This window comes from Senegalia massiliensis (assembly GCF_009911265.1).
Taxonomy (GTDB): domain Bacteria; phylum Bacillota; class Clostridia; order Tissierellales; family SIT17; genus Anaeromonas; species Anaeromonas massiliensis_A.
Genome location: NZ_QXXA01000001.1, coordinates 1 through 115,343, shown reverse-complemented (window position 1 = coordinate 115,343; position 115,343 = coordinate 1). Strand labels below are relative to the sequence as shown.

General features: G+C 27.4%; 112 protein-coding genes, 2 pseudogenes, 2 riboswitches and 1 other annotated feature (1 of these 117 running past the window's edge). Of the genes and pseudogenes, 17 read left to right on the top strand and 97 right to left on the bottom strand.

Annotated features, from left to right (window positions below; genetic code table 11):
• The 16 genes from D3Z33_RS00555 to D3Z33_RS00480 form a co-directional block, all read right to left on the bottom strand.
• A protein-coding gene (locus tag D3Z33_RS00555; RefSeq protein WP_160195854.1) for a glycine/sarcosine/betaine reductase component B subunit crosses the window boundary here: on the bottom strand, positions 1-246 show its start. Its footprint begins 1,041 nt before the window's first position; only the first 246 of its 1,287 coding nucleotides appear in the window; the start codon lies at positions 244-246; its stop codon lies off the left edge, out of view.
• 54 nt (positions 247-300) lie between these two features.
• The gene (trxA, locus tag D3Z33_RS00550) at positions 301-618 is read right to left on the bottom strand and encodes a thioredoxin TrxA (RefSeq protein WP_160195853.1); all 318 of its coding nucleotides are present in this window, start codon (positions 616-618) and stop codon (positions 301-303) included.
• Between the two features lie 47 nt (positions 619-665).
• Complete coding sequence (trxB, locus tag D3Z33_RS00545) at positions 666-1,613, bottom strand: thioredoxin-disulfide reductase (protein ID WP_160195852.1); 948 nt, start codon at positions 1,611-1,613, stop codon at positions 666-668.
• Positions 1,614-1,688: 75 nt separating this feature from the next.
• Positions 1,689-2,060, bottom strand: coding sequence for a GrdX family protein (locus D3Z33_RS00540; protein ID WP_160195851.1), 372 nt, complete (start codon positions 2,058-2,060; stop codon positions 1,689-1,691).
• A gap of 148 nt (positions 2,061-2,208) precedes the next feature.
• Positions 2,209-2,308, bottom strand: a riboswitch (glycine riboswitch).
• Positions 2,309-2,410: 102 nt separating this feature from the next.
• The gene (locus tag D3Z33_RS00535) at positions 2,411-3,517 is read right to left on the bottom strand and encodes a DUF362 domain-containing protein (RefSeq protein WP_160195850.1); all 1,107 of its coding nucleotides are present in this window, start codon (positions 3,515-3,517) and stop codon (positions 2,411-2,413) included.
• A gap of 80 nt (positions 3,518-3,597) precedes the next feature.
• Complete coding sequence (locus D3Z33_RS00530) at positions 3,598-5,214, bottom strand: Na/Pi cotransporter family protein (protein ID WP_201750373.1); 1,617 nt, start codon at positions 5,212-5,214, stop codon at positions 3,598-3,600.
• Between the two features lie 101 nt (positions 5,215-5,315).
• Positions 5,316-5,786 (bottom strand): tRNA (uridine(34)/cytosine(34)/5-carboxymethylaminomethyluridine(34)-2'-O)-methyltransferase TrmL, encoded by a 471-nt coding sequence (trmL, locus tag D3Z33_RS00525; RefSeq protein WP_160195848.1) that lies wholly within the window; start codon positions 5,784-5,786, stop codon positions 5,316-5,318.
• Positions 5,787-5,803: 17 nt separating this feature from the next.
• Complete coding sequence (locus D3Z33_RS00520) at positions 5,804-6,625, bottom strand: Cof-type HAD-IIB family hydrolase (protein WP_160195847.1); 822 nt, start codon at positions 6,623-6,625, stop codon at positions 5,804-5,806.
• A complete protein-coding gene (locus D3Z33_RS00515) occupies positions 6,615-8,876 on the bottom strand; it encodes a transglutaminase-like domain-containing protein (protein ID WP_160195846.1) in 2,262 nt (753 codons plus the stop codon). The genes D3Z33_RS00520 and D3Z33_RS00515 overlap by 11 nt, the downstream gene beginning before the upstream one ends.
• Position 8,877: 1 nt before the next feature.
• Positions 8,878-10,056 (bottom strand): DUF58 domain-containing protein, encoded by a 1,179-nt coding sequence (locus D3Z33_RS00510; RefSeq protein WP_160195845.1) that lies wholly within the window; start codon positions 10,054-10,056, stop codon positions 8,878-8,880.
• Between the two features lie 10 nt (positions 10,057-10,066).
• On the bottom strand, positions 10,067-10,987 hold the full coding sequence (locus tag D3Z33_RS00505; RefSeq protein WP_160195844.1) for an AAA family ATPase: 921 nt from the start codon (positions 10,985-10,987) through the stop codon (positions 10,067-10,069).
• Between the two features lie 261 nt (positions 10,988-11,248).
• The gene (nth, locus tag D3Z33_RS00500) at positions 11,249-11,905 is read right to left on the bottom strand and encodes an endonuclease III (RefSeq protein ID WP_160195843.1); all 657 of its coding nucleotides are present in this window, start codon (positions 11,903-11,905) and stop codon (positions 11,249-11,251) included.
• Between the two features lie 12 nt (positions 11,906-11,917).
• Positions 11,918-12,199, bottom strand: a complete 282-nt coding sequence (locus D3Z33_RS00495; RefSeq protein WP_160195842.1) for a DUF503 domain-containing protein — start codon at positions 12,197-12,199, stop codon at positions 11,918-11,920.
• An 81-nt stretch (positions 12,200-12,280) separates the two neighbouring features.
• Positions 12,281-13,459 carry a glycine C-acetyltransferase gene (locus tag D3Z33_RS00490; protein WP_160195841.1) on the bottom strand — a complete coding sequence of 393 codons (1,179 nt, stop codon included), beginning with the start codon at positions 13,457-13,459 and terminating at the stop codon, positions 12,281-12,283.
• 90 nt (positions 13,460-13,549) lie between these two features.
• Positions 13,550-14,377 carry a deoxyribonuclease IV gene (locus tag D3Z33_RS00485; RefSeq protein WP_160195840.1) on the bottom strand — a complete coding sequence of 276 codons (828 nt, stop codon included), beginning with the start codon at positions 14,375-14,377 and terminating at the stop codon, positions 13,550-13,552.
• Between the two features lie 15 nt (positions 14,378-14,392).
• Positions 14,393-14,875, bottom strand: a complete 483-nt coding sequence (locus D3Z33_RS00480; RefSeq protein ID WP_160195839.1) for a DUF456 domain-containing protein — start codon at positions 14,873-14,875, stop codon at positions 14,393-14,395.
• Positions 14,876-15,043: 168 nt separating this feature from the next.
• Here D3Z33_RS00480 and rodA point away from each other — a divergent pair, with 168 nt between their 5' ends.
• Complete coding sequence (rodA, locus tag D3Z33_RS00475) at positions 15,044-16,180, top strand: rod shape-determining protein RodA (protein WP_160195838.1); 1,137 nt, start codon at positions 15,044-15,046, stop codon at positions 16,178-16,180.
• 3 nt (positions 16,181-16,183) lie between these two features.
• Here the strand turns inward: rodA and D3Z33_RS00470 are convergent, their stop codons facing one another.
• The 4 genes from D3Z33_RS00470 to D3Z33_RS00455 form a co-directional block, all read right to left on the bottom strand.
• Positions 16,184-16,657 (bottom strand): NUDIX domain-containing protein, encoded by a 474-nt coding sequence (locus D3Z33_RS00470; protein ID WP_160195837.1) that lies wholly within the window; start codon positions 16,655-16,657, stop codon positions 16,184-16,186.
• Positions 16,658-16,722: 65 nt separating this feature from the next.
• Positions 16,723-17,640: a glutaminase A gene (gene glsA, locus D3Z33_RS00465; RefSeq protein WP_160195836.1), complete on the bottom strand. Its 918-nt coding sequence runs from the start codon at positions 17,638-17,640 to the stop codon at positions 16,723-16,725.
• A 9-nt stretch (positions 17,641-17,649) separates the two neighbouring features.
• Positions 17,650-19,311 (bottom strand): nucleoside kinase, encoded by a 1,662-nt coding sequence (locus D3Z33_RS00460; protein WP_243153382.1) that lies wholly within the window; start codon positions 19,309-19,311, stop codon positions 17,650-17,652.
• A 65-nt stretch (positions 19,312-19,376) separates the two neighbouring features.
• The gene (locus D3Z33_RS00455; protein WP_160195835.1) at positions 19,377-20,327 is read right to left on the bottom strand and encodes an RluA family pseudouridine synthase; all 951 of its coding nucleotides are present in this window, start codon (positions 20,325-20,327) and stop codon (positions 19,377-19,379) included.
• A 168-nt stretch (positions 20,328-20,495) separates the two neighbouring features.
• On the opposite strand from D3Z33_RS00455, the gene D3Z33_RS00450 reads away from it, so the two are divergent.
• Complete coding sequence (locus D3Z33_RS00450) at positions 20,496-21,002, top strand: endolytic transglycosylase MltG (RefSeq protein ID WP_160195834.1); 507 nt, start codon at positions 20,496-20,498, stop codon at positions 21,000-21,002.
• Between the two features lie 21 nt (positions 21,003-21,023).
• On the opposite strand, the gene D3Z33_RS00445 is transcribed toward D3Z33_RS00450, so the two are convergent.
• Positions 21,024-21,575, bottom strand: a complete 552-nt coding sequence (locus D3Z33_RS00445) for a DUF6648 family protein (protein WP_160195833.1) — start codon at positions 21,573-21,575, stop codon at positions 21,024-21,026.
• Between the two features lie 9 nt (positions 21,576-21,584).
• Positions 21,585-22,304, bottom strand: a complete 720-nt coding sequence (locus D3Z33_RS00440; protein WP_160195832.1) for a pseudouridine synthase — start codon at positions 22,302-22,304, stop codon at positions 21,585-21,587.
• 89 nt (positions 22,305-22,393) lie between these two features.
• On the opposite strand from D3Z33_RS00440, the gene D3Z33_RS00435 reads away from it, so the two are divergent.
• A complete protein-coding gene (locus D3Z33_RS00435; RefSeq protein ID WP_160195831.1) occupies positions 22,394-22,561 on the top strand; it encodes a DUF1540 domain-containing protein in 168 nt (55 codons plus the stop codon).
• Positions 22,562-22,579: 18 nt separating this feature from the next.
• On the opposite strand, the gene D3Z33_RS00430 is transcribed toward D3Z33_RS00435, so the two are convergent.
• From D3Z33_RS00430 to D3Z33_RS00415, 4 genes are all read right to left on the bottom strand, one after another.
• Entirely contained in the window at positions 22,580-23,533 is a 954-nt protein-coding gene (locus D3Z33_RS00430) for a TIGR01212 family radical SAM protein (RefSeq protein ID WP_160195830.1), read from the bottom strand.
• A 99-nt stretch (positions 23,534-23,632) separates the two neighbouring features.
• Positions 23,633-25,063 (bottom strand): carbon starvation CstA family protein, encoded by a 1,431-nt coding sequence (locus D3Z33_RS00425; protein ID WP_160195829.1) that lies wholly within the window; start codon positions 25,061-25,063, stop codon positions 23,633-23,635.
• Positions 25,064-25,182: 119 nt separating this feature from the next.
• Positions 25,183-25,959 (bottom strand): LytR/AlgR family response regulator transcription factor, encoded by a 777-nt coding sequence (locus D3Z33_RS00420; protein ID WP_160195828.1) that lies wholly within the window; start codon positions 25,957-25,959, stop codon positions 25,183-25,185.
• Positions 25,956-27,650 (bottom strand): sensor histidine kinase, encoded by a 1,695-nt coding sequence (locus tag D3Z33_RS00415; protein ID WP_160195827.1) that lies wholly within the window; start codon positions 27,648-27,650, stop codon positions 25,956-25,958. Before D3Z33_RS00415 ends, D3Z33_RS00420 begins: the two co-directional genes overlap by 4 nt.
• Before the next feature lie 102 nt (positions 27,651-27,752).
• Here D3Z33_RS00415 and D3Z33_RS00410 point away from each other — a divergent pair, with 102 nt between their 5' ends.
• Positions 27,753-27,929 carry an asparagine synthase gene (locus tag D3Z33_RS00410; protein WP_160195826.1) on the top strand — a complete coding sequence of 59 codons (177 nt, stop codon included), beginning with the start codon at positions 27,753-27,755 and terminating at the stop codon, positions 27,927-27,929.
• Positions 27,930-27,959: 30 nt separating this feature from the next.
• Here the strand turns inward: D3Z33_RS00410 and D3Z33_RS00405 are convergent, their stop codons facing one another.
• The 13 genes and pseudogenes from D3Z33_RS00405 to codY all read right to left on the bottom strand — a co-directional run bounded on the left by D3Z33_RS00405 (position 27,960) and on the right by codY (position 39,451).
• Positions 27,960-28,703: a peptidylprolyl isomerase gene (locus tag D3Z33_RS00405; RefSeq protein WP_160195825.1), complete on the bottom strand. Its 744-nt coding sequence runs from the start codon at positions 28,701-28,703 to the stop codon at positions 27,960-27,962.
• Between the two features lie 92 nt (positions 28,704-28,795).
• A complete protein-coding gene (locus D3Z33_RS00400) occupies positions 28,796-28,981 on the bottom strand; it encodes a DUF378 domain-containing protein (RefSeq protein ID WP_160195824.1) in 186 nt (61 codons plus the stop codon).
• Positions 28,982-29,038: 57 nt separating this feature from the next.
• Positions 29,039-29,875, bottom strand: coding sequence for a Cof-type HAD-IIB family hydrolase (locus tag D3Z33_RS00395; protein WP_160195823.1), 837 nt, complete (start codon positions 29,873-29,875; stop codon positions 29,039-29,041).
• 46 nt (positions 29,876-29,921) lie between these two features.
• Positions 29,922-31,223 carry a M18 family aminopeptidase gene (locus tag D3Z33_RS00390; RefSeq protein ID WP_160195822.1) on the bottom strand — a complete coding sequence of 434 codons (1,302 nt, stop codon included), beginning with the start codon at positions 31,221-31,223 and terminating at the stop codon, positions 29,922-29,924.
• A gap of 20 nt (positions 31,224-31,243) precedes the next feature.
• A complete protein-coding gene (locus D3Z33_RS17075; protein ID WP_347561133.1) occupies positions 31,244-31,624 on the bottom strand; it encodes a DUF1292 domain-containing protein in 381 nt (126 codons plus the stop codon).
• Positions 31,625-31,643: 19 nt separating this feature from the next.
• Positions 31,644-33,101, bottom strand: a complete 1,458-nt coding sequence (locus tag D3Z33_RS00380) for an aminoacyl-histidine dipeptidase (protein ID WP_160195821.1) — start codon at positions 33,099-33,101, stop codon at positions 31,644-31,646.
• A 75-nt stretch (positions 33,102-33,176) separates the two neighbouring features.
• Complete coding sequence (gene mnmA / locus D3Z33_RS00375; RefSeq protein WP_160195820.1) at positions 33,177-34,277, bottom strand: tRNA 2-thiouridine(34) synthase MnmA; 1,101 nt, start codon at positions 34,275-34,277, stop codon at positions 33,177-33,179.
• 122 nt (positions 34,278-34,399) lie between these two features.
• Positions 34,400-35,803: an alanine/glycine:cation symporter family protein gene (locus tag D3Z33_RS00370; protein WP_160195819.1), complete on the bottom strand. Its 1,404-nt coding sequence runs from the start codon at positions 35,801-35,803 to the stop codon at positions 34,400-34,402.
• Positions 35,804-35,904: 101 nt separating this feature from the next.
• Positions 35,905-36,408, bottom strand: coding sequence for a DNA-binding domain-containing protein (locus D3Z33_RS17070; RefSeq protein ID WP_347561156.1), 504 nt, complete (start codon positions 36,406-36,408; stop codon positions 35,905-35,907).
• An 18-nt stretch (positions 36,409-36,426) separates the two neighbouring features.
• Positions 36,427-36,756 (bottom strand): annotated as a pseudogene (locus D3Z33_RS17065) (response regulator); the annotation flags it as partial.
• 2 nt (positions 36,757-36,758) lie between these two features.
• Positions 36,759-37,991 carry an ATP-binding protein gene (locus tag D3Z33_RS00355; protein WP_160195817.1) on the bottom strand — a complete coding sequence of 411 codons (1,233 nt, stop codon included), beginning with the start codon at positions 37,989-37,991 and terminating at the stop codon, positions 36,759-36,761.
• 162 nt (positions 37,992-38,153) lie between these two features.
• Positions 38,154-38,615 (bottom strand): QueT transporter family protein, encoded by a 462-nt coding sequence (locus D3Z33_RS00350; protein ID WP_160195816.1) that lies wholly within the window; start codon positions 38,613-38,615, stop codon positions 38,154-38,156.
• Positions 38,616-38,674: 59 nt separating this feature from the next.
• Positions 38,675-39,451 carry a GTP-sensing pleiotropic transcriptional regulator CodY gene (codY, locus tag D3Z33_RS00345; RefSeq protein ID WP_160195815.1) on the bottom strand — a complete coding sequence of 259 codons (777 nt, stop codon included), beginning with the start codon at positions 39,449-39,451 and terminating at the stop codon, positions 38,675-38,677.
• Between the two features lie 423 nt (positions 39,452-39,874).
• Here codY and D3Z33_RS00340 point away from each other — a divergent pair, with 423 nt between their 5' ends.
• Positions 39,875-40,813 carry a CAP domain-containing protein gene (locus tag D3Z33_RS00340; protein ID WP_347561129.1) on the top strand — a complete coding sequence of 313 codons (939 nt, stop codon included), beginning with the start codon at positions 39,875-39,877 and terminating at the stop codon, positions 40,811-40,813.
• 22 nt (positions 40,814-40,835) lie between these two features.
• Here the strand turns inward: D3Z33_RS00340 and D3Z33_RS16845 are convergent, their stop codons facing one another.
• Entirely contained in the window at positions 40,836-40,961 is a 126-nt protein-coding gene (locus D3Z33_RS16845; protein WP_279279047.1) for a hypothetical protein, read from the bottom strand.
• A gap of 125 nt (positions 40,962-41,086) precedes the next feature.
• Between D3Z33_RS16845 and D3Z33_RS00335 the strand changes: the two genes are divergently transcribed.
• A complete protein-coding gene (locus tag D3Z33_RS00335; protein ID WP_160195814.1) occupies positions 41,087-42,631 on the top strand; it encodes a methyl-accepting chemotaxis protein in 1,545 nt (514 codons plus the stop codon).
• A gap of 44 nt (positions 42,632-42,675) precedes the next feature.
• On the opposite strand, the gene D3Z33_RS00330 is transcribed toward D3Z33_RS00335, so the two are convergent.
• The 3 genes from D3Z33_RS00330 to D3Z33_RS00320 all read right to left on the bottom strand — a co-directional run bounded on the left by D3Z33_RS00330 (position 42,676) and on the right by D3Z33_RS00320 (position 45,666).
• On the bottom strand, positions 42,676-44,259 hold the full coding sequence (locus D3Z33_RS00330) for a DEAD/DEAH box helicase (protein ID WP_160195813.1): 1,584 nt from the start codon (positions 44,257-44,259) through the stop codon (positions 42,676-42,678).
• Positions 44,260-44,650: 391 nt separating this feature from the next.
• Positions 44,651-45,487, bottom strand: a complete 837-nt coding sequence (locus tag D3Z33_RS00325) for a CvfB family protein (RefSeq protein ID WP_160195812.1) — start codon at positions 45,485-45,487, stop codon at positions 44,651-44,653.
• Positions 45,488-45,504: 17 nt separating this feature from the next.
• Complete coding sequence (locus D3Z33_RS00320; protein ID WP_160195811.1) at positions 45,505-45,666, bottom strand: rubredoxin; 162 nt, start codon at positions 45,664-45,666, stop codon at positions 45,505-45,507.
• A gap of 138 nt (positions 45,667-45,804) precedes the next feature.
• Here D3Z33_RS00320 and D3Z33_RS00315 point away from each other — a divergent pair, with 138 nt between their 5' ends.
• Both D3Z33_RS00315 and D3Z33_RS00310 read left to right on the top strand, forming a co-directional pair.
• Positions 45,805-46,542 carry an MBL fold metallo-hydrolase gene (locus tag D3Z33_RS00315; RefSeq protein ID WP_160195810.1) on the top strand — a complete coding sequence of 246 codons (738 nt, stop codon included), beginning with the start codon at positions 45,805-45,807 and terminating at the stop codon, positions 46,540-46,542.
• A 162-nt stretch (positions 46,543-46,704) separates the two neighbouring features.
• Complete coding sequence (locus tag D3Z33_RS00310; RefSeq protein ID WP_160195977.1) at positions 46,705-47,253, top strand: DsbA family protein; 549 nt, start codon at positions 46,705-46,707, stop codon at positions 47,251-47,253.
• Between the two features lie 153 nt (positions 47,254-47,406).
• Here the strand turns inward: D3Z33_RS00310 and D3Z33_RS00305 are convergent, their stop codons facing one another.
• From D3Z33_RS00305 to D3Z33_RS00290, 4 genes are all read right to left on the bottom strand, one after another.
• Entirely contained in the window at positions 47,407-47,712 is a 306-nt protein-coding gene (locus D3Z33_RS00305; protein ID WP_160195809.1) for a hypothetical protein, read from the bottom strand.
• Positions 47,713-47,717: 5 nt separating this feature from the next.
• Positions 47,718-48,563: a DegV family protein gene (locus D3Z33_RS00300; protein WP_160195808.1), complete on the bottom strand. Its 846-nt coding sequence runs from the start codon at positions 48,561-48,563 to the stop codon at positions 47,718-47,720.
• A 64-nt stretch (positions 48,564-48,627) separates the two neighbouring features.
• Positions 48,628-50,397 carry a glycerophosphoryl diester phosphodiesterase membrane domain-containing protein gene (locus tag D3Z33_RS00295; RefSeq protein WP_160195807.1) on the bottom strand — a complete coding sequence of 590 codons (1,770 nt, stop codon included), beginning with the start codon at positions 50,395-50,397 and terminating at the stop codon, positions 48,628-48,630.
• Between the two features lie 113 nt (positions 50,398-50,510).
• Positions 50,511-51,089 carry a hypothetical protein gene (locus D3Z33_RS00290; protein ID WP_160195806.1) on the bottom strand — a complete coding sequence of 193 codons (579 nt, stop codon included), beginning with the start codon at positions 51,087-51,089 and terminating at the stop codon, positions 50,511-50,513.
• A 154-nt stretch (positions 51,090-51,243) separates the two neighbouring features.
• Here D3Z33_RS00290 and mgtE point away from each other — a divergent pair, with 154 nt between their 5' ends.
• Positions 51,244-52,581, top strand: a complete 1,338-nt coding sequence (gene mgtE / locus D3Z33_RS00285) for a magnesium transporter (protein WP_201750370.1) — start codon at positions 51,244-51,246, stop codon at positions 52,579-52,581.
• A 41-nt stretch (positions 52,582-52,622) separates the two neighbouring features.
• Here the strand turns inward: mgtE and D3Z33_RS00280 are convergent, their stop codons facing one another.
• Genes D3Z33_RS00280 through D3Z33_RS00265 form a run of 4 tightly spaced genes read right to left on the bottom strand, consistent with a single transcriptional unit; the run spans position 52,623 to position 58,337 of the window.
• A complete protein-coding gene (locus tag D3Z33_RS00280; protein ID WP_160195805.1) occupies positions 52,623-53,879 on the bottom strand; it encodes a DUF1116 domain-containing protein in 1,257 nt (418 codons plus the stop codon).
• A gap of 13 nt (positions 53,880-53,892) precedes the next feature.
• Positions 53,893-55,608 (bottom strand): acyl-CoA synthetase FdrA, encoded by a 1,716-nt coding sequence (gene fdrA / locus D3Z33_RS00275; protein ID WP_160195804.1) that lies wholly within the window; start codon positions 55,606-55,608, stop codon positions 53,893-53,895.
• A gap of 21 nt (positions 55,609-55,629) precedes the next feature.
• Positions 55,630-56,721 carry a PTS transporter subunit IIC gene (locus D3Z33_RS00270; RefSeq protein ID WP_160195803.1) on the bottom strand — a complete coding sequence of 364 codons (1,092 nt, stop codon included), beginning with the start codon at positions 56,719-56,721 and terminating at the stop codon, positions 55,630-55,632.
• Positions 56,722-56,735: 14 nt separating this feature from the next.
• Positions 56,736-58,337: a PucR family transcriptional regulator gene (locus D3Z33_RS00265; protein WP_160195802.1), complete on the bottom strand. Its 1,602-nt coding sequence runs from the start codon at positions 58,335-58,337 to the stop codon at positions 56,736-56,738.
• 306 nt (positions 58,338-58,643) lie between these two features.
• Here D3Z33_RS00265 and D3Z33_RS00260 point away from each other — a divergent pair, with 306 nt between their 5' ends.
• On the top strand, positions 58,644-60,254 hold the full coding sequence (locus tag D3Z33_RS00260) for an L-lactate permease (RefSeq protein ID WP_160195801.1): 1,611 nt from the start codon (positions 58,644-58,646) through the stop codon (positions 60,252-60,254).
• A 27-nt stretch (positions 60,255-60,281) separates the two neighbouring features.
• Here D3Z33_RS00260 and proB read toward each other — a convergent pair whose 3' ends face one another.
• From proB to D3Z33_RS00215, 9 genes are all read right to left on the bottom strand, one after another.
• Complete coding sequence (gene proB / locus D3Z33_RS00255; protein ID WP_160195800.1) at positions 60,282-61,070, bottom strand: glutamate 5-kinase; 789 nt, start codon at positions 61,068-61,070, stop codon at positions 60,282-60,284.
• A gap of 10 nt (positions 61,071-61,080) precedes the next feature.
• The gene (locus D3Z33_RS00250) at positions 61,081-62,322 is read right to left on the bottom strand and encodes a glutamate-5-semialdehyde dehydrogenase (protein WP_160195799.1); all 1,242 of its coding nucleotides are present in this window, start codon (positions 62,320-62,322) and stop codon (positions 61,081-61,083) included.
• A gap of 53 nt (positions 62,323-62,375) precedes the next feature.
• Positions 62,376-62,581: a binding site (T-box leader), on the bottom strand.
• Positions 62,582-62,629: 48 nt separating this feature from the next.
• A complete protein-coding gene (locus D3Z33_RS00245) occupies positions 62,630-63,358 on the bottom strand; it encodes an amino acid ABC transporter ATP-binding protein (protein WP_160195798.1) in 729 nt (242 codons plus the stop codon).
• 14 nt (positions 63,359-63,372) lie between these two features.
• On the bottom strand, positions 63,373-64,116 hold the full coding sequence (locus D3Z33_RS00240; RefSeq protein WP_160195797.1) for an amino acid ABC transporter permease: 744 nt from the start codon (positions 64,114-64,116) through the stop codon (positions 63,373-63,375).
• Positions 64,117-64,140: 24 nt separating this feature from the next.
• Positions 64,141-64,986 (bottom strand): transporter substrate-binding domain-containing protein, encoded by an 846-nt coding sequence (locus D3Z33_RS00235; protein WP_160195796.1) that lies wholly within the window; start codon positions 64,984-64,986, stop codon positions 64,141-64,143.
• A 112-nt stretch (positions 64,987-65,098) separates the two neighbouring features.
• Positions 65,099-65,283, bottom strand: a riboswitch (Lysine riboswitch).
• 83 nt (positions 65,284-65,366) lie between these two features.
• A complete protein-coding gene (gene proC, locus D3Z33_RS00230; protein ID WP_160195795.1) occupies positions 65,367-66,173 on the bottom strand; it encodes a pyrroline-5-carboxylate reductase in 807 nt (268 codons plus the stop codon).
• Positions 66,174-66,190: 17 nt separating this feature from the next.
• Complete coding sequence (gene ade / locus D3Z33_RS00225) at positions 66,191-67,969, bottom strand: adenine deaminase (RefSeq protein WP_160195794.1); 1,779 nt, start codon at positions 67,967-67,969, stop codon at positions 66,191-66,193.
• 85 nt (positions 67,970-68,054) lie between these two features.
• Entirely contained in the window at positions 68,055-69,344 is a 1,290-nt protein-coding gene (locus tag D3Z33_RS00220; protein WP_160195793.1) for an NCS2 family permease, read from the bottom strand.
• Positions 69,345-69,527: 183 nt separating this feature from the next.
• A complete protein-coding gene (locus tag D3Z33_RS00215) occupies positions 69,528-70,706 on the bottom strand; it encodes a MalY/PatB family protein (RefSeq protein WP_160195792.1) in 1,179 nt (392 codons plus the stop codon).
• Positions 70,707-70,893: 187 nt separating this feature from the next.
• Between D3Z33_RS00215 and D3Z33_RS00210 the strand changes: the two genes are divergently transcribed.
• On the top strand, positions 70,894-71,289 hold the full coding sequence (locus D3Z33_RS00210; protein ID WP_431768821.1) for a glutathione peroxidase: 396 nt from the start codon (positions 70,894-70,896) through the stop codon (positions 71,287-71,289).
• Between the two features lie 120 nt (positions 71,290-71,409).
• Complete coding sequence (locus tag D3Z33_RS00205) at positions 71,410-71,751, top strand: phage holin family protein (RefSeq protein ID WP_201750369.1); 342 nt, start codon at positions 71,410-71,412, stop codon at positions 71,749-71,751.
• Positions 71,752-71,810: 59 nt separating this feature from the next.
• Here the strand turns inward: D3Z33_RS00205 and D3Z33_RS00200 are convergent, their stop codons facing one another.
• From D3Z33_RS00200 to hypB, 19 genes are all read right to left on the bottom strand, one after another.
• Positions 71,811-73,793, bottom strand: coding sequence for a urocanate hydratase (locus tag D3Z33_RS00200; RefSeq protein WP_160195790.1), 1,983 nt, complete (start codon positions 73,791-73,793; stop codon positions 71,811-71,813).
• A 12-nt stretch (positions 73,794-73,805) separates the two neighbouring features.
• A complete protein-coding gene (hutH, locus tag D3Z33_RS00195) occupies positions 73,806-75,335 on the bottom strand; it encodes a histidine ammonia-lyase (protein WP_160195789.1) in 1,530 nt (509 codons plus the stop codon).
• 21 nt (positions 75,336-75,356) lie between these two features.
• Entirely contained in the window at positions 75,357-76,661 is a 1,305-nt protein-coding gene (locus D3Z33_RS00190; RefSeq protein ID WP_160195788.1) for a Na+/H+ antiporter family protein, read from the bottom strand.
• A gap of 134 nt (positions 76,662-76,795) precedes the next feature.
• A complete protein-coding gene (gene ftcD, locus D3Z33_RS00185) occupies positions 76,796-77,674 on the bottom strand; it encodes a glutamate formimidoyltransferase (protein ID WP_160195787.1) in 879 nt (292 codons plus the stop codon).
• 295 nt (positions 77,675-77,969) lie between these two features.
• The gene (locus D3Z33_RS00180; protein ID WP_160195786.1) at positions 77,970-78,497 is read right to left on the bottom strand and encodes an ECF transporter S component; all 528 of its coding nucleotides are present in this window, start codon (positions 78,495-78,497) and stop codon (positions 77,970-77,972) included.
• A gap of 197 nt (positions 78,498-78,694) precedes the next feature.
• Positions 78,695-78,844: a FeoB-associated Cys-rich membrane protein gene (locus D3Z33_RS00175; protein WP_160195785.1), complete on the bottom strand. Its 150-nt coding sequence runs from the start codon at positions 78,842-78,844 to the stop codon at positions 78,695-78,697.
• Between the two features lie 8 nt (positions 78,845-78,852).
• Positions 78,853-80,850, bottom strand: a complete 1,998-nt coding sequence (gene feoB, locus D3Z33_RS00170) for a ferrous iron transport protein B (RefSeq protein ID WP_160195784.1) — start codon at positions 80,848-80,850, stop codon at positions 78,853-78,855.
• A gap of 53 nt (positions 80,851-80,903) precedes the next feature.
• Complete coding sequence (locus tag D3Z33_RS00165; RefSeq protein WP_347561123.1) at positions 80,904-81,188, bottom strand: FeoA family protein; 285 nt, start codon at positions 81,186-81,188, stop codon at positions 80,904-80,906.
• A gap of 241 nt (positions 81,189-81,429) precedes the next feature.
• Positions 81,430-82,569 carry an aldo/keto reductase gene (locus D3Z33_RS00160; RefSeq protein ID WP_160195783.1) on the bottom strand — a complete coding sequence of 380 codons (1,140 nt, stop codon included), beginning with the start codon at positions 82,567-82,569 and terminating at the stop codon, positions 81,430-81,432.
• Between the two features lie 322 nt (positions 82,570-82,891).
• On the bottom strand, positions 82,892-83,647 hold the full coding sequence (locus D3Z33_RS00155; protein ID WP_160195782.1) for a CPBP family intramembrane glutamic endopeptidase: 756 nt from the start codon (positions 83,645-83,647) through the stop codon (positions 82,892-82,894).
• Positions 83,648-83,696: 49 nt separating this feature from the next.
• Entirely contained in the window at positions 83,697-84,572 is an 876-nt protein-coding gene (locus D3Z33_RS00150) for an AraC family transcriptional regulator (protein WP_160195781.1), read from the bottom strand.
• A gap of 114 nt (positions 84,573-84,686) precedes the next feature.
• Entirely contained in the window at positions 84,687-88,091 is a 3,405-nt protein-coding gene (locus D3Z33_RS00145; RefSeq protein ID WP_160195780.1) for a TrmO family methyltransferase domain-containing protein, read from the bottom strand.
• A 116-nt stretch (positions 88,092-88,207) separates the two neighbouring features.
• Positions 88,208-88,642 (bottom strand): N-acetyltransferase, encoded by a 435-nt coding sequence (locus D3Z33_RS00140; RefSeq protein ID WP_160195779.1) that lies wholly within the window; start codon positions 88,640-88,642, stop codon positions 88,208-88,210.
• 41 nt (positions 88,643-88,683) lie between these two features.
• Positions 88,684-89,412, bottom strand: a complete 729-nt coding sequence (locus D3Z33_RS00135) for an MBL fold metallo-hydrolase (RefSeq protein ID WP_160195778.1) — start codon at positions 89,410-89,412, stop codon at positions 88,684-88,686.
• Positions 89,413-89,580: 168 nt separating this feature from the next.
• Complete coding sequence (locus D3Z33_RS00130) at positions 89,581-89,853, bottom strand: CD3324 family protein (protein WP_160195777.1); 273 nt, start codon at positions 89,851-89,853, stop codon at positions 89,581-89,583.
• 1,309 nt (positions 89,854-91,162) lie between these two features.
• Positions 91,163-92,089 (bottom strand): DUF5692 family protein, encoded by a 927-nt coding sequence (locus D3Z33_RS00125; RefSeq protein WP_243153381.1) that lies wholly within the window; start codon positions 92,087-92,089, stop codon positions 91,163-91,165.
• A 36-nt stretch (positions 92,090-92,125) separates the two neighbouring features.
• Complete coding sequence (locus tag D3Z33_RS00120) at positions 92,126-92,467, bottom strand: hydrogenase maturation nickel metallochaperone HypA (protein WP_160195775.1); 342 nt, start codon at positions 92,465-92,467, stop codon at positions 92,126-92,128.
• A gap of 31 nt (positions 92,468-92,498) precedes the next feature.
• Entirely contained in the window at positions 92,499-95,174 is a 2,676-nt protein-coding gene (locus D3Z33_RS00115) for an FAD-dependent oxidoreductase (protein ID WP_347561155.1), read from the bottom strand.
• A 67-nt stretch (positions 95,175-95,241) separates the two neighbouring features.
• A complete protein-coding gene (hypB, locus tag D3Z33_RS00110; protein ID WP_160195773.1) occupies positions 95,242-95,940 on the bottom strand; it encodes a hydrogenase nickel incorporation protein HypB in 699 nt (232 codons plus the stop codon).
• Positions 95,941-96,302: 362 nt separating this feature from the next.
• On the opposite strand from hypB, the gene D3Z33_RS00105 reads away from it, so the two are divergent.
• Both D3Z33_RS00105 and D3Z33_RS00100 read left to right on the top strand, forming a co-directional pair.
• Positions 96,303-97,289, top strand: coding sequence for a helix-turn-helix domain-containing protein (locus tag D3Z33_RS00105; RefSeq protein WP_160195772.1), 987 nt, complete (start codon positions 96,303-96,305; stop codon positions 97,287-97,289).
• A gap of 11 nt (positions 97,290-97,300) precedes the next feature.
• The gene (locus tag D3Z33_RS00100; RefSeq protein WP_160195771.1) at positions 97,301-98,515 is read left to right on the top strand and encodes an FAD-dependent oxidoreductase; all 1,215 of its coding nucleotides are present in this window, start codon (positions 97,301-97,303) and stop codon (positions 98,513-98,515) included.
• 318 nt (positions 98,516-98,833) lie between these two features.
• Here the strand turns inward: D3Z33_RS00100 and D3Z33_RS00095 are convergent, their stop codons facing one another.
• The 3 genes from D3Z33_RS00095 to D3Z33_RS00085 all read right to left on the bottom strand — a co-directional run bounded on the left by D3Z33_RS00095 (position 98,834) and on the right by D3Z33_RS00085 (position 103,005).
• Positions 98,834-100,219, bottom strand: a complete 1,386-nt coding sequence (locus D3Z33_RS00095) for a radical SAM/SPASM domain-containing protein (RefSeq protein ID WP_160195770.1) — start codon at positions 100,217-100,219, stop codon at positions 98,834-98,836.
• 839 nt (positions 100,220-101,058) lie between these two features.
• A complete protein-coding gene (locus tag D3Z33_RS00090; protein ID WP_160195769.1) occupies positions 101,059-102,075 on the bottom strand; it encodes a C45 family autoproteolytic acyltransferase/hydolase in 1,017 nt (338 codons plus the stop codon).
• Positions 102,076-102,123: 48 nt separating this feature from the next.
• The gene (locus D3Z33_RS00085) at positions 102,124-103,005 is read right to left on the bottom strand and encodes an AraC family transcriptional regulator (RefSeq protein WP_160195768.1); all 882 of its coding nucleotides are present in this window, start codon (positions 103,003-103,005) and stop codon (positions 102,124-102,126) included.
• 395 nt (positions 103,006-103,400) lie between these two features.
• On the opposite strand from D3Z33_RS00085, the gene D3Z33_RS00080 reads away from it, so the two are divergent.
• The gene (locus tag D3Z33_RS00080) at positions 103,401-103,616 is read left to right on the top strand and encodes a hypothetical protein (protein WP_160195767.1); all 216 of its coding nucleotides are present in this window, start codon (positions 103,401-103,403) and stop codon (positions 103,614-103,616) included.
• Between the two features lie 22 nt (positions 103,617-103,638).
• Entirely contained in the window at positions 103,639-103,869 is a 231-nt protein-coding gene (locus D3Z33_RS17150) for a relaxase/mobilization nuclease domain-containing protein (RefSeq protein WP_160195973.1), read from the top strand.
• Between the two features lie 187 nt (positions 103,870-104,056).
• Here the strand turns inward: D3Z33_RS17150 and D3Z33_RS16595 are convergent.
• From D3Z33_RS16595 to D3Z33_RS00025, 12 genes and pseudogenes are all read right to left on the bottom strand, one after another.
• Positions 104,057-104,256: pseudogene (locus tag D3Z33_RS16595) on the bottom strand (IS5/IS1182 family transposase); the annotation flags it as partial.
• A gap of 357 nt (positions 104,257-104,613) precedes the next feature.
• Positions 104,614-104,985: a hypothetical protein gene (locus D3Z33_RS00070; RefSeq protein ID WP_160195766.1), complete on the bottom strand. Its 372-nt coding sequence runs from the start codon at positions 104,983-104,985 to the stop codon at positions 104,614-104,616.
• Positions 104,986-105,231: 246 nt separating this feature from the next.
• Positions 105,232-105,345, bottom strand: coding sequence for a helix-turn-helix domain-containing protein (locus D3Z33_RS00065; RefSeq protein WP_160195765.1), 114 nt, complete (start codon positions 105,343-105,345; stop codon positions 105,232-105,234).
• A 269-nt stretch (positions 105,346-105,614) separates the two neighbouring features.
• Positions 105,615-105,785, bottom strand: coding sequence for a hypothetical protein (locus D3Z33_RS00060; protein WP_160195764.1), 171 nt, complete (start codon positions 105,783-105,785; stop codon positions 105,615-105,617).
• Positions 105,786-105,904: 119 nt separating this feature from the next.
• On the bottom strand, positions 105,905-106,291 hold the full coding sequence (locus tag D3Z33_RS00055; RefSeq protein WP_160195763.1) for a GNAT family N-acetyltransferase: 387 nt from the start codon (positions 106,289-106,291) through the stop codon (positions 105,905-105,907).
• A gap of 18 nt (positions 106,292-106,309) precedes the next feature.
• Positions 106,310-106,456, bottom strand: a complete 147-nt coding sequence (locus D3Z33_RS00050) for a hypothetical protein (protein WP_160195762.1) — start codon at positions 106,454-106,456, stop codon at positions 106,310-106,312.
• Positions 106,457-106,530: 74 nt separating this feature from the next.
• The gene (locus D3Z33_RS00045) at positions 106,531-107,151 is read right to left on the bottom strand and encodes a PadR family transcriptional regulator (RefSeq protein WP_160195761.1); all 621 of its coding nucleotides are present in this window, start codon (positions 107,149-107,151) and stop codon (positions 106,531-106,533) included.
• A gap of 811 nt (positions 107,152-107,962) precedes the next feature.
• Complete coding sequence (locus D3Z33_RS00040) at positions 107,963-108,748, bottom strand: ABC transporter permease (RefSeq protein WP_160195760.1); 786 nt, start codon at positions 108,746-108,748, stop codon at positions 107,963-107,965.
• Positions 108,745-109,383 (bottom strand): ABC transporter ATP-binding protein, encoded by a 639-nt coding sequence (locus D3Z33_RS00035; RefSeq protein WP_279279045.1) that lies wholly within the window; start codon positions 109,381-109,383, stop codon positions 108,745-108,747. The genes D3Z33_RS00040 and D3Z33_RS00035 overlap by 4 nt, the downstream gene beginning before the upstream one ends.
• Positions 109,358-109,681, bottom strand: a complete 324-nt coding sequence (locus tag D3Z33_RS16840) for an ATP-binding cassette domain-containing protein (RefSeq protein WP_279279044.1) — start codon at positions 109,679-109,681, stop codon at positions 109,358-109,360. Before D3Z33_RS16840 ends, D3Z33_RS00035 begins: the two co-directional genes overlap by 26 nt.
• Entirely contained in the window at positions 109,674-110,300 is a 627-nt protein-coding gene (locus D3Z33_RS00030; RefSeq protein ID WP_160195759.1) for a TetR/AcrR family transcriptional regulator, read from the bottom strand. The genes D3Z33_RS16840 and D3Z33_RS00030 overlap by 8 nt, the downstream gene beginning before the upstream one ends.
• Before the next feature lie 1,003 nt (positions 110,301-111,303).
• On the bottom strand, positions 111,304-112,239 hold the full coding sequence (locus D3Z33_RS00025; protein ID WP_160195758.1) for a hypothetical protein: 936 nt from the start codon (positions 112,237-112,239) through the stop codon (positions 111,304-111,306).
• A 184-nt stretch (positions 112,240-112,423) separates the two neighbouring features.
• On the opposite strand from D3Z33_RS00025, the gene D3Z33_RS00020 reads away from it, so the two are divergent.
• Positions 112,424-112,873, top strand: coding sequence for a DUF6608 family protein (locus tag D3Z33_RS00020; protein ID WP_160195757.1), 450 nt, complete (start codon positions 112,424-112,426; stop codon positions 112,871-112,873).
• 181 nt (positions 112,874-113,054) lie between these two features.
• Here the strand turns inward: D3Z33_RS00020 and D3Z33_RS00015 are convergent, their stop codons facing one another.
• From D3Z33_RS00015 to D3Z33_RS00005, 3 genes are all read right to left on the bottom strand, one after another.
• Positions 113,055-113,936 (bottom strand): DUF3037 domain-containing protein, encoded by an 882-nt coding sequence (locus tag D3Z33_RS00015; protein WP_160195756.1) that lies wholly within the window; start codon positions 113,934-113,936, stop codon positions 113,055-113,057.
• The gene (locus D3Z33_RS00010; protein WP_243153380.1) at positions 113,903-114,889 is read right to left on the bottom strand and encodes a HipA family kinase; all 987 of its coding nucleotides are present in this window, start codon (positions 114,887-114,889) and stop codon (positions 113,903-113,905) included. The genes D3Z33_RS00015 and D3Z33_RS00010 overlap by 34 nt, the downstream gene beginning before the upstream one ends.
• Positions 114,890-115,109: 220 nt before the next feature.
• A partial coding sequence (locus D3Z33_RS00005) for a hypothetical protein (protein ID WP_207708344.1) occupies positions 115,110-115,343 on the bottom strand: 234 nt, incomplete at its 5' end.

Here is a 115,343-nt window from a genome sequence, read left to right as displayed (position 1 = left end):
TACTCCTGGATAAATTCCTCCAGAACCTTCTACCTTAACTCTAGGTTCAATTACATCCTTTACAGGTGTAATTCTAATGCTTTCACCTGGTCTAGCCATCTCTATGCTAATATTAGTAATGTTCTCATCCTCTAATAATAGATTCTTAAGCTCATTCTCATTTACATAAAGTACGCCATTATCAACCTTTGTTTCTTCTCCAAATTGAACATCCTTAATATGGATATTACCTAATTCCAGGCGCATACATTTCACCTCCTCTTTTTGTTTGGCTAAGACTATTTAATAGTCTTAGAAAATTTATATATATTTTTTTATCATTTCTTCAATTTTTCCTGGCTTAGCATCTTCCTTGGTAAGCTCATCTTGCTTTTCTCCATCTTTATAGATAGTAATTGTAGGAAGACCTAATACTTTTTGTTTTATAGCAAGTCTTCTAGCTGAAGACGTATCAAGTTTTACAAACTTGATTTTATCAGCATATTTTTCCTCTAATTCTTCAATATGTGGCATAAGTGCTTTACAAGGTTCACAACTTTTACCCCAAAAGTCTACTAATACATAACCCTCTGCTTCTAAAACCTCTTCTTCAAATGTTTTTTTATCTACCTCTAACATTTTTATACCCTCCTTTTAAATAGTTCTTTATTAAATAATGAGAAATATTATTCCTCAAAATTTTCTCCAATATACTTTTCAGCTTGAATTGCTGCAATTGCACCATCTGATGTAGCAGTTACTACTTGTCTAAGAGATTTTTGTCTTATATCTCCCGCAACAAAAACTCCATCAATATTTGTATGCATATTTTCATCACCTAATAGGTAACCTCTGTCATCCATATCAATTACATTTTTGAATAAATCACTTTGAGGAAGATATCCTACTAATACAAATATTCCAAATGTACCATCATCTTCATTTGCAACTATTTCAGTTTCTTCACCTGTTTTTTTATTTCTAAGTACCATTGATTCAACGATACCATCACCTTTTATCTCTTTTACTTCAGTATCCCAAATAAATTCTATTTTATCATTTTTAAATGCTTTCTCTTGAATAGATTTTGCAGCTCTAAGTTCATCTCTTCTATGAACTATAGTTACTTTTCTAGCAAATTTAGATATAAATAGTGATTCTTCAACTGCTGTGTCTCCTCCACCAATTACATATACGTCAAAATCTTCAAAAAATGCTGCATCACATGTAGCGCAATATGAAACTCCTTTACCAGTAAGTTCTTTCTCTCCTGGTGATCCTAAAAGTCTAGGTTTAGCTCCAGCTGCTATTATTACAGATCTAGCTTGATATTCACCTTTACTTCCTTTAACTACTTTTATTTCTTTTTCTAAATCTATTTCTGTAATTTCATCAATTTTTCTTTCTACATCAAAGCTATCTACTTGTTCTACCATTCTAGCTATTAACTTAGGTCCTGTAGGATCTTCAATAGAACCTGGATAATTTTCTAACTCTTCAGTAGTTACAATTTGTCCTCCAGCCTTTTCTTTTTCTAATATTAAAGTATCAAGTTTTGCTCTTCCTGCATATAATCCTGCAGAAAGACCAGCTGGTCCTGCACCAATTATAATTACATCGTAAATTTTATTCATTGTTACAACTCCTTTTTATAATATAGTCCTTATTGTAAATTATACCTTAACACAAAGATCTTTAAACAATTTTTATTATTTCTTAACACAATTATCTATTAATGATAAATCTACAATTTTAAAATCTTCTAAAGAATTTTCATCATATTTTCTATTTCCAATTTTATTTATAAATTTATCTGCTGTAACTATGGAATCTTCTATCACCATTAATGACTCTATATCTAATGTATTAGTTTCTTTAGATATTATAATTGATTTATATGGTGTCTCATTAGGCTTGATGCTACCCGATAAAGGATGTGTTAATAACTTATGTCCTACATGTATTTTGTCTCGTACATATTTTAAGACTTTCATATATGATATTTCCAAATAATCTACTTTGAACTTTTCATTATATTTTTTATGTACTAATGGATTATTAGTTATTATATACTCTGTCATTTTTTCACTCCTCAACCTTAGGAAAAGGTTTTTTTAAAATGTATTAAAAAAGAACATAAGCACCCAAGGTACCTATGCTCTGTTCTTGACCTGAGAGATTCTTCCATATAAGGAGTTGCTCCTTCGGTGCTTTCGCTTTTCAGAGTGCCATCCAAAAACGGTCCTTTTGCCTGAAAGTTTCACTATAGTTTGGCTTTCTATAGCTTACCCCTTCGGCGCCAATATATGATCTCTTCCGCAATTTTCATTTGGCAAATATTCAATTCTCTAATTCAATTACATTATAATATATTGTTATAGATAATACAATACTTTTTATAAGTTTTTTTGTGTTTTTGTTAAAAAATTATCTACTTAACTTTTATTAGTTCGTAATTTAAGCTACCTAGTCCTATTTGTTGACAATAATTTAATATTTTTTTGCCATCTATATTATGTATTGATTTAAATTTATCATCACCATTAGTATGATTATGAGAAAGCTTACTATCTTTATTTCCTACAGCTTTATCTATAAGATCAATACTTGCTTTATCAATTGCAACTGGATCAAATGATGCAAGTACTCCTATATCATTTACTATAGGTACATCATTCCATGGTACACAATCACATAATGGGGTTACATTCATAATAAAATTAAAATAAGCTACTTTTTCTTTTTTATTTTTTACAGCACCGTATGCATATTCAGCCATTTTTTCTAAGAAAACATTAGAGTCAGTCTCCCACTTAACTTCTATAGCTCTTGTAGGACAAACTGTAGTACACTCTCCACACCCAATACAAATATCATGTTCTATGTTTGCCTTGTCCTCTACATCTATAGCATCTACTGGACAATTTCTAGAACATATCCCGCAAGATATACATTTATCTTTAGATACAGATGGCTTTGCATCTGAATGTTGAATTTGTTTACCACTTGCAGAAGCACATCCCATGGCTAAATTCTTTATAGTTCCTCCAAATCCTGCCATCCCATGTCCTTTTACATGACTTAATACAACCATAGAATTTGCATTATAAATATCACCTGCAATTTTTGCTGTCTTACAATTTTTCTGTTTTATTTCTACATCAATAGAATTTTTACTATACAATCCATCAGCTATTATAATTGGTGCATTTACTACTGGATATGCAAATCCATTTTCAATTGCAGTTTTTATATGTATGACACTATTTGTTCTACTACCAGTATAGAGAGTATTGGTATCAGTTAAAAATGGACTTGCTCCATATTCTTTTACTTTATCTACAATTTGTCTTGCAAATGTTGGATGTAAATAAGCATGTCTTCCTTTTTCTCCAAAATGAACTTTAATTGCTGTAATATCTTGTTTGCTTAATATTTTTTTTATTCCTGCTTTATCAAATAATCTCTTTAACTTATTATGAATATTATCTTGCTCTTTGTCTGCCTTGAAATCAATAAAGTAAACTTTACTTTTCATAAATCTAACCCCCATTAAACATTTATTAATTCTTCGATTCTATTATATTATAAAAAAAGAACCTATACTAGGTTCTTTTATCATTGTTTTACTTCTTTATTTTCTATTGCATCAATTATTGATAAAGCTATATTAGAAGAATGATCTGAAATTCTTTCTAAATTACTTATTGTATCTAGAAATACAATTCCTGATGTAGGATTACAAGTAAAATCATTTAATCTCTTAATATGATTTGCTCTGTAGTTTTGTTCCATTTTATCAATTACAGATTCATATTCTATAACTCTTCTTGCCATTTTTTCATCAGCAGTTTTAAATGCTGTTAAGGATAATGCGAATGCGTCTTCTACATTTTCAAACATCTTATGAAGCTCGTCTAATGCACTGTCGGACAATTTAACTTTATTATCTATTCGATATTGAGCAAGCTCTGCCATATTATCTGCATGATCACCAACTCTCTCTAAGTCATTTACAGTGTTTAAAAGTGTAGTTAATGTTCCATGTTGTTCATATGTTAATGATGCTCTAGTAAGTTCAGCTAAATATTCCGTTATATCTCTTTCTAATTGATTTATTCTTTTCTCTTCTTCAAAAACTTTTATAGTTAATTTTTCATCATTATTATAGAATGCTTTTTTTGCAGTATTTAAGTTCTCTTTTACTATTTTACCCATTCTTAAAACTTCTCTAGATGCCATTCCTACAGCAATTGAAGGTGTTTCTATTATTCTAGAGTCTAAATATTTTAATCCAGCTACTTCTGCGTCTTCACCACGAACTAATTTTTTAGCTGCCATTACAATAAATCCTGCAAATGGTAATTGAATTAAAACATTTGTAATATTAAATATTGTATGAGCATTAGCTATTCTTCTTTGTGGATCATCTGAAATATTTGTTACTATATATTCAATTGGTATATGAAGTATAATCATAAATAATAATGTCCCTATTATATTAAATAATAAATGCATAATTGCTGCTCTTTTAGCTGTTTTGCTAGCTCCTATACTTGATAATAAAGCTGTTGTACATGTTCCTATATTTTCACCATAAAGTATTGGTAACGCCATTTCTAAAGTTATCAAATCTTGACTTGCAAGTGCAAGTAAAAGTCCCATAGAAGCACTACTGCTTTGTACTGCTACTGTTAATCCAAACCCTGCTAATAATCCTAATACAGGATTTTCTAAATTGCTTAATATGTCTACAAAAACTTGAGACTCTTGAAGTGGAGATAATGCTTCCTTCATAAAATCCATACCCATGAAAAGTATAGAAAATCCTATTAAAACCTCTGCAATTTCCTTATATTTTTTTGTAGATGTAAACAACCATATTGCTACCCCAATTGTTATTACAAGAGGAGCTAAATCTGTAAGTTTAAATGCTATAAGTTGTGCAGTAAATGTTGTACCAATATTTGCACCCATTATAATTCCTATTGCTTGACTTAAATTCATGATTCCTGCATTTACAAATCCTACAACCATTACTGTTGTTGCACTACTGCTTTGTATAAGTATTGTCACTAAAGCTCCTACAAAAACGCCAATAAAACGATTTTTAGTAAGTATACTTATAAGACTTTTCATTTTATCTCCGGCAACTTTTTGAAGTCCCATTCCCATCATATTCATACCATATAGAAATAAGGCGAGTCCTCCTAATACACCGATAAGAATCTTCATTCGCAATCCTCCTAATCAATTAAATATTTTACGCACAAGTACTATAATACAATAAAATATATTGAGTTATGTTAAATCTATGTTAAATCTAAATGTGAAATTTAAATCATATTCGGAAAATTTATTTGTCTTAATGCCTCATATGCGATTATATTTACTGAATTAGATAAATTAAGTGATCTTGCATTTTCATTTTTAATCATAGGAATTCTCATAGCCTTTTCCTTATTTTCATTTAATATTTCTTCAGGAATACCTTTAGTTTCCTTACCAAAAATAATATAGCACCCATTACTAAAACTCATGTCAGTATAGGAATTACTAGATTTAGTTGTAGCATAAAAGAACTTATTTGAATCATTTTTTTGCTTAAATTCTTCAAAGCTATCATAATAATATATATCTAATAAATTCCAATAATCAAGACCTGCTCTTTTAAGGTATTTATTTTCTAAAGAAAATCCAAGTGGCCTTATTAAATGTAATTTCGAACCTGTAGCTGCACATGTTCTTGCTATATTCCCTGTATTCTGTGGTATTTCTGGTTCTAATAAAACTATATTAATACTCATAACTTATCTCCTTTATTTTATAATACTAATTTTTCTATTATTTTTGCTACTCCATCATTGTCATTGGTATCTGTTACATATGTTGCATATTCTTTTACAATATCTATTCCATTTCCCATTGCAACAGATGTTCCCGCATATTCTAACATAGATAAGTCATTTTCATTATCTCCAATTGCAATAACTTCTTCTCTTGATATATCATATAAATTACAAAGTTGTTTTAAAGCTTTACCTTTTGATACGCCCTTATACATTATATCCAAACTCCCATGCCATGAGCTAACTACTTCTATTTCCTTGTTTTTTGATAATTCTATTCTTGAATTTTGTATCCTTTCCATATCATTATCCATAACAACAATTTTATATACTTTAATATTTTCTTTTTCTACAAAACTTAAAGGGTCTTCTACTATTTGTATATTAATTTTATTTTCTTCATCTTGTTTTTTATTCCACTCATAATATTTCAAAGAATTATATTCTAAATCTTTAGTATAAAAATTCTCATTATCATAAAAGTGATAATAAAGATTATTTTTTTCTAAAGTATCTATAATATTTTTAAGATCATTATTTTTTATAGGATTTTCAAGTATTATATTATCTCTGTGATATTCACTTACATATGCACCATTACAAGCTATTATTGGTGTAACTACTTTTATTAGTTTTGCAAAGTAAGTAGCTGAAGAAAATATTCTGCCTGTTGATACTACCACTTGTACACCTTTTTTTGTTGCCTCCATTATAGCTTCTTTATTTCTTTCAGAAACTTTTTCTTCATTATTCAATAATGTTCCATCCATATCAATTGCTATTAATTTATATTTCAAATTCTTCTACTCCTTTATTATATAAAATTCTTTTTCTTAAAAAGAACATAATATATTTAAATGTTCCTTTTTCTATCTTAATTTCTTTTTCTAAATATTTAATAATTTGTTTAATTTTATCTTCTTTTTCATTTGATAATTCTTTATTACCATATACAGTAAAAATATAAATGTTAATAAAGTAATTTAATTTTTCATTTACCCTTTCATTTATATTTATTCTACTACTAAATTCTTTTTCAGTTTCACCACTTACTTTAGAATACCCTAAATAATCTAAAGTATTTAATATCTCTTTATAATAAAATTTCATCTTTTGAACAGAATTATAATTTTTCATTTTTTGAATATGAATTTTTTTACGAATCATAAGATGTGAAATTATAGCTATTACAAATATAATAATAATGAAAACTATCCATAATATAGATTTTAACACTAAATTTTTAGAATTATCATTATTAGTTAAGTTTATATTTCCACTATCTTCATTTAATCTTTCTTCTTCAAGTATCTCTTGTAATTTATCATCTCTATTTATCGAATTTGGGTTAGTTTCATTATCTGCTTCTTGGTCTATTCTTTCATTTTCAATTCTTTCTTCTGAATTCGGAGCTTCATATGCTGGTGTTGCTTCAAATATCATCCATCCATATCCACTTATATATGCTTCTACCCATGCATGAGCATTTTTACTATAGACTTCATATATACCTTCTTCATTTTTATCTCCAGTTATAAACCCTTCCACATACCTAGTGGGAATATCTAATGTTCTTCCCATTACAGCTAAAGTTGATGCAAAATAAGTACAATATCCTTCTGTTTTTTCAAAAATAAAATTATCTACAAAATCTTCATACTTATCATTTCCTGGGGTGAGTGAATACCCATAATTTTCTCTAAGATAACCTTGTAAAGATAACATTCTTTCATAATCATTAAATTTATCTTTCGTTATCTCTAAAGCTAAATCTTTTGTTCTATTTGTTACTGTATTAGGAAGCTTTAAATATTTATAATCTTTATTGTAAGTTTCATTTATCATGGACTTATCAAAAAAAGGTATTCTTGATTCTACACTGTACCCTTTTTCGTTTAATATAACTTTATTTGTGTATGCTTCATATTCATTACTTACATAAAACTCTTCTTCATAATTTATCTGTTTAGGTATATAGCTGGTAAAAATAGTTGATGTTGTAAGATTTACATAATTAACTTTATATTCTAAAAAAGAACTATTATCTAAATTTACATCATTTAATTCTATATTTTCTCCTTTAGTATACTTTTCAGTAAAATCTTCTGAACTTCTCCAATAAAAACCTGTGTATTCATCTTTTACTATCCCCTTTAAATATAAAGGTCTATCTGATTCTACTTCCATAACTAAAGTATTATCAATTTCAATATCTCCTCCAAGTCTTTTTTCCTGATTTTGATAAGGTGTAAAAGTTAAATCAAATTCTAAACTTTCTCCATAACCTTCAGATTTTTTCAAGTCATTTCTCCACTCTGTTACTTCTGGAAAACTTGATTGAATTTTATTATCCATCCACCTCCATTTTATTGGAGAATAATCTTTTGGAAGTATAAATGCAATTAAAACTATTATAACAGAAATAAAACAGGAATATAAAAAAAGATACTTTTTTCTATAATTACTAATATCCTTGTTTTCCCTTTCCCATATTCCATTTTTAATTTTAAACCTATTAATGATGTAATATGCTAAAATTGTAATAATAAATATATAATAAGTATTGAAAGCACTATCTTGATACCAAAACCACCTATATAAAAAGAAAATAGTTGCCATTATTATAATAGGATACATTCTCTTAAATTTAAAAACTGTAATATATATTAATGAAGTTACTATTAAGCTTAAAGACATAATAAAAATATTAAAATAAGATTTAATAAATTCATTATCATTTCTTATATATCTACTTGTCCATATAAAGAAATTGCTAATATTCTCAATTAATGAATTGAAAATAGGATTATAATATATTTTTAATATAATTGAAAATGAAATAATTCCTCCTAATAATATAGCTAATATTATAGGTTTTTTGTCAAAAATCAAACCTGCTATTAGAGTTATTATTGTAGTTATAAATACAATTAAAACTGCATTTAAATCCATTTCACCTTCTAAAGCCTCTAACGTTACTTTTATTATAGTTAAATTAATTATGAAAGTAAAAATTAATTTATACAAATAATTTAATTTTTTATCCAAATTATTCACCTAAAATCTTTTCTATATTTTCACCATTAAAAAGTTTATATACTATTACTTTTAGTGTTCTCAAATTAGAAATTTTTTCTTCATCAATTTTTGAATAACTATCTTTAATTATAAATAATGTAACATTTATACCTCTCTTTCTTATATTAAAAATTGTTTTAATCATATTTTCATCTATATCTATAGTAACTATTATAACAGTTGTTCCAATAGATGTAGTATTTATTTCTTCAGAAATAATATTTGAAATTCTTCTATTACTTTTAGGAAATATACTTATTATAGAATTTAAATAATGATTAAAAACAGATACATTATTTAATTTTAAATTTATTTTTTCATTTGAATATGTTATAAATTCAGTTTCAATTCCTTTTGTTAATGTAAAATATATAATACTTGATGTAAGTTCTACTAATCTCTCTTCTAAAAATTTATCATCATTAGAGAATTTATCTATTTGAAAATCTAAAAATAACTTAATATTTAGGTTAGATGAGGTATTATAATTTTTAACAAAAAATTCTCCCTTTCTTGCACTAGTTTTCCAATGAATTCTCTTTATACTATCTCCTGAGTTATATTTTCTTAAATTTTTAATATTAGAATAATCTTCGTTATGTTTTTCATTTGTCTTATCAGACCCAAAAAATTCCTTACCTAATAAATTTATATTTTTTATATTATAAACCTTTGGAAACACTGTTATTTTTAATGGATCTTTAATTGTTATATTAACTTTTGATATTTCAAATATATCTTCTAAAATAATATTTAAGATTCCTAAATCATATACCCCTCTATGATTTGCTTTAAATTTCTTTTTAAATTTAATATAATCAAAAGACTTTATGAAATAAACTCTTGTATTATCTTTTTGTTCAATTAAATTTTCATGTAAATTTTGCTCTAATTCAGCATATGGAATTGGAAATAATCCCCCATTATATATTTTATATTCTATTTCTATAGTTTCCCCTCTTATAAATTTATCTTTATTTGTCCAAAAAACTCCTTCTAAGTTTTTCTTGTTTTTATAAATAGAAAAATGGGAATATATTAATATGATTATAACAATAAATAAAAGTAAGTAAGGAAATTTACCACCTACAAATATAGCAAATATAAAAAGAATTAATAATAATATATAAATCAATATTTTTCTTCTCATTTTAACCTCTTTATATATTTAATTTATAAAATATACTATTTAAAACTGACTCTGTACTTATATTATTAAATCTAGATTCTGGTTTTAAAATTATTCTATGAGAAAACACAGGTAAATATAGCTTTTTAATATCATCTGGCAAAACAAAATCTCTACCATTTATATATGCAAAGGCCTTAGCTGCTTTATATATTAATAAAGAGCCTCTTGGACTTATTCCAAGTTTTATTTCTTTATGATTTCTAGTATTATTTACTAATTCTATAATCATATCTTCTATTTCTTCAGATACAAATACATCTGTTACTTCTCTTTGCATTCTTGCTATATCATCAAGTGTTAATACAGGTGATAGATTTTCTAAAGGAGTTATATTAGTATAATTTCTAAGTATTCTTTTCTCACTCTCACTATCAGGGTATCCTAAACTCATTTTCATCATAAACCTATCTAATTGAGCTTCTGGAAGAGGAAAAGTACCTTCATATTCAATAGGATTTTCAGTTGCAAGCACCATAAATGGATATTCTAACAAATAAGTCTTACCTTCTATGGTAACTTGTCTTTCTTGCATAGCTTCAAGCAAACTTGATTGAGTCTTAGGTGAAGTTCTATTTATTTCATCTGCTAATAATATATTTGAAAATACAGGTCCTTTTTTAAATTCAAATTCTGTAGTCTTAGGGTTAAAAATAGATACTCCAGTAATATCAGAAGGTAATAAATCAGGTGTAAACTGTATTCTACCAAAGCTACTATTTAATGATTTTGCAAGACCATGTACTAAATTAGTTTTACCTACACCAGGCACATCTTCTAAAAGTACATGTCCATTTGAGATCAAACAAGTTATTATATACATTATTTCTTCTCGTTTTCCAAAAATAACTTTATCTATATTCTCTATCAGTTTCTCTATGTGCTTATTCATATTACCCCTCTTTTTTAATTATTTGTCATAATATTATAATTATTATATCATTAGTTTAAAAAATTAAAAACTCTTGATTAATCAAGAGTTTTTAATTTTACATTATTATATTATAAGTTTTATGATAACAACTATAAATATTACTACTATCATAAAACTTATTAAATTTTGTTTTTTTCTCCATATTTTATTCCTTTTCATAAATACCTCCTAAAATAGTATAATATTAAATACTATTCCAAGATAAATATATTTATGAAATTATCCTTCTTTTTGAATTACATTCTTATAATATAAACAGTGATTAGTCAAAGGACACTCACTGCATTTTGGACTTCTTGCTTTGCAAATTCTTCTTCCATGGAAAATTAGCCAATGATGTGCATCTGACCATAAATCTTTATCTATATTTTTCATAAGCTGATTTTCAGTTTCATCAACATTTTTAGCCTTAACTATTCCTATTCTATTAGATACTCTAAAAACATGAGTGTCTACAGCTATGGCATCTTTACCAAAAGCATTACTTATTACTACATTAGCTGTTTTTCTACCTACTCCTGGTAGCTTTATAAGTTCCTCTCTAGTCTTAGGAACTTCTCCATCATAATCTTCTAAAAGAATCTTACAAGTGCTTAATATATTTTTACTCTTATTTCTGAAAAAGCCTATACTTCTTATTTTTTCTCCAAGTTCTTCTGTAGTTAAAGATAAAAAATCTTTAGGAGTTTTGTATTCTTTAAATAAATCTTTTGTTATTGAGTTAACTCTTTTATCTGTAGACTGAGCGGATAAAATAGTAGCTATTAAAAGCTCAAATGGATTAGTAAAATTAAGTTCTGATTTCGCATCAGGATATAAATTTTTAAGTATTTCTAATACTTCCTTTGTTTCTAATTTATTTAACTTTTTTCTCATGTTTGCCTCCACTTAAAGTATTTCTATAAAATGATTAGTTATTTCTATTCTACTATCTCGTTCTATAAAATTTAATACATTTGATATAGTACTATTTGCATGACTTACATCATTTGTTACAATGGAAAATCCAATTGTAGATACTTGCCATTTATCATTATTATCCACTTCTGAAATAGACACATTGAATCTTGATTTAATTCTACCAATTATACTTTTTATTACATGTCTTTTTTCTTTAAGAGAATTAGTACTATATATAAGTAAATCTACACTACATACCCCTATTATCATATATGCCACCTCAATTAAAACTTAGCTTATTATATAAATTTCTTAGATAATACAAAAGAGCACTTAAAGTGCCCTTTATATTTATATAATACCCATCTCTTTTCCTACTTTTTCAAAAGCATTAACTGCTCTATCTAATTGTTCTTTAGTATGTCCAGCAGTAACCATGCATCTTACTCTTCCTGTTCCTTTTGGTACAGTAGGGAATACAATTGCTGAAACAAATACGCCTTCTTCTTTAAGCTTTTTACTAAATTCCATTGACTCAGCTTCATTTCCTATTATAACAGGAGTTATAGGAGTTTCACTTTTTCCTGTATTAAACCCTAATTTCCCTAACTTCTCTTTAAAGTATTTTGCATTATCCCATAACTTATCTGTATATTCTTCTGTTTCCATTAATATTTTAACTGCTTCTATTATTGCTCCTACAGCTGCTGGAGGAAGTGATGTTGAAAATAGAATTGGTCTGCCTCTATGGTTTAACCATTCTTGAGCAGATTTGCTTGTAGCAACATATCCACCTATTACACCTATAGCTTTTGAAAGTGTACCTATTGTAAAGTCAACTCTCCCATGAAGATTAAAGTGATCTACAGTACCTCTTCCACTTTTACCTAATACTCCTGAACCATGTGCATCATCTACATAAGTCATCGCATTATATTTTTCAGCTAATTCAACTATTTCTGGTAATTTAGCTATATCACCATCCATACTAAATACTCCATCAGTAATTATAAGTACATTATTATAATTCTCTCTTTTTTCTTTTAAAACTCTTTCTAAATCTTCCATATCTGAATGTTTAAATATTGCTTTATCAGCTTTACTTAATTTAACACCATCTATTATACTAGCATGATTTAATTCATCAGATATTATAAGGTCTCCCTTTTCTGTAACTGCTTGTATTGTACCTGCATTACAATTAAATCCTGATTGAAATACCATAACTGCTTCTTCTTTTTTAAATTCAGCTAATATTTCTTCTAATTCTTCATGTATATCCATATTTCCTATGATTGTTCTAACAGCTCCAGCTCCAACACCATATTTTTCAACTGCCTCTATTGCAGCTTTTTTAAGTCTTGGATGATTTGCAAACCCTAAATAATTATTTGAAGATAAATTTATAACTTTTTGTCCATTTAATACTACTTCTGCCTCATTAGCACCTTCTAATATTGGTAATTTTCTATAAACTCCTTCATCTTTTAACCCTTCGATTTTCTTTTCTAAAAATCCTGTGTTAGACATTTACATTCCTCCTTAATTTATATATAAATATATTCAATAAATATTTTCTAATTCCTCTATATAAAATATTAAATTTTCTTATAAAAATAATCATTTTCGCCTAGTTTTTAAAATATCTATTTCTTTCTTATATCCTTGTAATTCATTTGGAGTCTCTAAAAAGAACGGTAAATCTTTTAATTTAGGATGATTTATAAAATTTATTATTGCATCTAAACCTATAGTTCCTTCACCAATTTTTTCATGTCTATCTTTATTGCTTCCAAATTCCATTTTACTATCATTTAAATGAATTGCTTTTAATTTTTCTAATCCAATTATATCATCAAATTCTTCTAATACTCCATTAAGGTCATTAACAATATCATAACCACCACTAAAAATATGACAAGTATCAATACATACCCCTATTTTATCAGAGTATTTCACTTTATCAATTATAGATTTTAACTCCTCAAAGTTCCTACCGATTTCAGTTCCTTTACCACTCATCGCCTCTAATAATATAGTAGTTTTTTCATCTCCATTTAAAACCTCATTTAATAGCTTTGCTATTCTATCTATTCCATATTCTGAGCCCTTTCCAGTATGACTTCCAGGATGAAAGTTATATAAGCAATTGCCTATAACATCTAATCTTTTAAGATCATCTTCCATTGCATACTTTGCAAAATTCCATATTTTATCCTTATATGAAGCTGGATTCATTGTATATGGAGCATGCGCTAAGAGTACTCCAAAGTTATTCTCTTCTCTAATAGTATTCAGATTTTTAATATCATCTAAATCTAAATCTTTGGCTTTTCCACCTCGTGGATTTCTTGTGAAAAATTGAAATGTATTAGCATTTATTTCAACTGCTTCTTTAGCTGCATTGCTAAATCCTTTTGCAATTGATAAATGACTTCCTATTATCAAATTATCATCTCCTTACTATATAATAACATCAAAAATAAATATAACTATCATAATTACTGCTATAGTACTATTAAGTACTACTCCTAAAAGATAACCAATAAATCCTGCAAAACCTATTCTAAATGAAGCATTTATACTCTTTCTAACAAATAATTCTCCGATCATCGTTCCAATAAATTGACCTATTATTAACCCTATAAAATTAAGGGATAAAAACCCTATTATTCCACCTACTATAGCACCTATTATACCATATCTTGATCCCCCAACTTTTTTTGTTGTTATTAAAGAAGTTATATTATCAAGAATGATTGTAATTATAGCAAGTGTTAAAAGTATTATAACACTAATTACAGATAAATTTTCAAAACTAGTTATTATTCCATATATTAATGCAACAAAAAATATGAGTCCAGTTCCAGGTATTGCAGGAAGAAATGTTCCCATAAGTCCAATAAACATCAATACCATTGATATAATTATTAGAACTATATCCATATATAACCTCCTTAAAAGATATTACTTACTTATATAAATATACCCATAATTTATATTATAAATAAATTTAAATATTAAATCTATATTATAAATATTATATACTTATTTATAATTTTTTATTTTATGATATAATTTTATTATCAATATTTAGAATGGAGAGTTATTAAAATGATGAAGGTTGATAGAAATCCTTTAAAAAGATTTGATTATTTTTTACTTTTTATTATATTAACACTTACAATATATGGATTTTTTTCTATATATATTGCAACTGGAACTATTCTAGCATTAAAAAGTCAAATAGCTGCATTTATAATAGGAATAATTGCTATTATAATATTATCTCTCATTGATTATGATATATTTGGTAAACTTTATATCCCTATATATGTATTATCTAATGCTTTACTTTTAGCTGTAGTACTATTTGGTACAGGAGCAGAGGAGTGGGGTGCAGATAGCTGGCTAGTTATTGGAGGTTTTAGTTTCCAACCTTCTGAAATTGTAAAGTTAGGAGTAATCATATCTCTTGCAAAGTTCATTGAAAAAAATGAAAAAGATATAAATAATATATTTACACTTATAAAAGTTTTAACTTTTGCTTTTATACCAATTTTATTAGTAGTAGAAAATGATTTTGGTACAGGACTTGTATTTATGTTCTTTACAGCTGTAATGTTATTTGTAGCAGGTTTAAATTATAGATATATTATATATGCTGCTATAGCAGGAATTATTAGTTTACCTATATTATGGTTTGGATTTTTAGATGATTTTCAAAAAAATAGGGTATTAGTATTTTTTGATCCTTCCCTAGATCCAATGGGAGCTGCATATCAAATTACTCAATCTAAAACTGCAATAGGCTCTGGTAAACTTATTGGTAGATTTATAACTTCTGATGGTAATTTAAATGAAAAGTTTGAATGGATTCAAAAGAGTGGTTTTTCAGGACTAAGCTGGTTACCTGAAAAACATACAGATTTTATTTTTGCTGTTATAGGAGAGGCTTTTGGACTAGTTGGTGGACTATTGTTAATCTTTTTATTCCTATTATTATTATATAGACTAATATTAATAGCAAAAAAAGCAAAAAATTCTTTTGGTTCTCTTACTGTAATTGGTATATCGGCTATGATTACTTTTCATATCATAGAAAATATAGGGATGACTCTAGGTCTTATGCCTATAACTGGAATCCCCCTACCTTTTATTAGCTATGGAGGTACTTTTCTACTCACAAATATGGTTGCAATGGGTATTGTATTTAGTATAGCAATGAGAAAAAGCCAAATAAACTTTTAAATATTAAAGCAAAATGTGTACACATTTTGCTTTAATATTTTTTATTATTGTTCTATACAATATATTATTTTGATCTGATAATTTATCTGGTAACTTCTCAAATAATTTTACTAAATCATCGGTACTCCATCTAGGTCTAGGTTCAAAAATAGCTATTTTTGCAATAAATATCAAGATTTTTTTTCTATTATTCTGTTCTACTGATTTATAATAACCAATTGGTTTTATATATTCTGCTATAGCTCCACATTCCTCAAATATTTCTCTTATTGAAGATTGTATTATATTTTCATTCTCATTACTCTTTGATTTAGGAAATTTCCAACTTTGATTTATAGAATCAAAATACATTACTAGCTTTTCTTCAAATATAGGTACTATAACTGAATTTTCATATTTTAAAAAATCAATATTTTTATCAAAGTTAAATTCCAATTCTGGAAAATTAATATTTTTACCATATACTTTATTTTTCATAACATCACCATACTATAATCTTTTATTATATAATACTTAAGACCATAGCACTTTGACATAATTATTTAAAAAATACTTAAATTAAGCTCTCTTGATAATTCATATAATAGCTTGTACCCACCAATAGAATTACCTTTATCATCTAAAGAAGGTCCATATGTTCCTATACCCATACGATGTGGAACAGCTGCCATAATTCCTCCACCTACGCCACTCTTTGCAGGAATACCTACACGAATAGCAAACTCTCCTGATCCATTATACATTCCGCAAGTTACCATAAAAGTTTTAACAATTCTAGTTATATGTTCTGATACAATTTGTTCTCCAGTTCCTGGAATGATTCCTTTATTTGCTAAAAATAGTCCGATTTTTGCTAAGTCTATACAATCAACTTTTATAGAACATTGTTTAAAGTATACCTCTAATATATCTTCAATATCTCCTTCTATTATCCCAACATCTTTCATAAAATAAGCCATTGCTCTATTTCTATCTCCAGTACTTTTTTCAGAGAGATATACATCTTCATCTATATCTAATTTGTCATTTCCTGATATTTTTCTCATAAAATTTAGTAATCTAGAAAACTTTTCATCTTTGTCTTTGCCTTTTAATAAAGAAGATACAACTATTGCCCCAGCATTTATCATAGGGTTTAAGGGTCTGGATGGCATTATAGTTTCAAGTTTTATAATAGAATTAAATGCATCTCCAGTAGGTTCCATCCCTACTTTATCAAATACAACTTCTTTTCCATTATCCATTAAAGCCAACATTAATGAAATAGTTTTTGAAATACTCTGTATGGTAAATTTTTTATTATAATTGCCTGATTTATAAATATTACCTTCCATATCTGCTATACAAATTCCTAAATCTGTAGAATTTGCTTTTCCAAGTGATGGTATATAAGTAGCAACCTCACCTTCTTTAGTTATATATCTGCTTTTATTTATTATGTTATTTAATTTATTCTCCATAATACCTTCCTATTCTTCCTCCCTATAAGCACTTCCACCTATGAACTCTTTTAATATTGATGTAGAAGGAATTATATCATCATTCCTTATAATTTTAAAGTACATTAAAAATTTTAATAACCTTTTTGCTTCTGCAAAATATATACTTGATCTATCAATTTTTTGTAGAAGTGGTTCTGCATATTTCCTTAATATTGCAAGTTCATAAACAAGTGCAGAATTAAACATTATATCAGCCTCTTCTTGGTATGGAAATATATTTCTTTCTTCTCCTCTTCTTACTGATTTCCATAACTCTAAGGTCCCTTCAGCAGTTCTTCCTCTATACATACTATCTCTTACTATTCTTCTAATGAGTCTATTATCAGTAGTATGAATTCTATTATGATTATCAATATTTAATTGAGTTAATGCGCTTATATATATTTTATACTTATACATATGTGGAATCTTATTTGTAAGCTTTTCATTTAATCCATGTATACCTTCTATAATTATTAGTTGGTCCTTTTCTATACTAAAATCTTTTATCTTTATTTCACGCTTACCTTCTATAAAGTCAAATTTGGGTATATCAACTTTTTTCCCATCTAATAAATTTATTAGATCATTATTAAATTTTTTTATATCAACTGCTTCTATAGACTCAAAATCATAATTTCCTTCTTCATCTAATGGAGTATCTTCTCTATTAACAAAATAATCATCAATAGAAAGTGATATTGGTCTTTTCCCATTAATTCTTAATTGCGTGTATAACTTTTGAGCAAATGTAGTTTTCCCCGAAGAGGAAGGGCCAGCAATAAGTATTATTTTTATCTTTTTATCATCACATATTTTATCTGCTATATTTGCAATCTTTTTTTCATGAAATGCTTCAGATATTCTTACTATCTCAGGAATTTCTTTATTCATAATTTTTTCATTTAAAGAAGCTACATTTTCAAGTTCTAAAATCTTTACCCACTTTTCTGACTCTTTAAATATTTGAGCTAATTTATTTTGTTCTTCAAATTCAGGTATTTGATAATTAAATTCTTTTCTAGGGTACTGTAAAACTATCCCAGGATGATAGTATTTTAAATCAAATGATTTTATATAACCAGTGGATGGAGCTAAATAACCATAAAATTTATCATAATATCCATCTAATTTATAAACATGAATATTGTCTTTTTCTCTATACTTTGCAAGCTGTAATTTATCTTTCATTCCCTGTTCTTTAAATATTTTGTTTGCTTCACTTGTTTTCATAACTAATCTTTCTATTGGTAAATCACTTTTTATGATTTTATTCATTTGATTCTTTATCAAATTTAAATCTTCTGGAGTTATACTTACCTTTTTATGTATTTCTATATATAAGCCTTTACTTAGAGAATGTTCTACACTTGTCTTTGCATCTTTAAATATATCTTTTATAGCTTTTATAAATACAAATGTTAAAGTTCTAACATATACTCTAAAGCCATCCTTATCCTTTATATCTAATAATTCAATTTCAGTATCTTTATTCAGTTTATAGTCTAAGTGCATAATTTCATTATTAACACGAACGCTTAAATAATTTTTATGGATTTTATAATTAACTTGTTTAATAACATCTTTTATTGAGATTCCTTTTTCAAATTTCAAGCTTTGATTTCCATCTATACTAATATTTATAGCCATTTAATCACTCCTTTAATTATATTAATTAACATATATACTAATATATTTTTAAAATAATAATTTCACTAAAAAATGTTTTTTAGTATCTCATCATATTTATATTCTAATGGTATCTCAAAAGATTTACCATTTAAATATTCTAACCCACTATCTAAATTATTAAATTTAATTTTATATGATACTAAAAATTGTGAATTTAATTTTATATTTTTATTTATATTTTTATTTGTATATTTTTTATCTCCTACTATAGGATGATTAATAAAATTTAAATGTGCTCGTATTTGATGAGTTCTTCCTGTAATTAATTCAACTTCTAATAGAGTATATTCATCATTAAACACTAATGGTTTTATTCTAGTTTCAATCCTTTTAGCATTAGAAGCATTTTTATCAGTTATTTCAACCATATTATTTCTACTATTCTTTATAATATAATTTTCTAATAACATTTCTTTTTCTACCTTACCATACACTAAAGCTTTATAATATTTATCAATATTTCTATTTCTAATAGCTTTATTAATATTTTTAAGTGCATTATAATTTTTAGTTCCAATTATTATTCCTGATGTATTTCTATCTAATCTATTTGATATTGCCGGAGTGAAAGTTTTTTCTAGTTCAGGATTATATTCTTTTTTATCAATAAGATATTTAATTAATGCATTTGATATACTTTCTTTATCATCTAAATGTGAATGAGAAATGTCACCTTTCTTTTTATATATTAATATTATATTGTCATCTTCATATATTACATTTAATTTTATGTTTGATTTTATTTCTTCATAATCACTTCTAAATTTATTAATTGTTTCCATAGACATGTATAATTTTAGTTCATCATTTATATTTATAATATCATCCGGATATGCTCTTTTAGAATTTAGCTTAATTCTTTTTTTTCTTATCATTTTTTGAATAAATCCCTTTGGTGCTTTATCCATATATTTAATTAAAAACCTATCTATTCTTTGTCCAGATTCATTTTCTGAAATTTTTATTTTTATCATATTATACCAACCCTTATTATATAGTATATAACTATAATAATACTAATTTACTCATTAATACAAGGAATATTTTGCATATTAACTAGAATTGATTATTATAGCTTAATTATGATATGATTATATATGTATTTTAAATATTTAAACCTATAAGTTAGAAAGGAGAACATCATGAAAAACTTTTTTGAAAAACTAAAAGACTTTATATATGACTACATAGATTTTATAACAGTTATTTTAGTTATAATATTAATAGGAGCTATTATTTTTTGGAGATTAGATATATTATTTACAGATACTGAAGTAGATAACCCTAGTAATGAAAATGATACCAATATAGAAGAACCTAAAGAAGAAAGTAATCCTAATGATGAAAAAGAAGATGAGAAAAACAATAGTGATGAAAATGAAGAAAACCAAAAAGATGAAAGTGAAGAGGACTCAACAGATGAAGAAGAAGTATCTTCTAATGATGTAGAAATCAATATAGAAACTGGATCATCATCAGAAAGTATTGCTGATACATTATTAGATAACAATATAATTGATGATAAAGAAGAGTTTTTACTTCGTTTATCAGATCTTGGCCTAGAAACTAAATTAAGACCTGGAACTTTTGTATTAAAGCAAAATGATAATATAGATACTATAATTAAAACTCTTGCAAATCAAATTTAAGAAGGTGGCTAAGCCACCTTCTTAATATTTTACATTTACATATTCATCTATTAATGATTTCCTACTATTAGCTATAAATACTTTTTCCTTTTTTAATATATCTAATATTTTAAAACTTTTAGAGTGAAGTATAGCTTTATTATAATTTTTTAAATGAATTTCATATAATCTTCCTTGAAGACTATCTGAATTAACTTTTATATAATATGCTTCCATATTTTCAAATTTTAAAAATTTAAGTAACTTTAAAGTTGATTTATCTTTTTCACCATAATAAAAATAACCTTCATCTAAAAAAGATTGATAATATTTTAATGGTTCACCTTTATCTTTTAAATTTTTTGCTTCCATATAGTAATATTTTGCCAACATATTATAATATTGATAATTATACATTCCTTTTTCAAAACTATCAATTTTTTTAAATGGTTTTATATTTAATTTTTCTATAAAATTCACATTGGCCATTATATATTCCCTTTTAGAAATATCTCCTATTTTAAACTGCATTATTAAAGAATCTCTATGTTTAAAAAATTTCTCAAATTTACTTTCTTGTTTATCACAAATCATTTTTACACCCTATCTATTTAAAATATCTATCTCTTTACTAGTTAATTCTCTATATTCGCCTAATTTTAAATTTGAATCTAACTCCACATTTCCCATTGATATCCTTTTCAAATATATAACTTTTTTACCTAAAGAAATAAACATTCTTTTTATTTGATGAAACTTACCCTCTCTTATTATAACATAGCATTCAGATATTTCATTAGATTTTTTTATGTCTAGTTCAGCAGGCAATGTAATATTTTTTTCTCCAATATCTAATCCTTCTTTAAAAGCTGTTTTATCATTTTCATCAAGATATCCTTCTACCTTAACATAGTATTTCTTGTCTACATGTTTTTTAGGAGATAATAATTTATGAGCAAGATCACCATCATTTGTAAGTATTAATAAACCTTCTGTATCTTTATCTAACCTTCCCACCGGAAATGGATTAAAAGCTTTATATTCATCATCTATTAAATCTATTACAGTTTTACTATGATTATCTTCTGTAGCTGATATAACACCTGATGGTTTATTTAACATTAAATATATAAATTTTCTATAATTAATTTTTTTGTTTTTAAATTTTATATTTTCTTTATAAGGGTCTATTTTGATAGAATTATTTTTTATAACTTCATTATTTACCTTTACCATTCCAGATTTAATGTTTTTCTTTATATCTTTTCTGGAACCATATCCTAGATTAGCTAAGATTTTATCTATTCTTTCCTTTTTAGACAACTTAATCTCTCCCATATATTTTTTATTTAGAATACATTTTATATTTTAACACATACTAAAATTATTCCAAAATAAAAGGAGGTAAGTTTATGTCTGTTGAAAAAACAAATTCACATCTTCCTGGAGTAAAATGTAGTGTTAACACATGTTATTATCATGCTGAAGGTAACTATTGTAATGCTGAAAAAATACAAATAAAACCAATGAATGCTCAAAGTGTACAAGAAACTGATTGTGGCACTTTTGAAAAAAAATAGATAAGGGGCAATTGCCCTTTATCTAAATTTATTTAAAGCTTTCCCATTTAAATAATCACATTTTTCTCCTTGTGTTATTTCATTATCTATCATTTTTTGTAATATTTCTTCTTTTATCTTCCACCAGCTGGTACCCCAATTTACAAAAAGAGTATCTTCCTTTGGCGCTCTTCCTATTAATCTTTCTACTACAATATCCTCTTTTAAATATTTTAAAAATAATATTACACGATTTATATATTCATCTTTAGATATAATGTTTATTTTATTTTGTTTATACATATCTCCTAATACAGTATTTTCAACAATATAAAGCGAATGTATTTTTACTTGATCTATTTCAAGTGATGATATAATTTTAGCATTTTCAATTACATCAACATTATCATCCCAAGGAAGATTTAATATAAAATGTACACATATTCTAAAACCATATTTTTTTATTCTAATTACACTATCAATAAGTTCTGCCAAGGTGTGTCCTCTATTTATCTTCTTTAAAGTATGATAATTTACTGTTTGAAGCCCTAATTCTATTGTTATATTTATACCTTTTCTTTCACTAAATTCTTTTAAGAATTCTAAATACTTATCTGATATAGAATCTGGTCTTGTAGATATTGAAACTTCTACTACATCTTCTATAGCAGATTGTTCTACTAGATACTTAAACTTTTCAAACTCCATATAGGTATTGGTGAAATTTTGAAAATACGCTATAAATTTCTTAGCTTTATATCTTTTTGATATATATTCTTTATTCTTTTCTAATTGTTGTTTTACAGAAATAGAATTAGATAATGACTCAAATCCAGTTCCAACTTCTCCACAAAAAATACATCCGCCTGTTCCAACACAGCCATCTCTATTAGGACAAGTTGTTTCTATATTTATAGGAAGTTTATATACTTTTTCTCCATACTTATTTCTTAAAAATTGAGAGTATACTCTATAATATTTATTTTCATCCATTTAAATCACCTTTTTCTCTTGAATATTACCATTTTAACTTAAATTACCCTAATTATCAATTAACAAAAAATAAATAGCTATTTAGCTATTTATTTTTTGTTATATTCTATTTATACTAGTTTTTACTGACCATTTGAATTTATATAAAAATCCAGCAAGGACTATTATTGCTGCAATAATTCCTACAGGACATGAAATTGTCTGTGGTAATTTAAATCCTTCTGGAGCTTGTAATATATAAGTAACACTTACTGCCGTCATAAAAGTTCCTGGAATTGTAGCAATCCAATGATTCTTATCACTCACTATTAAATAAGCTGCTGTAGCCCATAACACTATCATTGCAAGTGTTTGATTTGACCAAGCAAAGTATCTCCAAATTATAGTGAAATCTATTCTTGTAAGCAAAAATCCTACAATAAATAAAGGAATAGCTACTAATAACCTAGATTTTGTTTTAGATTGTTTATAATCTATTGCATCAGCTATTACAAGTCTTGCACTTCTAAAAGCAGTATCTCCTGATGTAATAGGGGCTGCTATTACTCCAAGCATAGCAAGTATACCTCCTACTTTACCTAAAAGTGAAGTAGATATTGTATTTACAACACCTGCAGTTCCTCCTCCATTAACTAAAGCATCATTTAAACCAACTACACCACCATCAAAGAATGTCATTGCAGCCGCTGCCCATATAAGGGCTATTATTCCTTCTGCTATCATAGAACCATAAAAAACTTTTCTTCCATATTTTTCATTTGGCAAACATCTAGCCATCATTGGTGATTGAGTTGCATGAAATCCACTTATTGCTCCACATGCTATTGTTACAAAAAGCATAGGCCATAATGATAATCCAGAAGGATGAAAATTATTTAGAGTAACTTCAGGTATATTATATCCTTTTATAAATAACATAGATCCAATTCCTATAGCCATTATAAGAAGAGCAGCTCCAAATAAAGGATATACCTTAGCTATAATTTTATCTACTGGCAATATAGTAGCTAAAAAGTAGTATACTATAATAATCGCTAACCAAATATTCAAGCTACCAAGTCCAGCAAATTTTAAATTAGCTAATAGTTGTGCAGGTCCTGTCATAAAAACAGTACCAACTAATACAAGTAACACAACTGAAAATACTCTCATAATTTTTCTAGCATTTTCTCCAAGATAAATACCTACTATTTCTGAAATACTTTTACCTTCATGTCTTACAGATAGCATACCTGAAAAATAGTCATGAACTCCTCCAGCAAAAATACTACCTAAAACAATCCATATAAATGCTGCTGGACCAAATAAAGCTCCCATAATAGCCCCAAAAATTGGTCCTAATCCTGCTATATTTAGAAATTGAATAAGAAATATTCTAGGCCAGCTTAAAGGCATAAAGTCTACTCCATCTTCCATAGTAATAGCAGGTGTTTTTCTATTCTCATCTGCTCCGAAAACCTTTTCCACAAAGACTCCATAAGCAAAATATCCTAAAATTAAAATTACTATTGAACTTAAAAATGATACCATATAATCCCTCCTATAAAATTTATAGATTCATTATATAATTAATATGAATATATTAAACTATTTTTAGCTTAAATGTATTAATTAATATATGAACTGCAATATAGGAAGTTAAAGTGAATTTAAATGAGATTCATTATCGATTTAAATTGTTTCACTTGACCTCTACTAACTGGTATGTTTTCATTATATCCTTTTAACTTAACATTATAAGTATTATTGAACCAAGGTTCTATTTTTTCGATATAATCAACATTTATAACAAAAGATCTATGAGATCTAAAAAAATTATTCTTATTTATATTTCTTTCTAAATGTGAAAGTGAATCATGATATATAAACTTACCTTTTGTTGTTATAATAACTGTATTTTTATCCTCAACAGTAGAAAATATAATATTCTTAGTTGATATAGGATAAAAAGCTCCATCTTTATATAATGTTAATTTAATACTATCTGATTGTTTTTTATTTTGTAATTGATTTACAATCGTATCAATATTTTGTTGCATTTTTTTATCATTTAATTTTAAATTTTTCTTTATTTTCTTTAGCGTTTTTTCTAGCCTATTTTCTCCAATAGGTTTTAATAAATAGTCTATTGCATTTAATTCAAATGCTTTAATTGCATATTCATCATATGCAGTAATAAAAACTATTAAAGGAGTCTTAATATTATTCGTATTTATAATTTTATCTGCTAATTCTATACCAGAAATTTTTGGCATGTTAATATCTAAAAATATAATATCTGGTTCAAATTTTTGTATTAAATCAAATGCTATAATTCCATTATTTGCTTCATAGATTATTTCTATATCATCATATTTTTCTAATAAGTATTTTATTTCTTCCCTTGCTGGAAGCTCATCATCTACAACTAAAACTTTTAATTTCATAATATCACTTCCTCTTTTGGTAATAATATAGTTACTTCGGTACCCATACCCTTATCACTTTTAATATTTAAGCCATAATCACTTCCATATATTAGTTGTATTCTTTTATGTACATTTAATAACCCTATAGATTCGTTATTTATATTTCCTGATAATATATCTTTAACCTTTTTATCTTCTATACCTTCTCCATTGTCTTCAACAGTAATCTGAGTCATCTCATCTTTACTAAATGCACTTATGATAATTTCTCCTCCTTCTAGCTTATTCATTATTCCATGTTTTATAGAATTTTCAACTATAGGTTGAATTAAAAGTGGTGGAATTTTAACTTCTAAGTTTTTTTCTATATTGAACTTAATATCTAATTTATCTCCAAACCTTGCTTGTTCTATCTCTAAATATGATTTTACATGTTCTAACTCTGTGGATAAAGTTACTAATTCTTCAGTTTTATATAAGTTTTTTCTAAAATAAAATCCTAAATGTAATAATAGTTCTCTTGCTCTATCAGGTTTTGTTCTTATTAAAGAAACAATTGTATTTATAGCATTAAATAAAAAGTGCGGATTTATTTGTGCTTGAAGTGCAGTTAATTCAGATTTAGTCGCTAGCTCTTTATATTCTTCAATTCGTCTTAACTCGATTTGGGTAGAAAATAAAGATCCTAGTCCAAGTGCAAGTTTCACATCAACTGGTGAAATAGAATTTTCTCTTGTTTTATATAACTTTAAAGTTCCAACTATTTTTTCTCCTTCTTTTAATGGTACAATTATAGCTGATCTTAATTTACATTTATTTTTTTTGCATAAAATTTCTATTGAATTATTAGCTATTTTATATTTGCCTGAATATATAACTTGTTTTGTTAAGTCTGTCTTTATTTTATTCTCTGCACAATGATGATCTTCACCTTCTCCCTTATGAGCAAGTATAATATCTCTATTAGTTAATGAAACTGCTTTAAATGAAGTCATATCATATATTATGTCTGCTATTTTTTTAGAAGTTTCAATATTAAAACCTTGCCTAAAATAAGGTAAAGTTTCATTTGCAATTTTAAGTGCTCTTTCTGCTTGAAATGCACCTTCTCTTTCTTTATCTTTTAATACACTATTAACTATAGCAATAGTAATAGATATTCCTATTCCATTTGCTATTATCATAGGTATTCCTATTATACTAACAAGATTTATTGCTTCACTTAAGGGAGTAGCTACAGTTATTATTATAATCATTTGAATTACCTCTGCAATAGCACCAAAGAATAGAGAAAATAACCATTTATTATTAGAGCTAAAAAACTTTTTACTAAGCATTCCCGCCATTATACCTTCTACTGTAGTTGATATTGCACATGCAAGAGCAGTAAATCCTCCTATATCTATACTCCATCTATGTATTCCAGCAATAAGTCCTGACATCATTCCTACAAATGGACCTCCAAAAAGTCCTCCTACAAAAACTCCGATTATTCTAGAATTAGCTAATGCACCATCAACAGGAATACCTGAATATGTTCCAACTATACCTAATATCCCAAAAAATATAGAAAAAATAAATTTATCTATATAGTTTGACTCTTTCTTAGAAATAAGTTGTCTTACTACTGAAACCTTAGATAGTATAAATGAAAGTATTGCTATTATACTTATGCTATTAATCAAACTTCCTAAAATATAAAAAACCATTTTTATCCTCTTTTCAATTTGAAAATTTTATCCTAATTTATCCTATCATTTTTTTGGAGTTTTGGGAAATAATAAACTACATATTGGAAAGGAGGAACATTTATGAATATAAAAGAAGGTTCTATTCCAACTGCGCTTGGAGCTGTAGTTACTACAGCTGGATTAATTTCAAGACAAAAAGCTAAAAAAAGTTTAGCATGGGGAGTAGTAGGTTTCGGTCTTGCACATATAGTTTTAGGTAGTATAGATTATTTTCAGCACAAAAATGACAACCTATAAAAATAAGTGAAATGGCTTGAGCCATTTCACTTATTTTTTATCTACACTATATTTATTTTTAAGTTCATTTGTTTTATCGATATAAATTTTATTTTGCTTCATTCCAATAAGTTGTTGTTTAATTTGATCTCTTACTTCATATAATAATAACTGCTTTTCTTCTTTTTTATCTTCTAATTTTATTATATGATAACCAAATTGAGTTTTTACAGGTTCACTTATTTCTCCTACTTCCATATTAAATGCTTTTTCTTCAAATTCTGGTACCATTCTTCCTCTAGTAAAATATCCTAAATCTCCACCTTTTTCTTTTGATGGACAAGTAGAGTATTTTGTAGCTGCTTCCTCAAAGCTTAATCCTTCATTGATTTCTGATTGTACTTTTTCAGCTTCTTCTTTACTCTCAACTAAAATATGTTTAGCTTTAGCTTGTTGTCCCTCTTTAAATGATTCTTTATTTTCATTATAATACTCAGTTACTTCTTCTTCAGATGCATCTGCACCACTCAATAAGCTTCTCATAGCATATTGCTTTAATAAACTTGATTTTGCTCTTTCCATTTCAAATTTAAATTCAGCTTCTTCGTCCATATTTTTATCTTTTGCATCAAGGTAAAATAATTCTTGATTAATTAATTCTTCTAATAATCTTTTTTTACCTTCTTCTGAATTAAACTGCATAGCTTGTTGCGGGCCTAAGCTTTGAAGTAATTGCTGAATGTCTTGTTCTGTTATTTCTCTTCCCTCTACTGTTGCTAATACTTTATTGTCCATCTAATACTCTCCTTTATAATAGTTTCATTATTATAATAACAGATATAATTATATCTGTCTAATTTGACAAAAAAAAAGAAGCTAAATGCTTCTTAAAGTATAAGATATAAAATTGTATATAATCCTGCAATTCCTATTAAACTATATATTATTCTTGATATAATGCTATCCTTCTTAAACAAAGCTTCAACTATATTAAGTTTAATTATTCCAACAAGACCCCAATTTAATGCACCTATTAAAATTAATAAAACTGATAAAAGATTTATTATTTTCATGTTTACTCCTCCTCAATTCAACTATTATTAATTTATATTTGAATAAGAAGAAAAATATTACTTTATATTAAATACTTTTTTTAATTCTATAGCTACACCAGAATTATTGTTATCTTCACTAGAAATTATATCGGAAACTTCTTTTACTTGTTTATTAGCATTTTTCATAGCTATTCCACAACCGGAATTTTTAATCATTTCCATATCATTATTATCATCGCCTAGTGTTATTATCTCTTCTCTAGAAATCCCTTTACCTTTAGAATATTCTAATATACTCTTCCATTTTGATCCCAAAGGATTCATTATTTCGAGCATTGGACCCACCTTTTTTAAATTAGTCATTATATGATATGAAAATCTTTTGTCATCTTGAGAAATTATATTAATAAATCTATTTAATTTTTCATAATCACCAAAATAACATAATACCATAATATTATTTTCTTTATATTCTAAAAAGTTATTTATCTTTTTACATCTATCTTCTTTATTGTCTAGATAATTATTATATCCTTTATAATCTTGATTTTTTTCTATTAAAAAGTCATACCCTTTTTCATACCCGTTTATATGAACTATTGGATATAAATTATTTTTCTTTCCTTGTTCCAAAATATAAATAAAATCTTTTCTATTTATATATTTTTCTAAAATGATTTTATCATCCTTTATATTTCTTATTACATTACCATTATTTGATATAATAACTATATTTTCATTTAAATCTTTCATGAAATTCTTTGCAGCCCAATATCTTCTACCTGTAGCTATTACTATTTCAACACCTTTATCTATTAATTTCTTTAGTATATCTCTATTTTCAACAGTTAATATTTTATTGTCATCTAAAAGTGTACCATCTAAATCAATAGCTACTAATTTATAATTCACTTATATCACCTCTTATTATAGTAAATATAGGATAGCTTAAGCTATCCTATATTTTATAAAATTCATCAAATGATTTTTTTGTATAATAATGATCATCTACAGTTGTAAGTTCTCTTATGGAATGCATAGAGAGCATTGGTCCGCCTATATCAATTGATCTAATATCTAATTGTGTTGAAGATATTGGGCCAATAGTGGATCCCCCTCTAACATCTGATCTATTTACAAATTTTTGATATGGAATATCTGCATTCTTACATATCATTTCATACACTGCCGAAGTATCACTATCAGTAGTATATGATTGATTTGCATTTATTTTTATAACTGGACCACCTTTTAATACAGGTTTATTTGTTGGATCATGTTTTTCAGTATAATTTGGATGTACAGCATGAGCCATATCTGCTGAAATTATAAATGAATTATTTAAAGCCATCATAAACTCTTCTCTATTTTTATTCTGTGCAATTGAAATTCTTTCTAATATATTTTTGAGCATAGGTGAAGCTGCTCCTTGTTTTGTTCTACTACCTATTTCTTCATTATCAAAACATGCCAATACGTTTGTAGCATATGTAGATTTTGAATTAATAATAGCATTTAAGCCTGCATGAACCATTGCTAAATCATCTAATTTACCTGTAGATATAAACTCTTCATTTAATCCTATAATATTACCTTTATTATATTCATATAAAAATAAGTCAAAATCTATTATATCTTCTATATTTACATTTAAGTTATTTGCAATTTGTTTTAGTAAATAATTTTCCTTTTCAAAATTTTCATTTATTAAAGATACTAATGGTAGAGTATGCTTTTGTTTGTTTAATTCAATACCTTCATTTACTTTATTATTCATATGAATTGCAATGTTAGGAATTATTAAAATAGGTTTATTTATGTTTATTAGTTTGATATCAGGTTTTAACATATTATCGCTTTTTAAGCTAACTCTACCGGCTATACTTAAAGGTCTATCTAACCAAGTGTTTAATATAGGGCCACCATATACCTCAGTATTTAGTTTTAAGTATGTTCCCGACTCTAATATTTCTGGATTTGGTTTAACTCTAAATGTAGGAGTATCAGTATGAGCACCTATTATCTTAAATCCATTTTGTTCTATTTCTCCTTTTCCTAGCACAAATGCTATTAATGCTGAATCATTTTTAGTAGTAAAGTACTTTCCTTCTTTTTCAATATTCCATTTTGATGTTGATTTTAGTTCTTTAAATCCATTTTTTATAAGTATATTTTTTATATTTTCAACAGCATGGAATTGAGTTGGACTTTCATATATAAATTCAATCAAGTCTTTTGCTAAATCTAATTGTTCAGACATTTTTAATCCCCCTTTATTTCTTATTCATCTTCTGAAAATAATTCATAATACGCTTCTGATACTATTTCAAATTCTTCATCATCTTCTATAGTATTAAGTTGTACTTCTCCATCAGTTTCTACATAACTATATAATAATACTCTTTCATCGTCTTCAGGAAGTAATGCAATATACTCTTTATCTTCCACTTCAAATATTCCTAATACATAAGTTTTTAATGTCGTATCGTCATCTAATGTCAATTCTAACATTTCTAATTCTTCATGATTATGATCGTGATGATCATGATCATGACATCCACATTCATGGTTATCTTCATGATCATGGTGACTATTACATCCGCATTCATGGTTATGTTCATGGCTTCCTTTTTTACAACACTCTTTTTCTTGTTTACTCATTATAAAAACTCCTTTAATTTTATTTTATTTTTGATAATACTAACTTTAAAAATTCCCACATATTTTTAGTTGAACTAATACTTAATGCTTCATCAGGAGTGTGAACATCATACATGTTAGGACCAAAAGATATCATATCTATATCTCCTAATTTTTCCTTGAATATACCACATTCTAATCCAGCATGAATTGCTTCTATTTTTGGATTTTCTTTAAATTTTTCTTTATATGATTTTATAAAAACTTCTCTTATATATGAATCTTTTTCATACTGCCATTCTGGGTATTCTGCTTCTTGAATCAGATTTCCTCCAATAAAATTCGATAACACTTTCTTTCTATCTAATATTTCTTGTTTTAATGTTCCTACTGAACTTCTAATAGCTGATTCAAATACAATCTTTCTATCAAAAGTTGTAACTACACCTAGGTTAGTAGAACTTTCTACTAATCCTTCTATATCCATACTCATAGTTTGAATTCCGTTTGGTATAAGTCTATATAATAACAATAATTTATCTAACGTCTTTGAAGAAAAAACTCTATTAGCATCACCTTTTATTCTATCAATATTAATATTTATGCCAGGATCCTTTGTTTTTAATTCATTTGTAAGAATTTTATTCCACTTTTTTATTTTTATTTCTAAATCTTTAAATTCTTCAATAGATAATACAAGTTTAGCGTCTGCCTCTCTAGGTATTGCATTCATTTTAGCTCCACCATTTACCTCATATAATCTTAAATCTATTTCCTTATTTAAATCATCAAGTATTCTACCTAATATTATATTTGCATTTCCTCTATTTTTATCTATTTCCATTCCTGAATGTCCACCTTTTAATCCTCTAACAGATAAAAGATAAGATTCAGTGTTTCTACTACATGTTTCCCATGCTATTGGCAATTCAATTTTAGTTCTAAGGCCTCCTGCACAGCTAACTAGAAATATTCCTTCTTCTTCAGAATCAATATTTATAAGTATTTTACCACTAAGATTTTCTTTTTTAGCTTTACTAGCCCCAACTAAACCTGTCTCTTCTTCAGTTGTTATAATTACTTCTAACTCTGGATGATCTATATCACTTGAAGCTAATAAAGCAAGTGTATATGCAACTGCTATACCATTATCTGCTCCTAAGGTAGTACCATTTGCTTTTATTAAATCTCCTTCGATTTTTAAATCTAAAGGATCTTTACTAAAATCATGTTCGGTATCCTTATTCTTTTCACAAACCATATCCATATGTCCTTGAAGTATTACAGTTGGAGAATTTTCATATCCTTTAGTTGCCTTCTTTTTAATTATAACATTTAGAGCCTCATCTTGAATCACTTCTAAATTATGACTTCTTGCAAATGAAACAAGATAATTACTTATATTCCGTTCTTCACCAGAACAATGAGGAATCTTAGTAATTTCTTCAAAATAATAAAAGACATCACTTGGTTTTAAATCTCTTAGTACTCCACTCATATAAACATCCTTTCTTTTATACTTGACATATATATTATATACCATGATTTAAAGATACAAAACTATAAAGATTTACTAATCTAAATTTTCTATAACTTCATCAATAGTTCCTCCACCTAAACATATATCTCCATCATAAAAAACAACACCTTGACCTTCAGTTATTGCTTTTTGTTTTTTATGAAAAATAACCTTAGCTTTATTATCATCAAGTGGTATAACTATAACATCTTGATCTCTTTGTCTATATCTAAATTTAGCTGTACATGTAAATTCTTCTGTTGGCTTAGTATTACTTATCCAATTGATTTTTTCAGCTATCAACCCTTCTGAAAATAATGCAGGGTTACTGGAGCCTTGAGCAGCATATAAAATATTATTTTTAAGATCTTTATGAGCTACAAACCAAGGTTCACCAGTTCCAACTCCTCCTATTCCAAGTCCTTTTCTTTGACCTTTAGTATAGTACATAAGACCATTATGTTTTCCTAAAATTTGACCATCTATACTCCTTATTTCACCAGGTTTTGCTGGAATATAATTATTTAAAAACTCATCAAAATCTCTTTCACCTATAAAACAAATTCCCGTACTATCTTTTTTATCAGCAGTTTCCAAATCATACTCATGAGCAAGTTCCCTAACTTTAGGCTTATCAATATCTCCTAAAGGAAACATTGATTTTGATAATTGATATTGATTTAATTGACATAGAAAATAAGATTGATCTTTATTATTATCTTTACCTCTTAAAAGTTTATATTCTCCATCTATATGTTTTATATTTGCATAATGACCTGTAGCTATATAATCTGCTCCAAGTTTAAGAGCGTGATCTAAAAATGCTTTGAATTTAATTTCTTTATTACATAATATATCAGGATTAGGTGTTCTACCATTTTTATATTCATCTAAAAAATAGGTAAATACTCTATCCCAATATTCTTTTTCAAAATTAACTGTATAATATGGTATATCAATTTGTTGACATACTCTTCTTACATCTTCATAATCTTCTGTTGCAGTACAATATTGTTCATCTTCTTCATTCCAATTTTTCATAAATATTCCTATAACTTCATAACCCTCTTGTTTTAATAATAAAGCTGCAACAGATGAATCAACTCCTCCGCTCATTCCTATTACAACTCTTGTATCTTTTTTTGACTTATTCATAATACCTCTCCTTAAAATCTTTATCTATATTTAATATTATCTTTACCTAAAATATATTTTTAAATCTATAAATTATACTTTTCTATATTATAACATAAAGTAAGACATCCGCTAGGATGTCTTTATGCTGATTTTACTTCATCATTTTTTAATTTGTTTTTTAATCGTTCCATATTGAATTCTTTTGTCATTTTAAATATTATTGGACTCAATGCAACTAGAGCTATCAAATTCGGTATTGCCATCAATCCATTAAATATATCAGAGAATGTCCATACTATTTGAATTGGAAATACAGCACCTGAAAGACATAATATTACCCATATTATTTTATAATAAGAAATTGCCTTTACTCCAAATATATACTCTAAGCATTTAGAGCCGTAATAATACCATCCTAGTATTGTTGAAAATGAAAAGAATATTAACCCCAAAGAAACAATATATCCTCCTATAACAGGTAATCCAATATCAAATGCATAAGTAGTAAGAGCAGCACCCCTATAGCTTTCCTCTATAAACATAACTCCATCAGTTCCTATATTAACTATACCTGATACTAATATAACTAAAGCTGTCATAGTGCATATTATAAGGGTATCTATAACTGAACCTAAAGACCCTATAAGCCCTTGAATTACAGGTTTATCATTAGTAGAGGCTGCATGAGCAATCGCTGCACTTCCAAGTCCTGCTTCATTTGAAAATACTCCTCTTGCTACTCCAAATCTAACAACTGTCCCTAAAACTCCTCCACCTACTGCCTTACCAGTAAAAGCATTAGAAAATATCATACTAAAAGCTGTTGGAATAGAACTCATATTCATAAATAGTACAATTAATGCTCCAACTATATAGCTTATTGCCATAATAGGAACCACTTTATCTGTTACTTTACCAATATTTTTAATTCCACCTATTATAACAGCTCCAACTAATAAAGCCATTACTATTCCAGTAATCCATACATTAACACCAAAAGATTCATTTATTGCTCTAGAAACAGAATTTGCTTGAACCATATTTCCAATTCCAAAGGAGGCAAGAAAACCAAATAATGCAAACGCTAACCCAAGCCATTTGAAATTTCTTCCATATTGTTCTTTCATACCTCTTTCAATATAAAACATAGGACCACCAGATTTCTCTCCTTCTTCATTTGTGATTCTATATTTTATAGAAAGCAATGCTTCACCATATTTTGATGCTCCACCAAAAGCCGCACTTACCCACATCCAAAATACAGCACCAGGACCTCCTGCTACTATTGCAGAAGCAACTCCAGCAATATTACCAGTTCCTATAGTAGCTGCAAGAGATGTCATTAAAGCTTGAAATGGTGTTATATCACCATCATCAGAATGCTCCTTAGAAAATAATAATTTCAACGATAAAGATAGTTTTCTAAACTGAATAAATTTAGTTAATAAACTAAGAAATAGTCCTGTTCCTACTAATAATACAATAGTTACCGGTCCCCAGACATAATCAGAAATTCGACTTAAAAATTCATTAATACTCTCCATATATACCCTCCTTTTAGTAAGAAAAAGTAATTTTTTTACTCTTTACAATTTCTTAATAAAAGTATATTGTTTGAGTTTCATGAAGTTTCAAATAGTAACGGTTAATTTTCAGAATATTCAGTGTTTATTTTTTCACAATGATATGCTAACCCATATAAAAATTTTTTCAAATCTATTTTTCCTCTTTTGGAAGTTACCCCTTTTAAATAATTCATTTCAATTCTTATTTGTTCAAAATTAAATAAACTATTTGAATAGTCCATAAATATTTCATTCATAAAATCTTCTAGTCCAATACTTGCAATATTCTCTATTGCAACATTTGCAGCTCTTCTCATTCTTTGCTCCATGGTTTTTGGATTATCAGTATATTTCTTACATATTTGCTTTAATGAAAAGTTTTTATTTTTCAATCCATTTTTTATTATATTATCTACAATTATTATTAAGTCAGTTGAACCTGCTTCACCTATTATTCCCAATCTATATAATACTTTTTTTAAGCAAATTTCATAATCTTCTTTTCTATTTGATTTTATATTAGCCCCACCTATTAATTGTCTAATATTATCTAGTTTTTTTTCTCGTTCAATATTAGTATTCACTTTATTTATTATAGTTTCAATTTCTATTGCATTTATAGGTTTAGTAACATAGTATTCTATACCATTTTTATAAGCTTTTGCTATCATATCTTTAGAGTTTACTTGAGATATCATAATAAATTGAATATCAGGATATATCTCTTTTATTTCTTTAACTAAAGAAATTCCATCAAGTCAAGGTAAAAAAAGATCTATAAGTACTATATCTGGTAAAAATTCTTTTATTTTTTCTATAGCATCTTTACCATTTAAAGAGTATTCAATTACATTTCCTAAACTTCTATCAGAAATAATCTTCTTTAATACTTCCACAATGCTAATATCATCTTCTACAATAAATATATTCACAATTATTCCCCCTCTAAATAATTTATTGGTATTGAAATAGTAAAATTAGTACCTAGATTTTCTATTGAAAATACAGATATTTTACCATTAAAATCTTGTTCTACTAATTTTTTAACTAAATTTAACCCTAAACCTCTTGAGATATTTCCAGTTTCATAATTAATTTTTGTAGAAAAGCCTGCTTTAAAAATATTCTTAATATATTCTTGTTTTATACCATTTCCATTATCCTTAATTATAAATATATGACTATTTTCATTTTTACTATGCATTAATTCTATTCTACCTTTATCCATAGATTCAATACTATTTGTTAATATATTTCTAAATATAGAAATTAATTCATAGTGCTTATGTGTATAAAAGTTTTCGTATTCAGAGAAATTTAGATCGATGACCTTATTCCTATTTTTAATCATTCTATATAAACTATCTTCAAGTATTAATATAATTTCTTTAAAACTCATTCCAATTTTTGAAACATTAACTTTTACCACATCTTCAATTCCTTCTAATACTAGTGCATATTCTTTTTTTATTTCATGTACATTTTTTGCTATATCAAGTGAATTATTTTGCCAAAACTCTCTATTTTTTCTTTCTTTTATATTTTCAAATAAATTATATGCATCTTCCATAACATTTTCTATATAAATCATATTTTTTTCCATCCAATAAACTTGTGTTTTTAACTTAGATGACATCCAAACTAAATCTCTATATCTTTTCTCATGTTCCTCTCTCATTAATAACATGTTATAGTATTTTAAACCTGTTATGAAAACAGCTGAAATACTTGACCTTACTATAGCAACTATAATTAATAACTTTATTACTTCAATATAATTAATATTTTCACTTATACTTGTAAGTATAAATATTTCAGTTATATTTGACAAAAAATCTATCAAAATTAGAGATAAAAATAAATTATGTATTTTCATATTTTTATTTTTATTAACTACGTAAACAAAACATAATCCATATATAGTATAAAAAATAACTTCAGGCCAAAATAAAAAAACGTTTTCTAAAAAACTACTTTTACCAAATGAGTAGACTATAATTCTTTGTATGTATAAAGCTATACCACTTATAAATCCAATATAATAAACTCTCATATCTCTATACTTATATATAATTACAGGTAATATTATAGCCCCAAAAGAAAATCTAAAGTTAGAAAAAAATATATCTATATAAATTTGTGAAGCTAAAATCATGACAATTAACATAATTAATATTTTTTTTATTTTAATAATTAAAATCACCTCACAATTATAAAACTATTTAATACAATTATATCATTACTAATAAATTTTTCCTAAAAATAAAAAAAGAAATTATGAAATCATAATTTCTTTTTGAAAAAAGTATAATGCCTATATAAATATATTTTAAAATTTTATATATTTTTTTAATAGACTCATAGTTGGAACTCCCAATATAGTTACTACTACAAATTCTCCAAGTGCTACATAAAATATGCTTGGTATTAAAGGCAATCCAATTAATATATTTAATTGAAATCCTATTATTAACCCATTTGATATAGCAGGAAAAAATGAAGCAATCCATATGTTATTTATTTTACTCATAGGATAAACTGCTAATAATGTAGCAATAGTACCTATTAACATATCCAATATGCCTATGGTACTCCACATATTTGAAATAAATGTTCCTATAGTCAAAGACCATATATACATAGGATTATAAAAGGCTAAAAGTGTTAACATTTCAGAAATCCTAAATTGAATTTGTCCATAACTAAGAAATGGTAATGCAACTGTTAAAATAACATATATTGATGCTACAATACTTATTTTTGTCAATTTTTTTGTGTTAATTTTGCCCAAAACTTTCCCTCCTTGTTTTTTAATTAGTGGGACCAAGGAAACACTATATAATTCTTAAATTATCTTTTTAATTTATCTAACTCTTCTAGTAAATTATCATTTAATATCTTTATATATGTTCCTTTCATTCCTAAAGATCTTGATTCTATAATACCAGCACTTTCTAGTTTCCTTAATGCATTAACAATTACAGAACGAGTTATACCTACTCTATCTGCAACTTTACTAGCTACTAATAACCCTTCATCACTATCTAATTCTTCAAATATATGGTTTAAAGCTTCAAGCTCAGAATAAGATAATGTTTTAATACCCATTTGAACAACTGCTTTTTTACGAGTTTTTTCTCTTGTTTCTTCACTTTTAGAGCGTAACATTTCCATAGATACAATTGTTGCACTATATTCAACTAAAACTAAATCATTATCTGTAAATTCATTTTCAGGTCTTGCTAATACTAATGTTCCTAACCTTTCTCCATTTCCTTTTAATGGAACTATCGTTGCAAATTTATCATAACTTTCTCTGTCTTCAGTAAATATCTCTAACAAATTATCACCTGTTATATTGTGAATTACAGAATCAATTCTTAACAGTTTATTGTTATATTCTATAGGAAAATTCTTATTTCCTGTTTCAGGGTCTACGATGATAGGGTTTTCAGCATCTTCTCTCAAACTAAGACCTATTACTTTTCCCTTTGAACTTATAACATACGTATTTGAATCTAATACCTCTTTTAAACTATTACTAAGCTTAGTAAAATTTACAGGTGCATTTCCTGCTTCTTGTAAAATTTTATTAAGCTTTCTAGCTCTTTCTAATAATGTTGACATACAATTCTTCCTCCTTATTAACAATTACATTAAAATAATATATTGATTTATTTAAATCTTTAAAATATAAACTCTTTTACAACAATACAACATTAAAGATTCTATATTATTTCGACTTATTTTGCAAGTAATGTTTATAAATTTAATTATACCCTAAACAACTAAAATATAAAAGAGAATTGGTTAAAATATTTTTAATATTTAGAAAAAACCCATAGGACTTAAGCACTATTTTTTTATATCGATTTACTCTAATTTTATAATTATAATTAATATTTCCCGGGAAACCTGTAAATCACTATGTTATAAAATATATAATTAAAAGTAACTTGTTAATTATTTTTATAATTTATTTTAACAAAAAAATTTATACTTTATTTAAGCTATACTATTAATTATAATTATTGTAAAAGGAGTGATCATGTGTTTAAAAAAACATTTAGTTTTTTTATTATATTTATTTTTTTAATTTTTTTAATAACTATTAGTTCAGCACAAAGTTTAGAGTCATTCGATAAAACTATGTATGATACTGTAGTAAAAAAAATTGAAATTTTTACAGCAAAAGTTTTAAATAAAAGTAATACCGAAAATAATGATAAAACCCAATTAGATATTGAAGATATTAATACTTCTTCTAAAAGAAATAATATTAATAAATTTTATGAATTGAAAAGTATAAATAAAAATAATGGACAAGCTAATAAAAAAGCAAACTCTGATAAAAAAGTTAGTGTTGAGTCAAAAAATAAAATTAAGTCTAATTCTGTTAATAAAGATAAACCTACAGAAGAGATTAAAGTTAAAGAAAATACAAAAACTGAGATAAAAACTAATACTAAAGAAAAAACAAATTTTGAAACTAAAACAAATCCTAAAACCGAGACTAAACCTAAAAATAAAAATGAATCCACCACTAAAGTTGAAACAAATACAAATACAACTCCAAAGCCTAAACCTTCAGTTCCTATATCAAGTTCTAGACAATTTGAACTAGAAGTTATTAAGCTTGTAAATGTTGAACGTCAAAAAATAGGATTAGTTAATCTAATTGAAAGTAAATCATTAACTAATGTTGCAAGATATAAATCTAAAGATATGATTACTTATAATTATTTTTCTCATCAATCTCCTACATATGGTTCTCCATTTAACATGTTAAAAAAATTTGGAATTACATATAAACACGCTGGAGAAAATTTAGCAGCAGGTCAACGTACACCTGAGTCAGTAGTAAACTCTTGGATAAATTCTCCTAGTCATAAAAAGAATATATTAAATAAGAATTTTACTAAAATAGGTATTGGATATATAAAAGATAATAATGGATATCCTTTTTGGACACAAATGTTTATAGGATAACAAATAAAAAAGAAGACTAATATTAGTCTTCTTTTTTATTTGTTATAATTCCTTCTATACTAGCATCTAAAATATTTCTAAGTGCTTTAGTATTAAGTTTATTATTTGTTTTTTTATTAATTATTTTATTCTGAATTTTTTTATGCATTTTATCACCCAATATTAGTTTTTCATAGAATTGAATTTTTATTATATTAAAAAAAGGTTTTTATGTTTTTTTATAGAATAATATCTATATACTATTATCACAAAATATTTTAAGGAGGTTTTAATATGATTTATATAATTATAATCCTATCAATTTTATTAATTATTTTTGTAACATTATATTTAAGGTCACTACTAAGACTAAAAAGGCTAGAAAATAAAATGAATCTTATTTCTACAGGTGATTTTACTAAATCATTTAATATAATGAAAATGGGACATTTTAAAAAATTAGGAATAATAATAAATACTTTACTAATGAATTTCAGAAAGTTTATAGCTAATGTAAACTTCTCAACAGACCATGTTGAAGAATTCATAACAAATATGACTAATAATGCTCAAAATTTAAATGAAGGTGCTAGTCATAGTGCAAAAGTAATATCTGAAATAGCATCTAGTACAGAAAATCAAGCATCATCTATTATACAAGCTCATGATTATACTGAAAAAATAATAAAAGATTTTAATATTATCACCTCTAAAACAGAAGATGCAAAAAACAAAACTATCTCCACTAAAAATATTGTACATAAAAATAATAAGATATTTAATTCATTACTAAATTCAATTAAAAAAAATACTAATAATAGTGTGGATTTAGTAGAAAAAATTAATAAACTTGAACAAAAAGCTAATGAAATAAATACAATAACGAAATCAGTAAACGATATATCAGAAAATACAAATTTACTAGCATTAAATGCTTCTATAGAAGCTGCTCGTGCAGGAGAAGCAGGAAAAGGTTTTGCTGTAGTAGCTAATGAAGTCAAATCACTAGCAAATGAATCGTCTAAGGCTTCAAATCATATAAGAGAGATTATAGAGACAATTAAAAATGAAATTTCAGCTATAGCAAACGAAATGCGTTCAGATTCAGATAATATGAAAAATGATATATCAATTGCTGATGAAGCTAAAAATCATTTTAATAACATATTAAAATCTACTGAGGAAACAATGGATGTTATAGAATTAATAAATAATCTTGCAAAAGAAGAGCAAGTTGTTATAAATAATATAAAAAGCTTTATGGAAGGTGTTGCTGCTACTTCTGAACAGAATACTAGCGCTACACAAGAAGCATCAGTTACAATAGAACAACAAGCTAATATGATAAATGATATGTTTAACTCTCTTAAGGAATTAGGAAATAAAACATCTGATATAAAAAAAGTAATAGATTTATTTGTAAAATCTTTTGATATAGATAGTAATACTCAAGAGTTGATTAATAAAGGTATAGATAAATTATATACTATGACTGAAAAAGATTCTATTAGAAGTTTTGATAGGATTACTTCAGAAGATTATATGCAACAAGTAATAGATAAAAATGATAGCTTCGAAATTTTAACATTGTTAGACTTAGAAGGTAATACTACATCTATAAGTTATAGAAAAGATTTAGACTTAGGAAATCATGAAGATTTATATGACAATTTTGCCCATAGAGATTATTTTAAAAAAGCTGTTAAAGGAGAAACTTATTTGTCTAAACCTTATATTTCAACTGATAGTTTTAATTATTGTATAGCAATGACTACTCCTGTAAAGGACCAATCTGGAAATATAAAGGGTGTATTAATGGCAGACTTTAAAATTTCATAATATAAATAAAACTTTTATTCCTCTAGAGGAATAAAAGTTTTTATTTACTTACTATTTGCTGGTTCTATATTTATTTTTTTACCTTTAATCTTGTTATTTTTCATTATATCTAAAACTTTTTTACCATTTTCTTTAGGTACTTCTACAAAAGTAAATTTATCATAAATATCAATTTTACCAACTACTTCTCCTGGTAATCCAGTTTCTCCAGCTATTGCTCCTAATATATCTTTTACTCTAATTTTATGTTTTTTACCAATGTTTATAAATAACCTTACCATGCCAGGCTCAGCACCAGTATTTCCAAAGTCTAAATCAGAAGAATCTTCTTTTTCTTCAATTCTACCCATTGACATATTAAGTAATGCTGCAGCAATATCAATTGATGTATATTCATCATCTAATAATTTATCAATATAATTTATTTCTTTAGTTAGCTTTTCATTTTCAATTATATCTTTTATCTCATTTAATATTTTATCAGCCTTTGCTTCTTCAACTTCATTTACTGAAGGTGCTTGAAGTCTCTTAATATTTGTTTTTGTATATTTTTGTATATGTTTTAATTTATATATTTCTTTTCCTACAGCAAATGAGATAGCCATTCCTGTTCTTCCTGCTCTTCCTGTTCTACCTATTCTATGAACATAATACTCTTCATCTTGAGGTACATCATAATTAAATACCATCTCAACATCATCAACATCTAGTCCTCTAGCTGCCACATCTGTAGCTACTAATATATCAACATTTCCATTACGAAAACTATTCATAACCCTATCTCTTTGATTTTGTTTTAAATCTCCATGTAATCCATCAGCAAAATATCCTCTACCTTGTAATTCTACTACTAAATCATCTACCATTCTTTTGGTATTACAAAATACTAAACTAAGCTTTGGATTATATATATCAATTAATCTAGTTAATATTTCTAATTTATTTTTTCTCTTAAGTTCAATATAATATTGTTCTATACTCGGAACTGTAAGTTCTTTATGAACAACTTTTATAGTCTTAGCATTTTTTTGGTATTTTTTTGTTATATTAAGTATTGCCTTAGGAATCGTAGCTGAAAATAATAATGTCTGTCTATTTTCTGGAGTCTCATCTAATATTGTTTCAATGTCTTCTCTAAATCCCATATTTAGCATTTCATCTGCTTCGTCTAATACCATAACTTTTAAATTTTGTAATTTTAATGTTCCTCTTCTCATATGGTCCATAACTCTACCTGGAGTTCCTATTACAATTTGAACACCTTTTTTAAGCGCACCAATTTGTCTTTGTATAGGTTGACCACCATATATAGGAAGTGTTTTTATACCTGGCATATATTTTGCTAGCCTTTTTATTTCCTCAGAAACTTGTATTGCTAGTTCTCTTGTAGGACATAATATAAGCGTTTGAACCGATTTATCTTTCAAGTCAATTTTTTCCAATACAGGAATTCCAAATGCAACAGTTTTTCCTGTTCCTGTTTGTGCTTGACCTATTACATCTACTCCTGTTTTAATTTTTGGTATAGCTTTTGTCTGAATTGGCGTAGCTTCTTCAAACCCCATATCACTTATTGCACGTTCTATTTCTTTACTAATTTGTAACTCATTAAATCTAATTGTTTTCATTTAACTTTCCTTTCATATTCTATTTATTTTATGATTAATTCGATTATTACTATAGTATTTGCAAAATATATATTTTAATAACATTTTTAACAAAATAAAAGACTACAAATGAAGACTCTTCATCTGAAGCCTTTTTATAGCAGTTTTCCACAATAATATTATTATATACTATAAAGCTTTATATAACAAGAAAAATAAACTAATGTATTTTAATCTTATTTAATACTAATAATAATCTATTATATATTCTTCAATTAAGAATATAATTTAAAATTTTCATATGCCTATTAGCATGGAATAATCCAGTTAAATTATTATTTGAAACCATTTATACTATGGATAAAAATAGGCTCTTTATGAATTTTTTTACAGCTATTTTATCTAGTTTCATCTATTTTTTTAACATAATCCCATTTTCAGCAAATTCAATTTTCCCTTTCTTGAGCAATTTTCCTACTGCTCTTTTAAATGCTGCCTTGCTAATTTCTAATTCTTTTTTTATTTTTTCTGGAGAACTTTTATCATTTAAATTTATAAAACCTTCATTTAAATTTAATTTATTCATTACTTTCTCTGCATCTATATCTATTTGTTTATAAGCCTTTTCTCTTAAAGATAATTCTAACTTACCATCTTCTCTTACTTTAACAACTCTAGCATTTATAACTTCACCTATTTCAAATCTTTTAAATAGCTTTTGTTTAGGTATAAGTCCATGATATTTATTATCTATAGCAATAAACAATCCTACATTTGGATTAAAATTATATACCATTCCGGAAACATTATCATTTTCTTCATAAGGAGCATTTATTCTTAGCATATCATATACATTCATAGTAGCACATAATCTATTTGACTTATCAATATAAGCACCTACTAAATATTTTTCTCCTTTTTTAATTTTACCCCTCTGTTCTGTAAATGGCAAAAATAAATCTTTTTCTAATCCCCAATCTAAAAAAGATCCAATCCTTGTGTTATCCACTATTTCAAGTAATCCTATGTCTCCTAAAGTTATTTTTGGATTTTTTACTGTAGATATTAATCTATCTTTTGAATCTCTATAAACAAATACTTCTATTTTATCTCCAATTTCTATATCATCTCTTACTTCCTTTATAGGTAGTAAAACAACATCTTCATCATCATTTGATGATTTTAAATACACTCCTTGTGCTGCAAATCTATCTACTATTAACTCTTGTATCTCTCCTAATTTTATCATACTATTCTCCTTTTATTTTACTCTTTTTCTACAAATGCCATTTTAGGTTGATTACATCTAGGGCACTTCCAGTTTTCAGGTAACTCATCAAAACTTGTACCTTTTGGTATATCGTTAATCCTATCCCCTCTTTCTGGTCTATATATATACGAACATACAGTACATTTATAATCTTTCATATAATCTTCCTTTCAATCCTTTATTTATTTAATATTAACATATATCTGTTATATAATCATAGTAATTAATTAAATTTGTTTATATAAATGAAATTTTTGGGTATATAATAATAAAATAAAAAGAAAGGAATGTTACTTATGATACTAAAAGAAGCAAATATTACATACATATTCCATAGTAGCTTTATGGTAGAAACTAAAAATCATATTTTGATATTTGATTATATTAAAAATAATAATTTAGATATAAATACTCTAAATAATAAACTCTCATATTCCACAAAAAAAATATATGTTTTTGTAACTCACTCCCATGATGATCATTTTGATCCTGATATATTTTCATTGAAAGAATTAAACTCAAATATAAAGTTTATAATTAGTGATGATATATCTATTGATAAAAAAATAGAAAATTTATATTATATATCCCAATATAATTTGTTAGAATTTGATAATATATTAATAGAAACATATGGTACAACAGATAAAGGATTATCTTATTTTGTTGAAACAGATGGTTTAAATATATATCATTCAGGTGATTTAAATTGGTGGCATTGGAAAAATGATGAAAGGAAAGCTAGAATTAAAGAAGAGGAAGATTATAAAAAAGAAATTGATTTATTAAGAGATAAAGTTATCGATATATCATTTGTTCCAGTAGATCCTCGATTAGAAGAATATTATTACTTAAGTGCTGAATACTTTATAGATACTATAGGCCCTCAGCTACTTATTCCTATGCATTTTGGGGATAAAATAGATATAACTCATCAATTGAATAATAAATTAATCCATAAATATTCAAAATCTAAAATTTGGGAAATAAATGCACCATTAGAAGTATATAATTTTTCAAAAGATAAAGAGTAGATAAATTACTCTTTATCTTTATTTATATACCTTATATAATTAAGTTTTAATTTGATTATATACATATTCACAGGGGTAAAATATTATTAAAGAATAAAAGGAGAGGATATCGTGAATATAGAATTGAAGATTTATTATGATTATGTTTGACCATTTTGTTATATAGGCTTAGGTATAGTCGAAAAATTAAAAGAAGAATATCCAATCAATGATATATGGATACCTTATGAATTAAATCCTGATACTCCCAAAGAGGGAGAATCTCTTAAGAATAAATTTAGTCAAGAAAAATTAGCAGAAATGAAAACAGAAATAGAAAGAAAGGCAAATACAGTAGATATAGAAATTTATGATTTAGAATTTACTTCTAACTCACATAATGCATTTAAAGTTTCTGAATGGGCTAAGATTTCTAACAAATTTAAAAATTTTCATAAAAGGGTATATGAAAGTAATTTTAGAGAAGGTGAAAATATTTATGATAAAGAAGTTTTAGCAATACTTGGAGAAGATGTAGGATTAAAAAAACAAGATGTATACAATGCAATAGATAGTATAAAATATGAAGAAAAACTTAAAGAGTATAAAAAAGAAACAGCTAAAAAAAATATTGATACTATTCCTACTTTTATAATAAATGACGAGAAGGTTGTAATAGGTACACAACCTCTAGATTATTTCAGAAAAATATTTGATAAAATAAACAGCTAGTAATATTACTAGCTGTTTATTTTAATTATTCATCAATTTTATTAATTCTTAAGCTCTTAAAACATTATAATCATATCCAGTTTGTTTTACTCTTTCTTCTTCATTCAAAGCTACATATTTCTTAAAATTATTCTTCCTTTTATAATCTAAATTCTATCTACATTTTTTATATTTCCAAATACTATTTTCTTTTATATTATTTGTTGTTATATTAATAATTAGATTTTCTTTTTCTAATTCTTGTAATAAGCTAATAGTATATTTTATTTTTTTACCTTTAAATATAGCTTCATTAATATTGTAAGTTGAAAAAGCTTTTTCTTCTTCATGAATATACTCAATTATTTTTATTTTATCTAATTTTCTTTTTCTAAAAAAATAAAAAGTAATCAACGTTACAATAAATAGTACTATTATTAATAATCCAATAAAAGCAAAAAAATTTATAATATTAGTCATAACTTCTATAACCTTTCAGATATTATTATGCCAATTAATCCTGGTCCCGTATGTACTACTAAAACAGGACTTATTTGAGTGAAAGTCGTGGAAACTACATTTTTAAGTTGTTTAATATTATCAAGAAGTTTCATTCCCTCATCATAAGCATTACCATGAGCTACAGCTACATTAATTTTATTATTTTGTGATTTTTCTTTTATAATATTATATAACGATCTTATAGATCTGTTTCTTCCTCTTACTTTCTTATAAGTATAGTAACTTCCCTCTTTGTTTATTGAGATAATTGGCTTTATTTTTAATAACTCTCCTATAGTCCCTTCAACTCTGCCAATTCTTCCACCTTTTTTTAGATATTCTAATGTTTCTACTACATAAAATGTATCAGTTTTAGCTATTACATCTCTTATCTTTTGAATAGTTTTATAATAATCATTAGTTATCTCTAATTCTTTTGCTCCTTCTAATACAGGATAACCTAGTCCCATACTTAAAGATTTAGAATCAATTATTTCTATTTCTAACCCTTCTACTATATCCTTAGCATTTTTCATCATATTTATTGTTCCACTTAGTCCACCTGAAATAGTTGTAACTATAATATGAGTATAATTTTCATTTTTCAATTCTTCAAATAATTCAATACAATCTCCTAATGAAGGTAGTGAAGTTTTAGGAATTTCTTCATCAAATCTTTCATATATATCTTCTGGTGTTATATCAATTTTATCTTTATATTCACCATCAGAATAAATTACTTTTAATGGCATTATCTTTATACTATACTTATCTATTATATTTTTTGGTAAATCACAAGTGGAATCTGTTACTAAAGCAATTTTATTCATAGCAGGACTCCTTTCATTTATTTGTATTGTTTAATTATAGCATATAATTAATTTCTGTACATATTTAAAAACTAAACTCAATAATTTCTTTCACCTTAAAAGGATAATCAGTTATTATACCATCAATATCATACTTTAAAACTTCTTTAATATCTGTTTCACTATTAACAGTATATACCCATATTTTTCTATTATTATCTCTGGCGTGTCTTACAATTTTATTTGAAAGCATGTTTTGATCAATTGTATAAAAATCTACATCTAAATAAGATAAATCACCTGCTGCAATATACATTATTTGACCTATCTTTATATTTGGATTTAAATCTCTTACCATTTTAAGAAGTCTATTGTCAAAAGATTGTATATATACACTATCTACCATATTATTTTTTTCTATTATATCTATAGTTTTTTTTACCAGATCTTTTTTAGGACCATATGATTTTAATTCAACTATTATATTCATTTTACCTTTTACTTCTTTTAATGATTCATCTAATGTAGGAATTTTTTCTCCTTCATATTCATTAGAATATGAAGAACCTATATCAACTTTAGATAAGTCATTATAATTAAGTTGGGATACACTTTCACTAAGGCCTGCAAGTCTTCTAAGACTTATATCATGATATAATACTACTTCTTTATCTTTTGTAAGTTGTACATCAACTTCTATATAATTAATCTCTTTAGTTAAAGCTGTTCTTATTGCACTAAGTGAATTCTCAGGGGTAGTTACAGTATTGCTCCTATGGGCAGCTATCATAATATCTCTACCTAAGTATATAGTTTCTTTATTAAAAAAGTAATTTATATTAAATGTAAAAGCAATAGATATAAATAATATAAAAGTTAACATATATCTTTTATTATATATAACCTTATAAAATCTTTTTTCTATATTTTTAAATTTCTCGTTTCTATATGCATTTAAAGTATCACTAACATTTGATGTAAAACTTTGTATACGTGAATAATATAATCTAGTTAAAAATATTACATTTGTAGGTACCAACATAGATAAAAATATATAGGTTACATAACTTGAAAAAGTTATAAATAATTCATCTATATAATTACTATCTATTATTGTTCCAAGTTTATTAGCTATAAATGTAATAAAAGATACAACTAAAAAACCAGTAGATAAAACTAACCCATTGTATAAAATTAATTTTAAAAATATCTTTATTTCTCTATCATCAGTTAATTTCCAACTATACTTTATTGATTTTAATATTGTTTTATTTTCAATAATAATAGTATGGAAAGTAAAAATTAGTCTTAAAAAAATATATAATACGGAAATTAAAATTAATATATATATAGCTAAATCAAGATTAGAATTTATAATACTTCTTCTTACATACAATGGCAAATTTAAATCTTTAGCTAAAACATTTGAAATAGGTAGTTCTATAAATGGTGTTAATAAAAGTAATAAAAGAACAAGAGGCAAAATACCTAAGCTTAACATCCTAGGTATTTTAATAAGAGTAGTTATAAATGAATTCAATATAGATATATCTTTACCAAAATATTGTTTTTGTGATATTGTAATCAAGACTCCATATTCAATAAATATAAAGATAATAAATAATATAGAAATAAATATTAATCCAATTATGCCTTCATATGAAAGAACTGTTTTAAATACATCACTATTAATTAATGATCTAGAACCTATTTTAATTAATAACCTTCCAACTATATATGAAATAATAGGTACAAATAAAAAAGAAGTTATTATAGTATGTATAATTTCAAATATAATATATTTCTTATAAACTTTTTTAAAATCTTTAAAACTATTTTTAAACATTCTAATCATAAAATCACATTCCTTTAATCTTTAAAATATAATATATTATATTCAAATTACAAACAATCATTTACTAATATATAGAAAAGGCAATTGGAATATAAAAGTCCAATTGCCTTATTTTATTCTTGTGCTTTTATTTCTCCTGTAACTTTACTTTCTGTTTCTAATGTAAAAGAATTTTTATATTCTTCATTGGAAAAGTATAAATTTCCATCTATCTTTGCATCTGATAATGTAAATCCATTAGATTCAACATATACATCACCTACAAAAGTTCCACCTTGAAACTTGGTATTTGGACTTTTGATTGTTAACTTTGGAGCTGTTATTGTAAATCTATCAATAATATTACGATCTTCATCTTGTGTATAAGGAGCTAATTTACGATATAATTCATTTTCAGAATCTCCCTTATCATAAAATTCTCCTTCTACTACTAAATCTTCTTCAAAAGTTAAATCATTTAATGTCGCTATTATCCAAGTACCATCAGCACTAATAGCTTCTTTAAAAGCAGATTCTTCATTTACTATAGATGGAGTAGTTGTAGCATCTGTATCTTTATCTGTTTCACCTTCATCTTCTACAGGTGTTTGTTCATCTTGCACATCATCTGTTGTATCATTATTATCATCTCCACAACCAGATAAAAGTGCAACTGCCAACACTAATGATATTAATAACGCTTTAATTTTCAATTTAAAACTCCTCCTTTGTCATTTTAAACTTACTAATTATACTACCCAATTACATTAATTTTAAAACGTATTGATTACTATATTTTAATATTAATTTTATAACCTTGTAAATACTTAGTATTAATAGTACAATCTAATCTTAAGGAGAATACATATGAATAAAAAATTATTACAAACTTTAATTGAAAATAAGGATTTTAAGCAAATAAAAAACAATATTAATAATATGAATATACCTGATGTAGCTGAACTTATAGAAGAATTAGATAATACTTATTCTTTACTGATATTTAGACTTTTAAATAAAATAACTGCTGCAAGAGTATTTTCTTATATTTCTAGAGCAAACCAAAAAAAGTTTCTTTTATTAGTTAATGAAAAAGAATTAAAAAAGTTAACTGATGAATTATTTTTAGATGATAAAGTTGATTTAGTAGAAGAAATGCCAGCAAATTTAGTGAAAAAAATATTAAAAACTTCAGATGAAAAAGAAAGAAAATTAATTAATCAATTTTTAAAATATCCTAAAGATTCAGCTGGGTCTTTAATGACTATAGAATTTATTGATTTAAAAAAAGAATTAACTGCTGCCATGTCTTTAGAAAGAATAAAAAAATTAGGGTATAATAAAGAAACAATATACACCTCATATGTGATTACAAATACTAGAGTATTAGAGGGTATTATAGAACTTAAAGATTTAGTATTGGAAGATAGTAATGAAAAAATAGAAAATATAATGAGCAAAAATGTTATTTATGTTAATACTCATGATGATCAAGAATATGTAGCATCTATTTTTAAAAAATATGATTTATTATCTATTCCAGTAGTAGATAACGAAAAAAGATTAGTAGGGATAATTACTATAGATGATATAATGGATGTTGTAGAACTTGAAAATACTGAAGATATCCATAGAATGGCAGCAATAGAACCTTCACATACTAATTACTTAGATGAAAACATATTTATTTTAGCTAAAAGAAGAATTATTTGGCTTCTAGTTCTTATGATATCTGCTACATTTACAGGGCTTATTTTAAGTAGGTATGAAGAAGCTCTTGAATCTGTAGTGGCACTTACATTTTTCATACCAATGTTAATGGACACTGGTGGAAATGCTGGTTCACAAGCTTCTACATTAATTATAAGAAGTATTACTTTAGAAGAAATACAATTTAAAGATATATTTAAAGTTATCTTAAAAGAATTGGGTGTGAGTTCTATAGTTGGTATAATACTTGCGATATTGAATTTTTTAAGGATATATTTTATTCAAGGATATTCAATAAAAATTTCACTTATAGTTACAATGACTTTGATGCTTACAGTTATGTTAGCAAAAATAGTGGGTGGAATACTTCCTCTTATAGCTAAAAAAGCTAAATTAGATCCTGCTATTATGGCTAGTCCTCTTGTTACCACAATTGTAGATACCTTTTCTCTTATAGTTTATTTTAGAATTGCAACTTTAATATTGAAAATATGAAAAAAGTTGGAAAGTAAATTTCCCAACTTTTTTCTTTTATGCTATTTAGAATATTTTTCAACTAATGCTTCTAATGCTTTTTTAAAACATTCCATTGGTGGATGAACTACTCCTGCACCAATTTGACCTATTCCTGCTTCTTTATGAGCAATACCTGTATTGATATAAGGAGTAATTCCTGTTTCAACCACTTTTCTTATATCAATTCCAAGGCAAATTCCCTTAAAGTCCCAGTTTGGTATAGACATATTAGGATTATGTCCTACACAAATTTCACTTTCTTCATCACTAATTTTTTGTGCTTCTTCAAATCCATCTAAACCAATAAATTTAGTTACACCAGGAGCTGCAACCATTGCCATACCACCTACTCCAAATGTTTCAGTTATAGCACTATCTCCTATATCAGCATTAGCATCATCTTGAGAATATCCACTAAAGAATAATCCTTTTGGAGTATTAACAGGTGCTGTAAACCATCTGTCTCCTAAACCTGAAACCCTTATTCCAAATTCATGTCCATTTCTAGTTAATGCTGTTACAATAGTTCCTTCTTCTATTTGTCTTGCTGAATCCATTACAGATTTTGAATATGCCATCATAATATTTAAAAAGAATTGATCTGTATCAGCTAAGAATTTTGTAACATCTTCTAGATCTTTTTCATTTAATCCTACTTTTAATATATATGGCATTACATCTTTCATAAATAATGCAGATGCTGCTATATTTCTTTGATGAAATTCATCACCCATTGTTATAGCTTTAGAAACTATAACACTTAAATTCATACCTCCATCTATTTGTTTAACTGCTTTAGATAATGCAGGTCCTAATACATCTTTCATCCAATGAAGTCTATTTACTACTTCATCATTATAAGCACCAAAACGAAGTACTTTTCCTATTCCTTCATTTAGTGTACAATATGCTCTATTTCCACCATCTTTATTTTCTACAACTAATACAGGCATATTTCCAGAAGTAATTCCACCCATAGGTCCTACTGCATCTACATGATGACATGGAATAAATTCAACTTCTCCACTTGAAAGTAGCTTGTCTGCTTCTTCTTCATTTTTTGCCCAACCTTCAAATATTGCAGCTCCATAACATGAACCTTTCATAGGATTAGTCATATGCTCCCATTTCATAGGTGGACCTGCATGTAAAAGAACCTTTCCATTTAATTCATCAATAACTTCCTTTGCAGGTACTACATCCATTAAATATGGTTGTGCTGATACTATTTTATCTGTTACTGCCTTGTTTGCTTCATCTAAATTTTTATATTTCATTTTTACTCTCCTCCTATAAAGAATTTAATTTATCTAATAAACCTTGCATTTTCTTATCTCCACCAGCTCTTGGTGACCATTCATATTGTACAACTTGTCCTCCATGTTTCTTAATAGTTTCTGCAAAGCTTTCAAGACCCATATTTATAACTTTTAAATCACTATTTAGTATTGTTTTCTTTTCATCATTATTTTCTTTTATTTCTATATTTGAATTTAAATAATTAAGTGATGAAATAGAAGTATATACTGCTTCTGCATTTGTATCTAATACTAATACACCAGCTTCTTTAAGCTTTTCTACCTGTTCACTATAAGATTGAATATCATCTTCTGTTCCACAAATAGATGCTATAAATACTATATCTTTATTATTTGACTTTTTATATTCTATAACTTCTTTTATTTCTGGTGCCAATGCACTAGCCATATCTTCATTTGAACCATATCCTAATACATCATCAAAAAGTACTATAGCAACATCATCATTATCTTTTAATTCTTTTATTGCTTTTTTTCTAGTAGAAGGATCAATCATAGGATGTGGTCTACCTTGAGTATATTTATCATCCCCTAAGTCAATTATTTTGTTGTCTTCATATTTTAGCATGTATCCTTCTTCTTTTGATTTAGCATCTACATTGAAGTGTTCTTTTAATAACATTGCAGCTTCACCTGCTAAAGTTCCTCCTCCAAAAAGACCTAATACTTTTCTTTGTGATGAATTTTCTTTTATTTTATCTAATTTATCTTTAATATCAGATAAATTAGAACTATAATCTTTTTGTCTTTTTGATAGTATTAATGCTTTATATGCAGCTTCTTCTAAAGTCCAAGCATATTTTATTTTTTCTTCATCTTCTTTTGGTCTTTCACCTAAGAATATTGCTACTACCTTTTTATTTAATTTTTTGAATTTATCTATTACTTTGTTTTTTACTTTTTCTGCAGGTGGCTTTGAAATAAATACTAATACATCAGTATCCTTATCCTTATCTAACATTTCTAACGCATCAAGTGCTGATATGGCTCCTATATCACTTGATAAATCTCTACCACCAAGACCTATAGCATGAGTAATTCCCCCTCCATTTCTACCAATTATAGATGTAACTTCTTGTATACCTGTACCAGATGCACCTACTATTCCAATATTGCCTTCAGGAATAATATTAGCAAAAGCTAATGGTATATTAGATATTATTCCAGTACCACAATCAGGTCCCATTACTAATAAATCTTTTTTATGTGCTTTTTCTTTTAGTTTTTTTTCATCTTCTATAGAAACATTGTCACTAAATATAAAAGTGTTTATTCCTTTATCTAAAAGTCTATCAGCCTCTTCATATACATATTCACCTGGTATGGATATTAAGGCTAAATTAGCATCAGGTAAACTAGTTAATGCCCCATCTAAAGTTTTACTTTTTTCTAGTTTAGAATCTTTTGATTTAGAAGATAAATTTTTAATAGATTCATCTAATTTCTCTCTTACTTCTTCTACCTTTTCCTTGTTTTCTGTATCTACTGCTATACAAATATCATTTGCACCAGCTTCTTCAAATTCTTCTGAATACATTCCTGTATTTTCTAATATTTCCTTATTAGCAGGAGTACCCATCATTATAGATACGTTATTTATACCATCTGATTCTGATAACTTACTACTTAATACCATAAGATTAACTGAATCTTGATAAGTATTTTTTTTAATTAAACCATATATCATTTAATATACACTCCTTTTAAATTACATTTTCTCAAGGTCTAATTTTAAATCACCTTGTTTTATCCAACCTAACTTTCTAAATACTTCTGATATAGCCCAACATATTACACCTGGAGCTATAAAACAAAATACAATTATTTTAATCCATATTTCAGCTGTACTATATGTTCCAGCACTACTCATAGCTGCAAGTGCACCAAGTGGAGCAACTAAACCAGATGTGCCAGTTCCTGCTGCTGCTGAGATACTTTCCATCGGGAATATGGTTGTTACTAAAGGTCCAAGTATCATACCAGTTATTGTAGGTGGAACTAATAATATTGGTTTTTTTACAATATTACCTATTTGAATCATAGGTGAGCCAAGAGCTTGAGTAATAAATCCTGACCAACCATTTTCTCTTATACTTTGTATTCCAAAACCTACTGATTGAGCACAACCCCCTACAACTGCAGCTCCTGATGCTGGTCCTGCAATTGCAATCATTATTGCTATTGCTGTACTACTAATAGGTAAAGTCAAAGTAATTCCCATTATTGCAGCAACTATTATCCCCATAGGAATTGGTTGAAGTAAAGTTGCCCTATTTACAAATGCTCCTAAAGCTAACATGAATTCATTTATACCAGGTCCTACTAAACTTCCTACAAGCGAACCTGCAATAGCAGTTACCATAGGTGTTACAACTACATCAATTGGCGTTTCTTTTGATACAGCTTTTCCAAATTCAGCACCCACTACTGCTGCTAAAAAGGCACCTACAGGACCACCTAATTCATAACCAATAAAACCATTAATAGTTGATGCGAATAATACTAAAGGCGGAGACTTTAAGCCTAATGCAACAGCCACTGCAATTCCTGGACCAGAAACTGCTATAGCTTTAGGGCCAATTACATCAACAAAATAATCTATACCAAGTCTTTCTCCAACTGTTCTAAATATTACACCAGTTATTAGAGTAGCAAATAACCCTAACGCCATGAAAGATAAAGCATCTATTAAATATCTTTGAAAACTTATTTCTATATTTTTTCTTTCAAGAAAAGCTTTGAATTTACTTTTGTTTTCAACCTTATTTATTTTTTCAGACTCTTTTTTAGTGTTTGACATATTATACCTTCTTTCTAATTGAATTTGTCTCTAAATTTAATCATCTTCAATGCTAAATGTAATTCTAAAACTTTATTTGAATCATCAAAATCAATGTCAGTTAATTCTTTTATTTGTTCAAGTCTATATGAAACAGTTTTAGGATGAACAAATAATTTATTAGCAGCTTGAGTTACTTTCATATTGGATTCTATATAAGCTTCTAAAGTATTTAAAAGCTCCTTATTTTTTTCCTCATCAATTTTTATAATTTTTAATATGCTATTTGGAATATATTGATTTATATTTTCCATAGAAGACATGTTTTTTAACAATTTAAATATCCCAAGCTCATCATATATAAATATTTCGTTTTTATTTTTTAAATCTTTTCCAATTTTTATGGCATTTATTGCGTCATTATAACTATCTTTTAAATTCTTATAACCTTCTACTTCATTACCAACTCCAACAATAAAGCAGTTTTTACAATCTTCTTTTTCTAAATCATTTCTTAAAATTTTTATATCTTCTTTTAAATTTCCTATAGATTTTTTGAAATTTTCATTAGAAATATCAAACAATATTATTACATCTTTATTTCTTATAGCATAAACACCATTATGTTTTTTAACTAATTTTGAAATCTCTTTTTTAAATCTTTCCTTAATATTTTTCAAGTCACAATCAAAATTCAAAACTATAACATAATATTTAGAAAAAAGATCTATTCCTGCTATATTAGCTCTTTTTAATAAATCTTTATTAAATCCTGGTGTTCTAAAAATTAAATCATGAATAATATCACTCATAAAACGTTCTTCTACTTCTTGTATTGCTATATCTTTAGTCATTGCAAGAGCAATATTGGTAGCTGCATTTTCTATAGCAATCATATCCATTTCATTTATTTTTTCATTAATTTCTAATACACCTAGATAAGCTTTAGTATTATTAATTGAATTTATTTCTATGATCAATTGAGAAAAATTTTCATTTTCATATGTTTCTCTTTCTATATAGTAATATTTCTCGGAATATTTCAACTTTTTAAATTGTTGTTTATCCCTTTTTAAATTTTTCTCAAATGTAGTTAATATCAAATTATTATTTTTATCGTACAGTTCTATAGGATTATTTGTAATTATAGATAATTCTTTTATGACATCTTCTATGGAACAATTTTTTATTGCCATGTCAGTAAATTTATAATGTACTTTTTTAAAATAATTAAGTTTATTAACTTTTGATTCCATAACCTCTGCCATAACAGGATACATAAGATCAGTATAAAAAACATTCCTAGGCACTTCAATTATTGGTATATTTCTTTTATCACCCCATTCTATTAAGCCTTGTGGAACTTCAGTTACAGCTTTTTTAATTTTTATAATTACTGCACTTAAATCTTTATTTAATAATGTATCAAAAAAATCAAAAATTTCTTTATCTTTATAGTCTTTTATAGGTAAAAGACTAGTAACTAATGCTTCTCCTCCTTTTAGCCATTCATGAATTGTTACATCTTCCATGATAGTAATGCCAGTTATAATGTTATTGATTCCTTCTTTACCTGATATCAGTTTTGCTCTTTTATATGCTTCTAATGATAAAAGCTTTTTAACGTTAAAATCCATTTTTCCTCCTTAATTAAGAAGCAAGAATCGTTTTCCTTGCTAATTTCATAATATCAATATAAAACAACATCGTCATTATCAAAATAGTATAATAATATTGTAAAACATTATCCTGATAAGATAGTTTAAAAATAATTTACTATATAATTACCTTATGATTTATAATTAAAACATACCTTTTTTATCTAATACAGATAAAAAAGGTATTAGTTTTTATCTCTGAAATCGCTTGCTCGTTTTTTAAAAACCAAATACAATGAAATTAAGATATGTAAATTTTAATGTAACATTGAAAGGTGGATTAATATGAATATACCTGTGAATTTTTTCTACTGGTTTTTATCAATTATACCTATATTAGTATTACTAATATTAATGATAAAATTTCAATGGGGTGCTCCTAAGGCAGCTCTATTTACTCTAACTCTAACTATTATAATTAGTTTTTTATTTTTTAAAGCAAATATAGAAGTAGTAAGTATAGAGATTTTGAAAGCTTTATGGAATTCTCTTAGTATAATTTTAGTAGTCATAACTGCTATTTTACTTTATGAAGTAAGTGATGAGGCTGGAGCATTTGAAATATTAAATAAAACATTTAAAAAAATAGCTCCTAATGAACTTATACGAATAATGATGATTGGAGTAGTATTTGCAAGTTTCCTGCAAGGAGTTACTGGCTTTGGTGTTCCAGTATTAGTATCTGCACCACTCCTTATACAAATTGGTGTATCTCCTTTATGGGCTGTAGTAATTCCCCTTATAGGACATAGTTGGGCAGGCACATTTGGCACTCTTGCAATAGCTTGGAATGCACTTATCTTTCAAACAGGTATAGATAATATCACTACTATAAGAGAGATTGCACTATATGGTAGTGGACTTTTATTTATACTAGGTACAATAGCAAATATTACTATTGCTTATTTTTATGGTGGATTTAGAGCTATTAAAAAGGGATTTATTGCTATACTACTTATTTCATTAGTACAAGGTGGGGGACAAGTTATTATATCTCAATTTAATCCTGACTTATCAGCTTTTATTCCTAGTGCACTATCTCTTATTTCACTCATATTATTATCTAGATCTCCTTTATATAAAGATAAATGGATGATTGAAGATAGTAAGATCATGAAGAGAAAAGAACAAAATATAGTAGAAGAAATAGAAAATAAAATGAATATGCATGAAGCTTTTTTACCTTATTATTTAATGAGTTTTATAACTCTTTCTGTGCTTTTAATAAAACCTATAAATAATTCATTAAGTAAATTTAGTTATGGTCCAAGTTTTATAGAAACTAAAACTGGTTTTGGTATTGTAAATGAGTTTGTAAGTCAGTACTCACCAATTACTCCATTTACACATGCAGGCATGTTTCTTTTTTCTGCTAGTATGTTAGGATATATTTATTATAGAAAAAAAGGGTTTATAAATAAAGGAAAACTTCCTGTTATTTTTAAGAAATCAATAAAAAAAGCAATTCCCCCAATTTTAGCTGTAATTTCTCTTATTTCTATATCTAGAGTAATGTCAGGCACTGGACAAACTTTAGTTTTAGCAGAAGGAATTTCAAATGTTTTAGGTGAATATTATGTAATATTTGCTCCTTTCATTGGATTTTTAGGTTCTTTCATTACAGGAAGTAATATGAGTTCAAATATTTTATTTGCTGATTTTCAAATGTTAACATCTAAAATAATAGGATTAAATACACCTGCAATACTAGGTTCTCAAACAGCAGGTGGAGGAGTAGGAATGAGTATAGCTCCTGGGAATATAGTTTTAGGTACTACTACGGCAAATATATTAGGATCAGAAGGAAAAGTTCTTAAAAAAATACTTCCTTTTACTATTTCTATTGCAACTCTTTTTGGTATTTTAATGTTTATCTCACATATATTAAATATATAAAGACTAGGAATTTCCTAGTCTTTATTTTTATGGCAAAAATAAAGTTGATTTTGCTTTACCTTCTAATAAATCTATTAATATATTTTCCTTTTTTCCGTTTGCAAGTATCATAGGTATTCCATATTTATTTACTTTTTTAGCAGCTTCAATTTTAGTTGCAATCCCACCTGTTCCAAAGTAATTTTCCTTACCAATAGTTATATTATTTAACAATTCATCTATATTTGTAACTGTTTCAATCATAACAGCATCATTATATTCCTTAGGACTTTTATCATAAACTCCATCAATATCACTTAATAATACTAATAAATCAGCACTAAATAAATTTGTTGTAAGTGCTGATAATGTATCATTATCACCTATTTTTATTTCTTCTACACATATTGTATCATTTTCATTTACAATTGGTATAATACCTTCATCTACAAGAGTAAATAAAGTATTTCTTATATTTAATGTTCTATAGTCATCTAAAAAATCTTCTCTAGTTAGTAACACTTGTCCAATTCTCAAATCATATTTACTAAAAGCATTTAAATAAGCATTCATAAGTTCAACTTGACCTATGGAACTTAATGCTTGTTTATAATGTATATCTTCTTTTCTTGACCATTTACCTATTGAACATACTCCTGATATTATTGCACCTGAAGAAACTATAATTACTTGTTTGTCCATTTCTCTAAGTTTAGATACTTGAAAAGTTAATTTATTTAAAAACTCTTTATTTATAGTTCCATCTTCATTGGATAAGGTATTACTACCTATTTTAATTACTATTTTTTTAATCCTTTTGATTATATCTGAAATCATTTAAGTCATCTCACTTTCTAATCTGTCCATTTCCTACAATTGTATATTTATTTGAAACCAATTGATTTAATCCTACAGGTCCTCTAGCATGAATTTTCTGTGTACTTATTCCCATTTCTGCACCAAAACCAAATTGTGATCCATCTGTAAATCTTGTTGAAGCATTTACATATACTGCTGCTGCATCAACTCTTTTTACAAATAAATTTGAATTTCTTAAACTCTCTGTTATAATTGCTTCTGAATGTTTGGTACCATATTTGTTTATATGATTTATAGCTTGATTTACATCACTAACAACCTTTATAGCTAAAATATAATCTAGATATTCTTCTATATAATCATTTTCATTTGCTTCTTTTATATCTATAGACTCTAAAGCATGTTCACATCCTCTTAACTCTACTTTATTTTCAAGTCGTTTTTTTAGTTTAAGTAAAAATTCATTTTTTATATTTTTATGAATAAGTACAGTTTCACAAGCATTACATACTCCTGGCCTTTGTACTTTTGCATTTTCTATTATATCTAATGCTTTGTTTTGATCAGCTGATTCATCAACATATATATGACAATTTCCAACTCCTGTTTCAATAGTAGGTACAGTTGAGTTCTTTACTACAAAATCTATTAACTTTTTACCGCCTCTTGGAATAATTAAGTCAAGATATTCATTTAATTTCAACATTTCATCAACTAACGCTATATCTGTATCATCAATCAACTCTATTATATTTTCAGATATATTACTATTTTTTAAACCTTGTTTAATAACATGTACTAAAGCAATATTTGAATTTATAGATGATGAACTACCTCTTAACAATATGCAGTTTCCACTTTTTATAGAAAGTGAAAAAGCATCCACTGTAACATTTGGTCTAGATTCATATATTATCCCTATAGCTCCAAGTGGCACCGTCATTTTGCTTATAGTAAGTCCATTTTCCATTGTCCAAACTTCATCACTTTTCCATATAGGATCTTTAAGGGATATAATTTCTTGAATTCCTTTTATCATATTATCAATTCTATATTCATCTAATAATAATCTATCAATTAATGAATCTTTCATGCCATTTTTTTTAGCTATAATTATATCTTTTTTGTTCTCACTTATTATTAAATCTTTATTCTCATTTAAACTTTCTGCAACTTTTTGTAATGCATTATTTTTATCTATTGTATTTGCTAATGATAAATCATAAGAAGCATTTTTTAAACTTTTACTCTTTTCAAATAAACTTGACATGCTAATCATCCTTCCTTTAAAATAATAATTTTATATAAAAAAGTCCTCATCTCAGAAGAGACGAGGACTTTTACTCGCGGTACCACCCTTGTTAGTCATAGAAGACTCACTTAACTAATCTTAACGCGACTAAAAACGTAACAGCTTAATCACTGCATACTCAGAAGTAGGTTCAAAAAGTTATCTTATAGGATTCTCAGCAATTTCCCATTCTCTGTTAAAGCATCACTTTCTTAATAATCTTCATCATAGTATTTATAATTATTAAAATATATTAATAATATTATAGTGCTTCTTTTTTTGTTTGTCAATGTAAAATTCTTCTTAGAAATTCTCTAGTTCTTTTTTCTTTTGGACTATTAAATATCTGTTTTGGAGAACCTTCTTCTTTAATTATACCATTGTCCATAAATACAATTTTATCAGCAACCTCACGTGCAAAGTCCATTTCATGAGTAACTATAAGCATAGTTAAGCCAGTATCAGCTAATTTTCTCATAACTTTTAAAACTTCTCCTACCATTTCTGGATCTAATGCAGATGTTGGTTCATCAAATAAAATTACATCTGGTTCCATAGAAAGAGCTCTTGCTATTGCAACTCTTTGTTTTTGTCCTCCTGATAAATATTTTGGCATATACTCAATATAGCTATCCATTCCAACCACCTCTAAATATTTTAAAGCAATATTACGAGCATTATCTTGTGATTTTTTTATTACCTTTAATGGTCCTATAGTGCAATTTTCTAATACATTATAATTGTTAAATAAATTAAATTGTTGAAAAACCATTCCTAATTTAGTTCTGTAATGATGGGAATCATTTTGTAATATATCTTTACCTTTATAAAGTATTTTTCCTCCATTTATATTTTCTAATAAATTAATACAACGAAGCAAAGTAGATTTTCCTGACCCAGATGAACCTATAATACATACGACTTCTCCTTTATTAACAGAAAAATTTATATCTTTTAACACTTCATTATCTTCATAAGATTTACTTAAATTTTTAATTTCTATTATGTTGTTCAACTATATCACCTTCCTTATGCTGCTTTAGCATCTACTTCAATTTGATTTTTCATCCTATTATATCTTTTAGGTTTATCTATTCTTTTCTCAATATTTCTTAAAATTCTAGTAACAGTGAAAGTAAGTACAAAATAAATTATACTTGCTATAAAAAAAGCTTCAAAAAATCTAAAATTATTTCCTGCTATAGATTTTGTTTGAAAAAATAATTCTGTTACTCCTATAACATTTAAAACAGATGTATCTTTTATATTTATAACAAATTCATTTCCTGTTGCTGGTAATATGTTTTTAATTACTTGGGGTATTATAATGTTTTTCATTGTTTTAAAATGATTCATTCCCAAAGCTTGAGCAGCTTCAAATTGTCCATTATCTATAGATACAATTCCTCCTCTAACTATTTCAGACATATATGCTCCTGTATTAATAGAAACTATAAAAATAGCAGCTAATAGTCTATTCATGTGGATATCAAATGCTAAAGCGGAGCCATAGTATATGACCATTGCTTGTACAATCATAGGAGTTCCTCTAAAAAACTCTATATATATAGATAAAACATTATTAATAATTTTAATAAGTATATTTTTTATTCTATTATCAGAAAGAGGTATAGTGCGTATTATACCTATTAATAACCCAATAACAGATCCAATTATAGTACCTGTTAAAGCTATAACTAAAGTGACTCCTGCTCCTCTAACAAACATGGGCCAATTTTCAACAATCATTTTTGATACATATTCAAAACTCATATTTTCCTCCTTAGATTTATGTCATTATTCCTGTAATGTAGGTTGATTCTTAATAGCTTTATTCATTATATCTTGACGCTCTTTATCTGAAATACCTTTTAATATTTCATTTATTTCTTCTCTTAAATCACTTTCTTTTTTTAGTCCTACAGCAATTGCTGTATCGTCATCTAAAGTATTAAACCCTTCTTGAAACTCAACCATAGCAAAATTGTCATTTGCAGCTATTGCACTTACCCCTTCTGGTCTTTCTGAGACATATCCATCTATCATCTCAGATTGTAATGCTACCCTCATAGCTGGGAAATTATCCATAGCTACATCTTTAATCACACCATCTATTTGATCTATTACACTATAATGAAAAGTATTTAATTGAGCCGTTACTTTTGCACCTTTAAAGTCATTAATAGATGCAGCACCTTCATATTTGCTACCTTTTTTTACTATCATTACTAAATCTGATTTATAATAATTGTTACTAAAATCAATTGTTTCCATACGTTCTTTTGTAGGTGACATACCTGCTATTATTGCATCTATTTTGTTTGAAGTTAATGCTGGCAATAATCCATCCCATTCAAGTTTAACTATTTCTAGTTCTTTACCTAAGCCTTCTGCAATTTTCTTTGCAATTTCTACATCATATCCACCAGCGTATTCTGAGTTATCACTTATTTTAACTGCTCCATTAGAACTATCTATTTGTGTCCAATTAAATGGTGGATATCCTGCTTCAAGACCTACTTTAAATGTATCACTATTATTTGATGATTCTTCACTTTCTATATCTGATTCTCTATTACATCCTATTAAACTTATATTTATTAATAAAATCATAATTAATATCAAAATTGTTTTTCTATTCATTTTTTATTCTCCTTTAAAATTATTTTTTTGTATAAAAATAAAGCACCCAACAGGATAGTTAGATGCTTTTATAAACATAGCAAAGCTAAGACATCCTCTCCCTTCTAGCTCAGTGTGAGATAGCACAACATTATCGCATGGAGCTAATATGCAATAATGACAGTCCCATATCTATTAAATATGGACCCAGCATTAGATTTTGGTATCTAAAACTTCGGCAACAATTCCTTTTACTATACTTCAAAGACTTCCGATCTCCATATAGCTACTTATAATTATTGCGCCTCTACCTCACCTAGTAAGATGAGGATTTTTATTAAATTTTAATTTCATTTATGGTATCATGGTTATTTTAAAATGTCAAGAATATTTTAAAATAATCAATTAGTCATTTTCTTTGATTTTTGTACACATATATTCATAGCATTAATAATACAATTTCTAAATCCATCTTTTTCTAGAGATGCTACTGCTTCAATCGTAGTTCCACCAGGTGAACAAACCATATCCTTTAATTCTCCTGGATGTTCTCCTGTTTCTAAAACCATTTTAGCGGAACCCAAAATAGCTTGAGAAGCAATTTTATATGCTTTTTCTCTTTTCATACCATTTAACACCGCACTATCAGCCATAGCTTCTATTAACATGAATATATAAGCAGGAGAAGATCCACTTGTAGCAGTTACTACATCCATTAACTTTTCTTCAACAACCTCTGCTTCTCCAAAACTTTTAAAAATTCTTAAAATATCTTCTTTTTCATCGTTACTAATTTTATCGTTAAAAGATATAGCAGTCATACCTTCTCCAACTAATGCAGGTGTATTGGGCATTGCTTTAACTACTTTTAACTTTTTACCAAAATCATTTTCAATATTTTCTATTGATTTTCCTGCTGCTATATTTATAATTACTACGCCTTCTTTAATAGCATTTTTTATTTCACTTATTAAATCACTATAAGCGTTTGGCTTGACAGCTAAAAATAAAAAATCAGATTTTTTTGCTACTTCTATTTTATTTTCAGCTATAGATACTCCAAATTTTTTTCTTACATAGTCTAAATTTTCCTTGTGATTATCAATTACTAATATATTTTTAGAATTTAATATACTAGAATTTGCTATTCCTCCCACCATTGCTTTTCCCATATTTCCACAACCAATAAAGCCAATTATTTTATCCATATTAAACACCTCATTATTTATATGTCTAGAAATAAATCTACTTTTTCCTGATTTAATACATCAATTATACCTAAATCACTCATTTTAGCATTTGGAATCACTGGAAGTGCTAAAGTTGCTATTCTAAGGAGTGGATTTTTTATGTCAATTAATCCAAATCCCCTTAAAACTCTTTTCATTTTTGCTGCTTCTTCTGCCAATTCTTTACACGTTTTTTTAGAAAGAAGACCAGCTATAGGTAAGCTTAAATGTTCTACAAATTTTTCGTTTTTAGAACAACTAATTCCTCCGCCAATTTCGATTAAATCTTTTGCTACTATATGACCATTTTTAGGATTATCATAACAAATAGTTAAATTATGAGAATCATGTGAAACTGTAGATGCAATGGCACCTTCCTTAGTTCCAAAATTCCTAACAACTCCATAACCTTTTGTTTTAAAACCTTTATGTCTATTTATAACTATAACATATTTCAAATCAGGATCATGAGATATATCTAAATACCCCTCTTTTACAGGTAACTCTTCTACAACAAGATCTGTAGTTGACGATTTAAGAGATCTGTATTTTATTACATTTGTCTTAACATAACCTTCTTTTATGGGAGCTTTTATTTTAAAATCATTTTCTTCTATATTATCTGCATACACTGTATTTATATTTTCTATTTCAAATTCTTTCTGTTTTATATCTTTTTTCATTTTTCCATTTTGAGCAACTAATTCACCTCTAAAAAATACAGATTCTGGCTTTATGTCTTCTAGAGAATCTACTATTAGCATATCTGCTACATATCCAGGTGCTATTGCTCCTAAATTTCTAATATTTATTTCTCTTGCTATGTTTAAACTAGCACTTCTTATTGCATCAATTGGATTCATACCAGCTTTTATAGCAGACTTTACAACATCATTCATATGTCCATTTTCTAAAATATCTTCTGCTTCTCTATCATCTGTGCATAAAGTAAGATAATCTAAATATCTAAATTTGCCCACACCATTAACTATATCTTCTACATTTTTAGATATTGAACTATCTCTAGCATCTACATACATTCCTACTCTCATTTTATCTACTGCTTCTTTAGCTGTCCTACTTTCATGATCAGTTGTTGGACCTGCACACATATATGCAGATAAATCTTTTCCACTTAAATAAGGAGCATGACCTTGTATAAATAAATCTTTTTCTTCCACTAAATTTAAAATATCTACCATTCTCTTATCATTGTTTATTACACCTAAAAAGTCCATTACTTCCCCTAAACCTATAACTCTATCTAGATTTAATATTTCTTCTATATCTTCTTTTTGGAATTCAGCCCCTGCATTTTCTTTTCCTGGAACAGATGGAACACATGATGGAGCAAGTATAAATTGATTCATCGGTACATCTTTGCTATTATCTATCATATATTTTACACCATCTATTCCACAGACATTTGCTATTTCATGAGGATCTGTAATCACAGTAGTAGTTCCATTAGGAATAACAGCTTCTGCAAAATTCCTTGGGGTCATCATTGTACTTTCTATATGTATATGAGCATCTATTAATCCTGGAATTAAATATTTTCCTTTAGCATCATAATGATCCTTAGCTTTTATTTTAACTTCATCTGCATTTACTCTTATATGAGAAATAAATCCATCATATATTCCAACATCCCCTTTATATATCTCACCTGTAAATAAATTTAATATATTAGCATTTTCTATAGCTAGATCACATTCTATTTTACCTAAAGCTGATTCTATCAATTTCTTTTTATATTTTGGCATAATCTTCATAATATTCATCTCCTTATAAAAAATTAGTATAGTATATTTAAATTACCCTATTATACCATACTAATCTTATTATTTATATTTATATTTACATTATTATGAAATAGTAAATTAACGGAATACATAATATATATATTCCCCAATGGACATCTTTAAATCTAAAAGTAACTAATTTCACAAAAGCATAAGATATAATACCTACACTTATACCATTAGAAATACTAGATGTATATGCAGTAAATATTATTGTAGCAAATGCAGGAAAACTCTCCGTAAAATCTGAAAAGTCTATATCTTTTATCCCAGATAACATTAATAATCCTATAATAATAAGTGCTGGTGCTGTAGCTTCTGATGGTATCATTCCTGCAATAGGTGTTAAAAATATTGTAAGTAAAAAACATATTGCAGTAAAAACACTAGTAAGACCAGTACGCCCACCTTCTTCAACTCCAGCAGCAGATTCTATATATGTCGTAACTACTGTTGAACCAAATAAAGCTCCAGTAACTGTAGCTATTGCATCTACTAAAAAAGGTTTATTTATATCTGGAAGATTACCATCTTCATCTAATAAGTCTGCTTTAGCAGATACTCCTAACAGGGTTCCAAGAGTTGAAAAAAAGTCTCCCACAAAAAAAGTAAACATAAGCGGTATAAAACTCAACTTTAAAGCACCTAGAATATCAAGTTTTAAAAATATAGGTTCTATTGATGGTGGCAATGTAATTAAAGTATTTGGTACATTTGTTATTCCCATAGGTATACCAATTAATGTTGTAGCAACTATTGCAATTAATATACCCCCTTTTATTTTATTAGCCATAAGAATAACTACAATAGCAAGTCCTATCAATGACAGAAGTGCACCCTTATCACTTAAACTCCCCATTTTAATTGATCCACTAGAAAGATCCATAAAATGAGCACTATTAAAACCAATTAACACAATAAAGAAGCCAACTGCAGCTCCTATTGCAAGCTTAATATTTTTAGGAATTAATTTTACTATTACTTCACGAAGACCTAATGCTGTAAGAATTAAAAATAATACCCCTGATATAAATACCATACCAATTCCTTCTTGCCAAGTCACAAGTCCCCCTGCTACAAGTGTAAAAGCAAAAAATGCATTACTTCCCATAGCTGGCGCCATGGCAAATGGTAAATTTGTAAAAAGTCCCATAATCAATGTAAATACTCCAGAAAGTAGCGCTGTTACTACTGTAACTGCTCCTACATCCATCCCTGCAGCTTGCATAAAACTAGGCTGAACAATTAATATATATGCCATAGTCATAAAAGTTGCTACCCCAGCTGTCATTTCAGTTTTTATATTAGTATTTCTTTCACTCAACTTAAATATATTTTCTAACATATTAAAAACCCCCTTAGTCGTTTTCTACGTTTCCCATTGTAATACTTTTTTCGACAAAAGTCAACATTTTTTATAAAAAATTATTTATAGTTCGGATTTAATCTTTTATAATAGTAGTTTTATAATATATCAAAAAAAATATTCGTATTTTCTAATACGAATATTTCTTTTAGGATATTATAACTATTCATTTATTGCTTTTGACAATCTTTTTAATCCTTTCTCTAACATACTTCTTGAACAAGCAAAATTTAATCTCATAAATCCTTCTCCATCTTTTCCAAACCAAGTACCACCATTTAATGCTATTTTCCCTTTATTTATTATTTTATTTTCTAAAATTTCTCCATCACTTTCATATTTTCTTAAATCAATCCAGGCTAAATATGTGGCTTGAGGTTTTATAAGTTTTGCCTTGGGAAGATTTTTATTTAAATATTCTTCAATAAACTCTATATTACCTTGCAAATATTTCAATAGTTGTTCCAACCAATCTTCTCCTTCTTTATATGCCGACTCAACTGCAGCTATACTTAGCGGATTTTGAAATCCTATATTATTAAGATCTAATATTTCTTGGAATTTTTCTCTAAATCTACTATTTGGTATTATAATATTAGATGCTTCCATACCTGCTAAGTTGAACGTTTTACTTGGTGCAGTACATGTTATTGAATTCATTTCAAAATCTTTATTAATAGAAGCAAGCATCGTATGTATATATCCTTTATATACTAAATCATTATGAATCTCATCTGACACTATTAAAACATTATTTTCCAAACATATATTACCTAATTTCTCTAACTCAGTTTTTGTCCATACTCTCCCTATTGGGTTATGAGGACTACAAAGTATAAATATTTTCACATTTTCACTTTGTATTTTTTCTTCTATATCTTTAAAATTAATATTATATTTTTCACCATCAAATTCAAGAGGAGAATTAACTACATTTCTATTATTATTTTCAATTGAACGTCTAAAAGGATAATATACAGGTTCTTGTATCATAATACTATCTTTTTCATCTGTAAATGCTTGTATAATATAATTTATAGCCGGCACAACACCTGGTGTGTACATTATCCATTCTTTTTTTATCTTATAATCAAAACGCTTATTTATCCATTCAACTATTGCATCATAATATGACTCTGGTCGTTTACTATAACCATATATAGGATGATTAGCCCTATTAACAATTGCATCTTCTATAGGTTTGGCTACTCTAAAATCCATATCAGCTACCCAAAATGGTAATAAGTCATTTCTTCCAAACATCTCTTCTAATATTTCAGGGTCCCACTTTCTGGAATAAGTATTCCTTCTATCAATTGTATTATCAAAATTATATTTCATATTAATTTTTATCATCCTTTCATAAATTTTTTATAAAACCATTTATAAGTTTTATACTTTTATTATAAGGGTATACTAAAGTTAAAGCAATGAAAGGAATGATTTTATGAGTATATATGATATTGAAGTAAATGATATCAATAAAGAAAAAATCAAATTAGAAAGATTTAAAAATCATGTTATGTTAATTGTAAATACTGCATCTGAATGAGGTCTTAAAACCCAGTTTGGAGAATTGGAAGAATTATATCAAAAATATAAAGATAATGGATTTGTAGTTCTAGCATTTCCTTGTAACCAATTTAAAAATCAAGAACCACTTTCAAATGAAGAAATAAAACATAAATATCCAACGCATTATAATATTACTTACCCCATATTTCAGAAACTAGATGTAAATGGCGAAAATGAACATCCACTTTACAAACATTTGAAAAAAGAGCAAGGTGGACTACTAGGCAGTAAAAAAATAAAGTGGAATTTCACTAAATTTTTAATTGATAAAAAAGGTAATGTTGTAAACAGATTTGCACCTACTACAAAACCTAAAGATATAGAAATGAATATAAAAGAATTATTATAATAAAAAATAATCTATATTTATAATTTCTTTGAATAATTTTCTTTTTTTACTAAATAATAATATTTATATCCCATAACTTTCAAATACTATGTGATATCTAAATCTGAAAGGAGAATTGTTATGAGTATAGGAAAATTAATTATTAAAATAATAGTAGCTGCTCTAGCTATAGCAATCACAGCTTTTTTTGTTCCAGGTATGTCAAACCAAGGAGGAGTATGGTCACTGGTACTTGCTGCTATAGTCATTGGTTTACTTGATTGGATAATATTAAAATTAACAAATATAGATGCATCACCTTTTGGTAGAGGTATTGTAGGTTTTATTGTAGCAGCTGTTATATTGTATATAACTGGCATGATTGTAGATGGTTTCACAGTAACATTATTAGGTGCTCTTATCGGTGCTCTCATACTTGGAGTAGTAGATGTGTTTATTCCTGAAGATAAAAAAGTAATGTAAATATAATAAAAATTGGAATGATATATATCATTCCAATTTTTATATAATATTTTAATTTGTTATTTTACTAATTTATCTATTAATTTATCATCTGCTAAATTAGGTATAGTTATATGATTACTACCAGAGAACTTTTCATTATATTCTTTACAAGTTTCTATAGAATTTTCATTCCTAGCCCAGTTTCTTCTTGCAACTCCTCCCATTACATCCCACGGAATAGAAGTTCTTAATATTTCATCAACCCTTTCACTACCATCTAAAACCATACCAAATCCACCATTTATGGACTTACCTATGCCTACTCCTCCTCCATTATGAAGAGCTATAAGACTCATTCCTCTAGCAGCATTTCCCGCAAAACAATGTGTTGCCATATCAGCCATGATATTGCTACCATCTTTAATATTTGCTGTTTCTCTAAAAGGAGAATCAGTTCCTCCTGTATCATGATGATCACGACCAAGCATTACAGGACCTATCTCACCTTTTCTTACCATTTCATTAAATCTTAATGCTATATCACGTCTTCCTATGGCATCTTGATATAATATTCTAGCTTCAGTTCCTACAACTAAACCATTTTTTTCTGCATCTCTTATCCAAATATAATTATCTCTATCTTGACCTCTTCTATCAGGATCTATTATATCCATTGCAGCTTTATCAGTTTTTATTAAATCTTCATGATTTCTACTTAAGCACACCCATCTAAATGGTCCATATCCATAATCGAATAACATAGGTCCCATAATATCTTCTACATAAGATGGGAATATAAACCCTTCTGATTCATCAACACCATTTTTAGCAATAGTTTTTTCACCCGCATCATAAATAGCTTTCATAAAGCTATTACCATAGTCAAAGAAATATGTTCCTCTATTACTTAATTCTTGTATTAATCTGAAATGATGTCTTAAAGATTCATCCACTAGTTCAATAAATTTTTCTTTATCCTTATCTAAAAGTTCAGTTCTCTCGTCAAAAGTTAATCCTTGTGGACAATACCCTCCATCATAAGGAGCATGACATGAAGTTTGGTCTGAAAGCAAATGAATATTTATGTTATTTTCTACTGTATACTCTAATAAATCAATTATATTACCATGATATGCATAAGCAATAGATTCTTTATTTTGTAATGATTTTTCTACTTTTTCAAATAATGATTTTAAATCTTCATATGATTCATCTATCCAACCTTGTTCAAGTCTAGTTTCTATTCTTGATTTATCTACTTCTGCTATTATAGAGACTGCATTTGCAATTTTTGCAGCTTTCCCTTGAGCTCCACTCATACCTCCAAGACCAGAAGAAACAAATAAATATCCTCTTAAATCACCATCATCAGCAACATTCAATTTCATTCTTCCTGCATTGAGTATAGTATTATAAGTACCATGAACGATGCCTTGAGGACCAATATACATCCATCCTCCTGCTGTCATTTGACCATAATTAGCTACTCCCATTGCTTGAGCTTTTATCCAATTTTTTTGATCATCAAACATCCCTATCATTAAAGAATTTGTAATTATAACTCTTGGACTAGTTTTAGAAGATTCAAACACTCCTAAAGGATGTCCTGATGCAATAACAAGTGTTTGTGTATCTGTTAAATTTTCCAAATACATTTTAACTAATCTATATTGCATCCAATTTTGAAAAACTTGACCTGTTTCACCATATGTTACAAGTTCATAAGGATATAAAGCTACATCAAAATCCAAGTTATTATCAATCATAACTTGAAACGCTTTTCCTTCTATACATTTCCCTTTATATTCATCTATAGGCTTTCCATATAATTTATCTTCAGGTCTATATCTATAACCATAAATTCTTCCTCGAGTAAGAAGCTCCTCTAAAAATTCAGGTGCTATTTCTTCATGTAATTCTTCAGGAATATATCTTAAAGCATTTTTAAGTGCTATCTTAATCTCATTTTGAGTTAATGTTAATTCTCTAACAGGTGCTCTTCGTATGCCTTTAATAAAGTCTTTTTTTGGTGGCAAAGTATTTGGTAATTTAATATCCATCTTTAGTCCTCCTTATAATACTCTTCCAATTTTTTCTTCTACTTTAGAAATTATTTTTTCACTTTTTAATACTCTTTCTGTTTTTTCTATATCTTCATGCATTATTCTATCTTCTGTCAAAGTAGGAATCTCTTCTCTAATTATATTATAAGCAATTTCACTTCCAACTCCTAATCCAGCATTGCCTCTTAAATCAATAGCTTGACAAGCAGCTAGCATTTCCATAGCTATGACTTTCCTTGAATTATTTAGTATATCTCTGGCATGTCTAGCTGAGATAGTTCCCATAGAAACATGATCTTCTTGATTCGCAGAAGATGTAATGGAATCAACACTAGCAGGATGAGCTAAAACTTTATTTTCTGACACTAAAGAAGCAGCAGAGTATTGTACAATCATAAATCCAGAATTTAATCCACCTTTTTTAACTAGAAATGCTGGAAGTCCTTCACTAAGTGCAGGATTTACTAATCTTTCAAGCCTTCTTTCAGATATGTTAGCAAGTTCTGCTATACCAATGCCAAGAAAATCAAATGTTATTGCCATAGGTTGCCCATGAAAATTACCTCCAGATATTACCTGTTCTTCTTCAGTAAATATTAAAGGATTGTCAGTTGCTGCATTCATCTCAAGTTCTATCTTTTCTTTAGCATAACTAAAACAATCTTTACTAGCTCCATGTACTTGTGGAGTACATCTTAAAGAATATGCATCTTGTACTCTTTTTTCTCCTTGTCTAGTAGTCATTTTACTATCATTTAATATATCTAATAGATTTTGCCCTGTATTTATTTGTCCAATATGATTTCTAGCTTTGTGTATTTTTTCATCATATGCATCTGTTATCCCATTTAAAGCTTCATTTGTTAAAGCAGCAGAAATATCTGCTAATTTACTTAAACTTAAAGCATCATATATTGTTAAAGCACCTACTGAAGTCATAACTTGAGTTCCATTAATAAGCGCAAGCCCTTCTTTTGAAGTCAAATCTATAGTTTTAATACCTGCTTTTTCCATAGCTAATTTCCCAGGTAATTCTTCACCTTCATATATGGCCTTACCTTCTCCAAACATTACAAGAACCATATGAGCCAAAGGAGCTAAGTCACCACTTGCACCAAGTGAACCTTGCTCAGGTATCACAGGGTGAACTCCTTTATTTAACATTTCTACTAAAGTATTTACAGTTGATAATCGAATACCTGAGTACCCTTTAGAAAGGGCATTAATTCTAAGTAACATTATACCTCTTACAACTTCTTCACTAAAATGTTCTCCAACACCACAAGAATGACTTATAATTAAGTTTTTTTGTAGTTTTTTTGTATCTTGTTTTGATATAATTACATCACTAAATTTCCCAAACCCTGTAGTTATACCATATACAACTTTTTCTTCATCAACATATCTATCTACTAGAGCCCTTGAATTATTTATATTTTTTATAGATTGTTCTGACAATTTAATCTTTTTATTATTTCTTACAACTTCAATAAACATATCTAAATCTAAATTTTGACCATCAATTAATATTTCTGTCATTTTATTCCTCCAATAATTATTTTATAATAAAACTGCTGCAATTGTACCCATTATTAATAATGGTATATTATAATGTAAAAATGTTGGAACAGAGGTATCCCATATATGATCATGTTGTCCATCTACATTCAATCCAGCTGTTGGTCCAAGTGTACTATCAGAAGCAGGAGATCCTGCATCTCCAAGAGCACCAGCAGTACCTACTAAAGCAATAGTAGCTGCAGGACTAAATCCCATAGCTATAGCAATTGGCACAAATATAGCTGCTAATATAGGAATAGTTCCAAATGAAGTACCTATACCCATTGTTATTACTAATCCTATTAATAACATTAAAAATGCTGATATTAGTTTGCTACCTCCCATAATACTTACACTTGCTTCAACTAGAGAATCTACGCCTCCTGTAGCTCTTATAACAGATGCATATCCTGAAGCAACCAACATAACAAAAGCTATAAATCCCATAAGACCTATTCCACCTGTTATAACATCATCCATATCATTCCATTTAAATCCTCCAAAAACTAACATTATTACAAGTCCTATAATTGCTCCTACTGGTAATGACTCTGTAATTATTTGAATTGTAAATGCAGCTATAGCTCCTACAATTGCCCCTATATGAGCACGATTCAAATTTGTATCTATTGTATAATCTGTATCAGGTTCCATTACTTCAGTTTCTTCATATTTTCTAGGTTTTCTATATGAAATTAAAATAGCTATAAATAGTCCTACTACCATTCCAAGACCTGGTAAAAGCATTGATTTCCAAACCATTCCTGTCACAACATCCATACCATTTTCTATTAAAGAATCTCTAATTATATTATGAAATATGAGACCAAAGCCTGCTGGTATCATAATATAAGGTGCTTTAAGACCAAAAGTCAATGCACATGCTACAGCTCTTCTATCTATTTTTAGCTTATTCATCACTGTAATAAGTGGCGGAATTAATATTGGTATAAAGGCTATATGAACCGGTATTAAATTTTGAGATAAACATGCAATACCTGCTATTAAAAAAATAAATATAACCTTTTTGTTTTTTATTACTGAACCAATTTTTAAAGCTAATATTTCTGCTGCACCTGTTTTTCCAATAGCAAATGCTAAGGCACCTAATAAAATATAGGATAGAGCAGTTTCTGCATTTCCTCCCATACCTTCTATTAAGATTTTCATTGTTTCTCCTAACCCCATTCCTGAAATTAATCCTCCAGTTATGGCAGCTAAAATAAGTGCTATTAATATATTCACTTTTATTAAACTAAGAATAACCATTACTATTACTGAAATTAATACTGGATTAGTTAACATTACATCACCCCTTTTAAATATTTTATTTATAGTTAGTCCCAAAAAGAACTAATCAAAATAAATTATTAAATAATTTTAACACAATTCTTAAATATAAGCAATATATCAAGATTATTAAAGGGTGATGATATTAATTACATATAGATTTGTTCTACTTCAAAATCATCATTTAATTTAATATAGAATTGAAGTAATTCTTTTAAAGCATATGCAGGTACTGGACCTACTAATTCAGTGCTAACTACATTTACATTATATCTAGAAAGTTCTGATTTAATAGTTTCATAAACCCTATGGATAGGTGTTTCTTCATAATTAGTAAGATTCATTGAAATTTGAACTTGTTTTTTCTCGGGTATATCTAATGCTATAGCTCTTACATGCTTATAGCCACCTTTAGCACCACGTATAGCTTTAACTACTTTCTTTGCAACTTCTTTATCTTCTGTATCTATATTTACATTAAAAGCTATAAGGGCAAATCTTACACCTGTAACAGTTGCACCTGCTTTTGGATTAAACTCGAATGGACCTTCATCTGGAGCCCAGTTTTCATCTTTCATCTTTTCTTCAAATGCTTCATATTGTCCTTTTCTAATTTTAACTAAACTTTTTCTATTATCTCTTGTCGCTGCATCTTCATAATAATATACAGGTACTCCAAGACTACCTAAGTATTTTCCATATTCCTTAGCAATTTCTACTGCTTCTTGTTTTGATACATTTTTTACAGGTATAAATGGTACTACATCTATAGCTCCCATTCTTGGATGACTACCTTTGTGCTTAGTCATATCAATTAACTCAAGAGCTTTTTTTGATAATCTTTTTGTACCTTCTAAAACTGCCTTAGGATCACCTTTATAAGTAAAAACGCTTCTATTATGATCTTTATCAGAGTTTTGATCAATGAGTTCTAAATCCCCATTTTCCATTAAAGCTTCTTTTACTTGTTGTACTTTTTCTAAGTCTGTACCTTCACTAATATTTACTTCTGCAAGTAATACTTTCATTTAAACAACTCCTTTATTAATTAATTTATTTATATATTATATAAAACTAATTTTATCCTATTAATAATGAAAACATTTTCAATTGCTATCATTTCCATTATAACATATATGCATTATTTTTTTAATATTAAATAAACTTAAGAACATGTAAGATTCAAATAAAAATTTTAAGTAATATAAAGTTTTATAAGCATAGTAAAAATACCATAATAAAAGATAAGCTAAATATATTTAGCTTATCTTTTATTATGGTATTAACTTTCAATGGTATTTTTTTAAACAAAATGTATTCTAACTAAGCATATTGATTAAAATATTTGGTTTTTTTTAATGCAATTCCTATTGGTATAAATATTAATGCTCCTGCAAATGCTTGAATAGAGTTTGCAGGAATACTAGTTGCTGCTACTAAAAAACTTCCTTTCATAATACCGCCAGCAATAAAATATCCAAAAACCATCCATATAGCTCCAAATATTAATGAAATACTATTTCTAACATTTATTAAATTATCACTTTCACCATTAGAAATTAATCCAACAAAATATCCCATTAACCCTTTTATTATAAGAGTAGGAATTATCCAATGAGTATAACCTAAAAGTAAATCAGCCATAGCTGAACCAATTCCTCCTGCAATAGCACCTTTCTTTTTACCAAAAATAATTGCCGATAGAAATATCATACTATCTCCTAAATGAACATAACCTTCCGTTGAAACCACAGGAACTTTAATCATCATTGTTGATACAGCTACTAATGCTATTAAAAGCCCTAAAATTGTTAAATTTTGAATTTTGTTGTCAATTGCATTTTTGCCCATAATAAATACCCCCTTAATATAAAAATTAACATTTTATTAATCTTAATTTTAGTTTATCACGGAAGTGTATTGCTGTAAATTCTATTTTACTTATTTAATTGCTATTGTACCGCTACAATTTTAAATTATAATTTTTATTCATTATTAAAACCTGAAGTATTTAACTTCAGGTTTTAATAATATTTATACTATTTTATTTAACTACAATTGCAGTTGTTTTTATTACTATTAGCTCCTCCATGAGGGCATCCAATACATTTTGTTCCTCTTTTTTTCTCTTTAACAACCTTTCCAATTGATAGTCCAATGATTACAAAAATAATTAAACCAACTATTATATTTACCATAATATCACCTAAGCCTCCTGTAATTTAAGAGCTGCTTTTTTATTTCCTTTTATAACAAGGTATACAAGATACCCTATCATAAGTCCTACTGCAATAGCTCCTGCAATAAAACCAGAACCAAAAGAACCTGTTGTTATTAATGTGCCTATTTGATAAGTAAAGAAAGCTACTGAGTAACCCATTCCAAACTGGAATGCAATACCACCCCAAAGCCATCTATTATCTTCCATTTCTGAATTCATCGCACCAATAGCAGCAAAGCATGGAGGTGTAAATAAGTTAAATACAAGATAAGATAGTGCTGCAACTGAAGTTAATCCCATAACACTTGCAACATCTTCAGCTCCTGATACTAATGCAAATTCTTCAGTATCTATAAAGTTTGTGATTGAATAAACTACTGCTAAAGTACCAACTACATTTTCCTTTGCAATAAAACCAGTAATAGCTGCTGCTGCTAATTGCCATACACCAAATCCTAAAGGTATAAGAAATACTGCAAATGGTGAAGCAATACTCGCTAATATACTTGTATCTTGTGCACCCTCTGCTACAACTTGAAGCTTCCAATTAAAAGTCTGCATAATTTGTACTGCAGCATTACAAAGTAATATAATTGTACCTGCTTTTACAATAAATGCTTTTGCACGAGCAAACATTGAAACTGTAGCTCTTTTGATGCTTGGAAATCTATATTGTGGTAACTCCATAATAAAGAATGATCTTGAATTTTTTTCTCCAGTAATTCTTACTACTACTAATGCGCTAATTATGATAATTAGAATTCCTGCAAAATACATAGAAGTACCAACCCACGCTGCATTTTCAAAAAATACTCCAGCAAATAACGCAATAACTGGTAATTTTGCACCACATGGCATAAATGGTGTTAACATTGCCGTAGTTCTTCTTTGTCTTTTATTTTTTATAGTTCTAGTTGCCATAATTCCAGGAATAGCACAACCTGTACCTATTACCATAGGTATAATAGACTTACCTGATAGACCAACTTTTTTAAAGAAACGATCCATAAGTACTGCAACACGCGCCATATAGCCACAATCTTCAAGTAATGCCAATAAGAAAAACAATACCATAATAAGTGGTAAAAATCCAACTACAGCACCTACACCACCAATAATACCATCTAATAGTAATGAGCTAAGAAAAGGAGATACATTGTCACCTAAAGCACTTTCTACTACTGCATATAAGTTATCAATCCATGCTACTAACGTATCTGCTAAAAATGGTCCTAAATGTTCTTGTGAAATTGAAAATACCGCCCACATAATAAGTGCAAAAATCGGTAATCCAATCCATTTATGTGCTAAAACCCTATCTACTGCATCTTGCTTAGTTTGTTTATTACTATCTATTTTTCTTGTCTCAACTTCTTCAACAACTTTTTTAACAAAATTATAACGTGCCTTATCAGAATCTTTTACAGCATCGGAATCCTTTAAATCAATATATTTATATTTAAAAGGAGCCTTTTGTTTTGTTCCTTTAACTTCTACAGCTTTTGAAATTAAAGTATCTAAATTGTTATTTTGAGATTTTGTTGATACTGTTTTTACTACAGGGCATCCTAAATATTTACTTAAATTTTCTATACTAATTTTCGTATCTTTTTTCTCATTTATATCACTTTTATTAAGAGCTATTACAACTGGGATATCTAATTCCATTAGTTGAGTTGTAAAAAATAAACTCCTGCTTAAATTTGTAGCGTCTACAATATTAATTATTACATCTGGATTTTCATTTTTCACAAAATCCCTTGTTATAGTTTCTTCTGATGTAAAAGGAGACATTGAATAAGCTCCTGGAAGGTCTACTGCCGTAATATCTACACCAGTTTTATTTAAATTGTCCTTTATAATTCCCTCTTTTTTATCAATAGTAACTCCAGCCCAGTTACCAACATGTTCAATTCTTCCTGTAATAGCGTTAAACATAGTTGTTTTACCACTATTAGGATTACCTGTTAATGCTATTTTCATAGTTGTCCTCCCCAATTTATTTAATTTAAAATTATATTTAATATTAATTAACTTTATACAATAATTGCTTTTGCAAGTTCTAAATCAATGCTATATCTTGCATCTTTTACAGATATGACATAATTTTCTCCCAATAAAGATATTATAGTTACCTTTTCTCCTTCATAACATCCTAAGGTAAAAAGAAAATTCTTCATTTCTTCATCATCTGTTTTAATATCTTTTATTGTATATTCTACATTCACCTTAGCTCTAGATAAATTTTTCACGATATCACCTTTTGCATCTTTAAACTCATAAATTTTATTCATGATTCCACTCACTAAACTCTCAGCCATATATGTACCCCCTTTAAACAATATTTTTAATACATTTTTACTTGAAGTATAATATTTAAGTCCATCTAATCTTAATTGTTAATATTAGATCGTTAAAAAAAGAACTTTTAAAGTTATTTGATAACAATTATCATTCTTGATGATATTATATGCTAATTGATAATCTTTGTCAATAAGTTTTCAATCTTTATTTTAAATAAAATAAAACTTCGATTTTTCAAAAATCGAAGTTTTATTTATATTATCTTTCAAACAACTCTCTTACATTTTTAAGTTCTTTGCTTATTTCTATAGATTGAGGACAATGTGTTTCACAGATTTTACATTCCACACAATTTGAAGCACTTTTTTCTTCTAAATCTTCATATCCTCTTTCTTCTTCAAATACATAATAATTGTTATATACACTAAAATTCTTAGGAATATCTACTCCTTGTGGACATGGCATACAATAACCACAAGCTGTACAGTTTACTCTAATTCTACTTTTATAAATATCTTTTACTTTTCCAATAGTATTTAATTCAGTTTTTAATAGTGAGTTAAATTCTGCATCTTTAGCTATATTTATATTTTCTATTACTTGTTCCATTGTACTCATTCCACTAAGTATTATTGAAACTTCGGGATGATTCCAAACCCATCTTAATGCCCATTCAGCAGGTGTTTTATTACCATCTTCATTATTAAATAGTTCTATTGCTTCTATAGGTAGATTACCTGTAAGTTTTCCTCCTCTTAAAGGCTCCATAATAACTATTCCAAGATCTTTTTCATATGCATATTTTAACCCTTTAAGTCCAGCTTGATAATCTTCATCCAAATAATTAAATTGTATTTGACAAAAAGAAAAATCATAATAGTCTATAATTTCATTAAAATATTCTTGTTTATCATGATAAGAAAATCCAGCATATTTAATCTTACCTTTCTTTATAGCACTATCCAAAAATTCATCTACGCCAAGAGATTTTAATTTTTCCCAAACTTCTTTATTTAAAGCATGTAACAAATAAAAATCTATAGAATCTATTTCAAGTCTTTCTAATTGCTCATTTAAATATTTATCCATATCTTCTCTATTTTCAATAAGCCATGTAGGTAATTTTGTAGCTATCTTTACTTTTTCTCTATAACCATCTTTTATTACTTTTGCAACAAAAGGTTCACTTTTACCTTTATCACTCATACCATTACCATGATAGGGATAAGCTGTATCAAGATAATTTAATCCATTATCTATTGCATACCTTACCATCTTTATAGATTTTTCTTCATCTATATCAGATGAATCTCCACCAGGTAAAAGTGGAAATCTCATGCATCCAAAACCAAGAATAGATACTATTTCATTAGTTTTCCCAAATCTTCTATATAACAATCAATACACCCCTTTTTTTGAATTTACTGAATTCTCATATAATAATATTATATCATTGATTTATATTAAAAAGAAATCTCATTATCTTTATTCATAATAGGTGAATTATTAAAGCTTCAGTAATTAACATTAGTACAATGAGGATGCTCAAAAGAAGAAACAGAAGATATTTTACAAGACAGTTTCATAAAAGCAATAGAATACATAGATGTAGTAAATATTCAAAATTTCCATTCTTGGCTTTTTACTGTGAGTATATAAACAATTATAATAACTATGTCAAAAGAAAAAATATTGGAAGAAATAAGTTAATTTTTCTAATCTAAATTGTATCTATAAGTGCATGTAGTAATATGCATGGTGTTAATGACTTTGTTTGAATATATATTTTGCCAAATAAAAATCCTATGTATGTTTGAATACAAGTAGATAGAACAATAATTACAGAGATTTCATTATAACCTAACATATGAGTCAAACCAAAAATAACAAATTGAATTATGTTGGCTTTATCTTCTCTTACTTCAAATGCAAGTAATCCACTTAAAAAAAATCCTCTGAAAAGTACTTCCTCTACTATACTTGGATAATATAATTTTTGTATAAAATTTTTTATATAATAACTAATTGTGTTAACCTCTGTTAAAGAGTTAATAATAGTTACCAATTCTAACAAAATAAATATAAATACAACTACAAGAAAACTTTTAAAAGTTATACTCCAATTAAAATCACTTAGTCTTACTTTGAATAAATAACCTAGTAAAATAGTCATTGTCAATGGTAATTGGAATAGTAATCTCAATTGATTAAGTGTATAATTATCTGTATTTATACCATAATTGAAAAGTTGAATACCAATATATACTAAATAAATCAAAATAAATGCATACAAAAAGTTTTTTTCTTTTTTGATATCACTTTTGTAATTTATTAATTGATTTTTAAAAATAATTAATGCTAGTAACGAAAGTATACATGTTAATATAAAATTTGTATGAAATAAAAAAATCAAAATTAAACATATAATAACAAAGAGCACTTCTATTAATGATAATTTTTTATCATACATCTCCATACTCACCTCTATTTTTCTAAAAAATATCACTTATACTATTTAATTTCTCTTAAACAATCGGTATATAAATCTCTACCAAATGCTTATCTCCTTCTTCCTCTATAGGAGGGTAATGTTCAAAAGAAAACCTATCATCAGGTTTATATCCACTGTTTGGAAGCCACTCTGTGTACATATAATACCAAGCTTTGCCATATTCATTTGAGTCTACTATAAAACTTCCAACCCCATATAATCCTTCTGAAAGAGTCAGTACACCAATATCCCCACTAATTGCAACATTTCTGTCAACAGACATACAGACGCTGATCCGTAAATCTTTTTGGTCTGTTTCATTTCCAAAATCATGATATATAACAAACCATCTTGAATCTGCTGAAATAAGATTTCTTTGATTTGCCCATTGATATAATTTGTTAAACAAACGAGAAAAAAGTTTACTATCTCCTTTATATGGTCCTGTATATCTAGTATAAATTAACTTAATTGCCTTTTCATTTCGTATTTCAATATATAGTGGTTCAATACTCATATCAATCTCATGAAAGGACTGGCCAACAAAATCAGATTGACTTACAATCCCATTTGTTTTTCGATAGTTACTGCCGCTAATCCCATATTTAGATTTAAAAGCCTTAGCAAAAGAGGCTTGACTAGAAAAGCCGATACTCATGGAGATATCAATTATTGATCTCTTTTTATCTGCTAAAAGCATATAAGCTGCCCTTTCCAATCGTATCCTTTTGATGAATCCATACAAGCTTTCTCCTGTCACAACTCTAAATATTCTTTGAAAATGATATTCACTAAAATTAGCTATTTGAGATAGTTGTTTAGTTGAAAGAGATTTATCTAGATGGTTTTCTATATAATCTTGTACTTTATTAATTTGTTTAATATAAGGATTTTCACCTTTTATATGCATATAACATCACCTTAATTCTTTTGATAAATCGTATCATATTTAAGATTACTTAATCAATTGTTTCTATTTCAAATTATACACAACAATTATTATAGTCTAAGTACTAAATCTACATTATTTCTTTTGATAACCAGCTTTGATAATATGCCCTCCTTGATTTCCTCCCCTTGGACCCATTTCTATAATGTAGTCACATGACTTGATCATTTTAAGGTTATGTTCAATTATAATAATAGTAGCACCTTTTTCTTTCAGTTCCATTAAAACCTCTATCACCTTTTCAATATCATCTTCATGTAGACCAGTTGTTGGTTCATCCAAAATATAAAGAGTATTTTTACAATCCTTTTTGTATAATTCTTTGGCCAACTTTATTCTCTGTGCTTCACCACCTGACAAAGTTGAAGCATTTTGGCCAATCTTAAGGTAACCTAAGCCAACTTTATTTAACATAGACAGCTGTCTAACAATCTCCTTTTCTTCCTGAAAAACCTCTACTAAATCATGAATCTCAATATCAAGAATATCTCCTATAGATAAATCTTTTCTTTTAACTTCTAGCACCTCTTTAGAATATCTTTTACCATAGCATTTATTACAAGGAAAATGTACATCTTCCATATAGTGCATATTAACTGAAACCTCTCCGAGACCACTACATTCTGGACATTGACCCCTCTTGGAATTAAAGCTAAAAAATTCTTTTGAAAGATTAGTATTTTTTGCTTGTTTAGTATCTGCATAGCACTTTCTTATTAAGTCAAACACACCAGTATAGGTGCCAGGATTAGATCTTGAGTTACTACCTATTGGTTTCTGATTGACATGGCAAATATCTTCAAATGATTCTACACCGATTACTTGTTGAAACGACCCTAACTCCTCCACATTTCTTCCTAATGATTTCATGAGATAAGGATACAAAGTCTTTGATATGAGACTGCTTTTCCCAGAACCACTAACGCCTATAACTGCTGTCATCATACCAATTGGTATTTCTACGTCAACATTTTGTAGATTATTGGTAGTAACCCCTTTAAGTTGAATATAGGAGATCTTTCTAGTATCAAGAAATTCCTCCGCAACCTCTTTGTTTTTATCTTGATATCTATAATTTACAATTTGAATGTCATCAAAGTCATCATTATAACCATTTAGTTTAAGCTGTTGTTCAATTTCTTGTCGGTTTTTTACAGAAATTAAATTTCCACCATATCGCCCAGCCTTTGGTCCCATCTTAATATGCATGTCAGCTATGGTCATAAAACTTTTTTTATGTTCTACAATGATAACTGTATTCCCATGTTTTTTTAAATCTACTATGGTATTCATCAAAAAACGATAATCTCTTGGGTGTAATCCCTTTGAAGGCTCATCCATAATATAAAGAATATTTGATAGTCCTGTTCCAAATTGTGTAGCTAACTTCAGACGTTGAGCTTCTCCACCAGACAGGCTAGGTATACTTCTATCAACTGTTATATAACTTAATCCTACATCTTCTATTCGTTTTAGTCTTTGATTTAGCTTTATAAAAAGCATTTTAGTTTTATCTTGCTGATCTTTTGTAAGTTGCCTGTAAACTCTATGGCACCATATGCGTAGATGATCAATGCTTTGTTTCACAATCTCAGGATATCTGTGCCCATATATATTAACCAACCTACCGTCCTCTAATAGACGTTCACCTTGACAACGGCTACAGATCTTTTTTGACATATATCTCTTTGTTCTATCAATACCTCTTATAGACTTGGTATCATAGGTCAATCTTTGAATAAGGTTGACGGCTCCTTCAACAGGCCTTGTAATAACTCCACTTCTCCCCTTTGAATTCTCATATTGTAGGCTCACCTCACGCCCATTTGAACCATAAAAGAATTGATGTTTAAATTCCTCTGGCAAATTTAAAAATGGTAACTCAATATCCACATTTAAATCATCCGCTAAAGCCAAAATTTCTCCTCTCATCCAATTTGCATTTGGTTTCTTTTTATGTTTTCTTAAATCACCGTATAGTGATGAAGCACTGTCTAGCAATGATTTCTCTGGAAATTCAACAATCTTATCTACATCTATACTCATCTCTACTCCTAAACCTTTGCAAACTGGACACATATAATCTGGATTATTATAGCTGAATACTTGAGGTATTAAATCAAATAAAATTTCACCACATTCATTACAAACATTAGTATTATCAACAGTCTGATGACATATTGGACATACTCGCTCACCAATAGTTGCAAATACAAGTCTTAATATATCTGTTATCTTAGTTACTGATCCCACTGTAGATCTAGGATTAACCCCTAGAGCTTTTTGTTTAATTGCTATAGCTGGTTGTAATCCAGTTATCTTGTCAACATATGCATTGGAAAATGTATCAGTTAACATTTGATTTGAAAGCACTAAATCCATAAACTGTTTTTGACTCTCAGCATAGATTGTGTCAAAAGCTAAACTAGATTTACCACTACCACTAACACCAGAGATTAGATTAACACTATTTTTAAGAATGGATACAGATACATTTTTCAGATTATGAATATGTGCATTATATATATGTATCTCTTGGTTATTATATTCATCTTTTATAACACTATCCGTCTCAATTTCATCACAGAAATCAGAATACTGATCACTTATTGTTATATCTTTTTGATAGTTTTTATCCAATGTATCTATCTCTTTTGGCTTATCAAAGCTTTTATAGTTCGTCCAGTGCGATACCCAAGGAGGTAAAGTAGCTCCCTCTATTTTATCCACTGATGGTTGATAAAACATAATTTGAAATATTTTTGACCCTGGAAACCCGTCAAAGCCTTCAATATAAATAATATCATTATGATAATCTACCTGCTCTACACGTACAACTGTTGATCCTATTGGATTTGGTCGGACTGGAGATCTTGTTGCAAATATTCCCATATTAGGTGCATTATTATAAGGAGGATTACACGTTCTGTTCCTTCGAAAAGAGTCTTTGTCAAAACGATGAAAATACCACAAAATTCTAATATAGTCACCTTTCTTGATAGATTGAGTATTATCAGCACTAAATTTAATATGACTAAGTATATTTTTCTCAAGTTTAATGACTTCTCTGTTACCATACATACTATATTCACCAATGATATAATCTAAATAATTTAGGCAAAATCTATTTTCAGGTTCTTCTGCGCTAAGTATAACTTCTTCAGCAGGATAATAAGGCTTTATATCAATTAATTGTCCTAAAGATTTTTTCTTATCCAATCTTTCTAATTCAGTAGTATTTTTTTGAGTGTTCAGTATATAATTCTCTGGTATTTTGAGTATGACTTGCCCTATCTTTTCATTAACTTCCAGAATTTTCGTTACATATACTTCGATTCTGTCTTTTATAAGGGAATACAACATACAATGAGAAAACATATCTAGCTTATTCAATGCTTTTTCATATCCTTCATGTAAATTTACGAGAATTATTTCATTCTTATCTTCTATACATAATGTTCCAATTTCTAGCCATTTCATAATGATCCTCCTATTCTCTTAACCATCTAAAACCATTATATCAATTGTTAGTAAAAAATACTTTTCCATTAATGCTATACTACTATTTTTAAATCTATTAATAATATAACTGAAAACTATTCATTTTTTGTCCATGTCATTATACATTCCATAAATCCTGAATCTTCATTTTGTTGCTTTTTTTTCACTATAAACCCACAATGTATATAAAAATTAACTGAAGATATATTTTCAGTATAAACTGCTAATTCTAAAGGTGAATATAAAGATTTACAATAGTTTAGTAGTTTTTTGCCTATGCCTTGTCCTTGATAATCTTCTAAAACAAATAAGGCACCAATAAATGAATTGTCTATAATACTTATAAATCCTTTAATTATACTATTTTCTTTATAAATAAAAGTTGTGGAACCAGGCATATATTGATATTTAACAAGGTTATAATTTTTAATCCAATACTTTTCTGGTATAAAACTATGAGCAGTAATGTTAGTCTTTAACCAGATATCCATAATTTCTTCAATTTCAAACTTTTCTAATTGTTTAATCATTTTTTTCTCTCCTTATTTTACATATTAATTATGCAAATCTGTTAATCTAAAATAATACTTTGTAGTGATTCTTTAATATCTTTTATATATGTTCCACCATGATAGCATATAATTCTATCTATTTCATAATTTAATAACTTCTTTATAGATTTTTTTGCATTATCTATATCTAAAGTATACTGTGGATATGGTATCATCAATTTATCATTTTCTACTATTAATGCATCTCCTGAAATTAATGTTTTACTACTTTTCAAATAAACTGAAATATGGCCTGGCATATGCCCTGGGGTAGCAACTATTTCTATACCTCCAAACCAAGAAAAAGAATCCCTATCTTTTAAGCACATGTCTACCTGAACATTTTCTACTTTTTGAATAAAACGCTGAAACTCTTTTGCACTTTCCTTTTCCTCCTCAGGAATTTTATCACATATGGCCTCTGCTTGCTGTAATCTTAAAGATTTTTCCTTACCACTAATATATTTTTCATCATCAATCGATGAGAGAACCTTTATATGTGGGTACTCTCTTTTAAACTCTCCCAAAGCTCCCATATGATCAAAATCATGATGTGTTATAATTATTTTTGTTAATTTACTAATATCCACTCCATCTTTTTTGGCAGCATCCTTTATTAAATTCAAAAAATTAGGATATCCACAATCAATTAAAACAACTTCACTTTTATCACTTAATATAACTGGATAAATGACATTTTTATTACCATTAAAATCAAACTTTATTTCTAAAATCGCTAGTTTATTCATTAGTTTACTCCTCTATAATCTATTTATAAATATATTAACCTTACTTTCTATAATTACTCAAGTTCTTAAACGATTCTGTATCAAAGTTGTTCATATTTACCTGTAATATTTCAACTAAAAAATCGGTATTAAATTATCTAAATTGATAATAAATACCGATTTTTTAAATTATATATTCTTTTGTTGTCTAATTATTCTTCTTATACTATGTTCAGAGAGGTAATACTTCTGTGCAAGTTTTTTAATAGATATTCCTTCATTATATTTATTAAAAATTTCTTTGTTTCTTCTTTTTAAAATGTCTTTTGTTAAAGTATTTTCTCCCCAAACTTTTTTATTGTCATATTTTATTGGTATATATAAATATCCACCCTCTATATATTCTTGAATGAGTTGGACAATATATTCTGGCAGTATATTTTGTGCATTTTCATATTTCATATCTTTTGCTCCCATCTACTTTGATATTCCTAGATAATAAAGCAAAGAGCACACAAAATAACATTACCTAAATTAATCTACTAAATTAGGCCCTGAACAAATCATTGTTCTATTTATTCTGTGTAATCTTTGCACAGAGCCAAAGTAGGCAGTATATTTTATCATATAATTCATTTGTTTTTCCCTCCATTTATCTATTAATAATTCATAATTACAAGTTATATTAAAATATTAATATTAAATACTTTATTACATTGTACTTACTGTATAAAATTAATTCAACTATTAACTAAAAAAATTTATCTATATTTAGATTAATTAAAGATACTAATTTAAATCTCATTACTTTTTATAGTTCAGTCCCTTTTTTAAAATCAATTCATCAGATATTAAATCCTTCTGTATTTCACAAATAAAATCTGATTTTTTAAAACAGTACCTGTAGCAGGTTTATATGCTTTTTCATTTTCATTTTGTTTTAAGTACATTAATCCATTAAGATATAATCTAACATATAGATTTCTATTCAATTTAGCAATTATAATTAAATTGAGAAATAAAAAAACTAATGATTATATTGGGTTAAAAAAATACACAAAAAGATTATTTCAAATGAATATTTTGAAGATGTTCAACAGCTAATTAAATCTCGTAAGAAAATTAGACCACAAGCACAGATACATTTACTTTTCTGTGCTTGTGGTCATAGTATGCACTTTAAAAAGAATGGAAAGAGTTATATGTTTGAAATATATAACAAACATATCAAACTTAAAAAACAAGAAATTTCTTAATAACTTAGATAATCTACTGAATAAACAGAAGAAAAGATTGAAAAAAATTAAAATCATATTCTAAAGAAATCGAAGCTTTAAAATCAAAAAGATCTAAAAATCAGTATATTTGATTTAAAATAACTTACACCAGAAATATTAAACAGATTTTTTAGTAATACAACACTTTCAACGTATATTTTGACAGAAAAACCATACTAAAATTCATAATACTCTGGATAGATTATGCTTAATTATACAATAAAAACTGGAACATTATATAATAAATAAAAGAAAACTGAAGGTCAATCATGCATAAAAAATATAGACTTTCTAGATCAACTGTGAATAAATAGGTTAAAGATACTAGAAATGAAGAAAAGAATGAATTAAAATTAAACTTAAAATACCAAAACCTAGAGCATAATGGCTCTAAGCCTTGGTATTAATAGGTTCCTATTTAGTTAGCAAGGTCATTATCTAAACAGATGTTTTAAGTTTATTTCATTAGATAATAAATTATAAAGGATTACTACTTAAAGATTATTAGCCAAAATATTTTTCTTATAATAATCTGTATCTGTATAAATATCTTCTTTTAATGGGTTTTTCTTTTTCTTAATAATGGTGTAAACCATATAAGCAAATACTCCAACATTAAATATCAAAGATATAATACTAATTGTCATCAGTACACTTGCGCTATAGGTAGGAAACACTTGAAAGTACTGACTTTTCTGAAAATCTACAGATAGAGAAAACATAGCATACAAGGATAATATTTGTGCCCTATGCTGAAGCCATGCGCCTCTTTTGAATAAAAATTCTGCAATGAGTGCAGCTAATAGGATACCGAATCCAGCATACATTGATCTTGTTGAAATACAATTGTAAACATATGCAAAATTCCATAATGTATAGCCGATGATGTACATCCATGTCATATCTGGCCAAATCATGTCTCTTGACCTATCTTTGGATACTTTTATACCAGCAAATCCAGTTAATGTCACAATGCATAGAATTCCTGCTATCCCATTAAATATATTCCAGATTCCACCTAGAACAACTATACCTCCTGGATCTATTTGCAATTCCTTAAAAGTAGCAAATACTTCAAATTCTCTATAAACTGCCTCTGCAATATTTAAAGATAAAATGGTTACAGGAAATATAGCTGCAAATTTCTTTTCACCTAATTTAGTGAATCGGATTAATAAAAATCCGTAAACACCTATCAACGCAGAAACTACTTTAACCCAACCGAACCACGTTTTCCCTGTAGGTGAGCCTAATACACCCATAAATACTAATATCGCTAGTACCACAGGTAAGGCACAGTAAAAGACTATGGATAAATCTTTTGATTTTCTTGTAATCTCATTTATGCCTAACAATGCTGCTACAAATAAAATTAGTGTGATTAGACTGCCAACTGTTAAACCTTCAAACAATAAACCCATTATAATTTCTCCCCCTTATAATATCTCTATGTTTTTTTAACATGCTACAACTTCTTTAATATTAAATTCTTGTCCTGAAATTAAATAATATTCTTCCCCATGACACTTAGGACAAACTTTTCTATAGTCAATAATATTATAAACCTCATTGCAAACTTTACATTTTCCATTGGCAGGAAGTACAATGATCTCCAACTTTGTGTCTTCATATGCTGTTTCATTTACAGCCGCAGGATAACACTCTTCAATAAATCTTGGAATTGCCTGGGATAATTGTCCAACCTCCAATACAATTTTATCTACTGTTGTTAGATTATTCTCCTTTGCAAATCCATCTACAATATTAATGACTTCGTAAACTATACCTAGTTCATGCATGAAACTTCACCTCAATTTTCATATATCAATTCTATCTCTTCTTTGCAAAAGGATTAATTTTATTTGCAGTAATTTTGACCTTTCTAGCAACTACTTTTTTTAAAACTGCTTTTGGTAAGTCTTCAATTTCATAACCTTTCACATCATGAACTTTCTCAAGTTTGATTGCATCAAATTTACACTTTAGTGTACATGCTCCACATCCAACACATAAATATTCATCTACTTTTGTGGCACCGCATCCTAGACATCTTGCAGTTTCCTTTTTAATCTGTTCTTCAGTCAAGATACCTCTTAAATCTTTAAAAGTGGTTTTTGAAACTTTACCATCAACATGTTGAGTTCTTTGTCTCTCAGTGCCATCATATCCAATAACATCATCCAGATTTTCTTTGTCAAAAACCTTATAGGAATGTGTATCTCTACCAAATACTAATGATTGACCTCTCTGTACAAATCTATGAATAGAAACTGCAGCCTCCTTACCTGCCGCTATTGAGTCAATTGCAAATCTTGGGCCACTAGCAACATCTCCACCTGCAAAAATATCTACTTTTGAAGTTTGAAGTGTTACCTGATCAACTTCAATAGTATTTCTATTGGTTAATCTTACCCCTTCTCCTTCTAATAGATTTCCATAATTGAAGGTTTGACCTACTGATAATAAGACATAGTCACATTCAGTAATTTTTCTATCTGCTTCATCAAACTGTGGATTGAACTTGCCATTTTCATCAAATACTGAAAGACAACGTTTGAATTCAATACCAGTGACTTTACCATTTTCTGTGATAATCCTTGTTGGTCCCCAAGAATTGTTAATCTTAATCTCTTCTTCTAAGGCTTCTTCTACTTCTTCATTGTGGGCTGGCATATTTTCTCTTGCTTCTATGGAAAAGATATCTGTTTGCTTAACCCCATCTAGTCTTATTGCAGATCTCGCAACATCAATAGCAACATTGCCTCCACCAATAACAACGACTTTACCTCCTACATTAGTTTTATCTCCTAGATTGGTCATTCTTAAAAAATCTACTCCACTTAATACTTCTCTAGCATCTTCTCCTTCTAAACCTATTTTTTTCCCTGATTGAGCTCCAATGGCAATATAAAACGCATTGAAACCTTTACCTCTAAGTTCTTGAATTGAAACATCTTTTCCAACTTCAACACCAGTTTTAAACTTAACCCCCATATCTCCTAGTACATCAATCTCTGCTTCTATTACATCTTTTTCCAACCTGTATGATGGTATGCCAAAGGCTAACATTCCACCTAGTTTATTTTCTTTTTCAAATACTGTTACATCGTAACCGTCGATAGATAAATCATAAGCGCACGTTAATCCTGAAGGGCCTCCTCCAATAATTGCAATCTTCTTATCACTATAATCATGTCTTTTTCTTGGTATGTAGCGAATACCTTTATTTAAATCCTGCTCTGCAATAAACTTCTTAATATCATCAACGGCTACAGCTTCATCAATATCACCACGTGTACAGTCCTCCTCACATAACCTTGGACAAACTCGTCCGCAAACTGCAGGAAGGGGATTATGCTTCTTAATCAATTCCAAAGCCTCAGTATATCTACCTTGTGAAGCTAATTTAACATAACCTTGGACAGGTATGTGTGCTGGACAATTTGTAATACAAGGTGATGTCCCGGAATCTAAAGTATTTTTTCTATTGGTCCTATAATCACTATTCCATTTATCTTCTGTCCACTCTGTATTTCTTGGTACCTCTTTAACCATTCTTTCATCGATTGGTTCCTTGGAGCACAATTTTTGTCCTAATCTTAAGGCATTTGTGGGACAAACATCTACACATTCACCACAGGCAACACATTTGGATTCATCTACGATGGATTTGTAATTAGATCGTACAATATCATTATTCACATATTCATTGGCAAGTCTCATAGCATAACAACCACATCCACAGCAATTACAAATAGCATGAGTGTGTCCCAGTCCGTCTAAGTTTGGAATAGAGTGCATTAATCCGTTGTCTTCTGCTCTTTTGATAATTTCAAAAGCTTCTTTTCTTGTTATTTCTCGTCCACGTCCTGTTTTTATGTAGTACTCCGCCGCGTGGTCTAATTGAATGCACATATCTTCTTTTAGATGTCCACAACCTTCTTCCATTGCCTCACGGGATGTTCTACAAGAACAATCTGACACTGAAAACACTTCTGCTTCATTTAAGTATTTTGATAGTTCTTCATAGGATGCTCTTCTTGAATTTCCGTCGATAGATCTCTCAATAGGTAATACACGCATTGGTCCACCACCAACAGGCATAATACCTGCTGCCATAGGTCCTTTTTTGCTACCAAAATAATAAAAGGCCTCTGCAATTTCAGGATGTTTTGCAACCAATTCTTTGTTGTTATTAATCATTTCCAAGTGTCCCGGAACAAATATATCTTGCCAATACATATCCACGCCATCAATTGTATTAACAAAAGCAACTCCAGCCCAAGCGATATAGTCTAATGTTTTTTTTACCTTTTCATAGGACTCTCCCGATCCTTTTGCAATATCCTTTGCACTAAGTTTTTTACGAAATTGTAGTTGCATGGCTATTTTCACTTGATACTCATCAAGTATTGGAGCAAGCGCATAGTATTCAGGACCAAATGGAATTGCCTCTCTCCCTGTCCCTGCCTTTGTTCTACCAATTTTATTTGCAAGATCAACTATTTCCGGTCTATAATCTCTGCCATCTACATCTCCCCATGTTAAAGCAAAATTAAATCTTTCTGACTTATTAAAGTTTGTTTTTGTTAGCTTTTTTTTCAATGTTATATCCCCCTACTTTTAGTTCTCTAATCCAATTTGCCCATTCTTCTACACCCTCCCCAGTTTTAGCAGATATGGGAAATATAACAATATCTTTATTTAACTTTCTTACTCTTCGTTCAAGTAAATTCATACTAAAGTCAAAATGTTCAATTGCATCAATCTTATTGACAATGAGTACCTCTACTTTTCCAAAGATTTTGGGATATTTTAAAGGTTTATCATCCCCTTCAGGAACACTTAATATGGCTACGTTTTTCATTGCTCCTGTATCATAGCCTGCAGGGCATATTAAATTGCCTATGTTCTCCAAGAAAACCAAATCCAATTCTTCTACACCTAATTCATCAATACCTTGCTTTGTCATAGTAGCGTCTAAATGGCACATCCCGCCCGTATGCAATTGAATAGCCTTTGCTCCTGCCTCTTGAACAGTTTTAGCATCCACATCAGAATCCACATCAGCTTCCATTACACCTATTTTCATTTCATCTTTTAGTGCTTTGATAGTACTTACAAGAGTGGCTGTCTTCCCACTGCCTGGTGATGACATAATATTAATTAGATATGTACCTTTTTTCTTTAATTCATTTCTTGTGGTTTCAGCAACTTTAGCATTATCTTCATAGATGTTTTTCTTGATAGTAAAGACTTTTAATTCATTCATTTTAGACCCCCAAAGGTTTATTTTATCCTAATTATAACAAGACAATAAATGATAAACAATAGTGGTTTTTTTAAGAATTTTTTTAACATTTACTTTATCAATATGTTTACAATCTAAGGATTACAACATCCCCTAAATAATCAGATTGTCCTAGACATATTAGTACGAGAAAATTGTTAACAGTAACCTAAAGTAACTTTTTTATAATCAAAATATAATTTTCTTATTTTTCTGAATAATTATCAGCTTAAATATTGAAATAATATACTAATAATGTTAAAATATAAACATATTGAAAACGGTAACATATAATAGTTCATTTTTATGTAAAAGTAATTAATTCTTAAATAAGGGGGACTATTATGAACAAAAACCTTAAATTTAATATCATAATGGAAGGACAAAAAAATGGTATCAGTGTAACTTGTAGAAAATATAATATTTCAAGGACCATTTATTATCGTTGGCTAAAAAGATATGAAACCAAAGGTATCGAAGGTTTAGATCATATTAAGAAAAATTTTGTTCCTATCAATAAAACAAGTACTGAAATAGAAAATGTATTAATTAGACTTTTTAAAACCTATCCTAAATATGGTCCTAAAGCGATTAAATATTTATTAGAAGAATTGGGGCATGATATAAGCGAATCAGCAGTTTTTAATGTCATGAAAAGGCACCAGCTGACCAATAAGGAAAGTAGAATAAAATTTGCCAAAAAGAAGGAAAATAAAATTGTTAGTATCCTTCCTTCTTTAAGAGATATAGAAAGCGGAAAATGCTGGCTGTTTTGGATAACAAATTATGGATATTTTAAAAATATAGGTAACCTTTATGAATATACGTTATTTGATTTTAAAAGTAGAATATCCTGTACAAGACTATATAAAAATATATCTTTAAGTCATTTTGAAGATTTATTATCTGCCGTTGCTATACCTGTAGCACAAACCCTGAATTTTAACACTAATTATTTATGCTTTTTTCAAGATTCAAAATTAATTAAACAAAATAAGAACATTTTTGAATCAAAGATTAATAAAGTCATTCAAGACAATGGATTTGATGTAAATATACATATTCTTCAGAGGAATGATGATTTAGAAAGGATCAATGATTTAAGAAAACAATATACTAATTGTTGCATATCCTTTCTAATGCCACTTATTTATAATGATATGTCATTTGAACAACTGAAAATTCAATTTCAAAAATTCATTAGAAATTATAATATGAACCATAAGGTTAAGTTTGATAATAATATGTATTCTCCTATTGAATACCATAATAAATTAACGGATACAAATCTTGTCTTGCCTTTATGGGCGTATATAGATAGGCAATACTAAGGGGGATATTTATGAAAGTTGCAGTTATAGGAGCAGGTTTTAGCGGAATGCTTTCAGCATATTTATTGGAAAAGCAAGGTATAAAGGTTACAATATATGAAAAACAAGAATCTATAGGTGGTCATTGTAGAACATTATCAAGTAAAGGTATATATGCTGAACTTGGAACTGTGTTCTCTTTCAGTGAGCAAATTAAAGAGCTTTTAATTGAATTAAAAGTGGACTATACTGAACGTTTTACATATAGAAACTTTATTGATGAAAATTATAATAATGTAGAACACATATCTAGAGAAGATGTGACTTTACTAATGGATGAATTACCTAGACTGAAAGTTATTCTTAATAAGTATTCTAAATCACTTAATACCGTAAATTATGGATATATTCATAAAGACTTAATGATTCCTTTATGTACCTTTCTACGACAGCATAATTTAAATACTATATGCCAAGTGATTGCTCCACATCTCTCATCTTTTGGATTTGGAAATATATGTGATGTCCAAGCTTATTATGCATTTAAGATATTTAATTTAGATACTATATATTCTTTTATTCGTGGTGATAAGCTTTTATTCATCAACAAGGGATCTTCAGAACTTATTAAAAAACTCAGTCAGAACATATCAGACATCCGATATTCTATTAAAGTTGAAAACATCGAAGTGAAAGGTAATAAAGTAAACCTCGAAACTCCTTTTAGTTCTGATTATTATGATAAGGTACTTATTACTACAAAGCTACCAAGAGATGTTATTAAGGACGATTTATACAATCAATTAATGAAAAAAATTGATACAAACCCATTTATCACATGTGCCTATGAAGTAGACAATAAAAATTTAGTAACAACTTATTACAAGGCTAATCTAGGCAAAAAAGGTAAAGTACAGTTTTTCCATACTACAAGACAAAACAAAAGAACAATACTTGTAGCCTATGCCTATGGAATAGTGAAAAAAGAACTAATTGATAGTATCACCAATGATATTAAAAAATCAGGAATTCATATAAAACACCTAATAACAGCTAAACAATGGTATATATTCCCACACCTAGATAATCATAATTTGACACAGAACTTCTATCGAGATATTAACGAAACACAAAATACGAGCCATATCCGTCTAATTGGTTCTTTAATATCTAAGCCTGAATTAACAAATTTATATGTATCTGTAAAGAATTCTGTAAATAATATATTAAAGTCTAATAACTTTTAAATATGTTATTTACTATATATACTTCATAGGGAAATATTCATATTAAGTTTATTCCTTTAACCTTATATTAATATCCCCCTATGTCTGATAAGTCCTTTCATTACAAAACTTTATTTTGGGACATTTGAATTCAGGAATTACCCAAGCCTCCCAATAGTATTTTAATAAAGTATTATCTTTTCAGTATATAAACAACAATCACTTTAAAGCATATCATAAAGATGTCTTTTTTAATGAAAGACTTACTCTTGAGATTAATTATGCTTGATGCGTTATCCGTCTGACCTATTCTTCATCCCTGTAAGCCTTTCAATCTCTTTAGTAAGCTTCTCTCCGATACGAGTTCTCGTTATATCCATCATCACTATTTACTATTTCCTCATTTTTTTTCATAGCTTCTTCCCTTTCTCTATAAAATAAAGGAAGTTCCTTATGCAAAAGAGTTTTGACGGAATAGCACACAGGCTTGAAAAAATCACCGTTTCCATCTAACTTCAAAGGACATCCTCCTCCACAAAGAAGAGAATATGTACAATCCCTGCATTCAGGAATTTTTTCTATGTTACGGTTACGTATTGAATTTTCTTTGAACTCAATTAAAGGATAATACTTTCCTATAGAAAAGCGTTCATTGCCAACACAACCCAAACATGGATAAATATCTCCATAGGGGTCAAATGCCATCCCATCTACGTGGGCGTAGCAATAAGAGTACAAAGGATTTATGCCTCTACCATACACTAAGTGATCTAGTATTGAATTCTTTTTAGTTATAAAATTGTTTCTTCTTTCCCTATCCTCGAATGAGTAATTTATATCTGAAAGATATATTTCAGTCATTATATCAATTCGTTCATTATAAGAGTCTCCAACTAGTGTGGTTAATTCAAATGATAAGTTGTCCTTATATTCCGAAAATTTTTCAAGCAGATTTTCTCTTAAATTAATTCCTTCCTTGTAATTGCTTTTCTCAAGGTTCATTCTAATTCGAATATTCATCCCGCTTTCTAGACATTTCTCCACACCATCCATAATTTTTTTGAATGTAGGCTTTCCATTAGCTAATATCCTCCTACTATTGTGAGACTCTTCACTTCCATCTAAAGTTATTAAAACTTGAGAAATATTTATAGACAAAAGCAAATCAAGGAATTCTGTCAGATAATACCCATTGGTAAAAATTTGATATATTTTATCGGGAGCTTTATTAAAAAGATGTTCCAAAGCGGGTCTAGTTTTTGGAAGCAACGGCTCTCCTCCAAAAAGACATATTGTCTGCACGCCCTCACCTGCGAGCTTTAAGGCAGCATCAATTTGTGTCGGAGTTATAACCTGTTTTTTAAGATAGGCATCCCCCTCAAAGCAATAAGGACATCTGAAGTTGCAGTCATAAGTCATAACAAAGACGGCAGTTCTTTGGTCTTTTTGCCTTTGAACGTGCTGGTTACGCAATACCTTTAAAATTTCATTCTTTTTAGCTACTTCCTCTTCGTAGTTATTTACCAGATATCCCCTAGATTGAAGATTACTCAATAACTCATCCTCCAAATCATTTTCTGTTACAATCTCTTCACAATCCTGCCATCTGGACAGGGTTTTGTAAATAGGCTCATCAATTTCATCCATAGTGCCTGTTAAAGAGTTTATCAGCAGTTTTTTGTTATCGTGTATGTCTACAAATATCATGTGTTTAATTAATTTCATTACTTTCCCTCCCTAAAACTGATTGTTATATTAATCAAGTCCCATGTTTATCGGGAATGTCCTATATATATAAGACAAATACCCATCATCTCCATTAAGTTTATAGCGCATACATAATTTCGCAACAACTCACATTGCCAAGAAATACAATAAGCAAAATGTTTCAATGAATGTTATTTATGATAAAAACCCTTCTATCACTGAACAATTTGAATTATTGTGATAGAAGGGTTTTGTAACTTAGCTTTTCTTGAATTAAATATTCAGCAAGAAAGTAAGCTAAATTACTTTACTAAACTTAGCAAGCACAACAAAACTGACTACCAATTCCTATCATTGGTCCCATTTCTGAACTCTCCTGATTAGCTACATTTTGTAAATTCCAACTTGATTCAATAATTGGCTTCATTTTCATTATACTTTCACCCCCTAGTATAGTATGACGTTCTACCTCTTTTTGCATTATCCCATGATGTATATATGTATTATATTAAAGCATTTATCAAAAGTCAAGATTATTTTTGCAAATCTTATGAATTTTTCAACTTTTTACAATTTCCTACATTATTTTTATAAGTTTACTATATGAATCTTTATACTCAGATTATGGGGAATTTTCACTATTTTTATTGAAAACTATCACAATAGGGTATTCTGCTTACTCTTATAGGGTTCTCCATTGATCAGTTTCTTAATCCATCTAAGTATTTCTTTAGTTTTCTTATCTCAAAAACTCCACCACTTTATATTAATTTTTCTTATTCTATCAGTGTTCTTTACAACGCAATCATATTTGTGAAATTTGAGACTCTTTAGTTTTCCATGCTCTAGATATGGTTTTATAGTAATTCATTCTTCAATTTTTCCAGGCGATAGTCAAATTTATACTTCGCTCGTCTAGGATTCCCTTCTGCTCTTTTTATAGAAAGAGTGTTCAAATGATAACTCACAGACCATAAAGTGTCAAAAGAAAGCTTTTTATCATATTGACATAAAAATCCTCTTTTCCCAGATGCAATTTCTATACCTAATTCTCTTGAATAGTCTCTTCCACTTTGCAGATTTTTAGTGACAGTATCATAACGGTCTAATGTTGAATACCAGTTCTCTTCTGGCTTACAATCAAATTTTTTCATTTCTTTTTTAATAAAATGATTCGTAGCAACAATAAATCTTTCATCGGATTTAGGATACCTGACTGCCATATGATCTGGACACATTTCTACAACTGCTAAGTGTCCTAATGAATCTGCCAATATAAAACACTGTGAGGTCATTGATGGTATGTTCTCAAGCAGTTTAATCGCTTCATCAACATCTTTACATTTTTCCAATAACATTCTCACAATCATCAAAAAATTCAAACCTGGCTGTATTGTTCTAGGTGCTACAAAAGTCATTCCTACCGCTAAACCATGTTCATTTATTCCATCTTCTTTTCCTATCAAGCTATCTCCATGACCTAAAAAAACATTCCCTTTATTAGGTTTATAAAAGGCGCTTTCTGTGGTCTTTCTAAGTTGAACAAACATGTCATGATTTCTAACAAAATAAACTTCGTCATCTTCAATATATGCAAAAGTTGTGCAGCCCACATCAAATGAATAGGCTCCTGCTGTTATTAAAAACGTTCCCAATTTTAAATAGTCAACAGATAGCCCCTCTGCCATCCCCCGGATTTCATCAATAATCTCAGGATATATGATTTCACATATTTTTAAAGATTTCTTTCCCATATCAATTCTTTCAGTGTTGAAATTCAGCAATGGTGACAAATCAACTTGGTGTTTTTTTAATAGTTTTCCATAGTGATTTCCCATTTCATAGTGCGTCCCTTTAAATCTTGGTTTATACATTATCTTCCTCCTTTTATCTTTCTATAAATAAGTTTATCAGATTATATTTTATTTTCTTGACATCTGTTGCTTTTTTATAGGAACCAGGATTTCCATGAAACCAGTTTTCTGCTCAAAAGAAAAATCTTTGCTGTAACGCTCAATGATATAGTTATCATCTAAAATCATATCAGATTTCTTAAACCATGAAAAATAAATATAGCTGTATAAGTCATGTAAATACTCAAAGGTTTGGGTTAATCTAAAACATGCATATGCTTGATTACTAATCAATGATTGATCCATCTTTTTCTTGGCATCATAAAACACACCACCTATAAAAACATTTTGCTGCTCACTGAAATCTATCTTCCTTGGATCACAACCAACACTTTCCCAAATCATATATAAGTAATCTCCATTTGGCTGTATACAGTTATCAGAAAAATATTCAAGCAATTGGCTCCAATAGCTTTGAACATTCACTGTCATTAAATCAACTGTTCCTCTAATACCAGTAAGGGTTAGTTGATCAATAGACTCGAAATACGGCACATAATTTGATTGAAAATAAATATTGGAAAGCTTTCTTTTATCAATACAATCCATGACTAACAACTTATTTTCATTTGGATTCTTTCTAAATTCACTTGGTGATATACTAAAATATTTCTTGAAAGCTCTTGTAAAAGACTCATGTGAATTATAGCCACACGCAAATGCTATATCGATTATTTTTTCATTCGTAAATTTTAGTTTTTTAGCAATAATTGTAAACTTTCTCTTTCTAATATAGTCTGCAATTGTTTCATTTGTCATCGTATAAAAGATTCTATGAAAATGGTACTTTGAAAGAAAAATATGGTCAAATAAATGATGATATACATTTTCTTCGAACATATTATTCTCAATATAATCTATTGCGGAAAGTACTGTTTGCTGATAATCCATTATATCACCTACTATTCTATACCCTTTTGTTTCAACTCAAGCAATTTTTAACGAAATTGAATTTTTCAATATCCCTCTGTCAGTATATATATTTTATCATATAGAATCCACATCAACATAAACAAACATTTGTGCATCAAAAATGGTGCAATACACTCTTACCATTCAACAAAATTGATTGTATTGGATTTATTCTCAATATAGTGTCATGCGAAAAAATCTTGCTAAGTTAAGTAAAATCAATTATTCTAAGTAATCACACCACTATCTCAATGTCTGTTTTAGCAGTTTAATAAAACTAAAATATATCATCTAAACCTAACTGTTTGTATTGATATATTACTTGTTAGGGAGTATCTCTAATACCCTAAATAAATTAAAGAAGGAGCATACCGATGAAAAATAGATTGAGAAATATTGATTTAAATGTAGTGGTTACAGAAGAAGAAAAAGAATTAATTTTAAATAGAATGGGTGCTATAGATGCAACAAATATGAGAGTCTTTATTAAAAAAATGAATATGAACCTAACTAGGATTCAATCTAATATAAATCAAATTGCTAAAAAGATTAATTCTACTGATAGATATTACAAAGAAGATGTTAGATGAGATATAGCAATTACAAAAATCTATTGACTATGTATGCGATAAAGATAAAACTGATGAAAATATTCTGATATCTACTTTTGCTTACAGTCATGAAACTGTATCTATAGAATTTAATTTAATTAGGAAAAATTGGAATAGCACTTCTGAAAATTTAGCAAAACATTTAATCCAATCATTTGATCCTGGAGATACTCTTACACCTAAATTAACTCATGAAATAGGGATAAAATTAGCAGAAGAAGCAATTAAGTGAAATATTTATGGATGAGCTTATAATTTCAATAAGAAAAGCTATCACAAAATTAGAAATATCAGTAATAAATTATGTAAAGATTAGAATTTAAATATAATACTTCAACATAAAAAAAGTGGCAAATCTTATAAGGAATACTCCGAATTTAATTAAAGAGTTTGGATTAATAATTCCTTATTCTGGTGCCATATCTAGAACGCTCTACAACACCTACATCTGATAAATCACTTTTAAAAAAAGATATTTAAACATTCTTAGTGGATCAATTGCAGCTCTATCATTATCAGAACAGTATTTTGCAACCAATTCATCATTAACGAATGAAAAATCAATCATTCCATTTATTTGTCTAAGGATATTATCTTTAGGAATAATTAAATTATATATTTTACACTAAAACAAGCATAACTCCTACAACAATTGTTGTAGGAGTTATGCTTGTTTTATTTACCTAAGACTTTTTCAGTGGCCTTGCTTTAAAGCTCTCTCTCTTTATAGTAAATTAACAGTCTCCATACCCTCCATAGCACTGACTAAATAATACTACAAGTAATAGGAAAAAGAATAATAATTCACTATCAACTCCACAACCTCTATTATATCCTGACATTAATAATCCTCCTTCTAAAGTCTATATTAGCTTATAATTTCATAAGCTTAATAATAATATATGAAGATTATACTTTAAAAGTTACTATCATACTTTTTATTGACTTCTCATTATTTTAAATACATCTTTTAATTTTACTCTATTTCCATACATTCGGTACACATCATAAGATAAAAAGGAAAAAGACTAAATAATACAACAACATATTGGTATATTCCAATTTGAAATGTAGATTTTGCTTCATTTATTTTACCTTCCATCTTATAAGCCGATGCAAGAAGTGTTTCTACAACAAGTAGTCGTCTATTTATACATTCAAGCAATTTAACAGCAGACTGTGAATCACCAAGAGAAATATAGCAACTAGCTTCCATATATTGTGCCTGTTTGATAACCTCCAGATCTCTACTTTCTTTTTTTACTCGAACAAAAAGCTCTTTTGCTTCCATAATCAAGGAGACAGTCTTGTCTGTATTTTTTGCTAGATCACTATGAAAGAGTATCAAAACTCCCATTTGCAATAGAAGGGGAAGGGGAAAGCAAGAATAATATCTTTTGATTATATCTCTACAATTATTTAAAACATCATCATAGGGGTTCAATGTAAAATCAGCTGCTAACTTATGGTAAAGCTTGCAAATATTCTCTTTTGACATTTGTGGCTTATAATCCATTAACTCATCTATACTAATGTTAAAGTAAGTAGCAAGTTGTGGCAAAAAAGTAATATCAGGATAACTTTGTTCTGTTTCTCATTTAGAAATAGCGGCCTTTGAAACACCGATATATTTTGCTAATTCCTCTTGAGTAATGCCTTTTTCTTTTCTCTTAAATACTAGCGTTTTTGCAATATTTATTTCTTTCATCTTATCACCTCTTGCTTTAATTATAACTTGCTGTTGTTAAAAGCTCAAAGGATTTGCAGTTGATTTTGGTCGACAAAATCAACTGCAAAGAAACATGGAGCACTTCCAGTTATTGTGCTCCATAAAAATATTTATTTTAGGTATAAATAAAATATAAATAGTTCCTATTACACATAAATCTACAATTATTCATTACTCATTAAATTTCTTATATCTTAAATCCATTTTAATACAATACCTAAAATCAAAACAATCTTAATAAATATTTTTTATTCATGTATTCCAGCTTCTTTTTTAAATCTATTAATTTCTATATTAAATCTTAGTAAATTAAAGAAAAGCAATATTTCAATTGTCCCTGATATCATCATTATAATAGAATTACTGATGAAATAATTGTTAATGACTATGCCACTTCTTCTTGGATAAAAATTAGGCATCAGCATTATTAGCTACTCTATTCCTTCTAGTGATTTGCCATACATAAAATATTTTGAAATTTTTCTGATTCACTTCGATTTTAATTTAAAATAAAAAAAGCACCAAGATTTTGAAAAATTTAATATTTAAATTTCATAAATATACGTTCATTAAATCCTGTCTGTTTAGGGTATTTTTCTGTTTTTCTGTCAAACTCTTCGAATCCCATCTTTGTATATAAATTTAAAGCTATATTATTAGTATCTCCTACCTCTAAAATAAATTCTGAATACCTTTTATCTTCTAACAAGATTTTTAAAAGTGTTCTTGCAACATTATTACCTCTTGCCTCTACTAAGGTGGTTATGAAGTCTATATAAGCAACATTATTTTTATAATATAATGGTTCATTAAATTCTTTTTTAAATATATGGTATGAAAAAATTCCTTTTATATATCCTAAATATGTTTTAAATCTTTTTTTGTCTAAAGATAATACTCTCTTCTTATTATCTGAAATTCCCATTATACCTACTGGTTTATCTTAAATATATGCAATATATACTGACTCTGAACAAAAAGAACCCATAAATATTTTTATAAGATTTTCTTTATCACTACATAAACCTGAAAACTTATCATAAAACCCTTCTACAAATATCTTTGCAATATCCTCTTGATATTCTTTCAAACTATTTTTTTGGTTCTTTATTTTTATATTAGTAATTTGAATTCACCCTTTCTTCAAAATAAATCTTAATAATTCTATACATCACTTTCTATTGAATTTTTTAATTTAATAAACCATTCCAAGTAAAATTCAGTAGTATCCATTCCAAGCTGCAATGTCAAATTTTCAAACTTATTTATATCGATAATATTCTTCTCTATATCTTCATTTCCAGTAGCATCTATAATTCCCTCCATATATTCAAAATCTTTCTGTAAATCTTCCAAATATCTACTTTTATTATACTCACTATTTTCTAGTGAACTTAGTATAGATTGCAAGTATTCTAGCTCTTTTTTTGTATTATCAATAACTTTACTAATAATATTAATGCGATCGTTTTTTGGAATAAAGCCCATAAATAATAATTTTGATAATTCCATATTTTTTGTTTTTGTGATATCCATAGGAGTATTAAGCCATTCTAAAAAGAACGATCTTCCACAAGGCGTAATTGAATATACCTTTTTATTTATACCATTGTCTACGAATTCATTGTAAATGATCATTTCTTTTGCTAATAGTTTTTTAATAGAAGCCTGAATGCTACCCATACTATCACTACACATTGATTTAAAATTCAATTTAATTATATTCCGTATTTCATAAATTGTAATACGCTTTAACATAAGTATTCCAAGTATAATTTTATCCATTTTTTCAATCTCCTTAATTTCATATTACTAATAGTAACATTACTTTTAGTAATAGTCAATGTACTAATTTATAAAAACTACTGTCATAAAGATTTTAATATAAATTCATTTACATTAAGTTAGGTTTTACAAAGAATCTAGTTTTACTATAACCTGAACTGACAACTACTAATATATTTTTTTCATTTTAAATTAGATTTTTAGCTTGATTCTCTATCCCATCCTATCTTTTCTTATTGATATGATAGTAATCTACTGAAGAAGTCTTTGAAGAATTATTTGTTGGATTCTTTGTATTTGTCTCTCTTTTACTCATTCCAAATTAATCTGCTATTCGCTGATAACTTCTTTGGAGTACATCATCTCTAAATTTCTTTTTAACTCCTATCAATTGACCTGATTGTTCATCTCTAACTTCAGTTGGCCTATACCAATAGACTACATCTGATATTATTATGGCATTTAGATAAGGCTTTTTTATTATCTCTTACTATAGTTTTATACCAAGTTGTTGGTATTATATATCCACTAAAATACATCTCACTTGATCTACAACGTCATTTCCTGAGCTATATATGTTACTAAACTAAATCACCTCCTTGATTTTGAGCACAAAAAATAGATGAAAATAAAATTCATCTATTTTTTGTGCTCAAATGTTAAATATTTTTATTGTTTTCACATCATAATAAAATTCCTGGATATTGTAACTAAATTATTCCGCTCTATTATTATAATAATCTGAAATACTTAATCTTCAATATGCTTCATCCTTTTTCGTTGCCTCAGCTTATATTCACAAATCTTTTATCTAATCCTGATCAGCATATCTCCACCAGAACATAGTACTTATCAATCCAATTAAATATGTTAAAAAAACAATAACTATACTAGTATTTGTTAGAACTGCACTCCCTTTACCTGCAATACCACTTGCAAGGGCAGGTATAGACCAAGGAAAGAATTCACCAAATCCCATAGCAGCAACTATTTGTGAAAGTATGAGGGTGAGTATCATAAATCCTAACGGTGACAAATATCCACGACCAAAACTCGCAAAAAATGCAACTGGTGTAGACAATAAAATCGTAAGTAATGAACATATTGAAAATATAATACTACTTGAAAATAAAACTTCTAAAGACCAGCCAGGTAGACGAATAATTTTACCAACAAATATACCCATTAAAAATACAAATCTTGAAAGAACCATACACCATAGAAAAATTACAATGAATTTAGAGATTACAATAACATTTCTAGATATAGGTAGTGCAAGTAAATCTTTAATTGTTCTGTCTGAGTATTCTCTTCCAAAAACCCAACTAGTAACAAATCCAAAAACAACTAGTCCTCCAAGTGAAATACCTTGTGTAAGCAAACTAAAATAAGAAGGCCAATCTGCATTAGATCCTAAGATTTGAGCTTTTGTAGAAATAATACCCATCTTTTGTGCTACTATTGGATCTTTTAATATAATCATAAAAAATCCACCTACAAATGGTAGTATCATAAGTCCAATCATTGTTATTAAAAGTGTTTTAGAACTTAGAAATTTTTTAATTTCTATAGGAACACATATTATTATCTTATTCATTTTAAACCCCCTCCAAATTCTTCAATAGATCTTAAAAAATACTCTTCTAAATCTTCCTTTTTAATTTTTAACATTTTAGGACGGTATCCATTATTTACAAGTAATGTAACTATCTTCTCCGGATTCTTTACAGCATCTTCATTGTGGATTTGCAAAACAGATGAATTTCCATTTGATACAATATTTGCCTTATATCCAAATTTATAAAGAACTGATTTTATAGTATTTTTATCTTTTCCATCTATTAGTAAATATTTCTTTAATTCATGTTCAAGTTGTTTTCTATCTATCTTTTTAATTAATTCACCATCATGAATTATAGCTATATTTGTGGCAATTCTTGAAATTTCATTTAATTTATGACTAGAAACTAATATAGTTACACCTGAGTTTTTTGCTAAATCCATTAATAGATTGAGTACTTCAACAATACCAGCAGGATCTAAGCCATTTGTAGGTTCATCAAGGAGTAAAATTTTAGGTTTATGAATAATTGCTTTTGCTATACCAAGTCGTTGTGCATTTCCCAAAGAAAGATGTTTAACTTTCTTTGATTCATATTTTTCTAATTTTAACTTCTTTATAACCCAATTAACGGAATCTTTATCCTTAACCGCTCTTAAACTTACGAACAATTTCTAGGTTTTCTCTAACAGTTAACTCAGGATATGAATATGGTGTTTCTACAATATATCCTACATCACTCCAAGCATCTGTATTCCCTGCATTTACTTTTTTGCCTTGTAGATAACACTCTCCAGAAGTAGGAGAAATCATCCCCAGTAACATACGTATTGCAGTAGTCTTACCTGCTCCATTTAATCCTATAAAACCAAATATTTCTCCTTCTTTAACTGATAAATTAACATTATTGACAGCCTTTGTTTTTCCGTAAGTCTTTGTTAAATTGATAGTATTAATAATTTTATTCATTATTATAATCCTCCTCAATTAATTGCTTTGCAACCCCCCTAATCAAAATCATTAATACTTCATCAAATTCCTTTTCTCCAATTTCTTCAACATATTCTCCAATTTCTTCAACATATATCATACTCATAAAAATTGCTCTTAATGAAGCTGCTACAATATCTATATTTATATCATCTCTAATCTTTATATAAGAAAACAATTCTCTTGTAAATGTATCATCTAGTGAATGATGATTAATGATAAGTTCTTTAGGTAATTTTTTAATAAAGTATTCAAACTCTTGATTTCGAATTATATTCATAATAAATGACTTTCTAACCTCCTGATAAACTCCATAAATTAAATCCGTAAATTCATCAACTCCTATATTATCCAATTCTTTTAATCTATTAATTAATTTACTTATAATAGACTTTTGGTATTCTTCTAATACCATAAAAAACAAAACTTCTTTTGCAGGATAAAAATTATAGAAAGATCCTTTCGATATGCCTACCATCTGAACAATTTCGTCAACAGTAGTCTTTTTTACTCCGTATTTTACCAGACATTCTACTGCTGCTTTTTTTAATTCTTTTCTTATTAATTCCTTTTCATTATCATCAAATGCAGTTGCCATAATTCGCCTCCATGCCCTATGACTATATTTATTATATAGTCATAGGGCATCACCATAGTAAAACTTTGTCAACTAGATTTCTCTTAAATTTTCCCTCTTAAATCTAAACATAAAAAATACAGATGAGTTTTTTATGCTCATCTGCATTTTTTATGTTTAAAGTATTAAATTATTCTCATTTATAAACCATTTATCTATTACTACTTCTTTGTATCTACAAACTCTAGGTTAACAACCACTGAAACATCGAAATACTTTTTCAGCTCTTTTTTCTTGAAATCATGCTCATCTTTTGTGAAGACGAAATGGTCGTAAAAGTGCTTGAATCTAAGGATTTCTATATAGTTTGCTTTTCTATCAATGCTATGCACTCCACATGTGTCGTATGATTAAATCAAGACTTTTTCTATATTTTATCATATCTATATATAACGTTATAACACTTGGTTTTACTAACTTTAAAGAAACTGAAACTTTAATTATATTTTATTATATCATTATATATTTTTATATAACTTACTTATGGGTGGCACAAGGGTGGAAAAATTCATCCTTGCCACCTTATTTATTCCCCAAACTAATTAAAGGGCCTTATTTGGCCCTTTTAATTTGATATTCATTATGAAATATACTACTAGTTTTATGATGTATTAAATATTAAAAAACTAGTTAATTTAAAATAAAAAATAAGATCATCAAAGTGTAATTTTATAAATGAGCTGTTCTTATTACTTTATTAATATAATATTGTAAGAATTTCTTATCCCATAAACTATTTTTATATTTTATTATAAATTCATCAACTAAAAAACTAGGATATTAATATCCTAGTTTTGTTTATGTTTTTTTATCTATTTTGGTTATAGCTATACATTTAGATTTTATATAAAAGTCACTCTAGTTCTTGAGGTGTGTAATATAATTCTTAAACCTCCAAAATGTATAATTAATACATTCATATCATCTCAGATTTTATGAACAATCTGTTTGCTAACAATGTTTTTCACTCTATGTTATTTCTTCTCAGTAGCTCTGTTTTTACAACTTGTAACCTCATATGTAATAAGTCTGGAAACTCAGGTTTCATAAAATGTCTGGCACTTGTAATGAAAATAAATATGCTTGAAAATAGTAATATATATAAGAAATAATATTTAAATATCCTATCTAGACTTGAAAAACCATCATCGCTAGATAGAATTATTGAAAATATAGAGTTTACAAATCCGATAATTGTTCCAAATACAATTATTGCTATTGGGATAAAATATTTATCATAAAATTTGGGTTCTGTAGTTCTTTTCATCTTTGATTCCAAATATATTACTTCTCTTTCTAAATCAATAACAGAATATTTAGAATAACTTATCTCATATAATACAATATCTCTATGTTTATTTTTAAAATTTATGTCTTTGCAAAATTCCAACTTTTTGTTTTCTACTTTCACATATAACGCATCTCTGTTTTTAAAAAATATTTGGCCTAGCCATATTAAATCTTTGAATTTTATTAATAAACCTAAAATACTTGATACTAATATTAGAGTAATTGATTCACTTAACTGATTTTGAGTTATTATATCCCTTTTTACTAAAAACTTAAGAACCTCAATTATACATATTGATAGCGGTACAATTTGAATCTTAAATACCCATAAACTAGTTTCAAAAATGTCTTTACTAATTTTAATCCCTTCATAATTAATAGTAGGTAAAAAAAATATTTTAAACTTCTTTTGATATCTTATTTCCACAGGAGTCTCTGTATTATTGTAGGATTTTCTTAATAAAAGTATTGAAACATGTGTAAAGTATAATATGATAACAAATGGAATAATTCCATACCTTATATCCTCTAATATGTATAATGATAATATCAAACTAACAAATAATATTACAGAAATTGATATCACTTTTTCATTCAAGTTTTTCAACATACTTACCTCCTAATATATAATTATCTATATTTTACTATATAATAAAAAATAAGGCTATAGATTTCTCTCTATACTTAAAATCATGTCATAATAAACTTTTATTATATATGGTAAAATAAGTATGACTTAAGCTCTATAATATGGTAATATATAAAGTAAATTATAATTAAAGGGGGTAAACTTAATGCAAGCTAATAAATTTAAAGGGAAATTTGAAAATCTGTATTCAAAAATTTTAAGTAATAAGCTAATAACAATATGTATTCTATTTACTATTTTCACTTTACTAGATACTATACCAATATTATTAGGTTTATGGCCAGCTAAAACAGGTATAGGACCATATGCACACCTACTAGCTAGATTTGTATTACATTCAATACTTATAAGCGGATTATTTTTCTTTGATATTTTAAGAAAAACTATAAAATCCAAATTAATAATATATGCTATAACTTTTATTATAACATGGGCTCTTCTTTTGATTTATCTTTGGATTAATGGAATATTTATAGAATTACATCCTGATGCATTTAAAGATTTATCAAGGAGTTATGCATTTATGTATGGTCTTTTAGGAGCAGTAATTTTTATTGGTGGTAGAACAAAGAGACTAGTTAAAAATAAGAATTAGTATTTTTACTTCTTATGAGAATCAATAAACTGAAATAAATCATATACATATATTATATATAAATCATAAAATTTTTTATGGATTTTGAAATACTTCACATAAAAATAAGGCTAAGAAAAATCTTAACCTTGTATAAAAAATTCATTTTAAGCAAAAAAAGAGATAATAATTATTATCTCTTTTAACTAACTTTATAACCTTCAAGATCTTCTGCTTCTTCTTCAATATAGTCACATAATTTATTAATTTTATCTTTTTCATCAACATTTATTTCTGCAATATTCATATTTTTTGATGTAAGATAATTGAAAAATTTATAAATACTTTTATTATCAGTAAAATCAGATGCTTTATATAATAAATGTACTTTAAAATCTGTTTCATTTAAATTATTAATAAAATACTCTGTTTTAGCAAGCCAATCGGAATTATCTTTTGAACTATATAAATTAGGTACAGCTTGCATGTAATTCCATACACCATTTTTAAATGTAAAATCAATTTTAATTTTGAATTCATTTAAGTTATTTAATGGATTAAGTTCTATATCAGATTTTACTTTCCTATCAAGTAATTTTTTAGTTTGAAAATATTCTTTTACAAATTTCTTTGCAGTTAATGTTTTAGGAGTTTTATCAAGATATTTCGAACCAACGTATTGTTCAAAAAGACCTTTAAATAATATCTCAACATTTGAAGTGAATGCAAAGTTAGGTTTTGTTATTGTAAGTTTTTTGTTTTTAAAATATTCATATAAGTTATTCAAGAAATTTTCACTATAATATGAACCAATTGATATTTCTCCAACACTACCATCAACTGTTTCTTTACTTTTTGATAAATAATATTCTAAAATATCCTTATATGATTTATACAGGTTAATACCACTTTGTTTTTCAATAATCGATCTAATCTTAGATGAATTCTCTTCTAAAATAGAAAATTTTATACTTGATTGATTTTCAAAATTATGCAGTAAAATACCGACATTAATAACTTCACCACTAAGATTATCTGGAGAATATCTGATTATGCTGTACCATACTGCTTTTCTTTCTTCCATTCTAATGCCCCTCCTCTAAAATTTGTAAAAGCGCCTCTCTTAGCTAACTCTTGTATTATATGTCTTATCATATTTTTTTGATTTAATATAAATTTCTTATATAATGCTATTTGTGTAGGTTTATTTATGAACCAGCTATCAGGTACTTCTTTGAAGCAATCATCTAAGAATTCTTCATCAATACTTTCAATATTATGCACAATTTCTATAAAATCATGTTGATTGACATTGCTTAAATCAACATGAGATTCTAAAGCTCTAAAAATAGTTCCCAATCCATTTAATGATCCTTGATTTATTTTAAGTATAGAATTTAAAAAATATATAATATAATCTTGATCCAACTTATCATTATTTAAATGGTTTATTTTTCCTTGATTCCATGTTGGTCCCCAAAAAGCATGCCCATGATCAATAGCATATATTCTTCTTCCTTTATCTGATAAACTAATTAATATATTTCCTTCATTTGTGTATCTATCAAAATTTCCAATAAGTATGTCGAAAGCTAATATTTTTGCTATGTCTTTTTTATTAATAATATTATCAAAAAAGACATTCCAACTTCTCACTATATATGGTTTCCTCATTTCCATTAATTCACTCATATTTTCCATTAAATTATTCTCCACTTCTGATAGTTCTTCAGAAGCAAAATAACATCCTTCTTTAAATCTATAAGTAAATCTCATTACAGGAGAATTATCTATCAATCTTCTATCAATCCTTGCTATTGCGGGCTCTGGTATTGGTACATTTAAGTATTCTCCAATTTTACATGCAAGTAATTCATTTAAAAACATGCAATTAAAATTTTGCTTATTTCCATCTATATCAACTTCTTCATTTTTAAGGATATATCTATTAAAATCGCTACCCATTACTAATACTGGATTTGACATTCCTTGTCCTAAGTATTCTAAAAATGCATCTACATATATCTCCTTTGTCAATTTCCTCCCCCTCTAAACCTATATTCATAACTTTCTTTATAAGACTTAGAGATATTATACAATATAAATTGATAAAATAAAAGACTAGGATTGTTCATTATTTTAAATTATTATATATGTGACAAAAACTCATTTATAAATCATATTATATATATATAGTTTTTATCACAAAAAATAAGGCTAGAGAAAAATCTCTAGCCTTAAATAATTGCTCATTATATCACTTATATATTTTGTCTTTTTCAACAAACCTTAAAAAACCTTTCTTTCTCTTTGTAATTTCTATATAAGTTTCTTTGTCTATCTTTTCATCTTTATAAAGTTTTTCTGCAAATTTAATAAAATCTTTTGATAATTGTACTAAATCATTTATGGCCTCCTCCATATTAAAACCTCCTGGTAAGATTATTACTATGTTTAAATTAATTATTCTACAAAGTATAAAAAATTCCTT

Coding starts and splice junctions, on each gene's coding strand:
- glsA (WP_160195836.1), bottom strand. CDS start 17,640: ATGGAGAATAAATTAAATAACATAATAAATAAAAGCAGATATATAACT.
- D3Z33_RS00215 (WP_160195792.1), bottom strand. CDS start 70,706: ATGAAATATAATTTTGATAATACAATTGATAGAAGGAATACTTATTCC.
- D3Z33_RS00425 (WP_160195829.1), bottom strand. CDS start 25,063: ATGGTATCATTTTTAAGTTCAATAGTAATTTTAATTTTAGGATATTTT.
- D3Z33_RS00400 (WP_160195824.1), bottom strand. CDS start 28,981: ATGAAAATAATAAATCTTTTATCAGTTTTATTAATTTTAATAGGTGCA.
- D3Z33_RS00175 (WP_160195785.1), bottom strand. CDS start 78,844: ATGGTAAATATAATAGTTGGTTTAATTATTTTTGTAATCATTGGACTA.
- D3Z33_RS00180 (WP_160195786.1), bottom strand. CDS start 78,497: ATGGGCAAAAATGCAATTGACAACAAAATTCAAAATTTAACAATTTTA.
- D3Z33_RS00270 (WP_160195803.1), bottom strand. CDS start 56,721: ATGTCAAACACTAAAAAAGAGTCTGAAAAAATAAATAAGGTTGAAAAC.
- D3Z33_RS00535 (WP_160195850.1), bottom strand. CDS start 3,517: ATGAAAAGTAAAGTTTACTTTATTGATTTCAAGGCAGACAAAGAGCAA.
- D3Z33_RS00305 (WP_160195809.1), bottom strand. CDS start 47,712: ATGACTAATATTATAAATTTTTTTGCTTTTATTGGATTATTAATAATA.
- D3Z33_RS00085 (WP_160195768.1), bottom strand. CDS start 103,005: ATGGATTATCAGCAAACAGTACTTTCCGCAATAGATTATATTGAGAAT.
- D3Z33_RS00455 (WP_160195835.1), bottom strand. CDS start 20,327: ATGATAAAAATAAAAATTTCAGAAAATGAATCTGGACAAAGAATAGAT.
- hypB (WP_160195773.1), bottom strand. CDS start 95,940: ATGAATGAATTAAAAGTCTTTACTATCAAGAAAAACATCTATGAAGAT.
- trxA (WP_160195853.1), bottom strand. CDS start 618: ATGTTAGAGGTAGATAAAAAAACATTTGAAGAAGAGGTTTTAGAAGCA.
- D3Z33_RS00105 (WP_160195772.1), top strand. CDS start 96,303: ATGAACAAAAACCTTAAATTTAATATCATAATGGAAGGACAAAAAAAT.
- D3Z33_RS00250 (WP_160195799.1), bottom strand. CDS start 62,322: ATGTCAAGTTTATTTGAAAAGAGTAAAAGTTTAAAAAATGCTTCTTAT.
- D3Z33_RS00510 (WP_160195845.1), bottom strand. CDS start 10,056: ATGAGAAGAAAAATATTGATTTATATATTATTATTAATTCTTTTTATA.
- D3Z33_RS00060 (WP_160195764.1), bottom strand. CDS start 105,785: ATGCCTAATTTTTATCCAAGAAGAAGTGGCATAGTCATTAACAATTAT.
- D3Z33_RS00420 (WP_160195828.1), bottom strand. CDS start 25,959: ATGAAATTAAAAGTTTTAGTTGTAGATGATGAGCTTCCAGCAAGGGAA.
- ade (WP_160195794.1), bottom strand. CDS start 67,969: ATGAAGATTATGCCAAAATATAAAAAGAAATTGATAGAATCAGCTTTA.
- D3Z33_RS00200 (WP_160195790.1), bottom strand. CDS start 73,793: ATGGATATTAAATTACCAAATACTTTGCCACCAAAAAAAGACTTTATT.
- proC (WP_160195795.1), bottom strand. CDS start 66,173: ATGGATAAAATAATTGGCTTTATTGGTTGTGGAAATATGGGAAAAGCA.
- D3Z33_RS00445 (WP_160195833.1), bottom strand. CDS start 21,575: ATGATTTGTGATAAACAAGAAAGTAAATTTGAGAAATTTTTTAAACAT.
- D3Z33_RS00540 (WP_160195851.1), bottom strand. CDS start 2,060: ATGACAGAGTATATAATAACTAATAATCCATTAGTACATAAAAAATAT.
- D3Z33_RS00470 (WP_160195837.1), bottom strand. CDS start 16,657: ATGAAAAATAAAGTATATGGTAAAAATATTAATTTTCCAGAATTGGAA.
- proB (WP_160195800.1), bottom strand. CDS start 61,070: ATGATTTCAGATATAATCAAAAGGATTAAAAAAATAGTAATTAAAATA.
- hutH (WP_160195789.1), bottom strand. CDS start 75,335: ATGACAGAAATATTAATTGATGGTCAAAATTTAGATTTAGATATGTTT.
- D3Z33_RS00130 (WP_160195777.1), bottom strand. CDS start 89,853: ATGAAATATGAAAATGCACAAAATATACTGCCAGAATATATTGTCCAA.
- trmL (WP_160195848.1), bottom strand. CDS start 5,786: ATGAGTATTAATATAGTTTTATTAGAACCAGAAATACCACAGAATACA.
- D3Z33_RS00155 (WP_160195782.1), bottom strand. CDS start 83,647: ATGGAGATGTATGATAAAAAATTATCATTAATAGAAGTGCTCTTTGTT.
- D3Z33_RS00040 (WP_160195760.1), bottom strand. CDS start 108,748: ATGAATAAGATAATAATATGTGTTCCTATAGAAATTAAAAAATTTCTA.
- D3Z33_RS00080 (WP_160195767.1), top strand. CDS start 103,401: ATGAAAAATAGATTGAGAAATATTGATTTAAATGTAGTGGTTACAGAA.
- D3Z33_RS00055 (WP_160195763.1), bottom strand. CDS start 106,291: ATGGGAATTTCAGATAATAAGAAGAGAGTATTATCTTTAGACAAAAAA.
- D3Z33_RS00015 (WP_160195756.1), bottom strand. CDS start 113,936: ATGGAAGAAAGAAAAGCAGTATGGTACAGCATAATCAGATATTCTCCA.
- D3Z33_RS00300 (WP_160195808.1), bottom strand. CDS start 48,563: ATGAATAAAATTGCTTTAGTAACAGATTCCACTTGTGATTTACCAAAA.
- fdrA (WP_160195804.1), bottom strand. CDS start 55,608: ATGATATATGGTTTAATTAAAAAAAATACTTATCAAGATTCAGTTAAT.
- D3Z33_RS00430 (WP_160195830.1), bottom strand. CDS start 23,533: ATGGATGAAAATAAATATTATAGAGTATACTCTCAATTTTTAAGAAAT.
- D3Z33_RS00120 (WP_160195775.1), bottom strand. CDS start 92,467: ATGCATGAACTAGGTATAGTTTACGAAGTCATTAATATTGTAGATGGA.
- D3Z33_RS00320 (WP_160195811.1), bottom strand. CDS start 45,666: ATGAAAGATTATAAATGTACTGTATGTTCGTATATATATAGACCAGAA.
- rodA (WP_160195838.1), top strand. CDS start 15,044: ATGATGAAGGTTGATAGAAATCCTTTAAAAAGATTTGATTATTTTTTA.
- D3Z33_RS00235 (WP_160195796.1), bottom strand. CDS start 64,986: ATGAATAGAAAAACAATTTTGATATTAATTATGATTTTATTAATAAAT.
- D3Z33_RS00190 (WP_160195788.1), bottom strand. CDS start 76,661: ATGTTAACTAATCCAGTATTAATTTCAGTAATAGTAATGGTTATTCTT.
- D3Z33_RS00240 (WP_160195797.1), bottom strand. CDS start 64,116: ATGAGTTTTGAATATGTATCAAAAATGATTGTTGAAAATTGGCCCATG.
- D3Z33_RS17075 (WP_347561133.1), bottom strand. CDS start 31,624: ATGAGTAAACAAGAAAAAGAGTGTTGTAAAAAAGGAAGCCATGAACAT.
- D3Z33_RS00045 (WP_160195761.1), bottom strand. CDS start 107,151: ATGGATAAAATTATACTTGGAATACTTATGTTAAAGCGTATTACAATT.
- D3Z33_RS00100 (WP_160195771.1), top strand. CDS start 97,301: ATGAAAGTTGCAGTTATAGGAGCAGGTTTTAGCGGAATGCTTTCAGCA.
- D3Z33_RS00410 (WP_160195826.1), top strand. CDS start 27,753: ATGAATATAAAAGAAGGTTCTATTCCAACTGCGCTTGGAGCTGTAGTT.
- D3Z33_RS00125 (WP_243153381.1), bottom strand. CDS start 92,089: ATGGGTTTATTGTTTGAAGGTTTAACAGTTGGCAGTCTAATCACACTA.
- D3Z33_RS16845 (WP_279279047.1), bottom strand. CDS start 40,961: ATGCATAAAAAAATTCAGAATAAAATAATTAATAAAAAAACAAATAAT.
- mnmA (WP_160195820.1), bottom strand. CDS start 34,277: ATGAATAAGTCAAAAAAAGATACAAGAGTTGTAATAGGAATGAGCGGA.
- trxB (WP_160195852.1), bottom strand. CDS start 1,613: ATGAATAAAATTTACGATGTAATTATAATTGGTGCAGGACCAGCTGGT.
- D3Z33_RS00405 (WP_160195825.1), bottom strand. CDS start 28,703: ATGGACAATAAAGTATTAGCAACAGTAGAGGGAAGAGAAATAACAGAA.
- D3Z33_RS00220 (WP_160195793.1), bottom strand. CDS start 69,344: ATGTTAGAAAATATATTTAAGTTGAGTGAAAGAAATACTAATATAAAA.
- D3Z33_RS00165 (WP_347561123.1), bottom strand. CDS start 81,188: ATGGCTGAGAGTTTAGTGAGTGGAATCATGAATAAAATTTATGAGTTT.
- nth (WP_160195843.1), bottom strand. CDS start 11,905: ATGAGAAAAAAGTTAAATAAATTAGAAACAAAGGAAGTATTAGAAATA.
- D3Z33_RS00450 (WP_160195834.1), top strand. CDS start 20,496: ATGAAAAACTTTTTTGAAAAACTAAAAGACTTTATATATGACTACATA.
- D3Z33_RS00480 (WP_160195839.1), bottom strand. CDS start 14,875: ATGGATATAGTTCTAATAATTATATCAATGGTATTGATGTTTATTGGA.
- D3Z33_RS00335 (WP_160195814.1), top strand. CDS start 41,087: ATGATTTATATAATTATAATCCTATCAATTTTATTAATTATTTTTGTA.
- D3Z33_RS00135 (WP_160195778.1), bottom strand. CDS start 89,412: ATGAATAAACTAGCGATTTTAGAAATAAAGTTTGATTTTAATGGTAAT.
- D3Z33_RS00145 (WP_160195780.1), bottom strand. CDS start 88,091: ATGAAATGGCTAGAAATTGGAACATTATGTATAGAAGATAAGAATGAA.
- D3Z33_RS00025 (WP_160195758.1), bottom strand. CDS start 112,239: ATGTTGAAAAACTTGAATGAAAAAGTGATATCAATTTCTGTAATATTA.
- D3Z33_RS00460 (WP_243153382.1), bottom strand. CDS start 19,311: ATGGCTATAAATATTAGTATAGATGGAAATCAAAGCTTGAAATTTGAA.
- D3Z33_RS00495 (WP_160195842.1), bottom strand. CDS start 12,199: ATGATAATAGGGGTATGTAGTGTAGATTTACTTATATATAGTACTAAT.
- D3Z33_RS00140 (WP_160195779.1), bottom strand. CDS start 88,642: ATGATTAAACAATTAGAAAAGTTTGAAATTGAAGAAATTATGGATATC.
- D3Z33_RS00380 (WP_160195821.1), bottom strand. CDS start 33,101: ATGAGTGGAGTACTAAGAGATTTAAAACCAAGTGATGTCTTTTATTAT.
- D3Z33_RS00505 (WP_160195844.1), bottom strand. CDS start 10,987: ATGAATAAGCACATAGAGAAACTGATAGAGAATATAGATAAAGTTATT.
- D3Z33_RS00490 (WP_160195841.1), bottom strand. CDS start 13,459: ATGTCTAACACAGGATTTTTAGAAAAGAAAATCGAAGGGTTAAAAGAT.
- D3Z33_RS00095 (WP_160195770.1), bottom strand. CDS start 100,219: ATGAAATTAATTAAACACATGATATTTGTAGACATACACGATAACAAA.
- D3Z33_RS00330 (WP_160195813.1), bottom strand. CDS start 44,259: ATGAAAACAATTAGATTTAATGAGTTACAAATTAGTAAAGAAATAGAA.
- D3Z33_RS00030 (WP_160195759.1), bottom strand. CDS start 110,300: ATGGCAACTGCATTTGATGATAATGAAAAGGAATTAATAAGAAAAGAA.
- D3Z33_RS00530 (WP_201750373.1), bottom strand. CDS start 5,214: ATGAAGATTCTTATCGGTGTATTAGGAGGACTCGCCTTATTTCTATAT.
- D3Z33_RS00355 (WP_160195817.1), bottom strand. CDS start 37,991: ATGTTAATTGTCATGATTTTAGCTTCACAAATTTATATAGATATATTT.
- D3Z33_RS00295 (WP_160195807.1), bottom strand. CDS start 50,397: ATGATTAGAATGTTTAAAAATAGTTTTAAAGATTTTAAAAAAGTTTAT.
- D3Z33_RS00415 (WP_160195827.1), bottom strand. CDS start 27,650: ATGGTTTTTTATATTTTAGGAAGTTTGATTAATAGCATAAGTATAATA.
- D3Z33_RS00325 (WP_160195812.1), bottom strand. CDS start 45,487: ATGATAAAATTAGGAGAGATACAAGAGTTAATAGTAGATAGATTTGCA.
- codY (WP_160195815.1), bottom strand. CDS start 39,451: ATGTCAACATTATTAGAAAGAGCTAGAAAGCTTAATAAAATTTTACAA.
- D3Z33_RS00205 (WP_201750369.1), top strand. CDS start 71,410: ATGAGTATAGGAAAATTAATTATTAAAATAATAGTAGCTGCTCTAGCT.
- D3Z33_RS00370 (WP_160195819.1), bottom strand. CDS start 35,803: ATGGAGAGTATTAATGAATTTTTAAGTCGAATTTCTGATTATGTCTGG.
- D3Z33_RS00065 (WP_160195765.1), bottom strand. CDS start 105,345: ATGAAAGAAATAAATATTGCAAAAACGCTAGTATTTAAGAGAAAAGAA.
- D3Z33_RS00020 (WP_160195757.1), top strand. CDS start 112,424: ATGCAAGCTAATAAATTTAAAGGGAAATTTGAAAATCTGTATTCAAAA.
- D3Z33_RS00315 (WP_160195810.1), top strand. CDS start 45,805: ATGATACTAAAAGAAGCAAATATTACATACATATTCCATAGTAGCTTT.
- D3Z33_RS00435 (WP_160195831.1), top strand. CDS start 22,394: ATGTCTGTTGAAAAAACAAATTCACATCTTCCTGGAGTAAAATGTAGT.
- mgtE (WP_201750370.1), top strand. CDS start 51,244: ATGAATAAAAAATTATTACAAACTTTAATTGAAAATAAGGATTTTAAG.
- D3Z33_RS00265 (WP_160195802.1), bottom strand. CDS start 58,337: ATGGATTTTAACGTTAAAAAGCTTTTATCATTAGAAGCATATAAAAGA.
- D3Z33_RS00150 (WP_160195781.1), bottom strand. CDS start 84,572: ATGCATATAAAAGGTGAAAATCCTTATATTAAACAAATTAATAAAGTA.
- D3Z33_RS00390 (WP_160195822.1), bottom strand. CDS start 31,223: ATGTCTGAACAATTAGATTTAGCAAAAGACTTGATTGAATTTATATAT.
- D3Z33_RS00260 (WP_160195801.1), top strand. CDS start 58,644: ATGAATATACCTGTGAATTTTTTCTACTGGTTTTTATCAATTATACCT.
- D3Z33_RS00090 (WP_160195769.1), bottom strand. CDS start 102,075: ATGTATAAACCAAGATTTAAAGGGACGCACTATGAAATGGGAAATCAC.
- D3Z33_RS16840 (WP_279279044.1), bottom strand. CDS start 109,681: ATGAATAAAATTATTAATACTATCAATTTAACAAAGACTTACGGAAAA.
- feoB (WP_160195784.1), bottom strand. CDS start 80,850: ATGAAAATAGCATTAACAGGTAATCCTAATAGTGGTAAAACAACTATG.
- D3Z33_RS00280 (WP_160195805.1), bottom strand. CDS start 53,879: ATGAAATATAAAAATTTAGATGAAGCAAACAAGGCAGTAACAGATAAA.
- ftcD (WP_160195787.1), bottom strand. CDS start 77,674: ATGAAAGTATTACTTGCAGAAGTAAATATTAGTGAAGGTACAGACTTA.